General features: G+C 59.1%; 79 protein-coding genes and 1 pseudogene (2 of these 80 running past the window's edge). 31 read left to right on the top strand and 49 right to left on the bottom strand.

What is annotated here, in order from left to right:
* The 4 genes from DES53_RS09940 to DES53_RS09925 form a co-directional block, all read right to left on the bottom strand.
* On the bottom strand, positions 1-5,339 hold the 5' portion of the coding sequence (locus tag DES53_RS09940; RefSeq protein ID WP_211325495.1) for a tetratricopeptide repeat protein. Its footprint begins 3,775 nt before the window's first position; only the first 5,339 of its 9,114 coding nucleotides appear in the window; its start codon is at positions 5,337-5,339; the stop codon falls past the left edge of the window.
* A 171-nt stretch (positions 5,340-5,510) separates the two neighbouring features.
* Positions 5,511-14,522 carry a tetratricopeptide repeat protein gene (locus DES53_RS09935; protein WP_113958068.1) on the bottom strand — a complete coding sequence of 3,004 codons (9,012 nt, stop codon included), beginning with the start codon at positions 14,520-14,522 and terminating at the stop codon, positions 5,511-5,513.
* Positions 14,523-14,820: 298 nt separating this feature from the next.
* Complete coding sequence (argS, locus tag DES53_RS09930; RefSeq protein WP_113958067.1) at positions 14,821-16,575, bottom strand: arginine--tRNA ligase; 1,755 nt, start codon at positions 16,573-16,575, stop codon at positions 14,821-14,823.
* Positions 16,576-16,622: 47 nt separating this feature from the next.
* Positions 16,623-18,002: an NAD(+)/NADH kinase gene (locus tag DES53_RS09925; RefSeq protein ID WP_113958066.1), complete on the bottom strand. Its 1,380-nt coding sequence runs from the start codon at positions 18,000-18,002 to the stop codon at positions 16,623-16,625.
* Between the two features lie 156 nt (positions 18,003-18,158).
* Between DES53_RS09925 and DES53_RS09920 the strand changes: the two genes are divergently transcribed.
* The 4 genes from DES53_RS09920 (at position 18,159) to DES53_RS09910 (ending at position 21,789) form a co-directional block, all read left to right on the top strand.
* A complete protein-coding gene (locus DES53_RS09920) occupies positions 18,159-19,511 on the top strand; it encodes a hypothetical protein (RefSeq protein ID WP_113958065.1) in 1,353 nt (450 codons plus the stop codon).
* A gap of 50 nt (positions 19,512-19,561) precedes the next feature.
* Positions 19,562-19,702 (top strand): hypothetical protein, encoded by a 141-nt coding sequence (locus DES53_RS32900; protein ID WP_170156989.1) that lies wholly within the window; start codon positions 19,562-19,564, stop codon positions 19,700-19,702.
* 90 nt (positions 19,703-19,792) lie between these two features.
* A complete protein-coding gene (locus DES53_RS09915; RefSeq protein ID WP_113958064.1) occupies positions 19,793-21,220 on the top strand; it encodes a 6-phosphofructokinase in 1,428 nt (475 codons plus the stop codon).
* A 71-nt stretch (positions 21,221-21,291) separates the two neighbouring features.
* Positions 21,292-21,789 (top strand): hypothetical protein, encoded by a 498-nt coding sequence (locus DES53_RS09910; protein ID WP_147263321.1) that lies wholly within the window; start codon positions 21,292-21,294, stop codon positions 21,787-21,789.
* Positions 21,790-21,796: 7 nt separating this feature from the next.
* Here DES53_RS09910 and DES53_RS09905 read toward each other — a convergent pair whose 3' ends face one another.
* Positions 21,797-22,897: a serine hydrolase domain-containing protein gene (locus tag DES53_RS09905; protein ID WP_113958062.1), complete on the bottom strand. Its 1,101-nt coding sequence runs from the start codon at positions 22,895-22,897 to the stop codon at positions 21,797-21,799.
* A 511-nt stretch (positions 22,898-23,408) separates the two neighbouring features.
* On the opposite strand from DES53_RS09905, the gene DES53_RS09900 reads away from it, so the two are divergent.
* On the top strand, positions 23,409-23,906 hold the full coding sequence (locus DES53_RS09900) for a hypothetical protein (RefSeq protein ID WP_147263320.1): 498 nt from the start codon (positions 23,409-23,411) through the stop codon (positions 23,904-23,906).
* Positions 23,907-24,024: 118 nt separating this feature from the next.
* Here the strand turns inward: DES53_RS09900 and DES53_RS09895 are convergent, their stop codons facing one another.
* Complete coding sequence (locus DES53_RS09895; protein ID WP_113958060.1) at positions 24,025-24,402, bottom strand: hypothetical protein; 378 nt, start codon at positions 24,400-24,402, stop codon at positions 24,025-24,027.
* A gap of 19 nt (positions 24,403-24,421) precedes the next feature.
* A complete protein-coding gene (locus DES53_RS09890) occupies positions 24,422-24,892 on the bottom strand; it encodes a hypothetical protein (RefSeq protein WP_113958059.1) in 471 nt (156 codons plus the stop codon).
* A 104-nt stretch (positions 24,893-24,996) separates the two neighbouring features.
* On the opposite strand from DES53_RS09890, the gene DES53_RS09885 reads away from it, so the two are divergent.
* On the top strand, positions 24,997-26,307 hold the full coding sequence (locus DES53_RS09885) for an amidase (protein WP_170156988.1): 1,311 nt from the start codon (positions 24,997-24,999) through the stop codon (positions 26,305-26,307).
* Between the two features lie 172 nt (positions 26,308-26,479).
* On the opposite strand, the gene DES53_RS09880 is transcribed toward DES53_RS09885, so the two are convergent.
* From DES53_RS09880 to DES53_RS09870, 3 genes are all read right to left on the bottom strand, one after another.
* The gene (locus DES53_RS09880; RefSeq protein WP_147263319.1) at positions 26,480-26,977 is read right to left on the bottom strand and encodes a hypothetical protein; all 498 of its coding nucleotides are present in this window, start codon (positions 26,975-26,977) and stop codon (positions 26,480-26,482) included.
* A gap of 54 nt (positions 26,978-27,031) precedes the next feature.
* On the bottom strand, positions 27,032-27,595 hold the full coding sequence (locus DES53_RS09875) for a carbohydrate binding domain-containing protein (RefSeq protein WP_113958056.1): 564 nt from the start codon (positions 27,593-27,595) through the stop codon (positions 27,032-27,034).
* 148 nt (positions 27,596-27,743) lie between these two features.
* Positions 27,744-28,652, bottom strand: coding sequence for a hypothetical protein (locus DES53_RS09870; RefSeq protein WP_211325494.1), 909 nt, complete (start codon positions 28,650-28,652; stop codon positions 27,744-27,746).
* Between the two features lie 360 nt (positions 28,653-29,012).
* Here DES53_RS09870 and DES53_RS09865 point away from each other — a divergent pair, with 360 nt between their 5' ends.
* Positions 29,013-30,974 carry a DNA topoisomerase IV subunit B gene (locus DES53_RS09865; protein ID WP_113958054.1) on the top strand — a complete coding sequence of 654 codons (1,962 nt, stop codon included), beginning with the start codon at positions 29,013-29,015 and terminating at the stop codon, positions 30,972-30,974.
* 37 nt (positions 30,975-31,011) lie between these two features.
* Here the strand turns inward: DES53_RS09865 and DES53_RS09860 are convergent, their stop codons facing one another.
* Both DES53_RS09860 and DES53_RS09855 read right to left on the bottom strand, forming a co-directional pair.
* Positions 31,012-31,476, bottom strand: coding sequence for a DUF1353 domain-containing protein (locus tag DES53_RS09860; RefSeq protein ID WP_170156987.1), 465 nt, complete (start codon positions 31,474-31,476; stop codon positions 31,012-31,014).
* Between the two features lie 260 nt (positions 31,477-31,736).
* Positions 31,737-33,146 carry a hypothetical protein gene (locus DES53_RS09855; protein ID WP_113958052.1) on the bottom strand — a complete coding sequence of 470 codons (1,410 nt, stop codon included), beginning with the start codon at positions 33,144-33,146 and terminating at the stop codon, positions 31,737-31,739.
* Positions 33,147-34,007: 861 nt separating this feature from the next.
* Between DES53_RS09855 and DES53_RS09850 the strand changes: the two genes are divergently transcribed.
* The gene (locus tag DES53_RS09850; RefSeq protein WP_147263317.1) at positions 34,008-34,430 is read left to right on the top strand and encodes a hypothetical protein; all 423 of its coding nucleotides are present in this window, start codon (positions 34,008-34,010) and stop codon (positions 34,428-34,430) included.
* 41 nt (positions 34,431-34,471) lie between these two features.
* Here DES53_RS09850 and DES53_RS34035 read toward each other — a convergent pair whose 3' ends face one another.
* The 3 genes from DES53_RS34035 to DES53_RS09835 all read right to left on the bottom strand — a co-directional run bounded on the left by DES53_RS34035 (position 34,472) and on the right by DES53_RS09835 (position 36,420).
* Positions 34,472-34,807: a DUF2917 domain-containing protein gene (locus tag DES53_RS34035; RefSeq protein ID WP_425468381.1), complete on the bottom strand. Its 336-nt coding sequence runs from the start codon at positions 34,805-34,807 to the stop codon at positions 34,472-34,474.
* A 2-nt stretch (positions 34,808-34,809) separates the two neighbouring features.
* Positions 34,810-35,781, bottom strand: a complete 972-nt coding sequence (locus tag DES53_RS09840; RefSeq protein ID WP_170156986.1) for a LysR family transcriptional regulator — start codon at positions 35,779-35,781, stop codon at positions 34,810-34,812.
* Between the two features lie 234 nt (positions 35,782-36,015).
* Entirely contained in the window at positions 36,016-36,420 is a 405-nt protein-coding gene (locus DES53_RS09835) for a hypothetical protein (protein WP_147263316.1), read from the bottom strand.
* 119 nt (positions 36,421-36,539) lie between these two features.
* Between DES53_RS09835 and DES53_RS09830 the strand changes: the two genes are divergently transcribed.
* Complete coding sequence (locus DES53_RS09830; RefSeq protein WP_113958047.1) at positions 36,540-37,571, top strand: hypothetical protein; 1,032 nt, start codon at positions 36,540-36,542, stop codon at positions 37,569-37,571.
* Positions 37,572-37,859: 288 nt separating this feature from the next.
* Entirely contained in the window at positions 37,860-38,723 is an 864-nt protein-coding gene (locus DES53_RS09825) for a hypothetical protein (protein ID WP_113958046.1), read from the top strand.
* A 155-nt stretch (positions 38,724-38,878) separates the two neighbouring features.
* Here the strand turns inward: DES53_RS09825 and DES53_RS09820 are convergent, their stop codons facing one another.
* The gene (locus tag DES53_RS09820) at positions 38,879-39,214 is read right to left on the bottom strand and encodes a glycine zipper domain-containing protein (protein ID WP_113958045.1); all 336 of its coding nucleotides are present in this window, start codon (positions 39,212-39,214) and stop codon (positions 38,879-38,881) included.
* Between the two features lie 336 nt (positions 39,215-39,550).
* Between DES53_RS09820 and DES53_RS09815 the strand changes: the two genes are divergently transcribed.
* The gene (locus DES53_RS09815) at positions 39,551-41,554 is read left to right on the top strand and encodes a DNA gyrase/topoisomerase IV subunit A (RefSeq protein ID WP_113958044.1); all 2,004 of its coding nucleotides are present in this window, start codon (positions 39,551-39,553) and stop codon (positions 41,552-41,554) included.
* Positions 41,555-41,857: 303 nt separating this feature from the next.
* On the top strand, positions 41,858-42,721 hold the full coding sequence (locus DES53_RS09810; RefSeq protein ID WP_211325493.1) for a DMT family transporter: 864 nt from the start codon (positions 41,858-41,860) through the stop codon (positions 42,719-42,721).
* 64 nt (positions 42,722-42,785) lie between these two features.
* Here DES53_RS09810 and DES53_RS09805 read toward each other — a convergent pair whose 3' ends face one another.
* Together DES53_RS09805 and DES53_RS09800 are read right to left on the bottom strand one after the other, a co-directional pair.
* The gene (locus DES53_RS09805) at positions 42,786-44,051 is read right to left on the bottom strand and encodes a HEAT repeat domain-containing protein (RefSeq protein ID WP_113958042.1); all 1,266 of its coding nucleotides are present in this window, start codon (positions 44,049-44,051) and stop codon (positions 42,786-42,788) included.
* 77 nt (positions 44,052-44,128) lie between these two features.
* Positions 44,129-44,602, bottom strand: a complete 474-nt coding sequence (locus DES53_RS09800; RefSeq protein ID WP_113958041.1) for a hypothetical protein — start codon at positions 44,600-44,602, stop codon at positions 44,129-44,131.
* Between the two features lie 74 nt (positions 44,603-44,676).
* Here DES53_RS09800 and DES53_RS09795 point away from each other — a divergent pair, with 74 nt between their 5' ends.
* Entirely contained in the window at positions 44,677-45,843 is a 1,167-nt protein-coding gene (locus DES53_RS09795) for a S1 family peptidase (protein ID WP_113958040.1), read from the top strand.
* A gap of 101 nt (positions 45,844-45,944) precedes the next feature.
* On the top strand, positions 45,945-49,115 hold the full coding sequence (locus tag DES53_RS09790; protein WP_113958039.1) for a CHAT domain-containing protein: 3,171 nt from the start codon (positions 45,945-45,947) through the stop codon (positions 49,113-49,115).
* A gap of 12 nt (positions 49,116-49,127) precedes the next feature.
* On the opposite strand, the gene recN is transcribed toward DES53_RS09790, so the two are convergent.
* The 3 genes from recN to DES53_RS09775 all read right to left on the bottom strand — a co-directional run bounded on the left by recN (position 49,128) and on the right by DES53_RS09775 (position 51,871).
* On the bottom strand, positions 49,128-50,795 hold the full coding sequence (gene recN, locus DES53_RS09785; RefSeq protein ID WP_113958038.1) for a DNA repair protein RecN: 1,668 nt from the start codon (positions 50,793-50,795) through the stop codon (positions 49,128-49,130).
* A gap of 42 nt (positions 50,796-50,837) precedes the next feature.
* The gene (locus DES53_RS09780; protein ID WP_113958037.1) at positions 50,838-51,320 is read right to left on the bottom strand and encodes a hypothetical protein; all 483 of its coding nucleotides are present in this window, start codon (positions 51,318-51,320) and stop codon (positions 50,838-50,840) included.
* 131 nt (positions 51,321-51,451) lie between these two features.
* Positions 51,452-51,871: an exosortase system-associated protein, TIGR04073 family gene (locus DES53_RS09775; protein WP_113958036.1), complete on the bottom strand. Its 420-nt coding sequence runs from the start codon at positions 51,869-51,871 to the stop codon at positions 51,452-51,454.
* 161 nt (positions 51,872-52,032) lie between these two features.
* On the opposite strand from DES53_RS09775, the gene DES53_RS09770 reads away from it, so the two are divergent.
* A complete protein-coding gene (locus tag DES53_RS09770) occupies positions 52,033-53,886 on the top strand; it encodes a GreA/GreB family elongation factor (RefSeq protein ID WP_113958035.1) in 1,854 nt (617 codons plus the stop codon).
* A 471-nt stretch (positions 53,887-54,357) separates the two neighbouring features.
* Here the strand turns inward: DES53_RS09770 and DES53_RS09760 are convergent, their stop codons facing one another.
* The 3 genes from DES53_RS09760 to DES53_RS09750 form a co-directional block, all read right to left on the bottom strand.
* Positions 54,358-55,056, bottom strand: a complete 699-nt coding sequence (locus DES53_RS09760; protein WP_113958033.1) for a L,D-transpeptidase — start codon at positions 55,054-55,056, stop codon at positions 54,358-54,360.
* A 70-nt stretch (positions 55,057-55,126) separates the two neighbouring features.
* Positions 55,127-55,321 (bottom strand): hypothetical protein, encoded by a 195-nt coding sequence (locus DES53_RS32495; protein WP_147263315.1) that lies wholly within the window; start codon positions 55,319-55,321, stop codon positions 55,127-55,129.
* A gap of 311 nt (positions 55,322-55,632) precedes the next feature.
* On the bottom strand, positions 55,633-56,754 hold the full coding sequence (locus DES53_RS09750) for a leucine-rich repeat domain-containing protein (RefSeq protein WP_170156985.1): 1,122 nt from the start codon (positions 56,752-56,754) through the stop codon (positions 55,633-55,635).
* A gap of 180 nt (positions 56,755-56,934) precedes the next feature.
* Between DES53_RS09750 and DES53_RS09745 the strand changes: the two genes are divergently transcribed.
* Both DES53_RS09745 and DES53_RS09740 read left to right on the top strand, forming a co-directional pair.
* Positions 56,935-58,041: an aldose epimerase family protein gene (locus DES53_RS09745; RefSeq protein ID WP_245958129.1), complete on the top strand. Its 1,107-nt coding sequence runs from the start codon at positions 56,935-56,937 to the stop codon at positions 58,039-58,041.
* A gap of 4 nt (positions 58,042-58,045) precedes the next feature.
* Positions 58,046-58,879 (top strand): PP2C family protein-serine/threonine phosphatase, encoded by an 834-nt coding sequence (locus DES53_RS09740; RefSeq protein WP_113958029.1) that lies wholly within the window; start codon positions 58,046-58,048, stop codon positions 58,877-58,879.
* 130 nt (positions 58,880-59,009) lie between these two features.
* Here DES53_RS09740 and DES53_RS09735 read toward each other — a convergent pair whose 3' ends face one another.
* From DES53_RS09735 to DES53_RS09720, 4 genes are all read right to left on the bottom strand, one after another.
* A complete protein-coding gene (locus DES53_RS09735; protein WP_113958028.1) occupies positions 59,010-62,189 on the bottom strand; it encodes an efflux RND transporter permease subunit in 3,180 nt (1,059 codons plus the stop codon).
* A 76-nt stretch (positions 62,190-62,265) separates the two neighbouring features.
* Positions 62,266-63,522, bottom strand: coding sequence for an efflux RND transporter periplasmic adaptor subunit (locus DES53_RS09730; RefSeq protein ID WP_147263314.1), 1,257 nt, complete (start codon positions 63,520-63,522; stop codon positions 62,266-62,268).
* Positions 63,523-63,591: 69 nt separating this feature from the next.
* On the bottom strand, positions 63,592-64,293 hold the full coding sequence (locus DES53_RS09725) for a TetR/AcrR family transcriptional regulator (protein ID WP_113958027.1): 702 nt from the start codon (positions 64,291-64,293) through the stop codon (positions 63,592-63,594).
* A 265-nt stretch (positions 64,294-64,558) separates the two neighbouring features.
* The gene (locus DES53_RS09720) at positions 64,559-66,421 is read right to left on the bottom strand and encodes a DUF1549 domain-containing protein (protein ID WP_113958026.1); all 1,863 of its coding nucleotides are present in this window, start codon (positions 66,419-66,421) and stop codon (positions 64,559-64,561) included.
* 211 nt (positions 66,422-66,632) lie between these two features.
* Between DES53_RS09720 and DES53_RS09715 the strand changes: the two genes are divergently transcribed.
* From DES53_RS09715 to leuA, 5 genes are all read left to right on the top strand, one after another.
* On the top strand, positions 66,633-71,219 hold the full coding sequence (locus DES53_RS09715; RefSeq protein WP_113958025.1) for a DUF1800 family protein: 4,587 nt from the start codon (positions 66,633-66,635) through the stop codon (positions 71,217-71,219).
* Positions 71,220-71,265: 46 nt separating this feature from the next.
* The gene (locus DES53_RS09710) at positions 71,266-72,786 is read left to right on the top strand and encodes a DUF1501 domain-containing protein (RefSeq protein ID WP_113958024.1); all 1,521 of its coding nucleotides are present in this window, start codon (positions 71,266-71,268) and stop codon (positions 72,784-72,786) included.
* Positions 72,783-73,427: a hypothetical protein gene (locus tag DES53_RS09705; RefSeq protein ID WP_113958023.1), complete on the top strand. Its 645-nt coding sequence runs from the start codon at positions 72,783-72,785 to the stop codon at positions 73,425-73,427. Before DES53_RS09710 ends, DES53_RS09705 begins: the two co-directional genes overlap by 4 nt.
* Positions 73,428-73,771: 344 nt before the next feature.
* Complete coding sequence (locus DES53_RS09700) at positions 73,772-76,264, top strand: serine/threonine-protein kinase (protein ID WP_170156984.1); 2,493 nt, start codon at positions 73,772-73,774, stop codon at positions 76,262-76,264.
* A 284-nt stretch (positions 76,265-76,548) separates the two neighbouring features.
* Positions 76,549-78,210, top strand: coding sequence for a 2-isopropylmalate synthase (gene leuA, locus DES53_RS09695; protein ID WP_113958021.1), 1,662 nt, complete (start codon positions 76,549-76,551; stop codon positions 78,208-78,210).
* On the opposite strand, the gene DES53_RS09690 is transcribed toward leuA, so the two are convergent.
* The 12 genes from DES53_RS09690 to DES53_RS09635 form a co-directional block, all read right to left on the bottom strand.
* A complete protein-coding gene (locus DES53_RS09690) occupies positions 78,185-79,105 on the bottom strand; it encodes a hypothetical protein (protein WP_113958020.1) in 921 nt (306 codons plus the stop codon). The two genes, leuA and DES53_RS09690, sit on opposite strands and share 26 nt — an antisense overlap.
* A 44-nt stretch (positions 79,106-79,149) precedes the next feature.
* Positions 79,150-79,488: a hypothetical protein gene (locus DES53_RS09685; RefSeq protein ID WP_147263313.1), complete on the bottom strand. Its 339-nt coding sequence runs from the start codon at positions 79,486-79,488 to the stop codon at positions 79,150-79,152.
* A 184-nt stretch (positions 79,489-79,672) separates the two neighbouring features.
* Positions 79,673-80,989, bottom strand: coding sequence for a pyruvate dehydrogenase complex dihydrolipoamide acetyltransferase (locus DES53_RS09680; RefSeq protein ID WP_113958018.1), 1,317 nt, complete (start codon positions 80,987-80,989; stop codon positions 79,673-79,675).
* A 127-nt stretch (positions 80,990-81,116) separates the two neighbouring features.
* On the bottom strand, positions 81,117-82,637 hold the full coding sequence (locus tag DES53_RS09675; RefSeq protein ID WP_113958017.1) for a WD40 domain-containing protein: 1,521 nt from the start codon (positions 82,635-82,637) through the stop codon (positions 81,117-81,119).
* Positions 82,638-82,796: 159 nt separating this feature from the next.
* Positions 82,797-84,065: a polysaccharide pyruvyl transferase family protein gene (locus tag DES53_RS09670; protein ID WP_113958016.1), complete on the bottom strand. Its 1,269-nt coding sequence runs from the start codon at positions 84,063-84,065 to the stop codon at positions 82,797-82,799.
* Between the two features lie 101 nt (positions 84,066-84,166).
* Positions 84,167-84,898 (bottom strand): YwqG family protein, encoded by a 732-nt coding sequence (locus DES53_RS09665; RefSeq protein WP_170156983.1) that lies wholly within the window; start codon positions 84,896-84,898, stop codon positions 84,167-84,169.
* A 560-nt stretch (positions 84,899-85,458) separates the two neighbouring features.
* Positions 85,459-86,007 carry a dihydrofolate reductase family protein gene (locus tag DES53_RS09660; protein WP_113958014.1) on the bottom strand — a complete coding sequence of 183 codons (549 nt, stop codon included), beginning with the start codon at positions 86,005-86,007 and terminating at the stop codon, positions 85,459-85,461.
* A 214-nt stretch (positions 86,008-86,221) separates the two neighbouring features.
* A complete protein-coding gene (locus tag DES53_RS09655; protein WP_113958013.1) occupies positions 86,222-86,878 on the bottom strand; it encodes a hypothetical protein in 657 nt (218 codons plus the stop codon).
* A 99-nt stretch (positions 86,879-86,977) separates the two neighbouring features.
* Positions 86,978-87,550, bottom strand: a complete 573-nt coding sequence (locus DES53_RS09650; RefSeq protein ID WP_113958012.1) for a hypothetical protein — start codon at positions 87,548-87,550, stop codon at positions 86,978-86,980.
* Between the two features lie 129 nt (positions 87,551-87,679).
* Positions 87,680-88,129 carry a hypothetical protein gene (locus DES53_RS09645; RefSeq protein ID WP_113958011.1) on the bottom strand — a complete coding sequence of 150 codons (450 nt, stop codon included), beginning with the start codon at positions 88,127-88,129 and terminating at the stop codon, positions 87,680-87,682.
* 317 nt (positions 88,130-88,446) lie between these two features.
* The gene (locus DES53_RS09640) at positions 88,447-89,133 is read right to left on the bottom strand and encodes a hypothetical protein (protein WP_113958010.1); all 687 of its coding nucleotides are present in this window, start codon (positions 89,131-89,133) and stop codon (positions 88,447-88,449) included.
* 45 nt (positions 89,134-89,178) lie between these two features.
* The gene (locus DES53_RS09635) at positions 89,179-89,577 is read right to left on the bottom strand and encodes a hypothetical protein (RefSeq protein WP_113958009.1); all 399 of its coding nucleotides are present in this window, start codon (positions 89,575-89,577) and stop codon (positions 89,179-89,181) included.
* A 116-nt stretch (positions 89,578-89,693) separates the two neighbouring features.
* Between DES53_RS09635 and DES53_RS33450 the strand changes: the two genes are divergently transcribed.
* Positions 89,694-89,864: a hypothetical protein gene (locus DES53_RS33450; protein WP_211325492.1), complete on the top strand. Its 171-nt coding sequence runs from the start codon at positions 89,694-89,696 to the stop codon at positions 89,862-89,864.
* A gap of 417 nt (positions 89,865-90,281) precedes the next feature.
* On the top strand, positions 90,282-90,644 hold the full coding sequence (locus DES53_RS32490; protein ID WP_147263311.1) for a hypothetical protein: 363 nt from the start codon (positions 90,282-90,284) through the stop codon (positions 90,642-90,644).
* 74 nt (positions 90,645-90,718) lie between these two features.
* On the opposite strand, the gene DES53_RS09620 is transcribed toward DES53_RS32490, so the two are convergent.
* From DES53_RS09620 to DES53_RS09610, 3 genes are all read right to left on the bottom strand, one after another.
* Positions 90,719-91,660 carry a glycoside hydrolase family 71/99 protein gene (locus DES53_RS09620; RefSeq protein WP_113958006.1) on the bottom strand — a complete coding sequence of 314 codons (942 nt, stop codon included), beginning with the start codon at positions 91,658-91,660 and terminating at the stop codon, positions 90,719-90,721.
* Between the two features lie 156 nt (positions 91,661-91,816).
* Positions 91,817-92,272: an NAD(+)--rifampin ADP-ribosyltransferase gene (gene arr / locus DES53_RS09615; RefSeq protein ID WP_113958005.1), complete on the bottom strand. Its 456-nt coding sequence runs from the start codon at positions 92,270-92,272 to the stop codon at positions 91,817-91,819.
* 203 nt (positions 92,273-92,475) lie between these two features.
* A complete protein-coding gene (locus DES53_RS09610) occupies positions 92,476-92,835 on the bottom strand; it encodes a VOC family protein (protein ID WP_113958004.1) in 360 nt (119 codons plus the stop codon).
* Between the two features lie 314 nt (positions 92,836-93,149).
* On the opposite strand from DES53_RS09610, the gene DES53_RS09605 reads away from it, so the two are divergent.
* From DES53_RS09605 to DES53_RS09595, 3 genes are all read left to right on the top strand, one after another.
* Positions 93,150-97,250: a PVC-type heme-binding CxxCH protein gene (locus tag DES53_RS09605; protein WP_113958003.1), complete on the top strand. Its 4,101-nt coding sequence runs from the start codon at positions 93,150-93,152 to the stop codon at positions 97,248-97,250.
* Between the two features lie 117 nt (positions 97,251-97,367).
* Complete coding sequence (locus DES53_RS09600; RefSeq protein WP_113958002.1) at positions 97,368-98,831, top strand: S1 family peptidase; 1,464 nt, start codon at positions 97,368-97,370, stop codon at positions 98,829-98,831.
* Between the two features lie 362 nt (positions 98,832-99,193).
* On the top strand, positions 99,194-102,307 hold the full coding sequence (locus DES53_RS09595; protein WP_113958001.1) for an inverse autotransporter beta domain-containing protein: 3,114 nt from the start codon (positions 99,194-99,196) through the stop codon (positions 102,305-102,307).
* An 84-nt stretch (positions 102,308-102,391) separates the two neighbouring features.
* On the opposite strand, the gene DES53_RS09590 is transcribed toward DES53_RS09595, so the two are convergent.
* From DES53_RS09590 to DES53_RS09575, 4 genes are all read right to left on the bottom strand, one after another.
* Positions 102,392-102,733 (bottom strand): DMT family protein, encoded by a 342-nt coding sequence (locus tag DES53_RS09590; RefSeq protein ID WP_113958000.1) that lies wholly within the window; start codon positions 102,731-102,733, stop codon positions 102,392-102,394.
* Between the two features lie 254 nt (positions 102,734-102,987).
* A complete protein-coding gene (locus DES53_RS09585) occupies positions 102,988-103,380 on the bottom strand; it encodes a hypothetical protein (protein WP_113957999.1) in 393 nt (130 codons plus the stop codon).
* 10 nt (positions 103,381-103,390) lie between these two features.
* Positions 103,391-104,125 carry an alpha/beta hydrolase gene (locus DES53_RS09580; protein WP_113957998.1) on the bottom strand — a complete coding sequence of 245 codons (735 nt, stop codon included), beginning with the start codon at positions 104,123-104,125 and terminating at the stop codon, positions 103,391-103,393.
* 225 nt (positions 104,126-104,350) lie between these two features.
* Positions 104,351-104,656, bottom strand: coding sequence for a hypothetical protein (locus DES53_RS09575; protein WP_113957997.1), 306 nt, complete (start codon positions 104,654-104,656; stop codon positions 104,351-104,353).
* A gap of 143 nt (positions 104,657-104,799) precedes the next feature.
* Between DES53_RS09575 and DES53_RS33930 the strand changes: the two are divergent.
* Positions 104,800-104,904 (top strand): annotated as a pseudogene (locus tag DES53_RS33930) (SDR family oxidoreductase); the annotation flags it as partial.
* A 30-nt stretch (positions 104,905-104,934) separates the two neighbouring features.
* On the opposite strand, the gene DES53_RS09565 reads toward DES53_RS33930, so the two are convergent.
* Both DES53_RS09565 and DES53_RS09560 read right to left on the bottom strand, forming a co-directional pair.
* Positions 104,935-106,359 carry a DUF1501 domain-containing protein gene (locus tag DES53_RS09565; protein ID WP_113957996.1) on the bottom strand — a complete coding sequence of 475 codons (1,425 nt, stop codon included), beginning with the start codon at positions 106,357-106,359 and terminating at the stop codon, positions 104,935-104,937.
* 9 nt (positions 106,360-106,368) lie between these two features.
* Positions 106,369-109,515: a DUF1549 domain-containing protein gene (locus DES53_RS09560; protein ID WP_113957995.1), complete on the bottom strand. Its 3,147-nt coding sequence runs from the start codon at positions 109,513-109,515 to the stop codon at positions 106,369-106,371.
* A 414-nt stretch (positions 109,516-109,929) separates the two neighbouring features.
* Between DES53_RS09560 and DES53_RS09555 the strand changes: the two genes are divergently transcribed.
* From DES53_RS09555 to DES53_RS09545, 3 genes are all read left to right on the top strand, one after another.
* Positions 109,930-113,406, top strand: coding sequence for a DUF1553 domain-containing protein (locus DES53_RS09555; protein ID WP_245958128.1), 3,477 nt, complete (start codon positions 109,930-109,932; stop codon positions 113,404-113,406).
* Positions 113,407-113,453: 47 nt separating this feature from the next.
* Positions 113,454-114,731, top strand: coding sequence for a DUF1501 domain-containing protein (locus tag DES53_RS09550; RefSeq protein WP_113957993.1), 1,278 nt, complete (start codon positions 113,454-113,456; stop codon positions 114,729-114,731).
* Positions 114,732-114,802: 71 nt separating this feature from the next.
* Positions 114,803-115,343, top strand: the 5' portion of a protein-coding gene (locus DES53_RS09545; protein ID WP_113957992.1) for a hypothetical protein. It continues 71 nt past the right edge of the window; only the first 541 of its 612 coding nucleotides appear in the window; it begins with the start codon at positions 114,803-114,805; its stop codon lies off the right edge, out of view.

The raw sequence follows: 115,343 nt of genomic DNA, 5'->3' as shown, positions 1-115,343 counted from the left end.
GTGGCGGATTCCTTCAGCTGGGCAAAGTCCTGCTTCTCCGCGATGGTCAGGCTGGCGAGAGCAGAGAAACCATCTTCGGCGAGTTCCGGCACCTTCATCATCGCGCGGCAGAGCGCATCGTGAGCCTCGCGACGTTCTTTCCCCTTGGCACTGTTCATCCCGGCGACTTCTTCCTTCGAGCGATGGGTGCCGTCGTACAGCGTGGCGGAATACAGATCCGGCAGGCGCGGATCCCGCTCCGTGCCGTCATCCGAGTTGTTGCCGTAGTGGGCCTGGCCGATGCTCCGTGACGCCCCAGCCATGTAGGGCAGGGAGACATCCGGGGGGAACTTGGTTCCGCCGCTGGCGAGCTTCTCCAACACGGCAGTGAACGTGCGTGCGGCGGCGATGCGGCGTGAAAGCCCGCCGCGCCCACTGCTGTTCTGCATTGTCTGCACCAGATTCTGCAGCACCGTCGCGAGTGGCGTGCCCTGCTTCAGCTCAAGGATGCGCTGCGCCGCCGCGTCCGAATCACTGGTGGAGAGCAGGCTGATCATGCGCACCTGTGCTTCGGTGGTGCGTGGTGCTGCAACGAGGACGGCCTCATAGAGATCCCTCGCCTCCTTCTCCCTTCCCAGGAGCTCGTTGAGGCCGGCAAACTCCAGTTTTCTGCGCATGCTGGCGGAGTCTCCGGGATCGGCGCTTTTCAGGATGTCAGGCGCCAGTTCAAGCTTCTTCACGATCTTGAGGAGTTCGTCCGCACGGGAGGCTGCATACTCGGCGTTGGTGGTGAAGAGTTCTGGCACTACGGTGCGCAGGAGTTTCACGGCTTCACGGGCGGCAGCGTCGCGCTGGTTCTTGTTGGCGAGTTGCTCCACCGTGGAGGGGGTGGATTGCGTGCTGCTGATGTTGCTGCTGGTATAGCTGGAGCGACTACTGCTGCCACTGCTGCCTGCGACCTTGGGCACGGTACGAAGTTGCGCCGCCTCTTTGCTGAGGCCCAGGCTGTCCATCGCCCGCGCCAGATTTTGTTTCTGATTCATCGACAGGCTCGTGTTCCGCGACTGTCGTTTGGCGAGTTCCTTGGCAGCATCCAGCAGCTCGGCTGTCATGGCGGGATCCGGCTTGCCGCCTTTGTTGGTCTGGCTCGCTGCAGCGTTGTGCAGCAGGGCATTTTCCACCATCAGTCGATCGTCGGCGTCCAGGGTGAGCGCCAGTGCCTTCTGCATCCACTGAATGGCCTTCGGGTAATCCTGCGACTGCTGGGCATACCAGGCCGCGAGCAGGATAGGCCCCGGATTCTCCGGTTCCGCCTTCGCCTTCGCCTCCACAAACTTGGAGAATGAATCCCGGTCCCCGCCCGCGAGCAGCGCAATATTGCGCAACGCATCGTTCGTCAGCTTCACCGCGGACTTCAGCATGGGCTCGTTGCGCGGAGTCTCCTCGCCAATGGAGCTGTCTCCCTGAGGTGAAAACATATAACCTCCCAGGGACGGGGCCATGACTCCCAGCGCCGTTTGCGAAACCTTCAGGTGCTTCGCGGGGAATTGCATGGCGGTGACCACGGCGCCACCCTGGCCATAGTACATGCGTTGGATTTGCTGGAACTGCTGGTTGGGTCCACCACCGGCGCTCTGCTCAAAGGCATCCTGGTCCGCCTGCGCAAGTTCCACGGCATCGTCCCACTTCCCCTTCTCCGCGAGCATGCGTCCCAGCGAAGACATCATCCACGGCCGCATCACGTCATTCTTGTCGGTCGAGGCACGGATGTGCTTTTTCACGAGCGCAATGAGGGAGGCTTCTTCTTCGTCTGAGAGAGGGGAGAGTTCTCCGCCCCGCTGCAGCTGGAGTTGGAGCTGGTTGAACACCGACTGCACACAGACGAGATCCATCTTCTCCAGCGAATTCACGTACTTCAGCCCCTCTGTGTAGAGCGCCTTGCCTTCGTTGGTGCTGCTGCCGCGCGAGGCGAAGGCGGACTGTGCAGCCAGACCGGGATAGCGCTTCTGGAAGCGGTCGAAGGCCTTGCGCAGCAGGGCCTCGGAGTCTGCGCTACCCATGCTGGTCATGCGCGACATGCTGTTCATCACCCACCAGGCCAGCGCTGCATCTTCATCCGGATGTGCCTTCAGCCAATCTTCATCCACCACCACACCGCCGCGCTGCGGATCCCATTGCAGATGGACAAACATTTCCGCCTCGCTCATGTCCATGCGCTTCAGGCGCGTGGCGAGCTCCGTCTTCTCTGCATCCTTGAGGTTCTGCGCCAGGCTGATGAGATGCACGGCCGCATAGGAGGGGGCGGTCAGCGCAAAGGGCGGAAGGGTGACGAATCCTGAGGAGGTCGGCATGCCCGGGAAGGCGTAGCTGATGTAGCTGCCGCTGTTGCGCGACTGGCGGTAGCGGTAGGCCATGTGCCAGGTCTGGTTCATCTCGATGAAGCCGGTCAAACCGGGAGGCATGGCATTTAGCATCTGGTCCTGATAAGGATTGCGTCCCGTGCCGCTCACTCCGCCCGGTGGCACGACCACGCCGGGAAGTTCCTCCATCGGCTGCAAAAGAGTGATGAAGATCTGCGTGGCGTCCTTCTCGCGGCCAGCTTCCTCCAGCGCCACGGCCTGCAGGAAGCGGAGACGGTAGTCTTTGGGATGCTTCGTTGCCAGAGGCTCCAGGAACTCAATGACGCGTTCCCATTCGCCACGTGCAGCAATGCCATCCGCCATGCGCTCGATGCCGCGCGCGTCCATCTGATCACCACCGGCGAGTTCAAAGAGGATGCGATAACCCAGATTCTCGTCTCCGTAGCGGAGGTGGATTGCCGCCTGCCGCTCCCGCACTTTGCTGGCCTTGTCCAGGGGGCGCGCGGTTTCCAGCGTGGCCAGCGCTTCCTTCCACAGACCATCTTCCTCCTGTAGCCGGGCAAGCTCCAGCAGCAGCTCGAGATCCTGCGGACGCAAATTGGCAGCTTCCATGATGGCGGCGCGTCTGCCTTCGGTATTTCCAGTGGCGCGATGAATCTCCGCCAGTGCAATCCACGGCACCACGGACTGGCGGTTCTTCTTCTGCCGCTCGCGGAAACGATCCACGAGCTGCGAGGTGTTGCCGCCGCTCGCAGCGGCACGCGCCAGGCTGCCTGCCCAGCGCATCTTTCCGGGGACGTCCTCGGTCTTCTCATACCATGCTTCGAAGATGTCCATGGCCTCATTCGTCTGTCCGGCTGCGATGAGCTGATCGCCGAAGCTGGCCGCGAGGTCGGGATTGTCCGAGAACTTCCGGTACGCCTCGCGCAGGACCTTGATGGCATCATCCGCGCGTCCGGCATCGGAGAGCAGGCGGGATTCCGTGGTCCACGGGGTGACAGCGCCGGGCGAGAGCTTCTTCCATTCAGCGATCCAGTTCAGGGCTTCATTCGTCTGCCCTGCGCGCTGGTGCAGATCCACCAGCTTCTGCACATTGGCAGAGGTGCGGCCATCGGGAAGACCAATCAATTTCGCCATCGTCGCAGCGGCTCGGATCCATTCCTGCCGCCCCTGAAAAAGACGTACCTGTTGTTGCAGACCCAGGGCCTCATCCGGCCCGGTAAGGGCCGTCAGTGCGGCATCAGCACCGGCATGATCCTTCATGGATTCTCGAAGCTCTGCCAGCAGGCAGCGCTCTGCGGCAGTGGGAGAGGGGAGTGCGGCAATCTCCTTCGCCAGTGCTTCATGCGTGCCGGCATTCCGGATGATCATCGAGGCAGCCTTCACGCTCTCCTCCACCTCGGTGACGTCACGGGCCAGCTTCACACGCTCACGTGCCCAGGGAATGGCCTTGGCAAATTCCTTCGCTCCCGCTGCAGCGGTGCACAGGGCCGCCAGCAGACGTGGTTCACCGGGAGAAGTCGCGATCCGCGCCGACAGCACCTCCAGCGCCACATTGTGCTCCATGCGTGCGCCCAGAGCCTGACCCACCTGGAGGGCGTCTTCCAGGGTTCCCTTCGCAGCAATATCCCGCCAGATGGCCAGGGCGGCGTCCCGCTCATCAATGCGGTGCAGGAATTGCGCTTGGGCCTCGCGGGCAGAGACGCTGTCCGCATGGGCCTTCACCAGCGCTTCATACGCAGCCTTTGCCGGATCGATCAGATCCCAGGTTTCCAGCAGGCGTGCCACACGAAGGCGATCCGACTCGCCGGTACCATTCACGGCGAGGTATTCGTTCAAGGTGCTCTGCGCTGCGGTGTCATCCTTGGCGCGATGCTGCAGCACGGCCAGGCGGATGATCCACTCCTTGTCTCCGGACAATTGTGCACGCAGGGCCTTTGCCTGCTCAATGGCCTCCGGCAGCTTGTCGGCGCTTTCCAGCAGGTTCAGGAAACCCTCACGCACGGACTGCTGCCCCGGAGTGCGGGCCAATAGATCCTGATACACCTTGATGGCATCATCCGCTTTGCCGAGGTCTGCCAGCACCTGCGCATGCCGCTGGCTGAGGCGCACCCGCGCGGGATCCGCCTTGGCCAGTTCCTCCAGCTTCTTCGCCAGCCCATCCAGGTCATCTTCACGGCGGAAGCTCTGCTCGATGCGTGCCAGCACCTCGCCCTCCACCCAGGTGTCCTTGCCAGCGAGTTCCAGAGCGTCCTCATACGCGTTCACCGCGTCGTCGCGATGTCCCAGCTTTTGGCGGATGTCCCCCAGCAGCAGCAGCCGCACGACTTTCTGATAGGCATCCTTGGTCCTGGTGATGAGGGCTTCGACGCCTTTCGCCGCTTCCTCGGGCAGGCCTTCCTCCATCTGGATGTAGACCACTTCCTCCGCGAGATCCACATCGTCCGGCTGGGCGGCCACCATATCGCGAAACGCCTTCAGCGCTTCTTCATTCCGTCCGAGGCGCAGCAGATGACGGGCGCGTTGCTTGGAGAGTTCCTGAAGCAACGTCGCCTCCGGCTTGGCGGCGATGCCTTGGTCGAGGCTCTTCAGTGCGCCTTCGATATCCTGCATCCGTGCCTCGAGCTTCGCGCGGTCCGCCCATGCAAAGGCGTTTTTGGGTTCCAGCTCCAGGGCGCGTTCATAGGCTTTCAGGGCAGGTGCATCCTGGCCGCGGCGGGAGAAATACAACGCCAGTACGAGATGGTCCGCAGCTTTTGCGGCAGGATCCCCAGCACGCTTTTCGAGGAAGGCCTTCATCTCGTCCGCGCTTCCGAGTCCCAGCCAGGTGTCGTAGAAGCGATCAAACACCACACCCGTCTGCGGGCGACGCAGCAGCATCTCGTGATAACGCACCACCTCCGTGGGCATGCTGACAGTCTTGGCTGGGGCCGGTGCTGGTACTGCAGGCTCCTTGGCCGGAGTGGGAGCCGGCGCCTGTGCCGATAGCTCAGCCGTCAAGGGCAGGACCAGTGCCAGCGCCGCCGGAACTGTTCGAGAAAAACATTTCGAACCAAACCATGAGCCAGAACGAGGAGGAACCGTGGCGCGCATGGTCCGAATTAACCTACGCCGGACGCGTGAATGCAAGAACGGACTCACTGGAGATCCGTTCCAGTTTTTCTCCATGCATCACGCCTCTGGTCGTCCTGCTTCCACAGCTTTTTTCAACGCCGGTTGTTTTGCCCGGCCTTTGATTTCCTCCCAGAGCTTCACGGCGTCGCTTCGTTGCTGGTGCTCTGCCCGCCACTGGACCAGGCGGAAGCCCCACTCGGCATACCACGCATCGCTGCCCTTGGCCTGTTCCATGGCGAGTGCCAGCAGTCCGGGAATGACATCATCCCGACCGTGTGCCTTCATGATGGCTGCTAGCTCTGCGGCCGCCCGGCCATCCTTGGGGAACAACTTCGCGAGTTCATCGGCGCGCTCGATGGCTTCTTCAATGGTCAGCACGCGATTGCGCACCAGTTGCGAAATGGTGTCGCGCGAGGATTTCAGGTACTCCTGCACCCAGGGGTCGGCGGCGAAAGACTGCACCAACTTCCAGCGCTCCTCAAAGTTGCGCCATTTGCCGTCGTGCGTGCGGCAGAGTTGCTGGGCCACAGGCATGAGGTGTCGCTTCGCCAGGAACTGCGCCTTCAGTGAGTCCCGGCGGTAGTGCGGCACGTCCTCACGCCAGGCCGCGAGTTCGCCGCCTTTCCCTGAGAGCCCCGCGAGGACGATTTGGGTGGCAACTCCAAGGGCCTCCTCATCGAAGCGTTCCTTCTCATCGGAATAAGCACGCAGAATTTTGCTCCACGCGGGAATGAACCCCGCAAGCAGGGTGCCTTCCATGGAAGGGGCGGCGAGCATGGTGGCTTCAAAGAGATTGCCTTCAATCTGTCGCATGCACTCGGCCTTGGACTGGCTGTCGCGTCCGCTGTCCACGCGCTCCAGCAGCGTCTGGAACTCCAGTTGTGCTCCATTCGCGGGCTGCGGCAACGGGCCAGGGAACACCGTTCCAGCGATCGCGAAGTCTGCGGGCGACGTCTGACGGATGCGCTCTGCGAGTGAGAGCAGGGCCAGTTCCATGGGGTAGCGCAGACTGTCCGAAATGGGGACGGAACCGGAGCCAAAGGATGATGTGCGCACCATGTCGCGGAGATCCTTTTCCCTCAACTCCTGGGCCATCTCCGCGACGGCGCCAGGGGCATCGGCGAGCTCGATCATCAGTTTCTCTTTCAGAGTTGGATCCTTGAAGACGTGTTGCATGACCTCGCGTGCCTGCTCCGCCATGCGGCGATTCCATGGCAGAGCCCGGGAGTCCGCCCATTGATCCCGCAGCATGCCAAATCCGTAGAATGAACTGCAATACACCATCACCTGCAGCTTCTGATCCGGATGCGGCAGCATCTCGGCGAAGGCGCGCAGCTTGGGCATGTCCTTGTCTTCGGGCTGCACGTTGTTGTGTGAGGCGCGAAGAAGCTGGTCTTTGTTCCGCATGAAGAACTCCTTCGCCACCTCGTGCCGGTCATTGCGGATCAAGGTCAGGAGGTTGGTCGCGGAGCGTTGCTGCAGACCGGAGAGACTCTGGAGCGTCTGACGCACTCCCATGTCATCCAGACCACGTGCGGCGAGCGTGAGTACTGCCGACTGATACTCATCCACGGGGTCATAGCTCAGGCCCTGGCTCGAGGATGTCCCCGTGTACTGGTTCCGGCGCAGCCACGCAGGCAGCCAGCGTGCCGCGGCCGTCTTGAAGCGGTCGTCCACCGGCAGGCGGTTCACGGTATTGAGGATGTACAGCATCAGGTAACCGTGTGCGGGCCATTCCTTCTCCAGCACCAGCGTGGCCAGGTCCATGGCCGCCCAGATGGTTTCCGGATCCGCATGCTTGCCTGCCTTGTTCATCAGCACGTGTGCGGCAGCGAGACGCACCAGGGGATTGACCGACTGGTCTTTGATGACTGCGCGGAAGCCCTCCATGAGGTTCTTGATGCGCTCTGGATCTTGCGAACCTGGCAGCCACAAGGCGCCATCAGCCAGATCATTGAGGCGGAAGGCGAGACCCACCCAGGCAGCGTAGCCAGAGATATCGGAATTCTTCATCGCCAGAGCATCGGCCGCCCGCAGAACCTCCTGCCGCTGCCAGACATCCAGCTTGAGATGGAAATCCATGAACGCGGGAATCAGCAGGGGAGCTTTCTTGATGGCCAGTTTGGAATGCAGACTTTGCAGCAGGCCCCGCAGACCTGCTGCGGCATCTCCCAGTCCACCTTCATCTTTCCACGTGGCCAGCAGGGCATTGCCCCAGGAGGGACAATGCCACCAGCCTGCGCTCACGGCATTGAACTCGTCAGGTTGGTGGAAGAGGTCACAAGCCACCGTGACTACGTCGAGGCTCTGTGTTTTGTCACACCACAGATTCAGCGCCTGGCCGCAGGCGGTCCATCCGTTGGAGCCCCCGCTGCCATTCCATGCGCCGCGCTGTTGCTTTTGCACGATCAGTTCGCAGGCGCGATCCAGCAGCTTCACCGCCTTGGCGTGATCGGTGGCAGCGAGTTGGGTGGCTGCGCGTCGCATGGTTTCTTCGAACTGCGAGTCCGAGAGATGGAGCGATTCGATGCTGCTCGCGGTGAAGAAGGCTTCGGCATTGCGCGCGGCTTCCGTGTCCTCCAGCTTTTGCAGGAGGGAGTGAATCTCAGGAGCGCGGGCCTTGGCCGTGGAACGCTGGATGGGAGCCAGTTCGTTCTCCATCACGACTCCGAGTGCTTCGAGGCTGTGAGCCGGCGCATTCTTGATGCTTCCATTCGCCAGCACAATCGCATCCACCAGCTTCTGCTGATCGGTTTGTACCAGCGCATCGAGGATGGCGGCACCCGGGTTCTTCAAGGCTGCGTGCTCCAGGGTGGCGCGAACGTGCGCCTGTTGTTCTTTGGACAGGCCCTTGATCGCGGCAGCTGTCATCGTGAGCAGCGTTCCTTCTTCCTTCGAGCGCATGGCGCAGTCCCACAGAGGAGCGTCGGGCTTCAGCCAGGGGCTGCCTGCCAGGAAGTTCAGCACTATGGCTGCGGTCCGGGGACCGGGCATCCCGGAGTCATTTGCCCGCGTCATCCATGCTGGGACGAAATACTCTGTCCGAAAGCTCCGGTGCAGGCGCAGGCCCGCCTCCTCGGCGAGTTCGAGCGACACGAACGAAAGTGCAGGATCAGACTGGCTGATATTCTGCATCACACCATGAATGAAATTGAGCGATGACAGGCGGGGATCCCGGAAGTCGTCTCCGATGTCCTTGACGCGCTCTTTCCATCCCGCGCGTGGTCCAAGATACTCCTCCATCACCTTCGCCAGAAACGCCTTGGCTTCCTCCCGATGGCCGCGACGGGAAAGCGTTTGCAATGCCATGCAGTGTCCGCTCGCGTAGGGTGGATACGTGATGGCGGCATCTGACTCGGTAGAAAGCAGCACGAAGGGATCGAGAGACAATCCTCTTTCCTTCCACACGCGTGCGACGGTGGCCGCGGGCACGTAGTCCAGTTGCTGGGCTGCCGTGGGGGGCAGGGTGGACAGCTCACGCGCTGCTGCGGGGAACTCATTCTCGGGACAAGTGTAGAGCCGTTCCAGAAGCGCCACGATGCGGTCTCCATCCGGGACCTTGCAGCTCTGTGCGAGTGTCGTGAGTTCCTTGAACGCCTCCTTCGTGTCGGGCTGTCTGGATGCGTGGAGCGCCAGCAGCGCGAGGGGAGATGGCTGCCAGATATGGGCGGGCTCAAAGACCATATTGTGGGACAGCTCTGTGCGCGAGAGCCATCGTTCAGCCGCAGCACTGGTCCGCATGGCATCCCGTGCCTTTGGTACGAGCAGGTCCACGCTGGCACCCTTCTTGAGTTTCAGTCCTGCATAGCAGGCGAAGGCCGAGGTGGCCAGATCCGGTAGTTCCATGGCCGCCTCGCACAGGGCTTCCAGTTCTCCGGTAAGTTCATAGGTGTTGAGGGAATCCGCCAGCTCATGCGCCGGAGCAGAGCCAAACCCGGCATCCGCGCCAGCCGGCTCTGCTCGCAGCAGGTCACTGATTCCTGACCAGGAGCTTGTCAGGTTGGTCCACGTGAGATTGCTGGTGAGAAAATTCAACCAATCCAGGTCGAGTGGCGCAACCTTCCGGGAAGCCGTGTCCTGAAGCACGCCTGAAGCAAATTTCGAGACGAGCTGCGTCAGCATGAGATTGTTCCGGTTTGTATAGTCGCAGAGAACCGTTCCGATGAAGAGGCGGTCGTCCGCAGGCGCGGCCTGATAGATTTTTTGTGCCTCCGCGGGTTGGTCATCGACGAGCAGGCACACCAACTTCAGCCGCACGCGGGTGTCGGCGGGATTCTCTTCCAGTGCCTTCAGGTAGTTCTCCTTCGCATGTTTGGAGGAGTAACCCAATCGATCGATGATGAAGGCGGCTTCCGCGTAGTCCAGCCGAGGGGTGCCGGCTTCGGAAAGGAGATGGCTGAGCACGGATTCGCGGAAGGTGTCCTTTTTGTGCAGGGCCTGCATCAGCCACTGCCAGCCATCGTCGCTGCTTGCCTGCATGTAACCCCGCGCTGCGCCGATTTCGTCACTGGCAAATTTGGCGAGTGTCTCGGTGATCAGTCGCAGCGCCATTCCGCCGTCGGAAGTGCCATCCACGCGCTTCATGAGGTCCTGGGCGGTGCGTATGGTGAAGGCGCCCAGCAATGGATTCGACGCGGTGGGTGAGGGACGGTTGCCTTTGGTGAGCACGCCTGCGAGCATTTGGGAGGGGGCGTCAAAACCCGCGGCTTTCAGATCTTCAACGAGGCTCCGCGAGCGGCGTTCTTCCACGATGCCGAGTGTGACCAGATGCTTCGCGGCATTGAGCACGGCGGTTTGCGTTGCATCATCTGCCGTCAGGTTTCCTTCGACGGCAAACTCCACAACATACCGGGCCCGGCTGCGGCTCACCTCCGCACTCACGGGCAGCGTGACCCATTCCCTCAGGGCATTGGTGAGCTCTTCAGACTCGCCATCCTTCGCAAGGACGCTGGCTTTCAGGAAGAGCACATCGTCGCGCGTAGGATGCGCTGCGGCCAGGCGGATGGCTTCCTGCTTGAGTTCCGCCGGAAGTCCCGCGGCTTGGAGGCACAGCAGTTTCGTCAGGGGATCCCTGGCTTCCGCGGCGAGGGCGGCAGGGGCGCGATCGGGGGTGGTGCGCCCCCGCCAGCCCATACCCTGGTGCAGGCATAGGAGGGGGCTGATGCCGTACCCAGAGTGAATGTAAGGTGGAAACGCAAGCAGCTGGAAGTAGGAACCAACCTCCCGCACTTTTGCCTGTTCAGCGAGCGCGGCAGAGTTCTCCCGAATGCGTGGTACCACTTCATCAAGCAAGTCTCTCCAGGCCTCCCAGCGACCGCGTGCTGACAAACTTCTGGTGGCTTGCGTCAAGATGCCTGCCGGCTTTGCCTCGGTGGCGGCCTCCTTTGCCCACGCGGTGAGAGCGGCAAGCAACTTTTCCTCACCTTGCTCCGAGAGCTTCGTACGCTGGCGGATTCCCACGTTGATGAGCACCGGATCGTCGACGATCCATGAGGCGATGCTTTCCGCGAGACGCTCTTTGCTGTGGGTGGAAAGTTTTGCATGGGCCAGTGCGCGATCCAGTGGCGCATTCGCAGCATCGGACGTATCTGAGTGCGCCTGGAGTATGGCAGCTTCTGCCGCCAGCTCAGGATGCGTTGAAGCAAAGGTTTTCTCTACGTGAAGCAAAAGAGCGGCGGCGTCGCTCTCCGCCAGGTCGAGAATTCTCACGGTCCCATGCATCCACCCCACCTGCAGGAGCGGATGCGCGCGCATCTGTTCGGCTGTGACGATCATCTGGCCTCGCCCCCAGACGTTGCGCATAATCACATTGGGCCAGATCTTCGCCATGGGCAGGCTCTCCGGAAGAAGAATCGGAGGAAGGGGCGGAGATTGCGCGCGGCCAACTTCGGCCAGTCTCACAAGGTGTCTCAGTGCAAACACCTGCGCTTCTTCCAGGCATTGGGGCAGGAAGATCGTCCGCACAGGCCCGGGCCGTGCGCCCATGGGCAGGTGCACACCTCGCTGCTCCATGCCATTGTAGTGATAGGCCGTCCGCCCGTGCTCAAGCAGCCGATGCCACCAGAGGGCTCCGGGAGCTTCTGGCACTGCAATCTCTTCCTGCAGGGGCGGCAGTGGGATGGCATCCACCAGTTCCTCCTGGCATTGCAGGATGCGGATGAAGTGTTGCGTCGCTTCGTCGAGTTTGCCGGACTCCTCCAGTGCCACGCCACGCTGGTATTGGAGTCGCACGTTTTGGGCGTGACTCTTTGAGGGGACATCCAGCAGCACGGCGGCTTCGCGCCAGAGGCGCATGGCCATGAGGTTGTCTGCCAGTTCCTCGATCTCGGTAAGGGTGGTGGCTTGTGCGGCCACGATCTCCTGCATGATCTGCAGCGCCTCCTGCGATTCCCCACGCTTCAGGAGAAATTCCGCGTAGGCGCGTTGCGCCTGGGGGGTGGACTCCTTGCGCGCAGCCTGCCGGTAGAGTTCCCCGGCCTTTTCGGCATTGCCGCGCGCGTCTTCGCTCTGGGCCAGATCACGCATCAGGGCGATGTCATTTGGCGCGAGACGCAACGCCTCTCCAAGGGCATTGCAATGAGCCTCCACGTCCGGCTTCTCGCGATGAGCCATGGCCAGCAGGCGCCAGGGCTCCGGTGAGTCCGGCTGCTCGCGTTGGTAGCGCTTCCATTCCGTGATGAGGTCTTCGAGCTGGGCACTGCCCTTGGCGGTGCGGATCATCTGGGAGCCGATGCGCAGCCGTACATTTGCGTCTTCTTTTTGCTCGAAGAGCCGCCGGTACACCGCGAGTGCTTCGGTTCCCTGACCGGCGCCTTGGAGGGCGGCGGCCAGATCAAAGGACATCTCGTCCTGATCCTGGAATCGCTGGGCTGCCTCACGCAGTACCGCGATCATCTCTTCGGTCTTTCCCGTGCTGCGCAGGAGTCCCGCATGCACGCGCCACGGGATGTGGCTGGTCGGCGCCACCGCCTTCCATTCTGCAACCCAGCGGAGTGCCTCTTCGTAGTTCAGCGCGGAGGCGCTGGCGTCTGCGAGGGCCTGGAGGCGTGTGGAGGTTTTGGCATTGGGGCGTGCGATGGTTTCCTTCAGCACTTGCAGCATCGCGGTCCAATCCCGGCGACGACTCAGTACCTGCAATCGTGCCGCCTCCACCATGTTTTCATCCTCATTCAGAGGAGTGCCTGCAGGATGAGGAAGGGCAGCCCATGCCAGGGTGAGAAGTTCATCGGCCTTGCGTCGGCCAGCCAGTTGCTCGTCATAGGTGTTCTCAGGCGTGGTGTATTCGTTGGTAAGGGCCAACAGGATACTTTCCCCCGTCCCTGCCGGAGGACTCTTTGCGAAGTCCTCCAGCAACTGCTGACGGGTCGACTTGCGGTTGAGTACGGAGGAAGCCAGCGTGGAAAGGTGCTGTAACTCGCCGGTCTGTTTCACCAACTGCGCATACCTGCGGAGCCAGTGCACACAATCCGCTTCACGGCGTGCCTGCATCGCGAGCAGGCACACCTGCATGAGCAGCCTGGGGTCATCCTGCAATTCCTTCTCACGAGCCTTCAAGATCTCGAACGCCACGACCACCTCGCCACGACTCGATGCCGCCGTGGCCACCTGGCTCGCAGTGGTGATGTCGCCCTGTCCGCCTTGGAGACGCCACAGCTTGATGGCACCTTCCGTATCTCCCTGACGATGGAGAAGCGCGGCGAGTGAGAGGCCGGCCAGCGGATCCAGGGGATGCTCGAACGTCCATTTCTCATACACATCGCGAGCCGCCGTATCGAGCGAGAGCCGCTCCAGCAACCGGCCGGCTTGCATGAGTGCGCCTTCGTCATTGGGCGACTGCTTTAGGAAGGCGTCGAGCAACTCGCGTGTGCGTTCCGGAGCGTTGTTGCGCCCGTGCAGTCCTGCGAGTCGCAACATGATTTCGCCATCCTTTGGCTCCTGGCGGAGGAGTTCTTCCATCTGCTGGATGGCATCGGGAATCTTCCCCTGAGCCTCGAGCAGCGTGATGTAATCCTCCCGGATGTCCCGTCTCCCGGGCGTGCGCTTCAGCAGATCGACCGCGAGTGCGGCGGCATCTACGGGGCGCGCCAGCTCGGTAAGGATGCGCATCTGCCGGCGCACGATACTCACGCGAGTGGGATGCTGCATGGCGAGTTCCCTGAGCTTCGAGGCAAAGCCATTCAGGTCGCCTCCACGGCGGAAGAGGCGCTCCATGCGGTCGAGTGATTCTCCTTCCAGCCAGGAGTCCATGCCACTCTGCGCGAGGCTGAGATCCAGCTCGGTGCGGGCGAGGGGAGTTTTCCGGAGATCCACCAGCAAGTCCGCGAGACGCAGGCGGCGCATTGCCTTGTCGAAGGGATCCTTGGTGAGGTCTACGAGTGTACGGCTTTCTTCAGCCGCCTCCGGCTTCAGGCCATTCTCCACCAGCATGTCCACCAGCTCTTCCCTCAAGCTGTGTTCCTCTGGGTGGCGGTCGATGAGTTTGCGGAAGATTTGCTTCGCTTCCCCGGGCCGTCCGAGCCGCCAGAGTATGTCTGCATGCAGTCTTGTGGCGCGGATGTCACTCTCCTCCGTGAGGCCAATCTGGGCCGCTCGCGTGAGCGCCGCGAGTGCGGTGTCCCACTGCCGCAGACGGCTGGCAATTTCCGCCGTGCGCAGATGCAGCAGGGCGTCGTCCGGCGCTTTTGTCGTGGCCCTCTCACTTGCCTTCAGAGCCTCCGTATCTTCTCCGGTGGCGGAATAGACGAGTGCCAGGATGAGGTGATCTGCTGCCGTGGCGTCCGCGAGTTCGGTTTTCTTTTTCAGGAAGTCCTTGAGGGAATCCCGGCTCCCTGTGGCCAGCCATGCCGAGGTGAAGCGATCAAAGATAACCCCGGTCTGTGGCCGCCGGCGCAACATCTCGTGATACTTGAGCGCTTCGGCGGAGGGAGCGGTGGGTGCTGCGGGCGGTTGTTGTTGCGGATCTTGAGCTCGTAAAGCCTCCGATGAATCCAGAGCCAGCACGAGCAGAAGGAAAACCAACTGCTGCCGGATTCGAGGAATGACAGAACCGCCCGGGGGATTTCGCCGCATGATTGGTTTTTACCAGATCATGGCAAACGGGCGCAAGGGGGCGGGCTTAGGAAATGGATGAGTTTTCGAAGAGGGCATTGAAGTCGAGCCTCCGTCCGAGAGCACCCGGGTTGAAAAAATGAAACGTCCCCCCTCTTCCCGCGAGAAAGTATGGAGAGTGATCCCTCTGGTCTATCATTTGAAACTACTCGAAAAGTTCCGGTGGGGAGGTGCTGCGCCACCTTCCCACCGGGCCTTTCTTGGTAGTTTGAGATTACAGACCAGAGGGGAACTCGGCCAGCACCTTGCCCAGAGAGGACTACATCCTCTCCGTCGTCTTGATCCCCAGCAGCCCCAAACCTTCCTTCAGCACGCGGGAGGTGGCATCGCAGAGCACAAGACGGGTGTTGCGGGTGACGCCTTCGGAACGCAGCACAGGGCATGCTTCAAAGAAGCCGTGGAAGGCACTCGCAAGATCATACAAATACTGCGCAAGCAGGTTCGGACGGAAGTCCTCCAGCACGTCATGCACCGCTTCGCCGAACTGCAGAAGCTTCATTGCAAGGGCTCGTTCCGCATCTTCGGTCAGTACGACGTCGTCGGTGAGCGTGACCGCACCATCCAGTTTCCGGAAGATGGAGCGCGTACGCACATAGGCATTGATGAGATACGGGGCCGTATTCCCCTGGAGAGAGAGCATCTTGTCCCAGGAGAACTTGTAGTCCGTCATGCGGTGCTGGCTGAGCTCCGCATACTTCACGGCAGCGATGCCGATGATCTCGGCGACCTCGGACTTCTCCTCATCAGTGAAACCTTCACGCTCGGCCACCACGGTGGCAGCGCGTTCCACGGCTTCCTCGATCACTTCGAGCAGGCCCACGCTTTCGCCTGAGCGCGTCTTGAACATTTTGCCATCAGGCCCCAAGATGGAGCCGAAGGCGATGTGCTCCATGCGCGTCTGGTGACCACGACGCCGTGAGGCATCGAAGAGCTGCCGGAAATGCAACTGCTGCGGCGCGCCCACGACGTACCAGACCTCTTCTGCCTTCCATTCGTTGACGCGATAGTCCACCGTGGCGAGGTCCGTGGTGCCGTAAAGGAATCCGCCGTCCGCCTTGCGAATGATGAGAGGAAGGGCGGTCCACTCGCCATCCTTGAAGATGAGGAAAGGGTCCTGCTCTGGCTTCTTGGTGCCATCCGAGAACACACACACCGCGCCCTCACTGACCTGCGCCTGTTTCTGCGCGAGCATGTCCTCCACGAGCGGACCAAGTGCATCGTTGTAGAAACTCTCGCCGAGGTAGTGGTCAAAGCTGATATCGAGCTTGCCGTAGACATCGTGCAGTTGGTCGAGAGTGAGCTTCACACACTCCTTCCAGATCTCGAGGTTCTCCGCGTCGCCCTGCTGGAGTTTCACCAGTTCGGTCTTGCACATCTCGCGCACAGCCTCGTTCACCTTGCCCTCGGCGTTCACATCCTTGTAGACGCGCACGAGTTCATGGATGGGATCCTTCTTGAGCGCCTCCTTGTCCATCCGCGTCTTCCAGCCGTGGATGATCATGCCGAACTGCGTGCCCCAGTCGCCGATGTGATTGTCCGTGATGACGTGGTGGCCCACATAGCGCGCAAGCCGCGCGAGGCTGTCGCCGATGAACGTGCTGCGGATGTGGCCCACGTGCATGGGCTTGGCCACGTTCGGCGCAGAGAAGTCCACGACAATGGTCTTCGCCTGCTCCGCGCGAGGCACACCGAGATGCGCATCCGCCACATGGGCATTCAGCGTGGAGGCGAGTGTCTCATTCGTGAGGCGGAAGTTCAGGAAGCCGGGACCGGCCACCTCCGGCTTCTGGCAGAGGCCGGTGCCATCGAAGGTATCCGCGATGGTCGTGGCGAGCTGGCGGGGATTCGTTTTCAGGAGCTTGGCCACGGTCATGGCCGCATTGCTCTGGTAGTCGCCAAATCGGGAGTCGCTGGCATTCGTCACATCAATGACTGCACCCTCAGGCAGGGTGATATTTGCCGCGGCGAAGGCGGCCTGGAGACGCTGGGACAGCAACTTGCGAAACGTGGACATGCGAAATAAAAGGGGCTGGCACTCAAGCACAGATCCCGCCTCGTGCATCAACGCATGAACTGAATCCCGGCGATTTTCTCCGCCATGTCACGGTTCGCCAGAAAGACCAGCTCTACGGCGGCTGCCCGGCTCAGGCGCGCACGGATGCTGCGCACGGCCCCCTGGCTCACGCCGTCCACATAGGCGGTCGTCGGGCGCTTGTCGCACTCCAGATTGAGGATCTCCACCGAGGTGTCGCTGGAGAGCAGGGCGCTCTTCCAGTGGGCGGGCTCCAGGACATTGGAGCCCACCAGCAGCCACGCGGGTGTGTCCGCCAGGAGAGGGGAGGCACCCATGGCGCGTGCGTAGGCGGTGCTACCGGCTGCCGTGGAGACGAGGGCTCCGTCGCTCACGAGCTTCGGCAGGCGGGAGATGCCGTTCACCTTCACCTCCAGCCAGGCACTCTGACTGGTGGAGCGCTCCACCCAGGCGTCATTGAAGGCGTAGTCCTGGATGATTTCACCCGTTTCCGTTTCCATCTCGATATAGATCTGGGGGAGCTGCCGGAAGATGACCTCCGTGGGAGGAAAGCTCTGCTCAAACACCTGATCCGGCGCATTCATCAGGAATCCCACGTGCCCGGCATTCACGCCAAAAAAGGGCAGCCTCTTCCGCCAGTACTCACGAATGCACCGCAGCATGGCGCCGTCTCCTCCCAGGGTGAGGATGAAGTCGGGCGCGTCCTCGTTCACGTGCGGTTGGAATTTGTCCCGCCAATTCACAGATTTCCCATTGCGCGGGTCTGTCTGGATCATGCATTTCAGATCCTCCAGCGTCCCGCGTGACCAGGTGGCGGGGTTTGTGCCGCGGTAGAGTCCGTAGCGATTGATGTAGCGGTGAGCTTTCTTCGTGAGCAGGTGATCTGCCGCCCGGCGGTGGAGCAGCGAGTCGCGGATGAGGGTGCTGGAACCCGGAATCTCCAGGGGAATGAGCACGTGGTTCGGCGGGAGATCCGCAGCGTCCATGGTATGGCCCGGCCGCGTGAGGATGGCAAAGCGGCTGCGCTGCCACAGCTCCGGTCCCTTTTCCCAACCAGTGTGGATGGCTGAACGATGCTGTGCTCCACCTTCGATCCAGTCAGCGCCGACGACATGCCAGACCTCCGCTTCCGCCTGGTAGCGTTCCTCAAGCGCATGATTTCGCGTGAAGGTGTCCTGCTCCAGGTCAAAGAGATCCACCACGGCCCCTTTCAGGCAGCCGAAGGTCAGGTCACACAGCGCCGCGCGGAAGGCAGAGGGCACGGAGTTCACCTCGGGCTTGTCCGGCCGGGGGCCACAGGGCACGATGCGCACCTCATCAAACTCACGCGCGAGCACTTCCGCGATGCGGAGGTGATGCAAACCCGGTGGATTGAAGCTGCCCCCAAAGAGGGCCATGCGGCGTGCCATGGGCGACTCTAGGCGCAAAGTCGGACAGGCTCAACCCCGCTCCCTCACAACTGCTTTTCCCTCAGATGGTGCCGCCATATTCCGCATGGTTGCGCGCCGGGTTTTGCGCGGTAGCTTGTGACTCCACCTGAACTGAACCGCACCGCCCGCCCCCCGATGCCCCAGACCCGTTTGACCTGCCCGCACTGTGAACAGGAGGTGGAGCTCAACGTCACCGATGTCACCCGGTCCCGGGACTGCCCTCGCTGCGGGAAGTACATCATTTTGCAGTTCACGACCAAGGCCACGCGCATGAAGCGCAAGGCCCTGCTGACCCCCACTGTCCAGCTGGGAGGAGAGGCCGCCGCCGCCGCAGGCGGAGCCCGCTCCAACGTCGTGGCACGTCCACAAGGCACCTCCGTAGTGACGGGACGTGACACGCCCCGCACCATGCCTGCGCCCAGTCCGCGGGTGGCCCCGGTCGCAGGCTCGAAACCCCTCGCAGGCGGCAGCCTCGCCCCCATGCCTGTCGTAGCGCAGACACTGGAGGGCTCCTCAGGAGAGCGCCTCCTGCATGACTCGGACATCAAGCGCAAAGGCAATACGATCCTGTGGGGTGTCGGCGTGGTGGTGGCTTTGATCGCCCTGGTGATTGCCGCAGACCGCTTCCACTGGTGGAGAGCTCTTGGGAATGGCTTTTCCGGCATGATGACGGTCCTTTCCCCTCCCAAGGTGGAGCCTCTGGGAGAGAGCAGGAAAGTCGAGGTCGATCCGGCGCTGCCCTCTGCAAAGGAGGTGCTGAGCACCCCGGTACAGGCGCCTGAGATGAAGCTGCCCGAAGAGGTGGATTCTGCGCCAGCCACCACACCCGGCGTCATGAGTGAGCAGGAGATGGCCATGAGGGCGGTGCAGAGCTTCCTCGAAGCGACCACGCTGAAGGACCGCGTCAAGCTCGTGCGCGATGACCACCTGATGGTGGACAAGATGGTCAAATACTACGAATCCCACGAACCCGGACGCATCGCGTACCAGAAGATCGTGGCGAAGGAGGCGAACCCCGCCGGCATGCTGACCTTCGCGTTTGAGGTCATCCTGCCTGATGGCGAGCATCGCCGCGTGATCACCATGAAGTCACGCACCGGCAAGTACTTCATCGACTGGGCCAGCTTCGTTCTCTATGGGGACATGGGGTGGAAGGAATTCATGGACGTGCGCCCCGTGACTCCCACCCTGATGCGTGTGCTGGCGGAGCCCGGCGAGCATTTTAACGACGTCTTTCCCAAGGCGGCCAACCTCATTTGCCTGAAACTCACGGATCCCCGCTCCAAGGACGCGCCGCCCATCTACGGCTATGCGACGGAAGGCACGCCTCTGGGCATGGCGCTGGAGTTCATCCTGCGCAAGGGATCAAGTGAACCACAGCCCATCACCGTCACTCTGAAGTACAGGGAGGACGTGGCTGGTGGCGAGGCAAATCAGGTGCTGGTGGATGAACTGGTCGCGGAAGGTTGGCTGGCTCGCGGACGTTGATGTCTGGCACGCACGCGTGTATTGCACCATCGCATCTCTCCCGCTTCCTCATGTTCCGCTCCTGGTTTCTGTGGCTCACCCTCATGCTTGCTGCCGCGTCGGTGGGCTGGTTCTGGCTGCTCACACAGGACCTGCGCTTTTCCCGCATCGAGCCCGAACCTCCTGCCGCATCTGTGGATAAGGGCGGCTGAGGCATGAGCTGGCGTGGATTTTGCGCTTATCTGGGAAATTGTGACGCTATCCAAGCGTGACAAAGTCCCTGATCTCGCCATTTCTTTGGAATGGAAAACCTCACCCGTCAGAAGTCCGTCATCGATGGTGCCGCCGCGCTCATAAGTGAGCGGAGGGTGGCCTATGAGGCGCGAGACTCCCTGCAGACTACGGTGGAGCGCCTGGGCACGCCCGAGTTTGAGAACCCGCAGTCGGAAGAATTGCTGGGCCTTTTCCGGCCCGAGGATTCCCGACGTGCCGTGCTGGCGGACATGGATTACATCGAGACCTTCATCGCCGCAGGGAAGGGCGTGCCGGGATTCCCCGAGGCGGGTCCGCGCCGGAAGCTCTTCTTCAATCCCAAGACCGTCCGTGCGGCGATCGTCACCTCCGGCGGGGTGGCTCCTGGATTGAACCGCGTGACGCACGCCATCGTGCAGCGCCACTATGCTACTTACGGCTGCGACATCACCGAGGGCGGTGCCGTCTTCGGTGTGTATGATGGGATCACCGGCCTGCTGGGGGATGAGATGGACATTGGTCTGCTCTCGCCCGAGTTCACCCGCGAGCACCTCGCGGAAGGCGGCTCCAAGCTGGGCCTGCGCCGTGTGAACAAGGATGTCCTCGTGGAGCAGACGGACAAGATCGTGGCGAATCTCCGCAAGCAGCGGATCAACATCCTCTACGTCATCGGCGGTGACGGCTCCCTGCGTGCCGCCAATCACATCGCCAAGCTCGTGCCGGACATGGCGGTGATCGGAGTGCCCAAGACGATGGACAACGACATCCTCTGGGTGGCGCAGTCCTTCGGATTCAGTACCACGGTGGACAAGGCCACGGACGTGATCCGCCAGATGGAAACAGAAGCCAGCTCCACCCGGCGTGTGGGCATCGTGGAACTCTTCGGTGCGGAATCTGGATTCGTCGCGGCGAATGCCGCTCACGCCTTTGGCAAATGCACGCTGGTGCTCATTCCGGAAATGTTCGCCGGCTACCAGACTGCTGAGGAAATCGAAGCTGCTCTTATGCAGTGTCTGGAGCACGTGGTGGCGAAGGTCGGCTCCATGCCGCGAGGAGAGGGCGTCATCGTCGTCGCCGAAGGGGTGGGGGAACTGATGTGGCAGCGCAAGGTGAAAATCGGTGATGAAGAACCCATTCACGATCGCTTCTCCTACCAAGTCGAGCGCTGGCTCAAGAACCGTCTCAAGGACGGTCGCGGCCGCAGCGTGGGCACCTTTGTGAACCGCCCGCGCCACCACATCCGCGCCATCCCGCCGAACGCCTTCGACCAGACCTACTGTGACCGCCTCGGCGCCCTCGCCGTGGAGGCAGGTCTCGCAGGCTACACCCGCTGCGTCATCTCCTACTGGCTCTCCGAGTTCGTCCTCGTGCCCCTCGCCCTCATCGCCCAGGGACAAAAACGCCTGACCACCAGCGGCATGTTCTGGAAACAGATCGTGCTCAGCACCGGCCAGCCGGCGTTTGGGGTGGGGACGTAAGCTCCGAAGTTCCAACGTAGCTCGCGAGTCCCTTCGCGAGGCATTCCTCTATGCAAGCACGACCGATGGAGATGAAATCCTACGACGCTTATCTCGCCATCCTTGAAAGCGTTCGGGACACCATCTCCAGCGACCTGATGCATCAGCATCAACTGCGCTGCGAAGTCGGCGACTGGATGGACAGCGCCGTCCTCAAGCTCCAGAAGGACTCGTGGACATCCGGCGGCACAGCGCAGGGAATTTTCTTCTCCATCTGGTTGGGCGAAAAGGAACTCAAGGCGCGCAGGTTCAACTACAACATCCATGCCCTCAAGATGAGTGACCTGCCTGGGCACTTCGTAAAACCACGCGAATTCGCCGCGGCATTTCGAGAAAAACTCGAAGCCGATGACCTCAACTCAGGCTGGCCCAACTTGAGCACCGACTATGGTCCCCAGACTCTGATGCAAGGCTGGATGCCACTCGATGAGGTCACCTTTCGCCAGGACGTGGAGGCATTGATCGAGCGTTTTGTGGGAATGCTTCAGGTGATTGATGCCTTGCTGCTGGAACGGAAAAACAGAGCCTGACAGTTCACTATCCGGAAACCACATCCGACACCGGCTGCAACACCAGCGGGCGTGACACCGAACCCGGCAGAGAGGTGAGAATCACGCACGAGAGGTCGGTCTTGGGATCGGCCCACGCCAGCATGCCGGTCGATCCGCTGTGGCCGAAGGATTGGTCGGAACAACTCTTGCCGAATCCGGCTGGGCCGAGCGCGAAGCCGATTCCCCGACGCGCGCTGAGCCCTTGTGTGTGATCTTGAATCATGAGTTGCGCGGTTTCCGGGCGCAGCACCTTGCCGGCCGGATGCAGAAAGCTGCGCAGGAACAGGGCCACATCGCCAGCGCTGCACAAGGCGCCGCCCCATGGCGCGGCCAGTTTGCGCCAGTACGGACTGTTCCAGTCCCAGTTCTTCGCATCTGCCGATCCAGCGCCGGATTCCGGCGCAGCGTGTTCTGTCTGCACCCGCATGGTCTCTTCCATCTTGAACGCTCCCAGGCCGAGTGCGCTGTGCTTCATGCCGAGCGGGGCGAACACCTCCTTCGAAAGGAAATCCGGCAGTGACATTTTGGCGACGCGTTCCACCACCTCCGCGGCGAGCAGGATGCCCATGCTCTGGTAGTGGTATTGCGTGCCCGGTTCAAAGAGCAGCGGCGTACGCACCGTGGCCTGGACAAACTCTGACAGCGGCGCATGACGCCGACGCAGTTCGTTGTTCTCCGGCAGCTGGTCCGGCAGGCCCGACGTGTGGATCAACACCTGTTCGAGGGTGATCTTCCTCCGTGCGCCCTCAGAGAACTCGGGAATGAACTTCATTACCGGGTCGGAAAGACGCAACTTGCCACGGTCCGCGAGCACCATCACCGCGATGGCTGTCATGGGCTTGGTGATTGATCCCAGAAGAAAAATCGCCTCTGTGGAGCGGGCCTTGCCAAACGCTTGTTGAAACACTTGGGATCCTCGCTGCACATGCAGTACTGCACTTTCAATGACGCCCTTCTCGGCCTGTGTTTGCAAAAGGGAGGCGGCGGCTTTCATGGCATCCATGTTGAGTGAGGCGGATTGTGCGTGCAGAAGACCCCGGGAACTGAGCCCAGCCAGCAGTACGGCAAACGTGTTGCGTCGGTTCATGGGAAGGGTGGGGGAGCGTGATACGGCCAGATGGAAGCCTGTGTCGCATGATGGATGGATGCTCTCTCATGACAAGCCCCGACACCATTGGGAGCACTTTAGGCGCAGGCATGGTCCCATTGAGCGCACCTTCGTGTGTCAGCGGGGCGGGAATGCGATGATTCGTTGTCATGCACCGGGGTCTTTCATTCCAATACACAATGGACATGCCAACGCCATGGCAGCGAGACATCTCAGTCTCCGAAGTTCCTCTGCGTCTCTGTGTCTCTGCGTTGAATCCAATGCAGCCCGCCACACCCACGCCGAGATTGCCAGCGAGTGTAGGATGGCAGGGCAGTCAGCATATTCAGCCGGCAGACTTCTCCAACGGGAATCCCAGTGACGGCTTCCGGACTATCAGACATTGGTCCTACTCCTTCGAATCACCGTCCTATTGCAATCAGCAAAGGAACCCGCTTTGGTGTTCGCGTTGCCATCGAGACAATCTTTGGAAGAAAGGTTCCCCCCCAGGATGAAGTCCTACGCGTCCCATCTTGTCATCCTTCAGAGCATCCGGGATGTAATGTCCGCGGACTTGATGCGACGGCACCAGTTGCGTTGCAGTGCCTGCGATTGGATGGACAGCGCCGTCCTGAAGCTCCAGAAGGACACCTGGACTTCCGAGGGAACGGGGCAGGGGATTTTCTTCTCCGTGTGGCTTGGCGAGAAGGACCTGCAGGCGGGCAGGTTCAACTACAACATTCACGCTCTCAAGACAGGTGACCTGCCGGGGCATGCGGTGAAGCCACGTGAATTCGCTACCGCGTTTCGCGAGAAGTTCGAGGCCAGTGGCGCGAAATCAAACTGGCCCAATCTCAGCACGGACTACGGCCGCCAGACCCTCATGCAGGGTTGGATGCCGCTGGATGAGGTCACGTTTCAGCAGGACGTGGAGGCGCTGATCGGGCGCTTTGTGAAAGTGCATCAGGTCATTGATGCGTTGCTTCTCGAAAGGCAAAAGCGCGCATGAGAGCAGATGCCGCTCTGGCCAAGTCCCAACGTAGCTCGCGAGTCCCTTCGCGAGTCATTCGTTCCTCAGGCACACGGTGCATCGACCTGACGCCAGAACACCATATGCTCAGCTCACATCACGACTCATCCCACACCCGGATAAGGACCCATTCTTCCGGAGGGCATTGAGCGATCGCCTCCATGTCGATGGTCGTCTTGCCCAGCCATCCTTCGCCCAAGATGTCTCCCTCCTCATGGTTCCAGTTCTTTCTCTCGTGAGGAGGACCCTGCGGCAGCGTATCTTTCACCAGATGGATCTGCGTGGTGTATTCAAACGGATACCCATTCCCGCCCAGAGCGATGATCTTTCCTTCCTTCACGAGATCATCGATCCAACGTAGAACCTCAAGTCTCGCCTTCCATACAGCCAGCTTTGCCCCCGTGGGTTCGCCAAAGGACGCCGGCGTGGCACCGCCATCCTTCTGTTTGTAGACCGTGATGTGCAAGCCGGGCATTGGAACAGAGCCAGTCTATTCAGATGTGAGATTGTTCCAAAGGGAAAGTGAGCGGGGGAGACTGACCACTCTTGCTGACCATTCTCATTTCCTTTGCGATGACAAACCCGGAGAGACCATAGCTCGAACTGATGTTCCAGACGCGGAGCTTCAGCTTCGCCACTGCCTCTTGAAGAGTTTCTGTTCGCCAGTCGAGCCTTGGCCAGCCATCTTTTTGCAGTTGGCTGAAGAGGGTCGAGAACGCCTTCATTGTCCAATCCACGCTGGATTCCTCCACATCCAGGATGATATCTTTCCCGAGAACTTCTTCCAGATGGTGGTACCAGACTCCGAGAAACCACACATCCGTGTATTCGATCGGAACTAAGGCATCGAAGAGGGTGTGCAGTACCAAGGTGGAGGTGCGTGAATCGAATTCGTATCGGTAGAGTTCGTTGTCATGCACCGAGAGCTTCGAGGTTGGGGCGGTAGCATCCGGACTATCAGACATTGGTCCCACTCTTTCCAATTACCGGATGGTTGCAATCACCAAGCGAACCCGCTTTGATGTCTCCGTCACCTTTGAGACAATCTTCAGACCACAGGTCCCCCAAGATGAAGACCCTCGCCCATCGCATCCCGGTCCCTCGTGCCGCCGCAGGCGCACTCACGCTCACCGCGCTCCTCCTCACCAGCTGTTCCTTCTCCGGGCTGCGCAAGCCGGCCACGCCGGAACCGCATGCCTTCATCTCCTACAAGGCGCCTGCGCCTGGCGATACCAACCTCCGCCTTGCCGTGAAGGACCTCATCGACATGAAAGGGGAGGTGACCAGCGCTGGGTCCGAGTACCTCTACAAGAATGCGCCGCCTGCCACGAAGGACGCGGAGTGCATGAAATACATCCGCGGTCGCAGGGACGTGACCATCGTGGGCAAGGCGAACCTGAGCGAGTTCGCCATCGGAGTGTCCGGTTCGAATGACTACTTTGGCACACCGGTAAATCCCGTGGACAAGTCCCGCGTGCCCGGTGGCTCATCCAGCGGCTCTGCCGTGGCTGTGGCCATGAACCTTGCGGATGTAGCGCTTGGCACGGACACCGCAGGTTCCATTCGCGTGCCTGCCTGTTGTTGTGGCATCGCGGGCTTGAAGACCACCTTTGGACGTATCTCGACCAAAGGTGTGTATCCCATTTCCCCCAAGTACCTCGATACGGTGGGGCCTCTCGCGCGTGATGTGGATGGACTCGTGAATGGCATGGAACTGCTGGAGCCCGGGTTCCAGAATGAATACGCCCGTGCCAAAGCTGCCAACCCCCTGGCAAAGACCATCCGCATCGGCCGCCTTCGCGTCCCCGGCACAGATCCCGCCATCGATGATGCCATCGACCGGCAACTCGCTGCAGCTGGCTTCACCGTCATCCCACTCAGTGCCGAGTTTCACGAGGAGTGGGCCAAGGCCCAGCACGATGGCAATCTCGTGGCCGCCGCCGCCTCTTACTACAACAACGATCAAATCCGCAAACACAAGGGCGTGGGCAACCGCGCCAGCAAGGCCATTCTTTTTGGGGACCTTGTCTTCTCCCGCAAATACGACGACGAAGCCAAACGCGAAGCCGCCATCGCCCGCCGCGACCATTGGCGCGACGTCTTGCGCCAGACCTTCAAACGGGTGGATGCCATTGCGCTTCCAGTGCTCCAGCGCGCGCCCTACCACCGCAACGTCGCCTTCACCGCCATCTTCGAGGCCAAGTTCATCAAAATCCAAAACACCGTCGCGGTGAACTACGCTGGCGTCCCCGCCGTCGCCATTCCGGTGCCGCTGCACAAGAGTGGGGCATTCCCCGTTACCAGTGTGCAGTTCGTCGGTCCCGCCAACAGCGAGGCGGCACTGTTGAACATCGGGCGGCTGGCGGAGAAAAGGAGTTAGAGCGGTTTGAGTTACAGTGTAGCCATTTTCGTAGTGGGGCGCGCCACCCCAACCGCGACCAGCGGTCGCAGTGCGGCAAGTCACCCCTGATCGAAGGCCACGATATTGTTTAAACCGCCCTAAATGAGAGTGCCGGACTCGGCAACCCTCCGTCCGTGTCATTTGGATCTCTTCACTTGGTGAACTTGCAGTCCTTCATGGAGATGGAGAGGCTGAAGGCATTCCACAAATCTTCATATGCGACATGGCTGAAGTTGCCCTCAAGGGTGATGCTGTCCCCCTTTTTCAGGTCTGCAAGTTTGGGCTTCCATTCGTCGGAGAATTTTCCGAATGCGCGGATCTTGTAGCCTTCGTTGTTGGGGACTTCGGCGTAGATGGTCATCCCTTTCCAGTCTGCGATCTGGGTCACCTTCAGTCGGAATTTGCCGTTGAGGCCTGCCTCCACCAGGGCCTTCTTCAAGGCGGCATTGACGGTCTCACGTTGGGCAAAGGTCCATTTGGCCGCCTTGTTCCTGCTCATGTCCGGGGGTAGATACTCCAGAACGTCCCGGTAGTTTTCGAGTGTTTTCTTTGCGGTAACTTGAGTGCTTTGTTGCGGAGTCTGGGAGAATCCCAGCTGTAGAAATGCTACAAGAGAGAGAAGGGCGAGCAGACATTCGAGGCGTCTCATAAAAGTGTCTGTGGGATGGAAGGATAACCTGGGATGAGTGATTGTGAGGCGCGATTACCGATTCCTCGAAGGCCCCAGCTCAATCAACTTCAGGTCATCATACCACGCCGTGCCCACAGCCATGCTGGAGTGACCTCCGAGCCGGGGGCCCACCTTTGCGGTTTCCAGCGCGGCAGAGTCGAACTCGAAGTCGAACTTCTTCCACGAGTTGGTGCCCTTCACCGAGTCACTGGACTCAAAGCCACCCTCAAGAGCAAGCGTCGCCGCCTGGCCACCTTTCACCACCACATCCTTCGTCTTGATGTAGCCGGAGAGACGATAGCGCGTCTTGGGCTTGATCTTCACGGCCTGCTTCAGGAAGCTGTCATCACCGCCCGCATTGGTGATGCGGAGGCTCGCATTGCCGTTGCGCTTCACCTCTGTGTCCAACGCAGCCTCGCCCTTTTTCTGGTGGCAGCCGAAAGTCCATCCATCCATCCCATTCTCAAAACCTGCATTCGTCAGCAGATCCGGGCGGCCACCGGTGGGCTCCCCTTGGGCGCACGCGTGTGTGACGGAAAGGACACAAACGAACGCCACCGTGGCGACATGAACGATACGAGGGCAAAGCAGCTTCATAGGTAATTGGTTGAGAGTTTGGTGACGCTTGGGGTACGCTTGCTCAAGGGAAACAGAGGTGTTGATGAGCAACAGATGAAATGCTCTGAAAGAGGTTTCGCGAAGGGCGCTCGACGTAGAGCCGTAGGACTTCAGTTTCCAAAGGAGGTCAAAGCCAAAATGGTTTGCCTGCCATTTGATTGGTGAAACCGAGGTTTGGGTACTCGGCGATGGTCATAAGGCGAGGGTCGCGGATATCCATATTGTAACCCATTGCCGTTTTGATGGCGTCTTGCTGTACTTTCCCGAGTGCGTTCCACCATGAAGGTCTTACATGAGTGTTCTCGATGTAAGTAAAAGCAACCCACAACAACATGTCGGTCAAGTTTTTGTGCTCGATGACGCTGAATACAAAATTTTCAGGACCTATGGCTTCGGTATCCAGAAACGAGAACACTGCGTATGCGCCGGTTTCCGTGGGAAGTATACTAAAGTGAACCGAATTCAAGACTGATTGGAGGTCAGTGAAATCTTGAAGTTGTTTCCCCGTTGCATTGAAATCCGGAAAGAATGCTCCAGCCGTCGAAATGACGGGTGTTCCAGAGAGTGGAATAACACACGAGCGAAGCCGGTGGTATTCCTTGGCGTTTTGAATGGCTTGCAAGCGTTCATGATGCAAAATGGTGTCCCTAAGACCGACGTCCATGCTTGTGGATTCAAGCTCAGCTAAGGGTCCCCGTGCATAGTTTTCAGGATTCTCTAGGCCGTGGAAGTCGGCGATGTCCGCGGGGTCGGGATACGAGAGGATCTGCGCTTGCTTACAGTAGAGTTCTCTAGCATGTGCCCTAAATACTTGAGCAAAGATCTGCGAGTAGGTGGCGCAGAACGGAGCATTGTCAATTTCTTGAAATAGTTGTGTGTCATGATGACTGCAAAAACCGTTGAACGTGGAGGCAACGTTTATCCCTGTAGGTTGAAGGGTGATCACCTCCTCTTTGGTCTTTGCCCATGGCGAATGCTGCCATTGAAGTACATGGTTCTCTTCGGCTACGATCGAGAGGTAGCGTGCGCGGGACACGGTGTGTGAGCGGACCATAGTGCCGGAACAGTCGGTGCCTTTGGCCATGCATACCTTCTCAGAAAAGATTCGGCGGAACTCGCGAACAGCGTCGGCGTACTTTCTTTTCTGTTCGGACGAAAGATGATCTGTGCGAGACTCCATATTTGCCCGAAAAACGTTGGCCAACAAGTCGATAGGGAAGCCTGTTTAGGTCCAGAGATCAAGGTCTGGATGGCACCGCTGCCGCCCTCCAAGGTTGACCCGGGTACCATTCCCAAGTATTCCTTCCGGAAGCTTAAGACTCCCTAATTAAGCCCCCTGCTCACCGCAGCCCCCTTTTCTCTTTTCACTTATCCCTTTTCACTCTTCCGCCCCCCCATGGCCGAGCACAACTACACCGAAGATTCCATCAAGTCCCTCGATTGGCGCCAGCACATCCGCCTGCGCCCGGGGATGTACATCGGCAAGCTGGGCGATGGCTCGGCACCGGAGGATGGCATCTACGTGCTGCTCAAGGAAGTGCTCGATAACTGCATCGACGAGCACGCCATGGGCTTCGGCAAGGAGATTGAGATCACCATTGAGGACAACCTCGTCACCGTGCGCGACTACGGCCGTGGCATCCCGCTGGGCAAGCTCATGGAGTGCGCCTCCCAGATCAACACGGGGGCCAAGTACGACAGCGATGCCTTCCAGCGCAGCGTGGGCTTGAATGGCGTGGGTATCAAGGCGGTGAACGCCCTGAGCGATCGCTTTGACATTGCTGCCTTCCGCGAAGGCAAGATGCGCGAGATCACCTTCTCCAAGGGCGAGGTGGTCAAGGACATGAAGAATCCCAAGGATTCTTCCGAGAACAGCGGCACACGAGTGACCTTCCACGCGGACAATACCTGCTTCGAGTCGGACTACGCCTTCCGCCTGGACTTTGTGCGGGAGATGCTGCGCTACTACTCCTGGCTGAACCCGGGTCTTACGCTCACGCTGAACGGTGAAAAGTTCCGCAGCAAGGACGGTCTCATGGACCTCGTGGCGGCAAAGCTCACCGAAGAGCCGCTCTATCCCGTCATCCATCTGGAAGGCAAGGATATCGAGTGCGCCTTCACCCACGCCACCAGCTACGGCGAGGAAGTGTACAGCTTCGTAAATGGCCAGTACACCACGCAGGGGGGCACACACCTCGCGGCCTTCCGTGAAGCGCTGGTGCAGGAGGCTCGCACCTTCTTCAACAAGCAGTTCGACCCCGCGGACGTGCGTAACAGCGTCGTCGGCGCCGTGAGTGTGAAGGTGCAGGAGCCCGTCTTCGAGTCGCAGACCAAGACCAAGCTCGGCAGCAACGTGATGGAGCCGAACGGGCGCAATCTGCGCACGCACATCGTCAACACCATCACCAAGGAGCTGGACAACTTCCTCCACAAGAACGCTGCTGTGGCGAAGGCGTGGCTGGAGAAAATCCAGGCGAACGAAAAGGAGCGCAAGGAGATCAGCGGCATCCAGAAGGTGGCGCGTGAGAACGCCCGCCGGGCCAAGCTGCACAATAAGAAGTTGCGCGACTGCCGTGTGCACTTTGACACGAAGGACAAGCAGCGCGAGTCCAGCACCCTGTTCATCACGGAAGGTGACAGCGCCAGCGGCAGCATCACCAAGAGCCGCGATGTGAATACCCAGGCGGTCTTCAGTCTTCGTGGAAAGCCGCTCAACTGCTTCGGCCTCACGCGCAAGGTGTGCTATGAGAACGAGGAGTTCAACCTGCTCCAGCACGCGCTGAATATCGAGGAGGACCTCGAAGAACTGCGCTACAACCACATCATCCTCGCGACCGATGCGGATGTGGACGGCATGCACATCCGTCTGCTGATGATCACGTTCTTCCTGCAGTTCTTCCCGGAAGTCATCCGCCGCGGGCACGTGCACGTCCTCACCACGCCGCTCTTCCGCGTGCGCAACAAGAAGGAAACCATCTACTGCTACAGCGAGGAAGAGAAGAAAAAGGCCATCGCGAAACTCGGCCGTAATCCGGAAATTACCCGCTTCAAAGGTCTGGGTGAAATCTCACCCGATGAGTTCAAGCACTTCATCGGACCCAAGATGCGTCTTGAGCCCGTGCTCATGCCCGAGCACAAGAATATCAAAGAGCTGCTCTCCTTCTACATGGGCAAGAACACGCCCGAGCGCCAGGAGTACATCGTCCAAAACCTCCGCGTGGAGCTCGATATGGTCGAAGACGAGGCCGAGAAGGAGGAGGAAAATCTCGACCCCACCAGCGACGCCGCCTTCGCCGCCAAGCAGAAGAAGAAAGCCAAGGACGCCGCCACGGATCCCTCCCTCATGGCGCCGTTTTGAAGGCTTGTGTTCGCCTGCCTGGGTGCTGGGGCCGCGATCAAGGACCGGGCGCTCCGGGAATAGCCGTCGTTCTTTCGATCTCCTCGAGACTTGGATTCCGTCGCTCCACCCATTCCTCCACAGCATGCGCCTCTGCTTCCGTGGGCTGGCGAGCAGGCAAGAAAGCAGCCATTCTTGCTGAGGATCTCGCGGTTCCAGGTTCCGGCCAGCGTGGGCCAAAGCGATAGACGGCGGTGTACATCACCTTCGACTTTGATTCGGAGACACCGGAGCATCGCATGCCTGTGTAGAACATGCGATGGACGTCCTGCCACCGTGCCTTCTTCTCGTCGCACGCGATGTCATGGAAGACTGATGCTTCCCGATATGCTCCCTCGTACGGTCCTCCCACGGTGCACCAGAAGGCCTTGGGAATGGAGGCTCCATTGATGGTGCTGCCTTTCAACGCGGGCCAGTTTCGTCCATCCCCCGCAATGTAGTGCACATCTTCCAGCAGACGCATGTCCCGACCGTCTGGCTGCCATTCCGTTCGGATGGTTCCGACATACTTCCCCCATCCTCCAGGCGCGGAAACCCTATTCACGCCAGGAGACTTGCACGCAGCTAGTGTGACGCTCGCCACGACCACGATGGTTGCTTGGCAAATGGCCGACCATTTCAATCGTTGAGCTCGTCCGTTCATAAGGCTTTTTGTTCGACGGCGGTCGCGTAGTGTGTGGAAATGAATCCGGGGACATTCTAAGAATGCCCCCGATCTTCATCCTAGAATTTTGCGGTGATGACGGCTCCGAACAAATCGACTTCCTCAAGCGTGTCGGGAGTATCACCCTCGCGATAGAATGCCTTCAAAGTAAGCTGATCTGATGAACCAAAGAAGGGGATTTCGATGTGGGCATCAATGTAACTGTAGCTCTCTTCGTTGCCTCCGAGGGTGGTCCACCAGCGTCCCTCCGCTCCAATCTTGGTGGTGTTGAAGGGTTTCGGAAGGAACGCCAGTTCGAAATCCAAGCTGGCTTTGACACCCACGGTGCCGTATGTGTCGTCCAGTTCTCCTAGCAGGATCTTGTTCCCGATGTCTTCAACGGAGGCCAGAGAGACAATGGGAGTGATCACGACTTTTTGACGCAGTGCGCCCGGCATCACCCATCCACTGCGGTCATCGCGTGAGGCAAAAGTGCCAATACCGTATTTCTCATTGACCATCTCGATGGGGTGTACTTCGAGAATCCACTGGCCGCTTTCAAAATCAAAGTCTGTTTGATAGCCAATGGCGGCACGCATGATGAAGCCCTGGACGTCTGCTTCCCTAATGTCCAGGAAATTGATGTCGATCCCCAGCCGCCCATACAGCGAGTTGACCTCATTCGGCGTGCCATCGGTGGAAGTGTCCCGGTTGAACTCAATGCTTGGCACCAGCACAAATTGTCTGGTCGGTTTTGAGTTGAACAGCATCGGGTAAAAGAGCACGCCCTTGGCTGTCCAGCTTTCATCGTCGGTCAGCCTGTTCTGGGTCCATCCAAATTCCGCCCCGTTGGAGTCGAGGGCGGATTCATCTTCGTACCATTGGAGTTCTTCCGCGTTCCACTGGAAAATCTTCTGGGGGTCCCATGCCGCCCGAAGCCGCAGAGCTCCAAGGAATCCTTGCTGCTCACGCGCCGGCTCATTGGGCGCAGGGTAGGGCATCATTGGCGAGTCCGGTCCGCCCCTCGGATTCGCTACGAGGGCAGCATCGAGCGGGGGCTCGATGACTTGAGCGCGGAAGCCAGGTTGGAAGCGGGCCATGGCAGCCGAACTGTCTTCCATTGCCGCAGCACCAGCTGTGATGGAGCGCCCTGTCCTCAGAGGCGCCGCATCCAACGGTATTCCCAGGAGTGATGGCTCAGCGGTGGGTTGGCCGCCAGTAGACGGGCCCGCTCTCATCGCGGAAGCCTCAGCCGTAGGTGCGGCTCTCCCCGTTGCTCGACTTCTCGCGGCTGGTGCGCTGTCGGAAGCTTTGAGACTGTAGCCGTGGATGATGGCATCGGCCTTCCACTTGGGCACCTCATAGGTTGTTTTGGTGCCATCCTTCTCGATGGTGATTTTCACCTGTTCCTCTGCGGAGAGACTGGTGGGAATTCCACTGAGTCCGAGAGTGAGCAGGACCGACGCACAAAGTTGGAGCGTAGTTCTCATGATGATGGTGAGTCAAGGTGTCAGCACACTCCGCGTGAGATGAACCTGGCGAGTTGTCTGCACCTAGTAGTGCAAGGAGAAACATTTCCTGAAAGGAAATGCAACGATTTTTTACAATTTGTCGTAAAAAATTATCTGACTGTAAGGTAAAAACGCATGGCGTAAGCAGGGCGTCGCGGAGGCGCTTCTTTGCCCTCGTGAAGTGAGAAGATTGGCTCGCAATCCCATGAACACGGACCATCAAGTGCATTTCACTCCTTGTCCTGCTCCTGTGCACCGCTCTGCTGGGGGTCCTTGAGTATCTGCCTGCTTTAATACCTCCATCCACTTGCAGGGCAGGCAGGACATGAATCCTCATGGTACTATTCGATGCGAGAAGCAACGGCGCTGGCGTTATCATCAAGCTTGGTGGAGCATACGTGCGTCGTGAAGGGTTGAGGAACGGTTTTCTGGGACTGGTTCGTGATTCGAGGATGTGGACATGCTATCAGTGGGCGCCGAAAGGTGAGATGGTGCGCAAGGACCTTTCTCCCCACGATGGGACGGTGCCTGGCCCAGACTAGGGTGAATGAGCTGCCCGACATCCGGTGGAGACGGGAGTATCAGTCCCTTCAGGCGCCAGTCCATGAAAGGCGAGAACCCTCGTGATGTCCCGCAGCATGTGGCTTGCGGGCCGCTGTGCGCGTGAAAGTTCACTGATCAGGCTGCGTACCGTGTGAGATATCTGGCATGTTGAAGGTCCTCGGCTCCATGACGTACGGCCACAGGTGGATCCCGCTTCTTGCGCTGCTCCTCTGCGTGGGGTCATGGGGTATCCTTGAATATCTACCGTGGCGGGAGAGGAATCCCCTGCGCTTTCACATGGACCGCCCGTCACCGGACGAGATTGCCAGGAAGCAATCGCCTGTGGAACTCCGCGTGGAGAATATCTCGAAGTATCCCGTGGTCTACTACGGTGGCACCTTGCACGCGGCGAACAAGCCGGTGTCGTACTTCTGCCAGTTAAAGGGAACTACGGGGAACGGCGTGGTCATTCCACCGGGTGGGACCTACGCGCATGAGAAAGAGATGAGTGGTAAGGCCATGGCAACGGCCCGGAATGCGGAAACAGAAATGCGCTACTTCTGGGCGCCGGTTCGCGAGGCCTGGTTTGCCAGGACCTTTTTGCCAGCTGTGAAAAGCCGCCTGCCCGACAAATGCGCACATGCCATTCCCGAGATCCGGGCGAGGCGGGAGAATGAACCTCTTCACATATTGCCAGAAACAGCGCGCCCGGCTTTGTAGGAATGCGTGAAGGGTGTTCGCCTCCCCAGTCTCCGAGGTGTCTAGGAAGCGCTCTTCAATTGAAGCCGCGCTCCCTGCTCCAGACCTTCGATCACAAGCAGTCCTGGCCCGGCGAACACGCGTTCGTCATTGGCAGCGAGAACGTGATCCCTCACATCGCATTCCATGGTAATCCATGCATGGCCGGTGGTGACCATCACAGACACGCATTCTCCTTCTTCCAACGGCCTGCTAAAGATGCAGCCGCGCTCCAGTTGCACCGCAGGCGTCCGAGGTGCCGGTCGCCTGGATGATTCTGCGGGACGAGTACGGCTACTTGCAGAATCTGCGGCTCCGCGATCCAGTGTCGCCTCATCAAACCAAAGTGAAGCTCTCATGGTCATTGCCTGCGAAGGTTGGAAGAATTGGTCGTGGACGTCGTCGTTTGGGCGCCGCGGCGGGATGGTGGGACCAGAGGCGCGTTTGTGCCCATGGGCTTGCCCCACACATCCAGCACCGTGTCGCGCACGGCCATGATGGCCGGGTCATTGGCGCGCTCGGTGAGGTAGCCCAGACTGAGTGGCACCACGGCACGGAAGTGGGGCAGGGGAACCACGCGTCCCTCAAACTGGTGCAATTCAATCTGGCGTTTGGCCAAGAGGGTGACACCGAGTCCTTCCGCCACGAGATTGAGTACCGTCAGCTCTTCATTCACCCGGAAGCGTGGGGCGATCTGCAGACCTTGTTCGCGGCAGATGTGCTGGATGGTCCGGAAGTAGGAGCACATGGGTGAGACAAAGATCCACGGCTTGCTTTCCAGCGCCTTCCAATCGGGCGTGGACAGTTCCTCCGCCCACTCGGCGGGAGCAGCGAGGCATAGCTCGATGGTGTCCAGCTCATGGTGGGTGATCTTCGGGCTTTCACATTGCCCCTCGAAGAAACCAATCGAGATGCTGCCTTCCTCCAAACCCTGAATGATCACGCCGCTGCTTCCATTGACCAGCTCGTAGCGGAGATCCGCATGCCGCAGCGTGAGCTCCTGCAGCACCTCCATGAGTCGCAGGATCTCCGGACGGTTGTTCAGGCCCAGAACGAGTTCACCGGAGACGGCTCCGCGCAGGCCATCGGCGCTGTGTTTGAAGTCGCGTGCCGCATTCACCACGCGCCGTGCTTGTTCGCACAGGGCCTTGCCCGCCTGGGTGAGCTGCATGCCGCGTGAGCTGCGCTCGAAGAGCTTCATGCCCAACTCATCCTCCAGAGCTCGAATTTGCCCGCTCACCGCCGGCTGGCTGGTGAAAAGCTTCTCCGCAGCCCGAGTCAGATGACCCTCCTCTGCGACGGTAAGAAAGGTGCGGAGTTGGTAGAGTTCCATGGCGACAGGGTGGTATGGTTGAGAAGGGGCGGTGGGGTGTTCTCTTGGGAAAGGATTACGTCCCAGGATGCCTCTGCGACCGCTGATTGCCCAATTGCACTTCCTGATGGACCCCATCAGAAGTTTGAATGAGGCCGCGCGTCAGGAAAAGGATGCTGATCCGGAAGGTGGCCAGCCCAAACTGCCTGATGGGGGCCCCGGAAAAAGGGCCGGTCCAACGGGAGTGTTATTGGTCTATGCGGATGGACGATCTGTCCCGATGGGAGCGCCAGGGGCGGTACTCCGACCTATCTGCAGGAGGGAGACAATCCAGACGGGGATCATCACAGGCAGCGAAAGCAGCCCGATGAAAACCATGGCCACCGCACTCTGTGGGTCTACATGCCAGTGAAACGCCTCCAAATAGATGTATCCGAACCACACCGCATAGAGAATGGAACTTGCGAGGAGCAGCCTCTGAGAAAGCCTGCCCGGCGATTTTGCAGCGAGGATTAGTGACACGAAGAGCGGCCCCAGGGAAAACGGCAAAAAGAAGAGGGCTCCGAGCAGCGAGTCTGAAATCGACAACAGAACCAGCATGCCAGCTGCCAGAACAGCCAGCGTGACCAGAAACGCCGGTGCTCGCATTCCGTTTCTCATGGGTGTGTGGCTTTACTCTTTGATGCGTAGTCTGTCGAATGGTGAATTTTCCATCGCCAGCTTGCGAAAGTGCTGCTGAAATGGTGACTGTTGCACGGTTGTAGCCAAGGATTCTGGTCATGTCCTCGCCCAAAACTCTCCGCTGGGTCATTGCCGCCCCCTGTGCCGTCGGAGTGGGGGTAGCCCTCGCGTTCGGCTCGTGGCACTTCAGGGACATGGATTTCTTGAAGCCCTTCCGAAGCGAAAGTGCCTCGGCGCAAGCGGGTACCGCCACTGTAGCGGCAGGTGGTGGGCATTCCGGTGGCAGCCCGGTGTCATCCGCCTCTGCCGAGGCGTTGCCCAGCCTGACTCAGGGGACGCTCGCGAGTCAGGAACGGCAGCCCACGCGCGAGGAATTTGCTGCCATCTTGGAGCAGGAAAAGCAAAAGGCCGCCAGTGAGGCGCTGACTTCTTACATTCTTTCCAAGGAGGGACTTCCGAAGCTCAACCAAACTACGAATGAACGAATGCAGGATCATCCTCTGGTCGAGGAGCTCATCAACAAGCCCAATGCGATGCGGGGCGGTGTGGCTGAGGATGTGCTGGTTCCCGGCTTCTATGGGAGCGGAAGTCAGCGTCTTGGAGGCTATCCTCAAGAGGTGCTGCGAGAGGCCGCTCAGGCATTCAACAGCCCTGCCTATGCTCCCTTGCGCGCCGATGCGAGGGCTGCCGCAGACATGACGCTCGGCCAGGTGTCCGCACTCATGAATTTGCAAGAGGACGTCCAACGCAGACTGGAGCAGGGCAGTGGTGGTTCGCTGGGGAATATTCTCGGTTTGAGAAATGGAAGTGGACTCAATCTCTCCAGCGGTACCAGGAGAGCCGTGGGCGATATCGTGGCGAATGCCCTTGGTGGTTCCGGCTATGGCTCAGTCGGCGGCACTCCGTTCATGGGTAACTACATGACGCCTCCGGTGGGCTCGCCAGCAGTGGCAGGTGGCGTTGGTGTGGATTCATCCGAGGTCGCTGCGGCTACCGCGCTCGTGGAGGAATATCGACGCCTGCTTCCTGACTTGAGCGAGGCGGAGATGAGAGAGTACCTGCGCCGTGTGGAGAGCGAAGGGAAGGTTGCCGCCATGCAGTGGGTGGTGCGGACGAAAGGAAGACGTTGAGTGCTTTTTCTATCGCCATGCGTTAGACAAAATGGTGTGCTGTAGCCGTCTTTCGGTGGAAAACCCAGTTTGAGCATGGCCTTGTCTCCAGCATCCCGTCGGTTCGCTTTTGTCAGCAGTGCGGCTTTCGCTCTCGCGGGCGTGGTTGGTGGACTTTGGTTTTTCTGGGGCCACGATCTTTTGTCGTCTTCCACCGACGCCAAGGCAGTTGCTCGGCATCGGGTCGGGGATGGGAAAGGTGCTCAGGATACTGTTCAGAAACGCTCCGTCGCTGCTTTCCTGGCAGATATGGCGGAGGGCAAAAAGTACCCTCTTCCCACGCGTGCGCAGCTTGAAGCGTACATCGAGCAGGAAGGCCGCACTGCGGGCAGCCTCATCGCAGGCTTCATGCTCTCCACCGAAACGGTTCCATGGCTAGAAGAAGCTGCAGAACGCCATCCGGACGATCCGCGCGTGTCAGCCATGATGCTCATGGTGGCTCGCGGGCTGAAACAGCCCACAGACGAATGGGTCCGGCGGATGCAGGAGAATGACCCCAAGAACTCCCTCGGCTGGTGCAATGCGGCCTTGGATGCTTTCAAGGCTGGAGATGTGGAGAGCGGGCTGGATGCCCTTGAAGGCGCGGCCAGCCGGGGACGTCCGCACATGTACCCGCAGGAGATCTCGAGTGAAGTTACCAAAGCCTGCAAAAGCGCAGGCTTCGATTCGCTCTATGCGGAGACGCTTGGCATGGCCCACCTTCCCATCGGTCAGATATCTGTCTTGATGGAACTGGCACAGCATATGAAGACGGGGCCGGCGGAAGCGAAAGGGCCGGCCATAGAAAGTCTCCTTGCCCTGACACAATCGCTCAAAAAACCGACAGAACGCGCCGGGTTGGTGGAAAAGCTCATCTCTTCATCCATCGAAAGGACCATCGTCAATTCGAGTGAGTGGTATGAGGAGATGCCCGGGCTGGACATGACGGCCGCAGAGCTTCAGGAGAGAAACAGCACCGAGCGTGCGGCGACATCGGCACTCATCAAGGAACACCGACGCCTTCTTCCAACCCTGAGTGATACCGAAATGAAGCAGTACCTTCGACGCATTGCGGTGGAAGGTGAGTTCAATGCCATGCAATGGGTCGTGCAGACGAAGGGTGGGAACCAGTAGGCGGACTGCGTCTTCTGTGTTGTCAGGTCGAAAGAAAAACCGCGCTTCACCAAGTGGCGTAGCGCGGTCGGGTGCCACAGGTAGACCTGCGAGCTTTCATCATCCATCCCTTCCTGACGAGTCAGGAACGATGCGGATGTCTCTGGCCTACCCAATCAATAGTAGTAGCCGCCGCGGGGAGGAGGGGGCGGGGGACCGTAGGAGCGGTAGTAGCCATTACCCTGGCCGCCGTAGTAGCCGCCGCGATTGTAGTAGTTCCGCTCGTCCTGCGCGCCGCCGATCAGATTGCCGCCGAGGGCGCCGAGACCGGCACCGATGGCTGCGCCTTCCAGACCACGACCACTCTGGTGGCCGATGATGCCGCCAAGGCCAGCGCCGCCGAGCGCGCCCAGCACCGTGCCGGTGCGCGCATTTGGCCCGCTCGTGCACGACATGGAGCTGATGGAAAGTGTTGCGAGTAGAGCGAGGGTGAGTCGCTTGATGTTCTTCATGGCTGGGTGGGGTTTGTTTCTATTCCTTTACAAAAGGGGACGCCAAAGTGGGGTTTCTTTGGACGGATAGATGCTTCGTTTCTTCAAAATTTACGCATAAATTGCGCCGGAAGACCATCATATTCCCTTGGGATGGGTATTCTGCACGAACAGAAGGGCTTGTGACGCGACTTTCGCGGGTCTGTCGAGGCAATGCACAAGGTCTGGGCCGTGCCGATTGCGTGGGGACTTTGCAGGATGCACGCGGCGTGGCGTGGGCTTTTGCATTGATGCTTGAAAACCGGGCAAACCTGCCGATACCTAACCCTTCCGTAGTTTCCTACCCGCTTCCGCGCTGTGGCCCCCGCTTCCCCCGACTCTTCCTCATCTCCCGCTCCTGAGCAGCACACCAAGCACGTGGATGAACTCTACGGCGACTGGTTCCTGGACTACGCGAGCTATGTGATCCTCGAGCGCGCCGTGCCGCACATCAATGACGGATTCAAACCCGTGCAGCGGCGCATCATGCATTCGCTGAAGGAACTGGAGGATGGTCGTTACAACAAAGTGGCGAACGTGGTGGGCAACACGATGAAGTACCATCCCCACGGGGACGCTTCCATCGGCGATGCCATGACCCAGATTGGGCAGAAGGAACTGCTCATCGACACCCAGGGAAACTGGGGGAACATCCTTACCGGCGACGGTGCAGCGGCGCCACGATATATTGAGGCCCGCCTGAGCAAGTTTGCACTGGATGTGGTGTACAGCCCGAAGGTCACCAACTGGGCACAGAGCTACGACGGTCGCAACAAGGAGCCCGTGACCCTGCCGGTGAAGTTCCCCATGCTGCTGGCTTCAGGGGTGGAGGGCATTGCCGTAGGTCTGTCCTGCCGCATTCTTCCGCACAACTTCCTGGAACTTTGCGATGCCTCCATCAAGGCGCTGCGGAATGAAGTCTTCGTCCTGTATCCAGATTTTCCACAGGGCGGCATCATGGATGCCAGTGACTACAACGATGGTCAGCGGGGTGGACGCATCCGGGTGAGAGCCAAGATTGAGACGGTGCCGAAGCGCAACATGGTCCGCATTGTCCAGATTCCCTTCGGCACCACGGCCACCAGCATCCAGGAGTCGATTGTCGCTGCGAATGAGAAGGGCAAGATCAAGGTCCAGAAGGTGGAGGACAACACGGCTGAGTTCGTGGAGATCCTCGTGCACCTGCCCAGCGGCACGGATCCGGACCAGGCCATCCAGGCCCTGTATGCCTTCACCGATTGTGAAGTCAGCATCTCGGTGAATGCCGTGGTCATTCAGGATGACAAGCCTCGCTTCATCAGCGTGACCGAACTCTTGCGGGACAGCGCGGAGCACACCAGGCAGATTCTGAAGCAGGAGCTTGAGGTTGAGCTCAATGAACTGGAGGAGAAGTGGCACTTCTCCTCGCTCGAGAAGATCTTCATCGAGAAGCGCATCTACCGCGACATCGAAGAGGCCACGAGCTGGGATGCTGTCATCGGCGCCATCTGGAAGGGGCTCAAGCCCTACCTCCGCCTGCTGAAGCGCGAGGTGACAGAGGAGGATATCAACCGCCTCACCGAAATCCGCATCAAGCGCATCTCCAAGTTCAACTCCTTCGAGGCGGACGAGGCCATCGTGGCGCTTGAGCGCGAGATCGAGGTGACGCAGAAGCATCTGAAGCAGCTCACCCGGTACGCGGTGGCTCACTTTGAGCGTTTGAAGAAGGACTACGGCAAGGACCGTGAGCGTCGTACGCAGATCATGGGCTTCGAGCGTGTGGCTGCCTCCGAAGTGGCGATTGCGAACGAAACGCTCTACCTCGACTCCAAGGAAGGCTTTGCCGGCTATGGCCTGAAGAAGGAAGGAGAGGCCATCGGCAAGTGCTCAGCGCTGGATGAGGTGCTCTACATCACCCGTGAGGGCTCCATGAGTGTGGTGAAGGCTGCGCCGAAGTTCCACGTTGGGAAAAACCCGTGTTATGTCGCCGTGTTCAAGCGCGACGAGCAGGCGGTGTACTCGATGATCTACCGCGATGGCAAGGCTGGGAAAGTCTATGCCAAGCGCTTCCGCGTCGGGGGCATTACCCGTGACAAGGAATATCAGCTCACTTCCGAGGAAGCCGGCACCCGGGTGCTCTACTTCGCCCGGCACGAGTCCGAGGACGACAGCAACGCCCAGAAGCTGCTTATCAAACTGAAGCACGAACTGCGCATGCGTGTGGATGAGTTCTCCTATCCCTTCGGCGAACTGGCCATCAAGGGACGCGAGAGCAAGGGGAACATCGTGACTGAGAAGTCGGTGGAGAAGATCACTCACGACAGAGGTGAGAAGCAATCCTGATAACGGCGGGACTTATCCAAGTGCGTGTTTTCTGGCTTTTACATGGATCGGTGTCGATAAAATAAGCCTGCTAAATCGTTCTTGATCAGTAATCTGTCTGCCAGGTAGCACAAAAATCAGCACGATTTAAATGCTAACTCTTCAATGGGAATTGGTTTAGTGAACCTGCCTTGTTCACCCATGGCAGGTGGACGTGTTTGTCACTGCTATCACAAGTGAGAGTGCGATTTATGCCATCCCTTCTCCATCGGCAGACGAACTCTTCTGCTCGCCCTTTCGCCGTCTGACTTCCTGCCTCACCTTGTGACTTTGCATACTCGCAGCCTTCTCGCCCTCATTGCCGGGGCCATTGGTATTGGCTTTGCCCCCATCTTTGTGAGGTTTAGCGAGGTCGGGCCGAGTGCCACAGCGTTCTGGCGGATCACGCTGGCCCTGCCCATGATGGGGCTTTGGGCTGCTGCCTCGGGTGGGGGAGTTACGCGTCCCGGCGGCAGGGACTGGTCCGTACTGGCGCTCGTTGGCGCCTGTTTTGCGACAGACCTCGCCATCTGGCATTGGTCCATCAAGTACACCTCCGTGGCGAATGCGACGCTGGAGGCGAATCTGGCCTCCATCTTTGTGGTGCTCATGGGGTGGCTCTTTTTCGGGACCAGGGTGAGCCGGAAATTCTTGGGTGCGATGGCGGTGGCCTTGGCTGGCACTGCCCTGCTGGTGGGCAAGAACGCATACATCACGCCGGATACGCTGAAGGGGGATGCTCTCGGCGTGCTTTCCGGGGTGTTCTATGCAGGATACATCCTGAGTGTGAAGTCCGCCCGGGACCGTGGGCTGAGCACCGTGACCATCATGATTCTGAGCGGGGTGCTGACGGCAGCGCTGCTCCTGCCTGCGGCCTGGCTGTCTGGGGAGACGATCGTGCCCAACACCCTGAAGGGCTGGCTGGCCGTGGTGGGTTTGGCCTTGGTATCCCAATTCGGAGGTCAGACACTGATCACCTATGCGCTGGCCCGGCTTTCTGCCGCGCCTGCATCTTTGGGCCTGCTCATCCAACCGGCTACCGCGGCGATGGCAGCATGGATGATTCTCGGTGAAGCGCTCGCACCGGCACAATTAGCCGGCGGAGTGATCCTGCTCGCGGGGTTGTGGATGGCGCGGAGGGAGGGGTAGGACTCCCTGACCGCGCCCAAGTATGAAGGGGGTCTTGTTTTGGGGTGAGTGAGCGGTACCCAGATCAGTCCGTATAGGAGCGCACCCCCTGAGCCTTTACCTTGGCATATTCTTTCCGGGCTTCCGCGATTGGGTCGTCGCCCACGCTTCGGCCCGTGCCGCGCGATGCATTCTCGAAGAATGCTGCCGCTTCAGGCGCACCAGAAAGTGCCAGACCCGCGAGCGCAGAGGTCACGAGACCTTCCGTGGGATCTGCGCCCGAAACGCTTCGGGCCGTGCCGCCTACACGGGACCTCCAATAGCTGCCGGATGCCGCTTGCTGTAGCTGGGCAAGGGCTTTGGCCCTTGCTTCGCGATAGACGGGATCCTGGGAGGTGCTGGCTTTTTGCACGGCATATCCCAGTGCCATGACGGCCGTCCGTTTCACCTGATAGCTGCCCGAAGAGACGGAGACGTTGTTTGCGCGCACGAACGAAAGTACGGCCTCGACGGATTCCGGTGTGGCGATGGCTGCCAGCCCGACCACGGCATTGGACCAACTGTGAAGGCGGTTCGGTGAATTCAGAGCAGCCTTGAGAGCCGGAATGTGTTGGGGGCCAAAGCCTTCAACATGGGCATAGGGCACGCCGTGCAGATACACCCGGTCCAGATACTCTTGTGCGGAACTCGGAGGCGCACCATCGCGTTCGGATTCAGAGGCCGACTGTACGCTCCGGCTCCGGCCTGAGGCGACCTTCTGCTCGAATTTATCTCTCTCATGCTGATTCAGACTCTTGTGGGCCGACCCAATCTGAGGATGCATGAGTGCTGTCGAGTGATCGCGGTGATTGAGACCGCAGTTGTGACCGAACTCATGGGCCCAGATCATGCCCTCCAACGAACCATACCGCACCACGGCCATGAAACTCCCCGGCACGGGCGCGCAACCCACAACACCCGGGATGTAGCCTCCGCAGTAGTTGATGGCGTCAACGACGACGACGTTGCGCCCCAGGCGCGAAAGCGCCCTGAAGTCTTCGGCGCTGTTGACGACGCCATTGCTGGACACTGTGTCGATTGGCCCGGATTGCTCAAAGCGAATGTTGGCGGTGAAATCATCGTCCCGATGCTTTCCGGCGACAATTTCCGTGGCATCCCGGAGAATGCCAGCGGCCGTTCCGTCATTGAGGGAGGCGTTGCCAGCACGCCCGATTTTGAACCTGTAGACCTTGGTGTTGTTGTCAGTGACAACCTCGTGGCTTGTACTTCCGGAGGGCGTGGTGTTGCAGGCGGAAAGTGCCAGCAGACTGGATGAGGAAACCAAAAGTCCAAAGACATGGATAGATTTCATGCCGTGTTGTTAGCGGTTACACGCGTGGAAGTCAAAACTCTTTTTTTCCAGCGTGCAGTGACGGCGAATTGGGGAAGTCACTTCGCACTAGAAGGTCCCCAAACCGTTTCCACGGCCACGTTGGGCCCGGGTGCCGCGGCATAGGCGGGAATGCCGATGCGCCACGGCAACTTGCTTTCCGGGGGCTCGACCTTGACCACGAGTTTTTGGGAGGGTTTCAACCGGACGTAGTCTGGCGAGGCGCATTGGGCCGTACGGATTTCCTTCCAACGGCCATTTTTCAACTCCGCCACCTTGTGATGCGGCAGCCGGACGGGAACGCCGTTGAGCTTCGAGGGGCCTGACACAGCCACCTTATCGACGATGACATGGATCTCGCGATCGCGCGGCGCAGTGAGCATGAAGTATACGGACGCCGCCGGGGTTTCCTTGGGAGGAAGAGCGACGCGCGTGAGGGTGGGGGGCTCGCCGGCGAAAAGAGGTGCGCCACAGAGGAGCAGGGAGATGCCTGCTATGGCCGCGCTGAGGGTTCCTGGCTTGACATTATGCATGCCTGAGTTCCTTTCGTTGTTGGAGAATGGATAGGTGTTGACAAAAAGTTGTGCGATGAGATATCCGTTGATTCATGGCCCTCTCTTATGTCCAGTTCGCTGGCGCGTTGTTGTTGGTCTTATTGCTGTCCGCATGTAGTGCCACAAATAGTATCACGGAAGTGGCGCCGGAGGTAAAGCCGATAGCAAGCGCACGTAGCGCTGCTCCGACGCCGCCTGAGGTCCGGAGCGGGTTCACGACCAAAGAAAAGCTCGCAAGCTTGCGAGAGTATGTGGAAAAGCTGGCCAAGATTGAAATGGTTCCCAGCGGATTTGAGGTGTTCCTGCCGGGAAACGTGGATTCGCTGCTTGAAGACGAGGTCTTCATCGATGGAGCTTACAATCTGGTGCACAATGAAGAGCTGGCGACAAAGTACAATTTGCCTCTTGCTACGGACAGCTCTGGCGTCAGAATTGTTGGAAAAAGCCGCAAGGCCAAAAAGAAAGAACATCAAGAGTGTGTCGCGGTGGGATTTGCCGCCACTGACTTCATAGGCTCAGGCGTCCTTATCATGCCCAATGTCGTGTTGACGGCCGCCCATGTCGTGGTGGACAGCCAGGGACGGGTGAGAAAAAACGCCATGATCTGGGTCGGTACCCAGACTCCTCAGCAGGGTGCAGAGGGAGATAGATACCTTTGTACACGATATGACGCGGTTCGCCATGAGAACTATGCGTGGGAGAAGGGTAGCCCGGCAGATCGGGAGCCTCGTAAAAATGATGTGGCGTTGGTGTTCCTGGACAATCCTGTTTCCAAGGCGCCGCCAGCGCGACTTGCAACCACAGCCGAATTCGATGCCAATCGGGGTTATGTCATTCTCACGGGCTTTGGCTACAACAAACACAGCATGGATGAGGGAGGAGCGGGATATGGAACCAAACGGGTGGCGGACAAACCTCCCGTACCCATGGGGAAGGATTTGGAGACATACGAGCTTGCCCAGGAGAGTGGTCGGTTCTTGGAGTTCGTCGCGGGAAAGATCGCGGCTCCGTCCAAATCAGATACGTGTGGAGGGGATAGCGGGGGGCCTGCCTATTTGCAAATTGCGCGGCAACTTGTGGTGGCTGGTCTCACTTCACGTTCCGCGAAGGGTGTTGGCAAACCCTGTGGTGATGGTGGCGTCTATGAGCGCGTCGACAGATACCGCAGCTGGATCGCGAAGGAATGCAAAAGGAAAGGGATCGTTTTTCCTCCTCAATAAATTTGTCACAGACTACTTTTCTCGAATTTTTGTGCGTCTTTGATGAGGATGCCTGCCTTGTGCAGGTGCGTTGTTTTACCATATCATCATAGAATCGAATCATGGTTTCTCTAGGGTTCTCATTCAAAGCCGTGGTGATGGTGTCAGCCCTTGGCTTGGATACGGCCGTATGGAAGGCACCCAGTCCGGAGGTGGTTGCTCAAGTTCAAGCCCTTGCGGATGCGACTGATGCTGCAGCAAAAGGGAAACCCTTGAGTTCTGAAAAAAATGTTGAGGCGGTAACCGAAAAGATTCGTGCCCTGGCAGAAAAAGGAGACCGCGATGCCCAGTTTGCCGCGGGCGTTCTTTTGCGGAAAGAGAATCCACAGGGGGCGATCCAATACTTTAGACTTGCGGCAGCCCAGGGGCAGTTGCTGGCGATGAACGGCTATGGCTGGCATCTGGTTTCGGCGATGGTGCCTGATGAAAAAAGATCAGCAGAAGGCCTGAATTTGCTCCAGGAGGCCTCGGATGCGGGCGTTGCCGAGGCCACAAGAAACCTTGCCTCGGTCTATCTGATGGGGCTGGGAGGAGTATCGCAGGATACAAAAAAAGCTGAGGCGCTCTTCGAAATGGCGGCTGCTCGCGGTGATTCTGAAGCGGCTCTAGAACTCTACAAGCTCTATTCGACCGGTCTGCATGGAACTCAGAACGTGGAACAGGCCACGAAGTGGCTGCTCAGGGCGGTGGATGGCGGCAATCCTACTGCCTTGGGCCTGATGGATGGGCTCTTCAAAGAGGCGGACAGTCATGGCATCGCTGCGGTAACCGCCCCGGTACTTTCGCAGTTCGAGACTTTGGCCGCCCGTTCAGATCCCATTGGCCTGCGCACTTTGGGCAAAATCTATGAGGAAGGTTTGGGGGGCAAACCCAAAGATGTTGAGCGGGCCCTGCAATACTACGCCAAAGCTGCGGCGGCGAATGATGTCTTAGCCCAGGCATGGCTTGCAGAGTTCTATCGAAATGGCGAAGTGGTTGAGGCCAATCCAGAGGCTGCGTTTCAATTGTACACGCTTGCGGCGAGAAATAACCTTCCAGAGGCCAGCTACCATGTGGCTTCGTTTTACGAGCACGGATACGGTGTGGAAATGAACAAAGGCACAGCCTTGGTTCAATATCGGAGGGCAGCCAATCTCGGTTCGCCGCATGCCATGTACAGGATGGGGGCTATCTATCTCTACGGTGATGGAACGAAAAAAAATGTCGGTGAGGCCGCCGGGTGGTTCAAAAAAAGCACAGCAGCAGGATTAGCCGAGGCGAATCTGGGGCTGGGCGAAGTGTGGGAAAAGGGGACAGAGCAGGGCAAGCCTGACGTTCAAATGGCAGCGAGATGTTACCTGACGCTCGCAGACGCATCCGGTGCTGACGCTAAATTTCGTTCGCATGCCATGGCCAGGCTTGGGTCCCTTTATGGAAGGGCGGCGATCAAATCCAGCCCACTCAATCCGAATGCTGACTTTGAACGGGCTTACCTTTGCGCTGCCTTGGCTGAAAAGCTGGATCCAGACAACCCCACGGCGATCGATACAAAAATATTTGCCAGCAAGCAAATGACGCTCGCGCAAAAGAGCGAGGTCCAGCGCATGGTGGTAATGACAGAGACGAAGAACGTGGAGGTCGAAACCATCCTGTCTGCACCAGTACAAAATGAATTGGAACGGACTCCTCATCTGGAGGTCTTACCGGATCGGCAGTTGAAAACTGGCGCGAACTTGCAGGTGCAGGCCTATTTGGATACTGAGATTTCGTCCGCAAAAGAAGATGTCACTCCGGTGATTGTTTCTTTGAAGCGCCAGGTGGACAGTGTTGACTTGAAAGCCGTACTGGTGTCCTCGCCCCATTTCAAATTGCGCAAAGGCACGTTGGAGGAGAAGATTACTCTTTGGCCCAGCGAGGCGAAATCTACGGTGGCGCAGTTTGAGGTCGAGGTCGAGGTGATTGCGCCACCGAAGGAACAACTATGGGATCCTCCTTTTCTTCAGGTCATCTTTTACAATGAGGCTGGCTTCAAGGTTGGAAGTGTTCGTCGACAGTGGGATAGCGCGGGGAATCCCATGGCCAGAGACGATGCGCCAGCAACACCCTCACCAGCCCCGGCCAAGACCAGTTCGGAAGGTCCGAAAGTAAATGTCCGTGGAGTCGAGGCGGACCTGTTTCTTGAAATCATCAGAACTGGGCCGGGCGCCTACAAATTTGTAGTGGCCTCGCCGCATTGCAACCCAGCCTCCAAGGAAGCTACGTGGACCACTGGGTGGCAAGATGATGCGAAGGAGTTTGTCGATAACCATGTGGCGGGAATTTTGAACAGCCGGGAGAATGTTACCCCGGAGAAGCGTCTGGCGGCGCTCAAGCAGCTTGGCATTGACTGTTACTCGCTTTCACCTGAGATCTTCCGGAACGTTGTTGCAGACTTAGTGGAAAAGAAAAAACTCAGGTCCATCTTCATAACTTCCGAAGAACCTGTTTTTCCTTGGGAAATGGTGTATTTACCCGACCCGGAAGACTCATCGAAGTGGCTGGAACCTCTCGGAGTGCAGGCCGTGGTCGGTCGCTGGACTACGGATGTCCGCAAAAATTTCGGCAATCCCGCGGGGCAATTGGAACTTGAGAAGTCCTTTGTTGTGGTAGGTCCCTTTGGTGACGGATCTGGCAAATTCGCTAGAGAGGAGGCTAACGAGGTCCTGAAGTCGAAGGGCAGCGAAGAAATTAAACCTGCCACTCGTGCGACGCTCGAAAAGAAGCTGGCAAATGGCTCTGCAGGCATCTTGCATTTTATTTGCCACGGTCAGACGGAGCAGAAAGAACATCGGTTGCAGCTGAATGACGGTTACTTCGATCCTAGTTATGTGAGAGCCAATGGGGCTGTTCAGGCATATCTTGCGGGGAAGGAGCGTTGCCGCCTCGTATTTATCAATGCGTGCCAGGCCGCAGGATCTAGCGAGGTTTTGGGAGGCATCGGAGGTTTTCCTTCAGCCTTCATCAGTACCAATGCAGGTGCTGTTATTGCTCCAATTTGGACGGTGGGGCATGAATCTGCCAGAGACGCATCGGTTCAGTTCTACAAACGTATCCAAAGCGACCCTTCCATACCGCTTGCCGAGATCGTCAGGGACATACGAGCCCAAGCCTATAGACCAGGACCGTATTTCGGAGATCCGACGTTTGCGGCCTATTTCTTTTATGGGAGCCCGACGTGCGTGAAGTACCGTCCGCCACCCTCTCCCCAGCCATAGAAGAACCTAAAGTCAGGAGGCGCGGCTTGCGCCCGCCAACAGACTCTCCGCGTGCTTCCGGGCGCTCTCGCTTTTGCCGCCGAGCATGCGCGCCAATTCGTCCACACGCTCATCTGCTTTCACTTCACGGAGAAGGGAACGCGTCCTCTTTTCATCAAATTCCTTTACCACGACAAAGTGACTCTGAGCCAGAGACGCGAGTTGGGGCATGTGGGTGATGGCGATGATTTGGTGCCGGGTGGCAAGGGTCTCCATCTTGCGGCCCACGGCCTCGGCGATGTTCCCGCCTACATTGGCATCGATTTCGTCGAAGACCATCAGGGGGATGCCATCTTGCTTGGCCAGTGCGCTCTTCACAGCTAGGAGGACACGTGACATTTCTCCGCTGGAAGCGGTTAAACGCAGGGGCTTGAGAGGCTCGCCTGGATTCGGGGCAAACTGGAAATCGACCGACTCCAGACCATCGCGTTCAGGTTCTTTGTTCGCGGTCAGGGGTACTTCAAAAACGGCCTTCTTGAATCCCAAGTCCGCCAAATGACCGCTGATGTCCTTGGCCAACTTCGGCGCGGCGGCCTTGCGTTTGGCGGAGAGTTCACGGCCCAGCTTGTCCACCTCGATGCGGGCGCGGTCGACAGCCTGCTTCAGCTTTTCCAGAGCGTCGCCCCGGTTTTCCAGCCGGTCGAGTTTGGTTTTGGCCTGCTCCTTGAACTCCAGCACCGCCTGGATGCTGCCACCGTACTTCCTCTTCAAGGTCTGGAATACATGCATGCGTTCCTCCATGCGTTCCAACTCGGCAGGCTCGATCTCGATGTCCTCCACGTAGTCGCGCATGGTGATTTCCATTTCCTGCAACTCGATCTGCGCGGACTGGAAGCCTCCGAGGCTTTCGGCGAGCTTGGGATCGATCTTCTCCAGCTCATGCACCATGCGGGCGACGTCACGCAGGCCGCTCAGGATGCTGCTCCCGCCTTCGCTGAGGCGGTCGGCCACGCCATTGCACAGCTCCACCAAGCGAGCTCCATTGGCTGCGATGCGGTGACGACTTTCGATTTCCTCCTCCTCGCCCTCCTTCAGGCCTGCGCCTTCGATGTCCTTGATCTGGTGGCGCAGCATGTCGATTTCCTGCTCGGAGGCTCGCTCGCTGGTGGCCAGGCTGTCGTACTCCTGCACCGCTTCCCGCCAGGTGGTATAAGCGGCTGCATATTTCGCCGCGAAATCATCGGCACTCGCGTAGGCATCGAGCATCTCAAGCTGGCGCTCCTGAGAATTCAAGGTCTGGTGGTCGTGCGGGCCATGCAGGTCCACCAGATGCTCACCCAGTTTCTTCAGCATCTGGGAGACGACTGGGGAGCCATTGACGAATTGCTTGTTGCTGCTGGCTCCGATGACGCGCCTGATGATGAGCGATTCGCCATCCAGCGGATCCAGCCCATTCTCGGCGAGGATGGCGTCCACCGTGTCGGTCTTTTTCAGATCGAACATGGCCTCTACGGAGCAGGTTTCCGCTCCAGTGCGGATGAGGCCGCGGTCCGCGCGCTCACCAAGAATGAGCTTCAACGCGCCCACGATGATCGATTTCCCTGCGCCCGTCTCTCCTGTCACCCCGACGAGGCCGGGGCCAAGTTCCCAGGAAAGATCTTCGACGAGGGCGAGATTCTGAATCTTGAGCAGGGAGAGCATCGGGCGCGTGGATTCGTGCGCCCGGAGTGAAACGCATCTTAACTATTTGTCGAGTTTCAAAGGGGTGGAATACAGCCCGCGTTGCATTTGATCTTCGCGATGAGGCAGGCGCAATTCCCATGGTGGCACTGCATGTGGATTCGGGGGTGGGGGAGGTCCATAGGCCTTTCGTTCAGGCGTCTCCAAACGCAGATAGGCAGGCAACTTGCTGGGATCCACTGGCTTTACCTCCGGATTGGAGAAGAGCAGGGCCTCGCTCTTGGTGGTTGCCATACCTCCACGAGTGGGAGGAGGCAGAGGCGGTTCGATGCGAGGAGCACGCTGGATGGCGGAATCCACCACGGAGGCCGGTAAGGGTTGAGCCGGTGTTGTTTGGGCCTTCGTGGGGGAAACCGAAATCGTGTATTCGCCGGTTGGTTTCGTTTGTTCCGGGTGCTGCCTCTGTTGCCACAGCATCCAGCCGAGCGCGATGTTCGCCACCAGCGAGAGGGTCAAAAGGACCCGCACGGTTATGGTCGAGTTCATCCCCGCTTAGACCACCCAGAGGGGATTCCGCTGCAACTAATTTCGAAATGCTTCGAGGTGAGAACGGGGCACAAAAAAGCCCGGCATTGCTGCCGGGCATTCTGAAATACAGAAGTCGCCTCTCGGAGGACTTACCAGCTCTGGTTGCGGCTGTAGCCGGCCTGAGAGGTGAAGCCCACTTGCGGTGGGAATTCCTGATAGCCGTACCAGGTGTCGAAGCGCTCCTTCGTGCGGTAAGGCGGACGGTAGCCACCCTTGTAAGTCGGGAAGGGGAAGGTGGCGAACTCATAAATGCCGTAGCCAAGGCGCACCACGCTGCGATGCGTGCCCTGCACAATGCCGGAGGTGAAAGCGGCATTGGTGCCGTCTTCCTTGTCGACCTTCTGCCACTGGATGGGATACTCAGCCCAGCCGTAGGCGACATTGGCGAGGGAGCGGGAGAGCTTGCGGCTCCAATCCCACTTGCTGCCAGGGGAGGCCTGAATGTCACCAAAAGCGTACGTGCCCACGAGAAGAGCACCGGCGAGGAGGAGGATAATTCGGTTTTTCATGAAATTCCATTCCAGTTAGCCAAAGTCGCCATGCATTGGCAAGCCAGAAAACCACATTCTTCCGGTGGAAATCTCTCTGCCTGAAACATCCGCTTCACGTGCGCGGAGCGACATGACATTTCCTTTGCGCCGGGTGTCCTGCTTCCTATGCTCAGTATCCCATGATGCATCCCGAGGCCGAAAAACTGGTTCAAGCAGGCAAGCTCTCCCGCCCCGACGCGGAAAAACTCAGCAAGCTCACGGTAGGAGCCTGTGTGGTGCACAAGAGTTGGGGTGCCGGGCGCATCGCGGAGTGGGACCTTCTCGGAGATCGCGTCGTCGTGGACTTCGAAGACAAGAAGGGCCACCCACTCAAGCTCGCCTTCGCCATCGGTTCGCTGGATCTGCTTCCGGAAGGTCATCTGCTCGCACGCCGCGTGAGTGATCTCGATGGCCTGAAGGCACTGGCAAAGGACAATCCTGCCGAGCTCGTGGAACTCTCCCTGAAGAGCCACGGCAACACCATGTCCCTCGATGCGCTGGAAGCCTTGCTCTCCCCCCGTGTCATTTCCGCTGCTGAATACAAGGGGTGGTGGACCGCCGCGAAGAAAGCGCTGAAGGACCGTCGCCACATCGTGGTGCCCGCCAAGCGGACAGAGATGCTGGCGCGTCGTGAGACCGGCGGTGTGAGCAATGCACAGGCGATGATCGATGACCTGGCCAAAGCCCGCGACATGAGGGCCAAGCTCAATGCCCTGGCACGCATCCAGAAAGACCTGGACCTTTTCTCTGACAAATCCACGGAGCTGGTGCCTGCCTTTGACGAGGTAAGCAACACCGTGCGCAAGGCATGGAGATTGCATCCGAAGGAGGCCCTGCAACTTCTCCTTGCCCGCGATGAACTGGCGGACGTGGCCAAGGTGCCGCTTCCTGAGAGCTCCTTCAAAGCAGAGGAACTCCTGCGCGAAGCGCGCCCGACACTGGCTGAGGCCAGCTCGGGTCTGCCTGCGGCGTTGCTGAGCCGCTTTTACCGTGCCTTCCCCGTTGCCTTCCCGGAGCGCGCCTGGGTGCAGGAGTCACTCAATCACCTGACCAAGACCGGTGGTCGCGCCGTCGCGGAAATCGCCGCTGTGCTCGATGCGAATGATGAACTGGATCAGCTCGCGGAATTCCTGAAGCGCTCCGTGCGCAACCGCCAGCTCAGCACCGACCTTCTCATCTGGATGTGCAAGGAGCGAAAGGGCAAGTCCGAGAGTGTCTTCGACATTGATCTTGGCAACGCGATCATCAGCGCCATTGAGGATGACAATGCTGCTGGCGGACCGAAGCGTGTGGGACGTCTCTATGATGCCTTCGCGGAAGACCCCGGCCTTCTCGGCGAGATGGTGAAGGACGCCGATGACGACGAACTGAGGCTCTTCACGAAGCGCATTCTCTCATCCCAGGTGTTTGACGATCTCACCCGCCGCTCCCTCATGGGCCGCCTCATCAAGGCTCGCCCGGAAACCCAGGAGCTGATGGAGAGCAATACCAGCCGCCAGGAGTCCGCGCTCGTGGTCTCGTGGGAGAGCATGGAGAAACGCAAGGTGGACCTTGAGGACCTGGTCAAAAACAAGATCCCGCAAAACAAGAAGGACATCCAGATTGCTCGTGAGTACGGCGACCTTCGCGAAAACTTCGAGTACAAGTCTGCCCGTCAGCAGCAGGCAGTTCTTCTGCGTCTGCAGTCCAAGTATGAGCGCGAGCTGCGCAATGCTCGTGGCACGGATTTCATTGGCTGCAGTACGGAGAGCGTTGGCATCGGTACCATCGTGGACATCGAGGATGTCGCCACGGGAGCGAAGCAGACCTACACCATCCTGGGTGCCTGGGACGGCGATCCGGACAAACACATCCTGTCCTACCTCTCCGAAATGGCGAAGGCCCTCATCGGCAAAAGGCCAGGAGAAGAGGCCGAGGTGCCCACGGATTCCGGGGTCAATCGCACGGTGCGTGTCGCGGCGATCCGCCTTTACGCGCAAGCCGTGGCGGCGTAGTCCGTGTGGCTCTGTTCTGCTGCCTTGGGAGAAATCGCAAAGCAGCAGAGCTGCCATGAGAGCGCGGGAAGGCTTTTGCTCTTAGGCATTGCCTGACATGGTTCATTTGATCATACTCCGCCCATGAGCAAATCCCCCAGTGGGAGACTACATCTAGGGTTTTGGGTGACTGCTGGTGTTTTGCTCTACGTGGCGAGCTGCCCACCCGTCGAGGCGTGGCATGAGAGTGAGCGGTACAGCAGCGCGACCAACACTGTCGGCTCCGGCCCGGCCCCTCGCCGGGGATCCATCCAGGGGGAGCAATTTGAAATACTCGAGTTGGACATCATTGCGCCCGTGCCGCGACCGAAGTGGATGCAGTTCCTGTACGCGCCCGTGCACTTCATGGAGCAATTTCCTTCATTTGCCGCCGTCTTCCAACGGTACAGGCTCTGGTGTGAAGAGCTGTTTTATGAGGGGCCCAGGTGAATCCTACGATCCGCCGAAGAGGCCCTTCTTCTTCGCTGGTCCAGCGGGCGGCACAGCGACGCCGTCAGCCGGGCTGGTGGCGTGAATGGTCACCGGAGTACCCACGGAGACATTGGCAAAGAATTTCTCGGCCATGGGGCGTGGCAGGCGGATGCACCCGTGTGAAGCGGCGCGGCCAGGCTTGGGAATCGGACCCACGTGCATGCCCACGCCGTCACTGGTGAGGCGCATGTAGAGTGGCATGCGGGCAGGGGAGAAGCGGTAGCCTTCCGGCAGTGTCTCCTTGGTGATGTTGAAGTCGCCGTCCACGACGTTGCCGTCGAAGTCGAGCAGCTTGCCGTAGAGGTTGGAGATCTTGTCCGGCGTCTTCTCCATGACCTTGAAGTTGCCGCTTGGCGTAGGATGAGAGGCGGTGCCGGAGGCCACATACGTCCAGCCCACCTGTTGGCGACCCTTGAAGAAATGCGCCTTCTGTTTATCCAGGTAGATCACCACGGAGGCCGGGCCGGTGGCTTTGGCCGCTTCCTCGGCGTTCCACTCATACATCCTGAACGCCTGCGGCTGCTGGGGCACTGGCGGCTTGGGCTTGGAGGCGCACGAAGCGAGCGTCAGGCCAAGTGCCGAAGCGACTGCCAATGTCAGAAACCGGACTGTCAGTAGTTGGGCGAAGGGTGCTTTGGCTGCGAGCTGGGGGGATTTCATGAAGGGAACAGTCGCACTACATAAGCACAAATTGCCTCGTGACAAGGACCAGACTCTCTTGACCTGATATTTAAGGCTTGGCGGCTTCGCGACGGCGAATGGAGAGCAGGGCCAGGGCCATCCACACGGAGGTTGCCGCTCCGCCTCCTTTCGAAGGGAGTTCGACTTTGGTGCAATCGTCGAGTTCCAAGGTGAACCTCCGGAGTCCAAAGTAGCCCCGGGAGGCAAAGTGCCGGTTGGCTGTAGATGCGTCCTCAATGTGCATGACGCTCTCTGGTGGGAATAGCCACCGGGCTCGGCCGATGCTCCACTGGACGCGGCGCGTGGTGACCAGAAGATGGACGCGCTCTTTGAGAACGGCCCCGGCTTTCCTCTGCGCTTCCCTCCAGGCGCCGCCAAACAAGGGGATCTCGGCTGGTGCAAGGTCTGCCCCAGTCAGCAATTCCCGCTGAATGGATGTGCTTAGCTTGGAAAAAATTTTGATCCAGTGAGACGGATTTCCCGTTTTTTCAAAACGCTCACTGATTTCCAGCGCCAGACTCTCGTCCGTCATGTTCCCCAAGAAGCTGCGACGACCTACTTCGCCACCGTGTCATGCACCCGCAGGCCCATCTTCTTGAATTCTTCCATCAGTGCCTTGGAGGGATCGGAAAGAGGGTTGCCGCCGAGGTAGAGATTGAGGTACGGTGCGAATTCGCGCGGACCATCCATGTCCTTCTTCAGCATGCGGTGCAGCGGAGCAAGGTCGGTGACTTTGTTGCCGTCGATGAAGAGCCAGCGCAGTTCCATCAGAGGCTCCAGCGGAGCGAGGTCCACGACCTGATTGTTCTTCAGATTCAGCATGCCGAGCCACTTGCACGTGCCAATGCCGTTGATGCTGGTGAGCTGATTGCCCTCCAGATACAGGGATGAAAGCTTGGGCAGCTTGAAGAGCGCGCTGGCATCCTTCACCTGATTGTTGGTGAGATACACCGAGGTCAGCGCCGGAATGTTCCCCAGTGGCGTGACGTCCACGACCTTGTTGTTGGTGAGCTCCAGGAACTGCAGGGCTTTGAGAGTGCCGATGGGGGTGATGTCGCTGATCTGGTTGTTCTGCAGGTCCACGAACTGAAGACGCTCCAGGTTCTTGATGGCGGAGAGATCCTTGATCTCGTTGTTGGGGAGTTCGAGTTGCGCGAGAGCCTTGCAGTGCTCGAGACCGCTGAGGTCGCTGATCTTCATGCCCTTGCCTTGCACAAAGGAAACGCTCTCCACATCGGCGGCCACGATGGGTTCGTTGTTCTCGCGTTTGGCGAAGACCTGCTTCCGCACGGCAGCCTCAAGGTTCTTGTCCTTGAAGATGGGCTGCGGCTTGGGTGGCTCCGGTTTCTTCTCAGCGGGAGCGGGCGTGGGGGCTGGCTTGGGAGCGTCCGGTTTCTTTTCCGCAGTGGCAGGTGCGGGAGCAGGTTTGGGCGGTTCCGGCTTTTTCTCGGCGGGCTTGGCCGGGTCTGCCTTTTTCTCTTCAGGTTTGGGAGTGGCGGGCGTGGGGGCAGGAGTCGCTGTGGGTTTGTTTTCAGCTGGCTTCGGCGCATCTGCCTTTTTCTCGGGCGCTGGTGCGGGTGCAGGCGCGGCAGGAGCAGCTTGCGCTGCAAGCGAGAGAGGCAGGCTTGCGGTCGTGATGAGGGCGGTGGCGCTGGCAATAAGTAAGCAATGCTTCATGAGCGGGAGAGATTGCGGATCGATCGTCTGGCGAATACGCATTGATATTCAATGAACTTTCGTGCCGGGAGTCGACGTCTTTTCACCGCGACACTGTAGGTATTGACGCCGCCTGACCGACTTGCAATGATGCGCCCTAAATTGCACAATATGAAGCACGCTCTGTTGTTTTCCTTTGCCGTGGTTGCCACGCTCGGCTTGAGTTCCTGCCAGTCGGTAGGTCAGGCAGGCACGAGCGTGAACAGTCAAACTTGGGGAACAACGAAAAGCGGTGAAAAAGTCACCCTCTATACTCTGCGCAACAGCAGGGGCATGGAGGCGCGCATCATGGACTATGGCGGCGTCATCGTGAGCCTGAACGCGCCGGATCGTGATGGCAAATTCGCCGATGTCGTCCTCGGCTTCGACAATCTCCAAGACTACGAGGCGCGCAGCCCGCACTTCGGCTGCATCACCGGTCGTTATGCCAATCGCATAGGTAAAGGTAAATTCACCCTTGATGGGAAGGAATACACCCTGGCCGTAAATAACGGCCCCAATCACTTGCACGGGGGCAAGGTGGGTTTTGACAAGAAGGTGTGGAAGTCCCGCGAGATCTCCCGGGCCAATGGCGCGGGCGTGGAGATGACCTATACCAGCCGGGATATGGAAGAGGGTTATCCCGGCAAGCTCGACTGCAAGGTCACCTATGTCCTGACCAACGAGAATGCTCTGGAGATTGAATACGCTGCCTCCACTGACGCTCCCACCGTGGTGAATCTCACGAATCACAGCTACTTCAATCTCGCAGGCGAGGGGAGTGGTACCATCACCAATCATGTGGTGAGCATCAACGCGGACTCCTTCACTCCGACCGACTCAGGACTCATCCCCACCGGACAGATTGCTTCCGTGGAAGGCACGCCGCTTGATTTCCGGTCACCCCAGCGCATTGGCGCGCGCATTGGTTCGTCGAATACCGCCATTCGCTATGGGCAGGGATATGACCATAACTATGTGTTGAATGGCGGTTCGGGGCTGAAAACTGCCGCAAGAGCAAAAGATCCTGCATCTGGACGCGTGTTGGAGGTGCTTACGACCGAACCTGGTGTACAGTTTTACACCGGAAATCATCAAAAGAAGCTCACGGGGTGCAAAAATGGCCACACCTACGACTTCCGCACTGGTTTCTGCTTCGAAACCCAGCACTTCCCAGACAGCCCCAATCGTCCCGAATTCCCCTCCACCGTTCTGCGGCCGGGCGATACCTACCAGCACACCTGCATCTACAAGTTTAGCGCGGAGTAACTAAGTGAACGACATCGCGGCACCCACACCACCACCATCGCCCGTCCCCGCAGATACTGCCGGCCCTTTCCACGTTGAACGCGATTTCGCGGGTCGACAGTATGTGGGCTATCGTGAAAAGCAGGAGGACTACTACGCCTTTGCCGACGCCTCGGACAAGAAGGAGAAACCTGTCACCAAGCTGCTCGTCGCCCTCGGTGACGGCCTTGGAGCGCACATCGGCGGAAACGTTGCCAGCTACCAGCTGGTGAGCGAATTCGTAAAGGCCTACAAGCGCAGCACGCTCAGCGTGCCGTGGCGCATGCGTGTCTCCCTGGAGTCCGCGAATGAAAGCCTGCGAGTGATTTCCAACCGTCTGAACTGCGACAAGGCGCCGATGGGCAGCACGTTCGTGGGCATCGTGGTGACGCAGTCGCACCTGCACTGGGTCAGCGTGGGTGACTCGCTGCTTTATCTCTTCCGCAAGGACAAGCTCATCCGTCTCAATGCGGACCACTCGCTCGCCCCGTTGCTCGATGAGCGCGTGAAGAAAGGCGAGATGACCGAGGAAGAGGCGGCGCACCATCCGGATCGCCACGTCTTGCAATCTGCCTGCATGGGCCTTCCTCTCACGCTGGTGGATGCGCGCATGGAGCCCTATCCCATCGAGAGCGGTGATATCATCGTCGTCGCCAGCGATGGCCTGCTCACACTCGACATGGATCAAATCGAGGAGATGCTCACCTTTGGAAAGACCTCGCCTGCCGGCAAGCTCGTGGACGCCCTCGTCTTCGCCGTACGTTGCGCGGAACATCCCAAGCAGGACAACACGACTGTGGCGCTGGTGAAGGTTCCGTGATGATGGTCCGCACTCTCCATGTGCGGTCACCGCGGATTGCTTTGTGCAAGTGCTGTAACTTGAAGTGATGTTGGGGGAAGCTCGCTGCTTCCCCCAGACCCGCACCACGGCGTGTGCGGACCACTCATCATCACGCTCCGGCTGGCACCATCGTCGCTTCACCTTCCGGCTGCTTGGTCTGACCACTCGCGCGGCTTTTCAGCGTGGAGCGTTTCACCTTGAAGAGGGCCATCACGGTCACGAAGTAGAGCGGCACGAAGAACAAGCCGAGGATGGTCGTGGTGATGGTGCCACCCACGACACCTGTGCCGATGGCATTCTGGCTGCCCGCGCCGGCGCCAGTGCTGGTGGCGAGGGGCAGCACGCCAAGGCAGAAGGCAATCGAGGTCATCAAGATGGGGCGCAAACGTTGCCGCACGGCATGCATGGCGGCATCGATGAGTGTCGCTCCCTCGTCATAGGCTTCCTTGGCGAACTCGATCACGAGAATCGCGTTCTTCGCAGAGAGACCGATGATGGTGATGAAACCAATCTGGAAGTAGATGTCATTCGGCAGGCCGCGCAACGAGGTTGCGGCAAGCACGCCCAGCGCGCCCAGTGGCATGTCCATCATCACGGAGAGCGGGATGGACCAGCTTTCATACAACGCCGCAAGGCACAGGAACACCATGAGCAGCGAGAGGATGTACAGCACGCCGGAGTTCGCACCGGAGAGCTGCTCTTCGTAGGACAGGCCAGCCCAGGCGTAGCCGATGCCGGGAGGCAGCTGCTTGGCGAGGTCCTCCATGATCCGCATGGCCTCACCGGAACTGTTGCCCGGTGCGGGTTCACCACTGATGGCCACGGAGGGGGCGCCATTGAAACGCTCACGCTTGGGGGAGTCGAGCATCCAGCTCACACTGGCGAAGGCCGTGAAGGGAACCATCTCACCCTTGTTGTTGCGCACGTACCATTTGCCGATGTCATCCGGCGACATGCGTGAGCTGGCATCACCCTGGATGAAGACCTTCTTCACACGACCCTTGTCGATGAAATCATTCACATAGGAGGAGCCCCACACGTTGGCGAGTTCCGCATTGATTGCCGCGAGGGAGATGCCCAGCGCGCTGGCCTTTTCGTTGTCGACGTCCAGCTTCATCTGCGGCGTGTCGCTCAAGCCGTTGGGACGAACGCCCACCAGCTTGGGATTTTGCGCCGCCATGCCGATCAATTGCATGCGTGCATTCATCAGCGCCTCGTGACCGAGGCCCGCGTTGTCCACCAGACGAAGGTCAAAGCCATTCACGTTGCCAAGCTCGAGCACGGCAGGCGGGGCGAAGGCAAAGGCGAGCGCTTCCTTGAATTGCATGAAGGTGCCCATGGTCTCCCCTTGGATTGCTTTCACACTCTGACCGGGCCCTGTTCGTTCCTTCCAGTCCTTCAGCGGACAGAAGGTGAGCACCTGGTTTTGGCCGGAGCCGAAGAAGCTGAATCCTGCGATGCCGAAAACGCCCATGAGTGAGTCGCCATGCTTTTCAAAGAGGTGATTTTCCATGCGCTCCAGCAGGGCCACGGACTGCTCACGGGTCGAACCGGGAGGAAGCTGAGCCGTGGTGAAGAGGAAGCCAGTATCTTCATCTGGAAGGAAGCCGGTGGGCAGATGCTTGAAGAGGAAGAATACACCAACTGCGATGCCGGCATACGCGATGAGCGGCAGGGCGCGGCGCTTCAGGATGTAGCCCACACTGGTGGCGTACTTGTCCGCCGTGCGGTTGAAGGTGCGGTTGAACCAGCCAAAGAAGCCGCGCTGCTTGTGCGTGGCGCCATGCTTGACCGGCTTCAGCATCGTGGCGCACAGGGCCGGAGTGAAGATCAAAGCCACCAGCACCGAGAGTGACACAGCGGAAACCAGCGTGATGGCGAACTGGCGGTAAATCACGCCAGTCGAGTTCCCAAAGAAGGCCATGGGTACGAAGGCCGCGGAGAGCACCAAGCCAATGCCCACCAGCGCGCCGGAAATCTGCCCCATGGATTTGATGGTGGCCTCGCGTGGAGCGAGACCTTCCTCCTCCATCACACGCTCCACGTTCTCAACCACCACGATGGCATCGTCCACGAGGAGACCAATGGCCAGCACAAGGCCGAAGAGGGTGAGTGTGTTGATGGTGTATCCCGCCACTGCGAGTACACCGAAGGTACCCAGGAGCACCACTGGCACGGCCAGCGTGGGGATGAGGGTGGCGCGCCAGTTCTGCAGGAAGAGGTACATTACCAGGAACACGAGGATCACCGCTTCGATGAGCGTCTTCACCACCTCACGGATGGAGTGACGCACGAAGGGCGTGGTGTCGTAGGGATAGATGACCTTCACGCCGGGAGGGAAGAAGGCGGAGAGTTCGGTGACTTTCTTCTTCACCGCTTCCACGGTTTCCAGGGCGTTCGCGCCCACGGCTGGCTTGAGCGCCATGCCTGCGGCAGGCTGGCGATTGAAGCGGGCAAGGTTGTTGTAGTTCTCGCTGCCCAGCTCGATGCGGGCCACGTCGCGCAGGAACACACGCGAGCCGTCGGGGTTCACACGCAGCAGGATGTTGCCAAACTGCTCAGTCGTTTGCAGACGACCCTGAGCCACGATGGGCGCTGTCATCAATTGGCCTGGTGCTGCGGGAAGTCCACCCACCGCGCCGGAGGAGACCTGCACATTCTGTTCACGGATGGAAGCCGTCACGTCAGACGAGGTGAGGCCGTATTCTGTGAGCTTGTCCGGATCCACCCAGATGCGCATGGCGTACTGCGTGCTGAAGCTCTGAATCTCACCCACGCCCGTGATCTGGCTCACCGGATCCAGCAGGGTGCTGATGAGATAGTCGCCCAGGTCGGCGTTGTTCATCTTGCCATCTTCGGACACGAGGCTGACGACCAGGAGGAAGTTGCGCACAGACTTGGTCACGCTCACGCCCTGGCGCTGCACTTCCTGCGGAAGGAGCGGCATGGCGAGCTGCAGTTTGTTTTGCACCTGTACCTGCGCCGTGTCCGGGTTTGTGCCTCCGTCGAAGGTCACCGTGATGGTCGCGCCGCCGTTCGAGTCACTGGAGGACTCGATGTAGCGCAGGTGGTCGATGCCGTTGAGCTTTTGCTCGATGACCTGGGTGACGGTGTCCTCCACCGTCTTGGCGGAAGCACCAGGATAGGTGGCCGTGATGGCAATGGTGGGCGGCGCGATGCTGGGATACTGCGTGATGGGCAGGTTCAGCATGGCAATGGTGCCACCGATCATGATCACGATCGCGATAACCCACGCGAAGATGGGACGATCAATAAAGAAGCGGGACATGCAGGACGAAGACGGGGGTGGGGTTTTTTGTCTGCTTTGGGGGGACTGTGGCGAAACGGGAACTCGCGGAATCAGATCAGCGCGAGGCCGTGTTCGCTCCGGTGTTCGGCTTGGCAGCGGGAGCTGGAGCTCCAGGCGGTGCGTAGGGCACGCTCTTCACGGGAGCGCCGGGACGCAACTTCTGGAGGTTGTTCATGATGACGCGGTCGCCGGACTTCAGGCCGCTCGTGATGAGCCACTGATTTCCCACCGTGCGGTCTGCGGCGAGCACGCGGATTTCCGCCTTGTCTTCGGCACCCACGACGAAGGCCGTGGCTTCACCCTTGGAGTTTCGCGAAACCGCGAACTGCGGCACCAGTAGAGCGTCGGTCTTGCGACCCTCCACCAGACGGGCGCGCACAAACATGCCGGGCAGCAGTTCAGCCTTCGGGTTGGGGAAGATGGCGCGCACCGTCACTGAGCTCGTGCTGGGATTCACCGAGATGTCGGAGAATTGCAGCGTGCCCTGTTGCTTGTGCACCTCGCCGTCATCGAGCAACAGCTCCACTTTAGCGTGGGCTTGTTTTTCATTGCTGAGTTCACCGGCAGCCAGCGCCTTCTTCAGACGCATGAGATCATTGCTGGACTGGGTGACGTCCACATACATGGGATCCAGCTGCTGCACCGTTACGAGCAGGGTGGCTGTGCCGGCCTGCACATACGCGCCCTCCGTCACCTGGGAGATGCCCACGCGACCACTCACCGGTGAGGTCACCTTGGTGTATCCAAGGTTGATCTTCGCCGCCTGCACCGCCGCCTTGCCGGAGATGATGTCCGCCTCGAAAGCATGCAACGACGCGGTGGCATCGTCGAGCTCCTGCTGGCTGATGGCCTTGGTGGAGACGAGGTGCTTGTAGCGTTCCTCCTTGATGCGCGCTGCTTCCGCATTCGCTTCGGAGCGGGCCAGGGCGCCAATGGCACGATCCAGCTCAGCCTGGTAGGGAGCGGGATCGATCTCATAGAGCACATCCCCTTCCTTCACGTCGCTGCCCTCGTTGAAGAGGCGCTTCAGCACGATGCCATTGACGCGAGCACGGACTTCCGCCACGCGGAAGGCGGAGGTGCGTCCGGGCAGATCCTGTGTGAGCGTGATCGGCGTGGCAGCAAGCGTCAGTACTCCGACTTCCATCGGGCCACCCATCATGCCCATGCCGGCAGGCGGTCCGGCAGGTTTCTTTCCGCAGCCCGTTAGCGACAGGGCAAGCATCGGCAGGAGAAGCAACGGCTGCCATGAGCGCAGGAGACGGCCTGCGGTATCTTGGGGGAGGTTGAGAGCACGTTTGGGGGAGGTCATAAGGTGGGGGTTTTAAAGTGGACGAACGGGCAGCAGCAAAATAGACACCGGAGGGAAATTTCCCGGCGGTCAGGCCTGCGCAGGCAGCGCGGCAGCCATGCCGGCTGATACAAATGCCACGAGCCGTTTGATGAAGGCTTCGCGGTCCAGGCGGGCAGGCTGGACCTTGGGATTGGGATGTGGCATGTCGTCGAAGCGCGACCACACGTCGAGACCGTGGTTCATCGCCCCGCCGAGGAACTTCATGCGCCAGTACACTTCCTCAGGAGCGAGACCGGGCACTGCTTTGCGGACGGCTTCCTCAAAGCGCTGGGCGATCTCGGCGAACTCCTGTTCCAGGAAGGATTTCACCTGCGGATTCGCTTCTTGGAAGCCGCGACAGATGAGTTGCATCACCTCGAACTCTTTGCCTTGGGATTCCCGCGCTTCTACCACGGGACGTACCAACACTTCGACGATCTGTTCCAACTTGGGGCCTCCGGGACCGGAGGTCTTCTCCAGGGCGTCGAGCTGGGCGATGCGCTCCCGGTTCATGGGGCGCATGCGACGGGCGAAGACCTCGAGCACCAGATTATCCTTTGAGCCGAAGTGGTAATTGATCGCGCCAAGGTTAGCGCCGGCTTCCCGGGTGATGTCCCGTGCGGAGGCTCCGGCCACGCCATGCTGGGCCAGCAACGTCTCGGCTGCATCCATGAGCGCCTCCTTGGTGGAGTGGGCGGCCCGGGCGGAGGCCGCGGCGACGGGTAGGGGAATGGGCTGGCCGGGAGTCATACGTTCGTTTCATACATACGTATGAATTTATTCCAGCCTGTCAACTAGAGCTTTGCAAAACACCTGTCACCGGGATGGAGACGACCTTCGGGGGAAAGTGCTGCCCAAAGAGGAATGGCGGCAAAAGAACGCAGAAGGTGGGCACGGGTAGCCAGTGCCTTCGCGGGGGGCTCGCCTCGTGTCGCCGGGACCGCTTGCCCCGTTTCTATTCCCTTGTGTTCTCTGCGCTCTTTTGCGGACTTGCCCCAGCCGTGTGCCCGGTCGATTAATGGAGGAAAAGGAACTCGGACGTGTTGATGAGCGTCCAAACCAACATGCTATCGACAGAGGGGGTATCCATCTCCGTGCTGCCGTAGAGTTCCCTCGCGCGCTCCAATTCCCGAGTAGTGGGATTCCGCGAGAGGATGGCAAGGAATGCCTGCCGGATGCGCGCATCGGGGTCACTGGCGCGGTTCATCTCCTTCATGACTCTGCTGCCGGGCGATGCTGCTGCCACCACGAGTGGGCTGTGCATCATCCAGCGTGCTACTGCGGGACCGATGGACGCGTGCGAGTCATCACTCCATCCGTGGGTACTGCGACCGAGTTCACGCAGAGGGTGACCGTCCGGAAGGATGAGAGGCATCTCGCTGCTCTTCTTCTCAGTGGTGTTCTCTCCAGCCAGCGAAATCAGCGCATCCCAAAGCTGGTCGGCACTCATGCGGCGCAGATAGGGAGATGCTGAGGTGTCGGCCAGAGCGGTGGGCTTTGTCCTTCCGATGGCACCGAAGTCAAAGGGATCCATGGCCTGCCGCTGCGCGACGCGTGTCCGCCAGATCACTCTTTGAAACTCGCGCAGATCGTAAGAGACATTTCTCATGACTGTAGCGAGCGCCAGCATCACCGGATGAGTGAGCTGCTCCTTCTCCAGTGAGTCGCCCCGGGTACCTACGGACCTCATCCGTCGGGTGGGGCCGGCGAGGCATTGCCAACGCCGGGTGCCGGAGTAGCCGATGTCCATAAGCGACACCAGATCCTCCAGTCTTGGCGTATCCAGTGGCTCCCGCAGATCGGTTGCATGGAGTGGGAAGGACTCTCCCTCACCCAGCATGCCCACCCATAGGCGTCCTGCGATCATGTGAGAGAATCGATCGGCATTCTCCACCGTGACCCAGTGAGCGAGCGATTCCTGGAAGTCCTTTGGCACGGGGTATTCCGAGGTTCTCTTCAGGGGTGCATAAGGGCTGGCAGGTTCCCAGGTTTTGGAAGAGCCCCCGCCACCCAAGCGCGGTAGTACTGGCTTCACGGGCTCCATGGGATTGCCGTCGCGGTACTTGTAGTCACTGGGCAGTCGTAGGCGGACGAGTCGTCCTTCTGTGATCGCGGGCACTGCGGATGCGAAAGATGGACCATCGCCATGGAACTCGTGTTCTTTGCCGTCGGGAGTTTTCTGCACGGTGCGCAGCCCGGCGAAGTAGGCCGTGATCTGGTAGAGCTCCTTTTGGGTGGAGTCTGCAAAAGGATGGTCATGGCACATGGCGCACTGAAGGTCGTAGCCGAGCCACACGTGGCAGGTGTCGACCGCAGCCGGTACCGGGCGCCCCTCCGCGGCGAGCAGCCAGCCTACAGCGGGGTCTGCCGCCAGCGTGCCGGTCGCTGTGAGCATGCGGTGGACCATTTCATCGTAGGGCATGTTCTTGCGCAGGGAGTCCCGCATCCAGTCATGGAAGGGCCTCTGGGATGCGCCGAGGGCTTCATCCCGCAGGCGCAGCATGCCGGCGAAATTCTGGAACAGGTGATCCGCGGCCTGTGGTGATTCCACAAGTCGATCGATCAACAGGTCGCGCTTGTTGGGAGTGACATCCCCGAGGAACTGGGAGGCCTCCTGTGACGAAGGAAGCTGGCCGGTGATGCTCACATGGGCACGTCTGAGGAATGCCTCGTCCGTCGCTTCCGGTGGCAGGATGGCGATCAGCTTTGCATAGATGTCTTCGACAGCGACATCGATGGAATCCGCCATGGTGCGGAGCTGCGTTTCGGAAAGGGGTGCAGGCGCAGGGGAGGAGGGGCCATGTGCCCGCTTGCCCGAGGGGGCATCACACGCCACGAGAAGAAAGAGACATCCAGAGAGCAGCAGGCGTATGCGCATGCCTTTACAACGCGCGGAGCATTCCTCCCTTAGATGGCTCGGGCGAATGCAATTGGATTGCTGAATGTGGATTCAAAGACGAAAATTTCAAATTCATATCTTGCCAGTGTACATTGCGTGCGTAAGAATCTCGGCCTGTCTCCGAATTCGACCCTGACCATGGGGAGCGGAGCGTGTCCCAACCAGGAGTGATGGAGGGACACTGACTGGAATGCCTACCGGACGCTTCGGAGGCTTTGCCCGCGAGCCACCTCATGCGGGCCTGTCCTCACGAACCACCGGGCCGGACGGTCCTTCCGCAGTGTCTGCGGCCCCGGAACTCACCCTTCCTCTCATGATACAGCTCAAGCTCAGGCGGCGTGTCGCTGCCCTCGTCACTATTGGCGTCCTCTCGTCGGTGCTGGCGTTCTCCGCATCGGCCGCTCCGAAATATGAAACCGGCGTGCTGACGAACAATCAGCCAAATGCCACCACGTGGCGCACGGTAAACTTTGCCACTCCCTTTGCCGCGCCACCGGTGGTGGTGCTGGGCACTCCCTCACACGGAGACTCACAGGCGCTCACCACACGTGTGCGCAACGTGACCGCTACAAGCTTCGAGTATCAGCTCGACGAGTGGGACTATCTCGATGGCGCGCATGGTTCGGAGACATTTCCGTATCTCGCCCTGGAGCCGGGTGTGCATGCCATCGGTGGAGTGACCTGGCATGCCGGGCGCTCCCCGGGCATCACACGCACAGGACAGACGGTGACTTTCGCCTCGGGATTCGCAGCCGCTCCAGTCGTGCTGGCCCAGGTGGAGAGTGTGACAAATGCGAAGGCGGTATCCGCGCGTGTGAGTCTGGCGACGACGACCAATTTCAATCTCAAGCTGATTTCGCAGGAGTCCGATACCACGACGCTTTCGGGTGAGTCCATTGGATGGATTGCCGTTGCTCCTGGCTCTGGCACTATTGATGGAGCGAGCTTTGTGGCAGCGCGTACCGGAGCGAACGTCACGCAGGCGTGGAGCGCCATCGCGTTCACGGGCACGCATCGCCAGCCTTCCTTCTTTGCCCAAGGGCAGACCGTCAACGGTGCAGATCCCTTCACTCTCCGTCAGCGCAATCTTACCGCGACCGGAGTGGAGATCTTCCTGCAGGAGGAACAGTCAGCCGGCACGGAGGTGAATCATGTGGCAGAAGATGTGGGCTATCTCGTGCTCAGCGAGAGCGTCGGTGAACTACGTGCCAAGCTGGCGTTGGGCGACATCACAGAGTCCCAGACCAATGGAAGCACCTGGCACAGTGAAACTTTCCCTCAATCCTACACCAATCCCGTGGTGGTGTTTGGTCCGGTGACTCAGAAGAATGGTGACCCCGTGCATGTGCGTGTGCGCAACGTGACCAGCCTGGGATTCGAATGGCAGCTGGAGGAATGGGACTACCTCGATGGCACCCATGGCGAGGAAACGGTGCACTACATCGTGGCGGAGCAGGGGACCTATCGCATCGGCGGTCTGCTGTGGGAGTTTGGCCGCAGCACGGGCGTGACGAATACCGCGGCGAACAAGACATTCTCCGAGGCATTCCCTGCGGCGCCTGTGGTGCTTTCGCAGGTGGCGACTACGAATGAAGCGAGTGCGGTGGCCTCGCGTCTCAGCAATATCACTGCGACTGGATTCTCAGTGCAGCTCGAAGAAGAACAGGCGGCCAACCAAACGCACGCGGGTGAAACGGTGCACTTCGTGGCGGTGCAGAAGGGGAGTGGCCGCATCGTTTCCAATCAGCACGTGTTCGAGGCTGGCGCCTCTGCGGTGAATGTCACCCAGACCTTCCGCGCGCTGAACTTCACCCGCAAGCTCGCGGATCCCTTCGTGATTGCCGATGTGCAGACGCGGAATGACTCCGACCCCGTGGTGCTGCGCCAGCGCAATGCCAGCGTCTCCAACGTGGATGTGCGCGCTCAAGAGGAAGCCTCGGTCAATGCCGACGTCACGCATGCCTCGGAGAGTGTGGGTTACCTGATTGTCTCAGGATCGCTGGACCTTGATGAAGATGGTCTGCCGGATGCCTGGGAGACATCGTTGGGGCTGAATCCCAATGATGCCTCTGATGCGGCTCTCGATCCTGATGGCGATGGCATCAGCAATCTCAATGAGTATGCCTACGGTACGAATCCGAACACCTTCGACAGTGGCGGCACCATTATTGTGGTGCCTTCCGTCACGGAAGCGTATGAGAAGGAGGGCACGGCTGCCCGTTTCACCATCTCCAGGACGGGTGGCACAGTACCGGTGACGGTCACATATGCACTGTCCGGTCGTGCGGCGGCGCCAGGGCAGAGTGGTGCTGACTACACCACAACGAACAATGCGGGCACGGTGCTTACGGGCTCGATCACCATTCCTTTCGAAGCCACATCGGCGGATGTCGTGATCGAGCCGGTGCTGGATACAGTGAATGAATATCCGGAGACTGTCACGCTCACCGTGACGGCCAATCCACGCTATGCCGTGGGCTCGGGGAATAGCGGTACCGTGAACGTGAGCGACGCGTCACCGATTCCTGCGAATGAGTCCCTCTTTGTAGGCCTTCTGAGCAAACAGGGCACGGCACAGACGTACGCTTCCGGGATTGTCACCATCTATCTCAATGGCCCGAAGAATGCGGCGCGGGTGAATCTCCACTTCAGCGGCCTCACCTCGAATCAAACGAACGCGTACATCCGCTACGGTGTCACTGCGGGTGTGGGACCGGAACTGCGCCCCACGTTGCCCATCGGTCAGGTGAGCAATGAGCCTTGGAACATCGTTCCGGTAGGAGCTCTGACGGGGCAGGACATTGTGGACTCCCTGTATCAAGTCGGAGGCAAGTGGGTGTATCTGAATATCGGCACCGGTACCTATCCCGCCGGTGAGATTGCAGGCATCCTCTCGAGGCAGACCGGCTCCGGCACGTTTACGCCACCTCCTGCGCCGCCGACGCTTGCGACCCTCACGGGCGATGCTCTCACGCGCGATGTCGCCCGCTTCCTCACGCAGGCCTCCTTTGGCCCCACGCAGCAGGAGATACAGGCGCTGGTGGATGAGATCAACACCACCTACGCGGGTGACCGCATCGCCGCGTACTCCGCGTGGATCAATGCGCAGTTCGCCCTCGATCAAACAAGGCTGCTGGACTACACCCAGGCAGCGGACGCTCATGAGTGGGACCTGCGTGGTGAAGATCCCATCAACTTCACCAACAACAACGAGCCGCGCCATCACAACCGGCGTCGTGGCTGGTGGACGATTGCCACGAGCGCGCACGATCAGCTGCGCCAGCGCGTGGCCTTTGCCTTGAGCGAGGTCTTTGTCACCTCGGATCAGCTCGCGACACTGCGCACCCGGCACTATGGCCTGGCAAACTATTACGATCTGCTCGCCACCCGTGCGGATGGAAACTTCCGGACATTGCTGGAGGACGTGAGCAAGAGCCCGGTCATGGGCAAGTACCTGAGCCACCTGCAGAATCAGAAGGCGATTCTCGATGGCCAGGGGAATGTGCTGGTGAGCCCGGATGAGAACTACGCTCGCGAGATTCTCCAGCTCTTCTCCATCGGTCTGGTGCATCGCCATCCTGATGGCACGCTGAAGCTGGGTGCTGATGGCCTCCCCATTCAGACCTACAACAACAACGACATCACAAACCTTGCGCGTGTCTTCACCGGTTGGAGTTTCAGCAAACGGCACGGTGCGAAGAACCAGGGGTATCCTGTGGAGGACAATACCAACTTCCTTCAAGGGCAGGGACCGGCCTACTTTCAGGCTTCCTGGACAAATCCGCTCAAGAACTTCGCCGCTTACCACGACACAGGCGCGAAGACGGTGCTGGGCAGCAACATCGCCTCGGGACTCAATGGCCAGCAGGATCTGACCGCGGCGCTCGACATCATCTTCAATCATCCCAATGTCGCGCCGTTCATCAGCCGCCTTCTGATTCAGCGTCTTGTCACCTCAAACCCCAGCGCAGGATATATCCATCGTGTCGCGCAGAAGTTTGAGAACAACGGCTCCGGCGTGCGTGGCAACCTGAAGGCTGTGGTGCGCGCCATCCTGCTGGACTATGAAGCTCGCAGTCCCGATGTGATCGACAATATCGGCTACGGCAAGCAGAAGGAGCCCATCGTCCGCTACGTGCAACTCATCCGCGCCTTGGGTGGCCAGTCCCAGCTTCCGCTGAGTGCGCTGTCCACCTTCGGTTATCCCGCCGCGCAACTCGACAACTTCCCGGCGGGCGCCACGCTCTATCGCTATCCGAACACGGATACGAGACTGGCTCAGACACCGCAGAGCGCACCGAGCGTGTTCAACTGGTTCCTGCCAGACTTCAATCCCGGCGGCCAGATTGGTGCTGCGGGACTGGTGGCGCCGGAGTTGGAACTCAGCACGGAGACGACTGTCATCCAGGCGATCAACTACCACTACCAGCTCACGAATGTGGACAACGGTCAGAGCGTGGACATCTACTACGGCACCACGAACGGACCCGAGGACAACATCGCCCTGGTGCGCACGCCGTTTGAGCAGTTGTACGATGCGGAGATCACCGCGGGTAAAACGGTGACTCAGGCGAGCACCACGGTTCTGGACCAGTTGGATCTCGTGCTGACGGCCGGCAACTTCAAGCAACGCTATGCCACAGCTGCCACGCCGAATCCGCGAAGCATCCTCATCACTTCGGTGGCGTCGCTTGCCGCTGCCACCACCACGCAGGCCCGCGTGAAGGAGCTCCTCTACTTGCTCGTGAGCTCTCCTGAATACATCCACCAAAAATAGTCCCGGCAGTGCCAGTCGAATACGAACACCTCACCTTCTTCCTCAGATGAAAAAGAACGACAAAGAATTGCTCACGTCACGCCGCCGGTTCCTGCGCCAGTCCGCGTGCTCCGCGCTTGGCATCACAGGCGTGGTGAATACCCTCGCGCATCTGCGCCTGGTGAACTCCGCGCTCGCGCAAGCGGGTCCGCTGCCGGACTACAAGGCGCTCGTGGTGCTCTTCCTCTTCGGGGGCAATGACTCCAACAACCTGCTCATTCCGCAGAAGAATCATCCCGGATATGCCGACTACAAGAGCGGCCGTGGGGTGCTGAAGATTCTCGACAGCACCGACTCTGCGTACGTGTCCGGCAATCCGGCATCCATCCCGCTTACCACACCGAGTGGGGACTATGGCGTGCATCCGGCCGCACTAGGCATTGCGAGCCTGTTCAATGCGGGCGAGCTCGCCTTCGTGGCAAACGTGGGTACGCTGGTGTATCCCACCACGAGAGCCCAGTTCAATGCGGGCTCTGTGCCTCTGCCGCCGCAGCTTTTCTCGCACTCGGATCAGCAGGTGCAGTGGCAGAGTTCGGTCCCGGACCAGCCCCTCACGAGCGGCTGGGGCGGGAGAGTGGCAGACCTGCTCGCCTCCCAAAGCTATGCCGAAGGGCAGGTATCTCTCTCGGTGAGTCTTGCGGGTATCAACAGCCTGCAGCTTGGTGAGCAGGAGATCCAGTATGCGCTCACTTCAGACGGAGCCATCCCACTCTCCGGCTACAGCAATGCCAATGGCCCCTACGGCGCGGCGCTCAATGCCGATGGAAGCTACAAGACCAACCTGCAGGGCAAGCGCCTCAAGGCCTTCAATGACATCACGAACTACACGTATCAGCATCTGCTGGAGGATGATCACGCTCATGTGGTGAAGCGGGCGCAAGCGAACGAAGGACTCATCGGCGCAGCCTTCACGGAGGCGGCCGCGAGTGGGGTGGACTTCGACACGATTTTCACCAGCGCCCAGACGAATCTGGGCGATCAGCTCAAGACGATTGCGAAGCTCATCGCCGGCAGAAACAGCCTCGGTAACCGCCGCCAGATCTTCTTCGCCAGCATTGGTGGATTCGACACGCACCAGGATCAGCTCGATGCGCAGGTGAATCTGCTGGGCGAACTGAGCGGTGGCCTCAAGGCCTTCAGCGACACACTCATTGCCCTCGGCGTGAATGACAACGTGCTGACGGTCACGCATTCCGACTTCACCCGTACGCTCACACCCAATGGGCAGGATGCTGCCACGGCGGGTTCTGACCATGGCTGGGGTGGGCATCAGATCGTGTTGGGTGGTCCCGTGCATGGAGGTCAGGTGTACGGGACCTTCCCTAGTCTGAAGCTCGGTCAGGACCTGGATGCAGGCTCCAGCAATCGCGGCCGCTGGATTCCCACCACGGCAGTGGATCAATATGCCTCTGTGGCCGCGCGTTGGCTGGGGGTGAGTCAGGGAAACCTGAGCACCATCTTCCCCAACCTGGGCCGCTTCAGCGATCCCTTCGGTGGCAGTGCGAATCTGGGATACGTCACGGTATGAGCCATCAGCAATCTTCCACGCGTTTCAAGGGCGACGGTGGGATTCCCAGCAGTGTGTGGGTCCTCTCCTGCACGCTGCTGGTGGTGACCGCCGGACTCTATTGGGTAAGTGGAGCAAGGCGCACCGTGCCTCCTGCTGGGGCGCAGGCAGGCACGGTGATGCCATCCCTTTCCGCAAAGACACCTTCCAACATTTCAATCAGAGCCCAGGCAGCTGCGGATGCGGGCACAGCGAGAGTGGTCTTGCCCGACAATACCGGTGCACTCGTGCTTCCTGAGCTGGCAGAATCTGCACGCGAGCTGAATGCACCGGGCTCTACGGTTGAACGTGATCTAGAGATCGTCGATGTCCTGCTGGATGCCTATCGCAAGATGAATCATGGCACGAATCCGCAGGGCGGCGAGAACGACGAGATTGTCGCGCAATTGACAGGAGCGAAGGGAAATCGGCTCGCCGTGTTTCCACCGGATCATCCGTTCATCGACCCGCAAGGGCGACTGCTCGATCGATGGGGCACTCCATTCCACTTCCATCCTGTGAGTAGCGATACGCTTGAGGTACGCTCAGCCGGGCCGGATCAGAAGCTGTGGACGCCGGATGACGTCATCCAGGATGAGGCAGCTCCCAGCGAGGAAGAGTGAAGGGAGGGCAGAGGAGATTTGCCGTCCGCGGCGGAGGCAATAAGTTATCCGTTCCTGATACACCATAATGGTAATCCTTCGCGGTGTATGTTGCCGCTGGCTGCGAGCCAGCTTGGGTCGATGAGCCGTAGCAACTTTCGGGCCATGCTAAATTTAATACTTAGGGGTATTCGTGGTGTTAATTGAGGGAATCCCAAAACAATTCATGGACAACGAAATCAATGGGGCTAGCCTGCGGTTGCCCCCACTGTGCCATGAATCCCATGGAGTCCCAGCGTTTGACTGGAGGGGCAACTTCGTTGTCGGAGTCGCGGCATTCGACTGTACCGCAAAAGGGCGTCGCCATGGAACTCCCGCTTCCAGAGGAGCTGTCCCAGCTTCTCCCAGAGGGTGAATACATCGTGGAAAACTTCCTCGGACAGGGGGGCATGGGAGCCGTGTACCAGGGTTTGCAGATGCCCCTCAAAAGGCCCGTGGCCATCAAAATCCTGCAGCGCAGGCGTACCGAAGACGACTACCACTTCGAGGATCGGTTCCGTCGTGAGGCCTATTCCATGGCGACGCTCATCCACCCAAACGTGGTGCAGGTGTATGATTGCGGTGATGCCGGTGAGGACTTCCTGTTCATCAGCATGGAGCTGGTGGAGGGAGGAGATCTCAGCCAGGCCATGCGTCATGGGCAATTGACCCTGGCCTCCGCCCTGCAGATGTTGATCCCGATTTGTGAGGGCGTGCAGGCGGCTCATGAGCACGGGCTCGTGCATCGCGACATCAAGCCGGCGAACATTTTTCTCACGATGGACTCGCGTCCGAAGGTGGCGGACTTTGGTCTGGCGAAACGCTGCGACGCGCATACCACCTTCGTGACCCAGGCCGGATTGGGGATGGGTACCCCGGACTATGCCGCGCCTGAGCAGTACGAGGAATGCGCCGATCTGGATCACCGGGTGGATATCTACTCGCTGGGCGTGATGTTTTACCAGATGCTGACTGGCCACCTCCCTCGCGGCGCGTACAAGCTGGCCTCGCGGCTCGTCCAGGTGGACACACGTCTGGATGTAGTGCTGCAAAAGGCAATGGAGAATGACCGCGTAGAGCGCTACCAAAGCGTGGAGCAACTCAAAGTGGACATGCAGCACATCCTCACCACATGGATGGCGCCTCCGCGGCCTCGCGTCATCATGCAGACAGGTCGTGTGGTCGTGGGCAACGGTCATGCGAGTGCCATGACGGGGCGGGTTCCTACCATGACGGGAAGAGTTCCGACTATGACGGGGCGTGTGCCAACCATGGCAGGCCACCCATCCACCATGACAGGCAGGGTCCCGACCATTGCGAAGCCCACAGCCCCGCATCCCACGCCGCCCGTTCCACGTGTAGTTCCCATACCGACTCCGCAATCGTCTTACCATGTGGTGCCCGTTCCGAAGAAGAGGTCCGGAGTGCCTGTGGTCGCGGGATTGCTCGCGCTGCTTTTGCTCGGAGGTTCTGCAGCATTCCTGACTTCCAGGCACTCAGGCCCATCTGCAGCAACCGCGGCTTCTTCCGCGAACCTGGCGAAGACGGATGCTGTCTCGACTTCTTCAGGGACGGCGTCATCGTCGGTATCAGTCGCGACCGGATCAAAATCAGAAGCGTCAGCCGATGGGCCTTCCATTCTTCCCACCCTGCCTCCACTTCAAAGACTGGACCTGCTTGCGTTGACAGATCCCGTCCGCGATCGCGTGTCCACCCCTCCCGGAGTAGACAAAAACGAGTGGGCGCGCGTGGGGTCAGCTCTCATGTACAGGAGTGATGGTCGGTCCGGGAAGTTGGTGGCTCCCGTGTCATTCGAATGCCGGGACTATGAGATTGAGTTTCGTGCTGAGCGCAGCAGCGGCAATGGCCGCATTCATGTGGATCTTCCGCTGGCGACAGGACGGATATTGCCGCTCATCCTCAATGATCCCACAAGTCGCATCCTCAATGAAAAGGAGGGAGCAAGCTGGCCGCGCAATGCGTCCGTGGTGCACGCCATCATCCGCGTAGTACGGAGAAGAGGTGGCGAGGGCGAAGATCGGCTGGTGATTCGAGATGCGATCAGTGGAAGAGAGCTTCTGAATTGGAGGGGACGTTTTGGACCGCTGGGCAGGGCAGGGGAATCGCATCCTGAAATTGATGGGAAGGCCATGGCCTCGCTCTTCGTGCCCAGTGATTCCTATGTGATACAGATGTGGCAGCTCACAGTCTTCGAGGGCAGAGCGGTGAGACTCCGTGCGCCAGATACCGGAGCTGCGGGCCAGCCTGTGGCGCAGGTGAGCCAAGCTGCTTCATCCATTCCCCCTGCTTCTGAAAACTACATTGATGCCGGAAGCTCCCCGGCGCCATTTCCGGCAACGATTCAAGCTGATGCACGGCTCCTGAAACTCGAGTCGGGGTTCCAGTCACGGCGCGAGTCCGATGCGCAGAAGCCATTCACCACAGCAATGGCGACGCTAAATGCCGGCTATGTGCGTGCACTCGCGGCAGCGCGGAAGACTGCCGAAAAACAGGGCAACAGCTCCCACGTGGCATTGCTCGATGAAGAGTCGGCAAGGACAAAGGCAGGCACTCCACCGCCTGACGCTGATGCGCCGGGCACTCCCGAGCCCCTGCTCAAACTGCGATCCACGTATCGTGCCGAGGTGGCAAAATATCTTGTCGCCAGGGACAAGGCGGACGCGGTGTTGTACGATATCTACCTCGGTGCCTTGGATTCCTACGTCGAAGAGCTTGCCCGAAACAAAGATGCCCGGGTTCGCGAGGTGCAGGAGGTGCGTCGCCAGATTGCGGCGAGGAAGCCGGCGGTACGCAATTAGCATCCCCTCGAGCAAAGGTAATTCCCCAGTCGGGCAGCCACGGCGCACGCTCTGGAAAATTTCCTTCTGGACATCCCGCCAGCCTTGGTTAGTTTCCCGCCGAATGATTTCAGCTTTCAACGCGCTGCTTGGGCTCAGCCTCCTCCTTCTCGGGGTGGCGACCCGATAATTTTCCCTCCAGCCCGTTGGGGGCGGCACGAACCGCCCGATGCTTCCTGAAGCTGAGATGCCTTTGACAAAGGGCCGCTTCAACTCCTTGCTCACCCTTCTGCCATCATCATTCAATGTCCTTTTCACCCATCCAGAAATACCGTCCGTTCCCGTCGATTGATTTGCCCAACCGTCAATGGCCCGCGCGTGTGCTCACGCAGGCCCCCATCTGGTGCAGTGTGGATCTCCGTGATGGCAATCAGGCGCTGGCCGTGCCCATGAACGTCTCCCAAAAGCTGGAGATGTTCGAAGCACTGGTGAAGTGCGGATTCAAGGAAATCGAAGTGGGTTTCCCCTCGGCTTCGAACACGGAGTTCTCTTTCAATCGCCGCCTGATCGAGGATGGCCGCATCCCAGATGACGTAACCATCCAGTGCCTGGTACAGGCTCGCGAAGACCTGATCGAGAAGACAGTCCAGTCGCTGATGGGTGCCAGGAGCGTGATCATCCACTTGTACAATTCCACGTCTCCCGCGCAGCGTCGCTACGTTTTCGGCATGGAGAAGGCGGATATCGTGAAGGTGGCCGTACGTGGGGCGCAGTGGATCAAGGATCGCATTAAGCGGCTGGAAGACAGCGGCACCAAGGTGATGCTGCAGTACTCCCCGGAAAGTTTCAGCGCCACGGAAGTTGAGTTCGCCAAGGAGGTGAGCGAGGCGGTGATGGATGTCTGGCAACCCACCCCGGAGAGAAAGATGATTCTGAACTTGCCGGACACGGTTGAGGTTGCCGGGCCCAATGTGTACGCGGATCAGATCGAATGGATGTGCCGCAACATCAAGAACCGCGAGAGCTTGATCATCAGCCTGCATACACACAACGATCGCGGCACGGGTACCGCTGCCACCGAGATGGGCATGCTGGCCGGCGCCGACCGCGTGGAGGGGACTCTCTTTGGAAATGGGGAGCGCACCGGTAATCTGGATGTCGTCCAGGTGGCGATGAACCTGTACATGCACGGTATCGATCCAAAGCTGGACTTCTCCGACCTGAATGCCCTGCGGGAAGTGTATGAGCGCTGCACCGGCATGACCGTACCGCCGCGGCATCCCTACTCTGGCGAGCTGGTCTTTACCGCCTTCAGCGGCTCCCATCAGGATGCGATCAAGAAGGGGCTGGCAGCCTATGAGGGACATCAGGGGGCATGGGATGTGCCCTACCTGACCATTGATCCCCAGGACATCGGCCGGGAGTACCGCGAGGTCATTCGTGTGAACAGCCAGAGCGGCAAGGGCGGTGTGGCCTACCTGCTGGAGAGCGAGTTTGGCATCGAGCTTCCGAAGGAATTGCAGCGTGAGTTTGGCCCCATTGCCAATGACGCGGTGGATGCCCTCGGCCGGGAAGTCAGCGCTGCTGAACTGAAGGCGATGTTCTGGAAGGAATATATCGAGCGCAACCAGCCCTATGAGCTGAAGCATTTCCATGCAGACGGCACCACTGGAGTCTTCCGCTGTCGCGCCAGCCTGTATGAGAACGGCAGGGAAATCCAGGTGACCGGGGAGGGGAATGGTCCCATCGCCGCCTTCGTGCAAGCGATGGTGTCACATGGTGTACCCACCTTTGAGGTGGCGAACTACCGCGAACAGTCGCTGGGATCCGGCAGCGAGGCGAGCGCGCTTTCCTTCATTCAGGTGAAGCGCGCCGATGGCAAGATGTGCTGGGGGGCGGGCGTCGATACGAATATCGAGCTCGCTTCCATCAAGGCGGTGCTCAGCGCTGTGAACCGGACGACCTAGCCTGAACGGCGTCTTTCCTTGCTTGGGTCAGCTTCCGACGCAGCCTTTCGTCCTCGGCACGCAACTGCGTAAGCTGCTGATCCAAGTCATGCGCCTGCTTTTCAGCCTCGGCTGCTTGCTGGTTGAGAGTGTAAGTGGGGCGGCCTGCGGCTTTCGCATTGGAGGCCTGAAACCTCAGGGATGTCACACGATTGGCCCACGTAACCCAGATAGCCCGCGTCGATGTGATCTTTTCTTCGTTGGCTGCAATGGACTGTTGAATCGCCTCGACCGCCGAAACCGATGGATAGGTGCTTGCTGTCGTAGCTTTTGAATTTGGAGCGGACTTGGCAGCTGTTGCCGGTGCAGGGTTCAACGCTTCAATCTTGGCCATGCTAATGTACGGCTCCATCCCCAGGCGGAATCGATCCTTGAGATCGGGTGGAAGTTCGTCTGCACGCAGTTTGGCTACACCTTCGCTATGGGCGAGGGTGAGTTCTGTGTCGGTCACCTTTTGGATGCGAACTTCCTTAAGGATCTGGCCATTGCGGTAGGGGACATCTGCCGAAGGCATCCCTACGGATCCTGCACGCGCATCATCCACGACATCACGAAAAACTTTCAGGCCGGAGGTTTTCCGTCCTTCGAGTTCTGCGATTTCATCAGAGAGGGCTCTTTTCTTGGCTTCGAGGCCCTCATACACGGCAACCAGTTGCTTGAGTTTGTCGGCATCCGATTCCCCCGGCGCTTCAGATTCATCCCCCTCACCGAGCTCTTTCTCAAGCTCTTCAAGCTCGGCCTTTGCCTCAGCATAGGCGTGCTGAGCCGAATCCAATTTTGAGAAATATCCGGTGAAACTCGCAAAGCCACCGATGAACACAGTGACGGCCACCAAGGCCCAGATTTTAAAGTCCATGAGAAGGGAGAGTGGTGAGTGGGAGAATGGGGAAGGGTGTGTGACTAGCGATTCTTTGCCCGGTAGTCGGCAAAGTCTTTCTGAAGCACGGAGACTTCATCCTCAAGGGCCTGCTTGCGGGCCTCCAAGGCAGCGACATCACTCTGCTGTACGGTGATGGTGCCTTGAAGTGCTTTCGGGCCTTTTCGAGCTGCCGGGGGAAGCTTTACCTTTTCGACTGTACTGGAAATTTCCTCGCGCTGAGCCTTTAGCTCCTCGACTCTCTCTTGGATTTCCTTCGTCTGTGCCGCCAGTTTTTCATGCTCTTTGCAACCAGAGCAAAAGACTGCGGTCATTGCGCTAAGTAGAAACAGGGCACGAGAGAGGGATCTTGGAGACACCATATAAGGTATATTCCCCACCTCGTTGATGTTGGCAATTCGACACTGCTATTTTTTTGTTTACGAAGAATCGTTGGCCTGTCCTGCAAGAGTATGCCTAAACTCACCGTATGCAGCGCATTAGCTGGCCTCCCACTTGAGGGCCAGCTGTTGAGACGATGACTCCGTGTTTGTGATGGCTGGTGGACTACACCACCATCAATGCCGGATTCTCCACCAGCTTGCGCATTTCCTGGAGAAAAGTGGCGCCGACTGCACCATCCACCACGCGGTGGTCGCCGCTGAGACCGAGCCACATGCGCTGACCGGCCACGATGGCGCCTTTGTCGTTCACTACGGGTACATTGCGAATGCTTCCCACGCTGAGAATCATGGCTTGGGGAGGGTTGATGATGGCGGAGAACTGGTCGATGCCGTAGGAGCCGAGGTTGCTCACGGTCAGCGTGCCGCCTTGGAACTCATCCGGGCTCAGCTTCTTGTTCTTCGCACGGGTGGCAAGGTCCTTCACCGCGGCGCTGATTTCCTGGAGAGTCTTCGTTTCTGCCTCGCGAATGACCGGGGTGACCAGGCCTTCAGGAATGGCGATGGCCACGCTGAGGTTCACATGCTTGAACTGGACGATGGCATCTCCGTCGAAGGAGGCATTCACGGCCGGGACCGCCACCGCGCTGCGGATGACGGCCTTCAGAATGAAGTCGTTGACGGTGAATTTCACGCCGCCGGTCTTCTCTGCTGCATCATTGATGTGCTTGCGGAAAGCCATGAGAGGAGCAGCATCCACCTCGATCTGGAGGTAAAAATGCGGGATTTGGGTCTTCGACGCGAGGAGGCGTTCAGCGATGATGTTGCGCATGCCGGTGAGCGGGATGCGTTGATCATCAGGACCGGCAACGGGACGAATCGAGGGGACTGCCTTTGCGGGAGCGCTGCCACCAGATGCCGTGCCACCTACGGGTGCACTTTCCACATCGGCCCGGACAATGCGTCCGCCAGGGCCCGTGCCTTGGAGCTTGGTGAGGTCCACTCCACGTTCTTCAGCGACCTTGCGGGCGAGGGGAGATGCCTTCACACGCACGCCATTGGCGGCGGCTGCGGCGCGCTTCTTGGGAGCGGGGCCGGTGGGGGGAAGGGTTCCTGCAAAGGCGCCCTTCTTGGCCGGAGCGGCAGTCGTCTCGGCGGACTTCGCTGCCGGAGCCTCGGTCTTGGCCGGAGCAGCCTCGCTGTTCGCGGCGATGAATGCATCGAGGTCTGCCGGGGCTGCTTCACCAGCGGCAAGCACCACGGCCATGGGGGCGCCGAGGGCGACCTTGCCGCCTTCCTTCACCACGAGCTTCGCAATGGTGCCCGTTTCGAAGGACTGCATCTCCATCGTCGCCTTGTCCGTCTCCACGTCCGCGATGATCTTGCCCATGTCCACCGCGTCACCTTCCTTGATGTGCCACTTCACGAGGGTCCCCTCGGTCATGGTGTCACTGAGCTTGGGCATCTTGATGAGTTTCGGCATGGGAAGAGATACGGTGGTGGGAGTCAGTCGGGCGTCGGGCCACGCGGAGTGCGGGCACAACATTGTAGGGAGCCGTCCTCAAACTTCAAACGGCAAACCACATTCAAAATCAAGAAGAGCAAATCTCCTACCACCCTGGCGCGGCAGTCCGCTCCAACAGGACCTTGTTGTCCGGGAGCTGAATGAGGCGCAGTTTCCCCTCCTGTCCGGCGAAGACCGCCTGTGAGGAGGTGCCGTCGACCGCCAGGGCGTCCACGCGATGGCCGAAGGTGGCCAGCTCCTTGGTATCGATCTCCGTGACCTCCTTGGGCTGCTGCTTCTTCCTGGCCTCCTCTTCCTTCTTTCTCTTCGCCTCGTCTTTCTTGGCTAGATCCGTGTCTTTGCCTTTGTCCTTGGGCTGGTCCTTGCCCTTCTCCTTCGCCTCCAGCTTCTTCTCAGGGGCGGGCTGGACGATTTTCACGGTGACCTGGAAGGAACGAATGCGTCCGTCCGCCGAGGCGGAAAGGAGGCGCGGCCCTGCCATGGCGATACGGGTGACTTCCTGCCTCCCGCCTTTCAGTACTGTGTCTTTTGCCTTGCCACCGCCATCTACTTCGGAATCCCACTGCCAGCGGCGCACCTCGCCATCGGCAGAGGAGGTGTAGACGAATTTGCCCTCTGCATTCCAAGCGGCGCAGGTCACGGCACTGCTGTGGTTGGTAAATGTGATGCCTGGCTCGCCCTTGGCCGCGGTGAAGATGCGTGCGGTGCGGTCCCGGCTGGTGCTCACCAGATGCTGACCGTCCGGGGCGAAGGCGAGGAAGGTAATCCAGTCTGCATGTGCCTCCGCCTTCCAGGCCTGCTTCCAGTCCGTGGTGCGGAAGACGCGGATGAGATTGTCCGCTCCACCCACAGCGAGCAGTAAGCCGTCAGGGGAGAAAGCGGCCGCGAGGATCGTGTCCTTTGCGTTGGGCAGGCGATGCACGACCTTGCCACTGGCGCGGGAGAGAATCACCACCTCACCACTGCGCCCAGGCGTGCCGCCTGCGGCTGCGATGTGGTCACCGGTCTGCTGCGCGGCAATCGCCAGCACGCGCTCCGGCGCTCCAGCGAGGCGACGTCGCAGGGATCCGTCGCTTGCACTCCATTCCTGCACTTCATGGTAGCCGCTGGAGAAGTACGACCGGCCATCTGGCGCGAACACCAGCGCTGTGACAGGGACGGGACGCGGGTACTTTTCCGGTGTGGCAGGAGCCTCTTTCTTGGAAGCGGCAAGCAACTCCGCGAGTGGTGTCTTGGGATCCGGCCCATCGAATTTCCCGCCTTCTTCAATCCACTGTTTAAAGAGAGCGATCTGTGCCGGCGGCAGCGGATCATCCTTCTGTGGCATGCGCTCATCTTCATCATGCGAGACGAGCCGGGTGTAGAGTGTGCTGGCATCCGGTTTCCCTGGAGTGAGCGAGGGCTCATCACTGCTGCCAGCCTTGCCTACGAGTTCGAACGTGTCGACGCGATAACGGCCCTTGGCCTTCTTCTCCTCATGGCAGGTCACACACTTGTCCGCGAGGATGGGTGCGAGGTCCCTGGTGAAGGAGACGGGGGCAGCATGAACCGCCGCCTGCATTTGGAGGAGCAGGAGGGCAGGGAGGATGAGTCGCGAAGGCGTCATGCGTGAGTTCTATGACTACGGCACGAGTTCGAATGAACTGCCAGGGAATCTCCTCTGCAGGCTCCTTCTCGTCTGCAGTCAGGAGAAGGTATGCTGCCAGAAGTAAGGGTATTGTGGCATTTGCTTCATAGGACGGTGGGCAATCGATGTTGGATAGCTTCACGCCTTGATTACACCCTTCAGCACCTTCATCTGGGACTGCGCTCTCTCCTCGACGTAGGCCATGGCTTTCTTCACCTTCGCCTGGGCGGCGGGGTAGTCCTTGTGGATGCCCATCAGGATCTCGAACATCTTGCTCGCGGGTGTGGCGTCGAATTCCGGCGCCCATTCTTCGAGACCGATGTCCTTGAACATCCAGCACTTGGGCGAGTGGAACTCGGAGAAGGTGTGTATGATCGGCGTGCCCATGGCCAGAGCCATGATGGGGGTGTGCGGCTCGTGGCAGATGACGGTGTGGGCGCGGGCGTAGAAGGAGCAGGCCTCATCCACGTTCCAGAACTCGTCGAAGTTCACCACGTGCTTCTTGAGGTCGTCGGGCAGCGTGTCGTAAATGAACTTCTTGTTGTACTCCATCTCCTTGTAGACCTCGGGAGCAATCACCACCTTCCAGCCGGTCTCCTTCACCCACATGGCAATCAGGTCCTGATACACCTTCGCGCGACGGGTGTCGTCGGCGATGTTCTCCGGAGTGGGGTGCAGCGGGTTCAGCTTCTGCGGGCGCTTGTCATCCACGCCGGGGCTGGTGGGGGAGTGGGTGCGGAGTTGGATGGTGATGAATTTCTTTTCCTCCAATCCATGCTTTTTCAATCGGGCGAGCGCTTTCTCCTCATCACGGACATCGATGCCGAAGCAGCCATCGGGTGCCCACTCGAGGACAGGTGGCTTCACACCGGTATCCTGAAGCAATTTGAGTGTCTTCGAATCGCGGCAGTAGATGAAGGCGGCGCTGTTGAGCAAGGCGATGCGCTCTTCCGCACCCTTGCCTGTGACCATGTCCGGGAAGTACGACTGGGCCTGCAGGCCCCAGGGCTTGCCAGCCTTGTCGCAATACTTCATGAAATCGGTGGGCTGTCCCATGCCAGGACCGCGCAGGAAAAAGTCTGACCGCTTGATCGCATCCGCGACAGCACCGTCTTCCTTGGATAGCGAGCCCTTCACGATTTCCAGCTTCGGAAATCGCTTCATCAGCATCGCATCCACCGCTTCATTGGTATTGGCCGCCCAGAGGATGACCTTGGCCCCCGGAAGATACTGCTCCAGAAAACGCAGCGTCCCCGGCGTGTGGCCGATGTCACCGATGTTCTTCGTCGCCCAGCCACAATGCAGCAGGACGGTCTTCTGCGGACTGGTGGTCTGGGCAGCAGCCGGCAGGGCGGCAGCACCGAGGACGAGACCAGAATTTCTGAGGAAGGTGCGGCGTGAGGTCATGCTGGGGAAAGGTCACAGGATAGGGAAATCGGACAGGAAAAGCCACTTCCATCGGCAAATCTTTTCGTTTCCTGCTGCTCCTGTGCCCAGCCGATGCGCACCTAGCCTGCGTCACAGATGAGGTTGGTGAAATCACATGCTGCAAGCTTCTCCTTCTCAATGAATACCATCAGCTTGTCACCGTCGTGCCAGTTCCAGCCCAGCTGGTCATGAGATTGCAGCGTGATCAATGAAATCCAACCACCCTCGGGGGTGGGGTCATATGCCAGCGTGTTGAACGAAGGATACCCAAGAAGGTAGTCAGACGCCTTTCCCAGCTCCTCTGGAAGTTCGTGAAAAAAGACGTCCTCAACTTCGTCAGAAAAGGGCCAGTTGAAACTTAGAAAAGGAGAGCCTGGCAGGCTCACGGACTTCTGCAGGAGGACTTTTAAGGACGGTGGCTCGGAAGCATCAGGCGCGCGGTGGGCGATCGCTTCCGTAGTATCGGGTGAGTAGTAGCCAAGGACATAGCCCGGGTCGCCCCAGAAAATCTCGTTGTTGGGATCCGTTGCGAAGAATAGACTTAGCAATCCTGTGGCAGGCAGTTCTGATGGCGCCGACTCGATCTCGGAAAAATTGATCTGACCGAGGAACTGGTAGGTCCCTACCTCATGCCTGGGCCAGTTAAAATCAGGCGGGAGAACTGGAGCGCCGCCGAACCGGCTTCCCAGGAACTCGCCGGCGTTACCAGCCAATCGAATGTCAACCGTGGTTTTTGCAACCATGCGGATGAAGTCCTCATGGAGTGTCAGACCTTTGCGGTTAGCAGCCTCAATAACCTTGTCGATGTCCATGGCGATTTGCTGTATTGATTTACGGTTTCTCCAATTCACGCCAAACAAAGGATGGGAAGGATACTGCGTGAAATTTAGTCGTATCGGATTTCGATACGAGCTCCGGCAGATTCCAATTCTATCCGCCAGCTTTGAAACGAGGCGGGCCATCCTCGAGCCAACTCGAATGGGGCTGCGCGGAGTGAGATCAGGGCTTCAGTCGCGGTGCGTCCTGTCGCTTGCTGAATCACAGCCAGCACTCGTGACCGCTGCGGCCCAACCTCCAGCACCCGCAAGGAAGGGGCACGCATAAGCGATGGTTCGATGTTCTTGGGGAAACTGCCAAACTGTCGTTGCAGTTCAATCAGGGCGTCGGCAGAATCCAAATGCGACAACACGCGTGCGGCGGCGGCGTGCTCCCGACAGAACCATTCGAATCCCGGGGGATGTCCGACAATGTCATGAGGCAACTTCTCGTAGTCACGGAATCGGACCATCTCACCACCAGCTCGCGTGTGGAACCATTCGCTCCGGAAGTCTCGACCACAGAGCCAGCCGTAAGCAGGTTTCATGTGCTACACCTACCTTCTCGGCTCATACTGCATCGCCACTGCGCCCGAGGCGAACTCTTTCTGGCTCACAAGTTTCAAATCGACACACTTCGATAGGCCCGCGAATAACGACGGTCCGTGGCCTGCAATCCTGGGATGCACGATGAATTCGTATTCGTCGATCAATCCCAGTTCTGCCAAGGCCATGGGGAGTTTTACGCCACCGGTGAATAGTCCGTTGCCAGGCTCGTTCTTGAGTTGCTGAACGGCCTCCGCCAAATCCCCGCGCAGGAATTCCGCGTTCCAATCGACTTGGGGAAGTGTGCTCGACACGACGTATTTCTTCGCCGCGTCGATGGTGTTGCGGAAGGGTTCCATCCAAGCTGGCATCTCTCCCGTCCACGCCGGACGAAACGCGATCTCCATCATCTCATACGTCACCCGGCCAAAGAGAAGAGCATCCGCCTGCCTGATGAGCTCGGTCGAGTGACGATGCATCTCTTCGTCTGGCATGACCCCTGCCTGATGGTCGCAGCATCCGTCCAGGGTGAGGTTGATGGAATATCGAAGCGGGCGCATGGCGCGAGAATAGCGGGAATGGCTGGAGCGTCCAGTACCGCCTAGCGGTCAATGCGCAGCCGCGAAGGGAGATGGCTCAGTGGTCAAAGCAAATCATGCGCGCCGAGAGCGTTACTCCAACTCTTGTCCTTGTTCTCTCGAAAGTATTTCCACAAGGCATCTTTGCCCCGGACGTTTCCATGCTCACCACGAGCAATCGCATTTTAATCAGGCGCTATTGCGCTTCAGTGCGGAGTTTCTGCATTGAAAGAGCCTTAACGAGTATTTCGTCCGAGTGCGTCTTGAGTCGGCTGACCTCATCCAGTGTAACAGAATACCAATCACGAACTACGCAGGCGCTGGTGCTGATCTCGTTGGGACCCTCATATTCATAATCCACCTCAACGTCCCATGCCAAGCCAGCAGCATCGGCATCAGTGGGACAGATGATTATTGTCTCTGATGGGTCAAGTGGAAGGGTCGCACCTGCGACTCTCCATTCCCGGAGCCACGTGAAGTCGTGGTTTGCGGGATCGTATGCTACGTGTCGAAATCTCACACTCGCAGGAAGCTCCTCACGTTCGTCCTTCTTACCGTAGATAACCGGGCGGCCACCTTGATTGAACAACCATGTCTTACGCACAGCTACTCCGAACGGAGCGAAGCGGGGTTTGCTATATGCCCTGTAGAGCGTGAAGAGCTTGTTCAGCTCAGCTAGTGGAGCTTCGCTGAAGCACACGGCTGGCGGATAGTAAGATGACCGGAGTTTGCCCTCCGATAGTATTTTGGAAAGAATGCGTGCGCCTTCGATATTGTCGCCACTGGTGAAGTGGACCAGCCATTCGCTCAAGTCGGCCCTTAGCTTCTTGAGGTCTGATAGAAATTTGCTCATGGAATTAATGCGTGACGTCTAGCTGTGCCGAGCGTCGGGACGGTGTGAACGTGGAGCTGGGCGTCGCTAGCGCCTCGTTCGCGTCCGTCGCGTTCTTGTTCACCGTTTCTTTCTTCTGAATAGTTCTGGCAGAGTCTTCAAGTCGAAGCCCACCCCCATGAAAGTCGGACGTAGGACTAACCCGTCGAGAAACGCTTTGCCTCGATTGGGGCTCATCTCTCCTACAACCTGAAAGTCAATCAAAGCCTTCTTGGACTTAATATCTTCAAACACCTTGCGGATAAAAGTGACGACTTCATCCCCAGTATTGCAGTGATCCTTTAGCGGGATGAGGACAAGATGGTCTGACTGCTTGGCAGTCTGCCAATATGGGTCGGACTCGTTGGCGAAGCGGCTTGGATGAATTGTGGTGAGCAGGATTGCTGGCAGTAACGTTTCGGCCTCCTCGCCATTGAGGTGATGCCAAGAGAAGACCTCGTTCTGGAAGTGCCAGCGCTCACACCCCTGAATCACTATAGCGTCGTTCCGAGACGCCATGTCAGACATGGCATGGTAGTTCTGCTCGATTGAGCGCTCCAAAGGTCCAGCCCATCCGCCATTCAGGAGATACAAGTAGTAGCTTCTTTCCGCTGTGATTGGCAACTCTTTGAGGCTATGAACGAATAGACCCATGACGTGGTGGATTTAGGTGAACAATCCCAAGCTCAGCGACGGCGGAGGCTGGCGCTGCCGCTGCGTGGTGGGAAAGTGGCGTGAGGCGCGGCGGCTGTGACGTTCAGAGCCGTCCGTTGCGGCGCATGGTTAGGCGTTCCCGTTCCCATTTTTTGGCGGTGGTGATTTCCGGTTGCTCTTGCCGAGGACGTATCCGACGACCGAACCGAGAATACCCAAAGTGCCCTCGGCGGTGATAATACGGAGGATGCCAAGTATGATGATGGTGAGGACGACGAGAATAACTGTGATGCCCTCGATAACGATTGGAAGGATGCGGGCGACGCTGTCCGAGGAATACTTCTGGATGGCGTCGCCGTCACCTTTGCGGAAAAGCATGATGATAACCTTGTCGAGGCCGAGCAGAAGTCCGAGGGCACCAAGAGAACCACAAATCGCGTAAACGAGTAGGTTGTAAACGTGTTGAGGCGAAAGAAGCGGAACCGCTGTGGTGATTGGCTCGGCTGCCGCCTGAACTGTCTCTGCTGCCTGCCCTCCGGTCACGGTGAACAAGAATAGAAGTGACGCTAGAATCTTCATTGGTGGCTTGGTTGACTCCTTTCACAGGAGACGCGAGGAAACGCCTAACATAGAGATTTTCTACAAAAGTACAGAAAAAATCAACCCCGCAGTAGCTTGCAGCTTTGCAGGCTATTTCCGGGCCTGAGGCTCGCGTGCTGCAGAAAAGCATGCAAAATCAGCGACTTATCCTGCAACTATACAGGAATGATGGGCTTTTTTTCGAAAATGATCTGCGGGATTTGAGCCGGAGTTAGCTGACGCGAATGCAGGGATCGCCAAATGCAGGCTAGGCGTTAGCCAGCGCTTCGCTTCCTGACCGCGAAGGGACTCGCGGACTACGTTGAAGGAGGCGTCAACTTTCCCACAATTCCTTGTGTGACATCTACGGGCTTCTTCTCGAACTCGGATGGATCGATACTCCAGTTCCCGGCGACCTTCATTACGTCCTGCTCAGATGGAAACTCCAGGTCGAGACCCTTCTCCACGGGCGTGAGCTCTCCGCTGTTCCATGACAGATCTCCCTGGAAGATGGCGAATGCGCGCGTGCAGGTGCCGTTTGTGAAGCGCGCCCAAGCTTGACCATCGGAGACCCGGTAGGTGAAGAAGTACTGGACGTCAGCGAATCGAGCTGCCAACCGTTTGAGAATCGGTGTGATTTCGTCGGGAAGGTCAGAAGTTGGAAACTCCGGGAGGGAGCGCGACACGCAAAGGATGTAGCCATTAACCGGCGGAGTGACGAAGACTTCCCCGTCTGGATACTTGTAGGCGGTTTGGATGCCCTCCGCCCACGAACCCACTCTGCAATCCTGCAGCCCGAGAGTGGAAATGACGGCTTGAAGATCGTCGGTGCGAATGGCTATCCAGCGGCATTTGTAACCGAACGATTGGATGGAATCTGGTTGTAAGGTTGGAACAGTAAAACTCATCTTGCGTTCGGAAGGTGTTTGCTCGCTACAGACCATCGGGAGAAGGAGCACCGTGCTTGCGAGCAAGGCAGTCATTCTGGAGAAGAGCGAATCCATGATGTGCAAGCCAGGGTGGCTGCCCCTGGTGCGAGCGATCGGATTTCAGGACCCCTTTGAGGTCGACTCGATATCCTGGACCCATGAAAGGACACTCTGTGCCGAACAGTTGTGGGGAATCATGTACAGACGCCGGCCTTCCTTGCCGGAAAGCACATAGATGATTCCGACAATGTAGTGGTCCGTGAAGGACATCGCCTGACCGGGATCGGTGGAGAGGTAGGAGTCCAACTCGGTCAGGGCCGAAATCCGGTCCCAGATATGGCGGAAGCTGTCCTCGGAGATGGGGCGGTCGAAGGTTTGCCGGCTGCCGTTGGACTGGATGGTCCAGGTGGATTTCGGCACCTGATCAATCAATGAAACAGTGCCTTGTGCAGCGGCTCCTGCCTTTTCGGTGAAGAAGCTGATGACAAATACTTCCTGGGGGGGAGAAGCGGGGCTCATGTATGGGGTGTGAAAGGCTGTGAGACGTACGCGTGCAGGCGCCACTATCGTTCGAATAGTCTCTGGAGGAACGTCGGTTTCACAAAATTCCCGAACCCAGTGTCCGATGATCCCAGGTGATTGAATCCCGTGACTTCCTCGGCCAGGTCCACTGGAATATTGAAGATGAAGTCGACGCATCCATCCTCATCATCTTCCTTCTGCTGTTTGGTCAGTCGATCGCGAATCGCTCCAAAACCGGCAGGCGGCTCGCCCCGGATATCCAGATGATGTTCGCTCTCCTCTGAGTCGTGGGTGACCTCCCAAACCTGTACACCATTTTTCCAGCATGCCGAACGGCTGACCATCACGTGCTCTTCCACAAAACATGCGACCACCTCGCAAGCGCTCGATAGATGCCGCATTTCATCACTCGTGAATTCGTGCCGTCCGTGAATCATGACAAACCAGCCGTTTGGCAGGGGCCCTCCGCGGAAGGGCGTATGGCGATACTCTTTGCTGACTGCTCTTCTGAGTCCGAAATCTCGCAAGACCATCTCCGGAGTTTTGCCGCGCACTGCATACCAGGATAAGGATGCCCCCATGGGTCGCGATGCTCAGCTACTGTGTGGGGCCGCGCAAGGGACTTTGATGAGCTTCCTTTGTCAGACGAACGTTGACGCCATCAAGTCCCTCAAGCAGGGCGGTCGAAGGGGCGTACCTCAGTGCCATCTTCTCATTGCCAATACGAGAAGGTACCCAATGCATGTACCGATGATGATGGCTGGCGCAAGGGACTGGGCGAACATATAGAGCGACCACCGGAAAAAGCTCTCGTGACGGCGAGCGACAAATGGAAAGGAAAAGATGTCTCCGAGGAATATGGGCAGCAGCAGGGGAAGGCACACGAAGAATTTCAGCCCAAGCCAGAACTTGGACCAACGGCGCGTCTTGATCGTCTGCCGTCTGTACTCGTCTCGCGTCATTTCTACTATAGTAGTGCAAAGCAGTTTGCATTGGCAAGCATCGCATCGATGCTCCTGAACTCACCTCTGCTCAAACGGCTCGGTGTAGGGCTGAAGGAGTGAATCGTCAGCGGAGATGCCCAGTTCACCGACGATGGGTAACAAAGTAGGTGGATCCCCGTAGAGGACGGCTCCTGTCAGTTTCCCTGAACTGAAGTCCGGCCAAACAGCCATTCGTGAAGCGCGTCGATCCTTTCAGTGTTCGGACCTTGCGGATTGAACGTGGGACACAGCCAGCCGCCTTCGGAGTGTTCATTCCACGCGTATACCAGAATGGCATTGGCGGGAACTTTTCCTGGATTGGCTTTAGTCCAGGCAAAAGCAGCTTCCATACTGGCAACCAATTGCTTTGGTGTCGCTGACCAGCCGACAAAATCCTTCACGATATTTTCATGGGGATACCAAGTGACTTGCGTGTCCCGAAAAGGGGTTGGATCCCAACCGGTGCCCACATTGGGAATGAGTTCTTTGAGCTTGGAGTATTCCTCCCAGTTCTTCTCCATTCCGCCGGCGTACATGGTGACAGCGTCGGCGCCGACCGCTTCGCAAGCCTGTGCTGCCTCCGTGGCAGTCCAGCCCATCATGGCGACGTAGGGAGTCTTGCCGCAGGATTTCAGCGAGAGCTCTCGCAACGCTGCAAGGTCCGCGCGGGCCATGGGTGTAAAGAGATACACCAACGGACGGCCGTCGAGAACCTTCTGGTACCCCGGCTTGGCAAACTCCGCCGCGAGCCAGGGCGCGTCTCGATTCATGTCGAAGGGATTGGTGCCCAATACAACACACCACTTGAGGCGCTCCCGTTTGCGGGATGTCAGAAAAAGATTTCGCGCGAGTTCCATCCCATTGCCCGGCGGATACCAGTCAAACGCCCAGTAATCGATGCCGGCGTGGATGGCGTAGCCAATCTCCGTGTCCATGATTCCTTGGGAGAGAGGTTTGAAGGTGATGACATTCGGCCCAGCAGTATCCACAAAGAACGGAGCGCGATGTTGGTGCTTGTCTGGACTGAGAACTCGTTCGGAGTCCTTCCCGATCACGCAGTTATTTCCCCAGCCGTCCCATCGGATGGCGCCGATCAAGGGGCGGCTTGATGGTGTCAGTGGCTCAGAGGAGCGCAACTTCTCAGCGGCTGGCGCTCGGTGGAGCGTGGCAGCGCTGAGGAGAAGGGATATGCAGAGTGGGATGAAAAGCCTGGAGGTCACCGGTTGATTGGGTCACTTGGATTTGGCAGGAGTCTAGTCCTCAATGATGGCAAGCCCGCGGCGTTTCAGGTCTCGAAGGGAATTTAGCATTCCTTGAACTGCTTCCACCGGGTGTCCCTGCCAGTCCTCGACGACTCCGACGATCCTGAGTGGATCACGTGTGCGATAGGACTTCGTCGGGTTACCAGGAAATCGCTTGTTGGTGAGATTCGGATCGTCCTCAAAGGTGCCAGTTGGCTCGACGACGTAGATGCGGCCGCGACCTTCTAAATTTGCCAACGCCATCGCGAGTTCTGCTCCCCAGATCGCAGGGTCCAAGATGGCGGAGAAGTAGAGGTGGTTAAGAACCCGGCTTTCGTCGTAGTTGGAGGGATGGCCGGGTGACAGCAAATCGCCTATCGCAAACTCAACCTTCGTGCCGTGATAGAATGGGCCGTGCATGTGGTTGCAGTTCTCATGCGTGACTGGGCTCCACTTTTCATTGTTCATAGGGTGGTGATTTTGGCAGGGTGTTCCTGTCGGCCGTCGGAGGGACGAGCAGCAAGAACAAAACTTCATTTTCCATGTCAAAAGGCAGGATCACTCCGCTATTGGACTTCCCTCATTTCAGTTCCCTGCATGAATCGACACTTCCACACCCTCCTCGCCAGCCTGGTTTCGGGTCTTGTCCCGCGTGGCTGGGTCTGATGCGGTCATGCCTGTGGAAAGGGGCGCGAGGGAGGTGACGCCAGTGTGATCAGGTTGCCATCAGGATCACGCACTTGGGCCAGTGTCGAGTAGTCGCCTCCGATGTCGTCACCGAGGATGATCCCAAGGCTCTGCAATCGGCGGCGTTCGACCGCGAGATCGGCGACATAAAGGAAGAACACGCCGTGGCCGGCAATCTCATCGCTGCTTGAAAGCATGAACCCGGCATGATCGAACAACTCCCACTGCACCAGCGTGTCCATCGGGCGGTTGTCCGGTCTGCGACCGAGCAGCTTCGTGTACCAGTCTTCAGCTGCCGCCAAATCTGAGGTGAGCAGCGAGGTGTAGATCTTCTGCAGGTTCATGTGTTCTCCTCCGGGCAAGGTCGGTGCGACTGCTTCACTCCCAGATATCGCTGCCCCCAGAGGTGTTGGCCGCAGTGCCTCGCCAGGCGTTGGCGGTCATTTCACTAGTGCCGGGCGATTTCTGCGGGGGTTGTCCAGAGTGCAAGCTTGAAGAGGTTGTATTGTTGGCTTGCGACACTGGCTTCTCCGGACCGCGAAGGGACTCGCGGACTACGTTGGGGGCTCCAAAAAAAACTTCATTTTCCATGTCAAAAAGCAGGATCACTCCGCTATTGGCATCCCGTATTGGACTTCCCTCATTTCAGTTTCCCTGCATGAATCGACGCTTCCACACCCTCCTCGCCGGCCTGGTTTCGGGTCTTGCCCTGCATGGGCAGGCGCAACTTCAGGCACAGGCTCCTGTTTCTCTGGAACTCAAGAAAGGTGACCACATCGCCATCGTCGGCAGCCTGCTGGCGGACCGGCAGCAGCACTCCGGCTGGCTGGAGACACTGATCCATGCTGAGAACAAGGACAAGGACCTCGTGATCCGGAATCTGGCCGTGGCAGCGGATGAGGTGAATACATGGCACCGCTCCGAGGACTTCGGCACGCGTGACCAGTGGCTGCTGAAGGTGGGCGCGGATGTGGTCTTCGCCTTTTATGGATTCAATGAATCGTTCAAGGGCTATGAGGGCATTGAGGAGTTCAAGAAGAACCTCGACGCCTTCCTGAAGGAGCTGAAGACGAAGAACTACGGAGGTGAGGGCGCACCGCGGGTGGTGCTCTTCTCTCCCACGGCGGCGGAAAAGCAGTCCAATCCGGACATCGCCAAGCCCGAGGAGAACAACACCAACCTGCAGAACTACGCCTCCGCGATGAAGGAAGTGGCCGCGGCGAATGGCGTGCAGTTCGTGGACCTCTTCGATGCCTCGCAGAAGGCCTATGCTGCCGCGAAGCAACCGCTGACCTTCAACGGCATTCACCTCACGGTGGAGGGAGACAAGGTACTGGCTCCGGTGATCTACAAGTCGCTCTTCGGCAAGGATGCTCCCTCTTACAAGGGGCTGGAAAAGCTGCGTGGTGCCATTTTGGACCGTAATGAGGAATGGCACAGCCGCTACCGTACGGTGGATAGCTACAACATTCACGGCGGTCGCTCGGGCCTCGCGTACAAGGCGCACACGGGTGCCTTCCTGCAAAATCAGAAGACCCCCGAGCCGCCGTACGTCTCGAACTACCAGGTCATGCAGCAGGAGATGTCCGTGCGTGACGTGATGACGGAGAATCGCGAAAAGCGCGTGTGGGCCGTGGCGAAGGGTGGCGACCTGAAGGTGGATGACTCCAACGTGCCTCCAGTGACGAAGGTCGAGACGAATCTGCCGGTCGGTGGCGACACCTTCAACAAGACGCCGATGACCGGCTTCAAGGTGGATGCGAAGACAGGTCTCGTGGAATTCCCCAGTGGCGAGGAAGTGGTGGGCAAAATGAAGACGCCCAAGGGCATCAAGGTCCAGCTCTTTGCGGATGAGAAGATGTTCCCCGAACTCATCAAGCCGGTGCAGATGGCATTTGATACCAAGGGTCGCCTCTGGGTCGCTTCGTGGCGCAACTATCCCAGCCGCACTCCCTGGAGCACGAAGGGGGACAGCCTCCTGGTGCTCGAAGATACCAACAACGACGGCAAGGCGGACAAGTGCACGCCTTTCATGGATGACCTGAACTGCCCCACCGGATTCCAGTTCTACAAGGATGGCGTGCTAGTCATGAAGTCGCCGAATCTCCTCTATGCTCGCGATACGGATGGCGATGGTCGCGCAGACAAGTTTGAGCGTATCCTCAGCGGTCTGGATGCCGCGGACTCGCACCACGAAACGAACTCCATCTGCTATGAGCCTGGCGGTGCCGTGTACTGCTCGGACGGTGTCTTCCACGCCACGCAGGTGGAGACTCCCGAAGGTCCCGTGCGCAACAAGGATGGCTGCATCTACCGCTATGAGCCCCGCACGGGCAAGTTCGAGCGTTATGCCGCGTATGGCTTCGCGAATCCGCACGGCCGCGTCTTTGACTACTGGGGCAATGACATCATCACAGACGCCACAGGCAACAACAACTACTACGGCCCCGGCTTCAGCGGCTTCATCAGCGAGCCGAACAAGCACTCGAAGTATGATATCGTCTGGCAGCACCCGTCCCGTCCGTGCGCTGGTACGACGATTCTTTCCAGCCGTCACTTCCCGGATGAGTTCCGCGACAATTTCCTGAACTGCAATGTCATCAGCGTGCAGGGCATCTTCCGCGCGAAGTTCTCTGAAGTGGGCTCCGGTCTGAAGGGTGAGACGCTCTACCATGAGTACACCAAGCCGGGCTCGACCACGCCGGAGAAGCTGAATACCCTCGTGGAGTGCAGCCCTGCGGAGGTCGGCACCTTCCGCCCCTCCTGCGCGAGTGTGGCTCCGGATGGCTCCCTGTACTTTGCTGACTGGTCGAATGCCATCATCGGTCACATGCAGCATCACCTGCGTGACCCGAACCGCGACCAGATCCATGGTCGTGTCTACCGTGTGACCTTCGAGGGCCGCCCGCTGCTTGAAGTGAAGAAGGTCGATGGCCAGCCCATCGAGAAGCTGCTCGACCTGCTGAAGGAGCCCGAGAACGACGTGCGCATCCGCGCCAAGATTGAGCTCGACAAGCATGACTCCAAGGCCGTGGTCGCCGCCGTGCAGAAGTGGGTGAAGCAATTCGACCCGCAGAAGGTGGAAGACGCGCACCACATCCTGGAGGCCCTCTGGGTGCACCAGTGGCACAACGTGGTGAACAAGGAGCTCATCAATACTGTGCTGGCCTCGCCCGAGCCCCGTGCCCGTGCGCAGGCTGTGCGCGTGGTGTGCTACCAGCGCGACCGCATTCCCGAGGCGCTTGAGATCTTCAAGAAGGCAGCTGGTGACGAGAGCCCGCGCGTGCGCCTCGAAGCCATTCGCGCTGCGAGCTTCTATGGCGGCGCAGATGTGCCGAAGGCACTCGAGGTGGCCTACGCCTCGCTCAAGCATGAAGGGGACTACTACATCGACTACTGCCTGAAGGAGACGCTCAAGCAACTCCAGTCCGGCGCCAAGGAGAAGATGCTGCCCAGCGATCCCGCCACCCTCGACGCATTGCTCAGCCGCATGGATGACAATGAGCTCAAGGGCATGCCGAACAATGTGGCTGCCGTGTTGCATGCCAAGCTGGAACGCAAAAGCTACGACCTGCTCACCCGGGACAAGGCCATCGAGGAACTGGTGAAGCTCAACAAGAGCGATCGCGCGACAGAAATCGTGGCCGCGCTCAAGCGTATCGATGCGAAGAGTGGCGCATCCGCACAGGCGGCATCGGACCTGGGCAAGATGCTCATCACTTCCCCGGTCGAGGCTCTTACGAAGGCAAAGGATCAACTCGCCTCACTGGCGCGCTCCGCGAACCTTCCTGAAGTGCGCCGCTCCGTGTGGGCCGCGCTCATTGTGCAGGACCGCAAGCCGGATGATGTGTGGGTTGCGTCCGCTGACAAAAGCGAATGGCGCACAGCTCTGGTGCAGGGCATCGGTCTGGTGCCGGATCCCACGCTGCGCACGGGGTTCCAGCACCTGATCACCGCCTTGCTCAATGACGGTAGTGTGAAAGGCGAGCAACGCCAGGCCGCGCTGAAGGCTCTGTCTCTCATGGGTGCGGACAATGCCCCGGCAAACTTTGCGGTGCTCTCGAAGCACGTCATTGATGGCAACGAGCGCAACGCCGCCACCACGGCCATCATGCAGCTTCCTCGCACGGCGTGGGACAAGGACAAGGCGGAAGGCATCGCACAGAGCGTGCTGGCTTATGCGAAGTCTGTGCCGGCGGAGAAGCGCTCGGAGCAGTCGTTTGTGGAAGTGAATCAGCTCGGTATGGAGATGGCCTCACTCGCGGGGAATACCGCACTGCGCAAGGAACTGCGTGGTCTGAGTGTGGCGGTATTCGTTGTGAAGACGGTGCATGAGCAGCTCCGCTTTGATACCCAGCGTATTGTGGTGGAGAAGGGCAAGTCGTTCGAAATCATCTTCGAGAACGACGACGTGATGCCGCACAACCTCGTGGTCGTGGGCAATGAGAAGCACGGTGTCATCGGCATGGCCGCGCAGACCATGAGCCCCACCGAAGTGGAGAAGGCACGCAACCGCCAGTTCCTGCCGAAGGGCCAGCCCTTCGTCGATGCCACCCATCTGCTGAATCCCGGGCAAAAGGAAACCCTCAAGCTCAAGGCACCTGACAAGGAAGGTCAGCTTGAGTTCGTGTGCACCTTTCCCGGTCACTGGATGATCATGTGGGGCAAGATCATCGTGACGGCGGATGTGGATGCCTACCTCGCGGCCAATCCGAAGTTTGAGCTGCCCATGCCCGGAGCTCCTCCTGCCGCGAAGTAAATCGTGCAGCGAGATTAAATCTAAATGACTACCGCCCGGCAGCACATGCCGGGCGGATTTTGTTGTCGGAGGTTACTAAATGGCAGGCGAAAAATTACGGCTTTCTGTTGAGTAATAATGGTATTGCGTGCACGTATCCTAAGGATTCTCCGTATCTATCGTCTGCACACCTTCACTCCCAACCATATGATTCGTGAAACCTCAGGACTAATGTCCACGCTTACAGCTTGCGTGGGTCTCTTGGCTTTTAGCGCGAACTTAGTGGGGCAGGGCAAGGTCGATAGGATCGAAGTGCCGTCCGTTGTCGGAAGCAAGGTCTTCACCAATGCAACAGTCCTTAGTGTGACTGAGCAAGGGGTGAAAATTGCCCACGATGCGGGAGTCTCCTTGTTGGCATTCGAACACCTGCCTGAAGTTTGGAAGGGGAAATACACCCCTCCGAAGAAGCAGGAATCTCCCAGCTCTCCTGCTACCGTTGCTCCTCCAGTTCAGCCCGCTGCTCCTGCCCAGCCGGGTGTTTCCGGTGCCGTGGTTTCCTCATTCGATCCACAGCATCTCGTCTTCATCAAAACGGACAAGGGAGTTGGTTCAGGTTTCATCGCGAAAGCCGACAAAATCACCTATGTCTACACGAATGCCCACGTGTTGTGTGGAGAGCCAGGTAGCTTCGCCACGAAGATTGAGAGCATTACTACTGCGGCTGGCAAAAAGCTGGCGCTGCCTGTCGATTTGGAACTGTCCGAAACTTTTGATCCTAATGCGCCCAACGGTCTTGAGGACCTGGCGAGATTTGAAGTGGTCGTGGAAGCCACATCTGGCTTGTACGAAATCGGGAAAGCGGACAGCGTTCCTGAACTGAACAAGGAGGTTATCGCCTACGGAAACAGCCTTGGAGGCAGCGTCATCACAGGGTTGGATGGCAAGATTGTCGGGGTGGGAACAGACCGGATTGAGATCGACTGTGAAATTGTGCCCGGGAACAGCGGAGGTCCTGTCGTCCTCGGGGGTACGAAGACGATCCTGGGGGTATCAACCTATCTAACCGATGGTAAACGTGACATCTGGGCGAAGGGAACCACGTTTGAAAAGGTGCGCCGGTTTGCCATCCGTCCCGAGCAGGTGACCAAGTGGCGCAAGATGAAATACACTTCACTGATGATGGCACTGGCAGAACTAAGCGCGTTTGACCGGGATACCCTGACTCTTGCTGCTGCTTGCTTCTTGAACCCAACGTCAAACCGTGGCGGTTTTGCCGCGCCCAGTACCAAGAAGGGGGACTACATTGTGCGTGAAGTGATCGTGGGCGGAAGTGGTTACCGCCTTGGTAGTGTGATCGCCAGCGGGATCGCGCGGGTAAACCAGAAGCTGGGCTCAGCGAGTGCCACGCGTTCCATGGCGACTGCTGTTCCGATTTTCCAGGAATTCTTCGCAACGGTCACCTTGGAATCAACCAACCAATCCAAGTCGATGAAGAGTTCCGATCGTGTTCCTTACTTGAAGCAGTACATCCCGGCCATGCTGGAAATGCGCAGGCTGGTGCACGATGAGTTCGTCAGTCAGGGTGCCACCCGCTATCGCTAATGACGAGCGGTGCCACCCTACCTCGCTGCCCATGCCCGGCGCTCCTCCTGCGGCGAAGTAACTCTCGCAGGGATCTTGAAGCTAAATGACAAACACCCGGCTGGAGATGCCGGGCGGTTTTTTGCGCCGGGTGACCGAAATGACTGGGTTTCTTCAGTGGTCGCAGCCTCAAGCGGAATGAGATCTGGGGTTTAGGTATTATGCTTATGCTAACTCAAAGGGGAGTGGTGAATGAAGGTTTATTGTTTGTGGTTTTTGCAAGAATTCCCGAGATAAATACGGAAATTCTGTTAACGTAACAACGGCACAACTCCCAAAGAAAAGACAACCCGCTTCACCCCCAAGCTCTCCTAACACCCTACATGTACATTCCTACTCCTGCCCGTTTGGTCCGGGCATGCACCGTCGGTTTGCTATCACTCGGCAGCCTCACTTCCGCGGTTCTCGCGGGCCCTCCTATCAAGAATCCGAAGGAGGTCGTGGTGGAGGCTCACCCCATGTATTTGGGCACCGTCACCGGAGGGGTAAAGACAAGCGATGCCTACACGGAGGGGAACTTCTCCATCGTGGCCCCGGTATGGAGCACCTTGGGCGCGGATGCCACCCTGAGTGGTGACGTGATTTACCTTGAGCCTTACACCTCCTGGGGTGAGCGTGGTGAGGTGGCTGCCTCGCTGGGCCTGGGCTGGAGACACCTTTTTGGTTCACAGTCGGTCTCCGCATTGAGGAACTATGATGCCCCACAGGCCGGATTCTTCGATGAAGGCATCTTCGTGGGCGCGAACGTGTTCATCGACATGATGGACACCGAGGCGGACAATCAGTTCTGGCAGCTCGGTGTGGGTCTGGAAGTGGGTACCCGCTACGTGGAAGTGCGTGGTAACTATTACATTCCGCTCTCAGACAAGCAGCTCGCGGAGGAGACGCGCACGGTGGACACCATCCAGCGCTCCAGCACCAGCACATCGCAGTCGGTGACGCCCACGAGCGATCCGTATGCCTCGGGCAGCAGCGTGGCGCAGAATGCGCTCTTCACCACCACGGCGACGACGACCATCAGCACGACGACCATCGAACGTCTCTTCCGTCGTTACGAAGAGGGGATGGAAGGCTGGGACGCGGAAATCGCATTCCTGGTTCCGGGACTGGATCGATACTTCGATCTGCGCTTTATCGGTGGTTACTACAAGTTCGACAACCAGCCCTTCGGTCCGCAGGAAGGCGGCACGGGCAATGTGGAAGGCTGGAAGGCCGGCGTGGAGATCCGCCCTGTGCCTGCGGTGATTCTCACAGGCACCTGGTATGAAGATGAGCGCCTGACCGGCAGCGACTGGACCGCAGGTGTACAGCTTCAGGTGCCCTTCGAGATGGGCGACCTGGGTGATGGCAAGAACTTCTGGAGCCGCATCGGTGACTCCTTCACTCCTCGCCGCCGTCACCTGGTGGAGCGTCTGGCTGAGCCGGTGCGCCGTCAGAACGCGGCCATCAAGGTGGCTAACACCGTGGATACAGAGACCAACACCGAGACCAAGGTGAAGCGCGTGACGAAGGTCGTATCGCAGCGTCCTGGCCAGGTGGTGCTGGAAGATGACATCATCTTTGTGAACAACGGTGGTGCGGTGGGCAATGGCATCCAGGCTGGTACCGCCCAAGTGGACGGCGCCACTGGCACGGCCGAGCGTCCCTTCGATACCATCGTGGAAGGTGCCAATCTCGCCGGTGCCAACAGCAATGCCACTGGCAAGCTCTGGACCGTGTATACCCAGGGCGGCACAGGCATCGACTATGAAGACTCGGTGATGGTCTCCGGAAGCACTCGCTTCACCAGTTCCTATGTGCCCATCGTGGGTCTCGGTGGCCGGAACTTTGGGGGCGATACAGATCGTCCGGTGCTTTATGGAGGCTTCGGCGCATTTGAGATCAACACTCTGATCGTTCAGGGTTATGACTTCCGCGGTGGCATCATGGGGGGCTTCGGGCCGTCAGTGATCGCCTTGAACCCAGGTACTCTGATCGTGCAGGACAATTTGTTCACCATGGGAGAACTTCCTCCTTTTGGAGAGTTCCCTGAATTCCCGGAAATCGAAGAGTTGCTTCCCTTGTTCCTTTCCTCCGTGTCCGTCCTCGCTGACTCCGATGGAGGCACGCACAACATCATCGTTCAGAACAATGAGTTCAACGAGGTGTTCGGAGCTCTCTTTGTGGGTGCGGGACTCGATTTGGGAATCTTTGGGCCGCCGGCGCTGAGTGCGTTGGACTGCGGTTGCGGTGGGGGTTCTTCACCCATCGTGAACATCCTTGCCACGAACAACATCATCAACAATGCGTACATGGCGGGCATGTACATCACTGCTGGCGGTGGCTCGACCGTGAATGCCAACCTTTCAAACAACTTCTTCCTGGGCGAATTTGGCTTCGACGGGCCGGAATTCGGGATGGCTACTTTGGTTGAGACCTATGATGGCGCCATCGCGAATGTGCAACTCACGGGCAACATCTACGAGGGATACTTCAATCAGGTGGTCTCGGGTTTCTACAGCGAGTATGAATCCATCCTGAATGCGACGGTCACTGGAAACACTATCCTCGCGGATTCGGAGTACGGAGTCGGGTTCGGCTTCGTGGCTTTCGAAGGTGCTACCATGACCGCCACGATCGCGAACAATGCCATCAGCGGCGAAAGCTATGATGGCATGCTCACGCTGGATTCCTTCGAGGGGGCCACGCTTATCGCTTCCATCTCCGGCAACACCTTCGAGGGAGATGGCTGCGGCGAGATCGCCATTGCCGCGAAGTCCAGGGACGGCTCGACCCTGAGGGCGGACATCCTGGGCAATACCTTCGTGGGTGATTTTGACCACGCTTTGGATGCGGACAAGCGCGATTGGTCGCGCATGACCCTGACCTTCTCGAACAACGTGTTGAACGGCGAGTTCGGGCGTGATGCGCTTAAAGTGGCCGCCCACCACTATGATGACGAGGACGGCGACCGCTTGAAGGTGACCATCACCAACAACCAGTTCTTCGGAGACTATGACGCGAGCGGCATCTTCCTCCTCGCGGAGCATGACGCAGTCCTGAAGGGCACGGTGACCGGAAACGTCTTCCACGGAGGATTCGAGGACAACGCCATCCAGCTTAAGAGCCAGCACGGAGGCCGTCTCGCCGCAACCGTCGCAGACAACATCCTCAGTGCAGATGGTGTGGTCAATGACGCATTCCTCAAGGCACGGAGCAATGATGGCTCCCGTCTGAGGATCAAAGGATTCGATCGTAACCTCGTGCTTGGCTCCGGGACAAACCCGGATTCGGTTGGCTTCTTCTTCCGGGAAGATGGCGGGAGCAAGTTGACTGTCGATGGCACGTTTGATCCGGCTGCGAGCAATTTCGTGTCTGAGTTCTTCCTCAGTCCGATGGATGTGGTAGGCAACCCGAGCGGCGATTTCTTCCTGAACGGCGCACCGGTCAGTCCGTAAGTTTTGAATGATATGAAAAGCGGAAGGCTTCGTCTGGAGCCTTCCGCTTTTTTATTGGCTGCATCTGACCCGTTGGCGCGAAGGCTACTTTCGGAAGATGAAATACACTGCCCCGCACATGCACATGGCGGCCCACAGATAGTCCCACTTCAGAGGCTGCTTCATGTAGAGGAGCACAAAGGGGACGAATACCGTGAGGGTAATCACCTCCTGCAGGATCTTGAGCTGCGGCAGGTTCATCGTCTGGCTGCCGATCCGGTTTGCCGGGACCTGAAGCAGGTACTCAAACAGGGCAATTCCCCAACTGAACAAGGCCGCGATGATCCACGGCTTGCTCTTCATGTCCTTCAGGTGGGCATACCACGCGAAGGTCATGAAGACGTTGGAAAGGGAGAGCAGGGCGATGGAGACAATGAGTGGGGGCATGGGACGGGGGAGGGCAAGGAGGCTGAAAAGGTGCTCTTTTCTCTGACACTTCAATCGCCTTGTTGGATAAAGTTCACCATGGCGAGGTCAGATGCCTCGAACTCTCCTCTGATCGCACGGATGCGCGCCAAGTTGACGACCGCAAGTTGCCTCGAGTCCAGGCACTTGGAAACCGAGGCGGCATCGGCCAGGCAAACGCTGCTGGACCCGCTCCCGCGGCTGCACAGTAGACTGCTCAACCAAGCCGTTCGGTCTCAGCCCTCCTTCTGTTTCTCTACTGAGACCGCGTGACCTTTCGGGTCGAGCGTGAGTGACTTGACGTTCTGCTCCGTCCTTGCCCGATGGTCCTTGCTGGTTCCGAAGTCCTTTTTCGTCCAGTAGGTCAGAGTTGTGATCTTGCCGTTCTGTTCAGCCAGTTCAATGATGGCGTCATAGTCACGGAGCGCCCAGACGAGGCCGTGCAAAGGATGCTCGCCGTTGGGGCCGACGATGGCGAGGCCAGGTGTGATGTCTTCCGCGCTGTGCTTTTTCAGAAGGGCGATGGATTCCTTGTGGTCCATGCCCACAGCGATTCTCGCCACCGTGTCCGCGGCGTGAAGCGAAGACACGACTGTCATCAGGAAAATGGAAAGGAGGAACTGTTTCATAGGTGTGATGTCATTCGCGTGATTTCAGGATGGCGCCCATCCACTCGGGAAACTTCTCCATGAAGTCGGCAGGACGGGTATGCTTCGAGACGCCCTCGTACAATTTCAGCGTCACTTTCGCGCCCAGGACTTTTTCAAAATGCTCGGCATAGCCCTTGGTGAGCATCACATTGCCCTCTTGTTCCGCGGCTCCGCAGAAGCAGTAGTAGACCTGCTTTGCGTGAAGGGGCAGCTTGATGTTGCTGCCCTTGGGATTGCTCATGCCTCCCGGCGACATGAGTATGGCGCCAAGGTAATTCTCGGGATACACGGTGGCCAGAGCTGCAGCCACCATGGCGCCTTGGGAGAATCCAAAAAGACCCACGCGGTTCAGGTCGAGCTTGGCTGGGGTCTTCAGGGACCGGAGCCGTTCCTGAACATAGGCATGATCGGCGACCGGCTCCTCAGACCACTGTTGTGTGTCATCTCCCAGTTCGGTCGTGGCGGGGAAACCGACGATCACTGCGCCGAGCGCGTCTGCATGCTTCTGCATGGCTTCGGCGCTTTCACCTGGAAAGTAGCCGCTGGGTGAATATCCCCGATATCCATGGAGCCAGAGGGCCACGGGAAAGGGACCTTCTCCCTTGGAAGGGACAAACACAAAGGGCTCCGCTTTTTCGGCCAATGCGTTTGGGATCGCGAATGCGCCCAGAAAAAGACAAAGCAGGAGGCGAAGGGAGGCTGGCGGGAGGGGGAGTCGAGCCATGAATGTGTGGAAGCGGACAAAGTGTGTGGAAACCTCACACCCCCGTCAAGTAACCATCCATTTACAGTTGGAGGGGCGAGATGCTCTGAGTTACATGCCTACTATGCCTGTGGAGGCGATTTGCAGGTGCGCGGGATGGAAGCGATGGTTTTCATTGCCATGAGCAAACCTCGGGGCTTGCCCGGAGTTGCACGTGCTTGTCGGGCTCCGGTTCGCTGCCGTGTCCTATTCGGAAAGCACCGCGAGGTCCCCAAGATAGGCAGTCATGCTGCTGCCGCTGATGAGATAAAGTCCTCGGACGTTCTTCACTTTGGACTCGAAAGCAGTGCTGCCAGATTTGAACTGGAAGGGCGCACCATCCTTTCGCTGCCCGGTGATGACAACGTCATACTTCATGGAGGCATAGTCGATCTTCACGATGAACCGATAGAAGGAATTTGCCTTCATGTCGGCCTTCTTCAGGACCACAATACCGCCTTTCCCACTTCCATCGGCCTGATACCCGAGACCTCCTTCATTCCCGAGGTCCATGGAGATTTCCCCCCATGGGGGCACCTGTGAAGCCTAGCCGGAATTGTTTCCCTGTGTGCTCTTGGTGAGAGCGAAGATGTTTTTCAAGTTTGCGCCCTTGAGCATCAGGGCAGGCTTGTACTCATTCCAGCGGAGAGCGACGCCGTCCGGATGAGATTGCGCCGCTAGCGCTTTATCTCGCGAGCGATGCCAGCAGTTACATGACCGGCAGCGTGATCACCCTGGACGGAGGCCGGCTGCTCTGGTGAAAATTTGGACGACCAAGGTGCACTGCTGGATTACCCCAGCAGCGCCTTGTTCACATGACCTTCATTCTGGTCGATACGCTCAGGGCGGCCCTTGTGATGGTAGATGAGCTGGGTGTGATCCACGCCGAGCAGATGCAGGATGGTGGAGTGCAGGTCATGCACATGCATCTTGTCCTGCACCGCGTACAGGCCGAGTTCATCGGTGGCACCGATGGTCTGGCCGCCCTTCACACCACCGCCGGCCATCCACATGGTGAAGCCATTGGGATTGTGATCGCGTCCGCCGCCCTGCTCGCTCATGGGGGTGCGGCCAAACTCACCACCCCAGATCACCAGTGTCTCATCCAGAAGGCCGCGCTGCTTCAAATCAGTGAGCAGGCCCGCGATGGGGCGGTCCACGGCGCGGCAGAGACGGCCATGATTTTCCTCCAAACGATTGTGGGAATCCCACTTGCTTCCGGCACCGCTGTAGAGCTGCACGAATCGCACTCCGTGTTCCACGAGACGACGGGCGAGCAGGCAGTTCCGCCCGTATACCGCAGTTTCAGGGGCATCCATGCCGTAGAGTTTTTTGGTGGCCTCCGTCTCCTTGCTCAAATCGACGGCCTGCGGTGCCTCCGCCTGCATGGTGTAAGCCAGTTCATAGGCGCGGATGCGAGCTTCCAGTTCGGTATTGTCCTGGCGGGTTGCATTGTAGTCCCCGTTGAGTTCAGCGAGCAGGTCGAGTTTGTCGCGTTGCTGTTGTGCACTCACGCCCTTCGGTGGAGAGAGATACTTGATGGGCTGGCCGTCGGAACTGAACTCCACGCCCTGATGCACCGCTGGCATGAAGCCACTGCCCCAATTGCGCACACCGTTTACCACGGTGCCTTCACTGTCCTTGATGACCACAAAGCCAGGCAGGTCATGATTTGCCGAACCCAGGCCATAGTTCACCCAGGCGCCGAGGGAGGGACGGCCTCCGAAGATGGAGCCCGTATTCATCTGGCACACACCACCGGCGTGATTGATGCCATCCGAGACGCAGGAATGGATCACCGCGAGATCATCCGCATGCTCTGCGACGTTTTGGAACCAGTCCGAAACCCAAAGCCCGCTCTGGCCATATTGTTTCCACGAGCGGCGTGATTCCAGCAAGGGAGCACCACTCTCGCCCATGGCGAGCACTGGTTCCTTGAAGCTGGGCGGCAGCTGCTGACCGGCGAGCTGGTTCAGCAGTGGCTTCCTGTCGAAGGTGTCCAGATGGCTGGGCCCACCTTCCATGAAGCAAAAGATCACACTCTTGGCGCGACCGAAGTGCTGCGGGATCCTTGCCAGAGCCTGGCTCGGTGCAGTACCTGCACCCAGTACGGATTCCTTCATCAGCGCGGCGAGCGCCACGGCACCGAAGCCGCAGCCAGCGCGGCGCAGGAACTGACGACGGGAGGTCGGGATATCGTAGTTATGACAGGGCATGGCGGGAAATCAGTGGAGATAGAGAAATTCGTTTGCGTTGAGCAGCACGTGGCAGAGGTCTGCGAGAGCCTGCTGTCGGGGATCTTGAGCGCCGCCCGAGCGATCTGCACCGGCCCATTGCAGCGGAGTGACCGGTCCATTTTTCGCATTCCATGCGGCGATGGCCGGCACTTCCCACTGGTCAGCGTTGGGATTCATCGCGGCTTCGGGGAGATGACCGCGGACAATCCGTGCACTTTCGATGCGACCATCCCACTGATGGGACGGTGCACGCTTCGCGACGCCACCAATGACGAGATCTGAGTTCCCTTTGCCCAATCCAGAGCGTACGGCGTGAGGAGCCACGGAGGTGAGCTCTGGCGCACTGGGCTTGCCCATTTGCTTCACGCGGAAAGTGACGGTGTGATTGGTGCATGAGACATCCACCACCACGTGGTAGGTCACGCCGAGTTCCAACCTCAGGTCGGATGCCACGGGTTCATACGCAATATTGCGGTTCTCATCCTCGCCCACGAGTTGGATGATGAGATTGCGCGGCTTGAAGCGAGACTTCTCTCCAGTCACGCCGATGCTCCAACCGAAGTCCTCGACGCTTTCGCGTCCGTTGTTCCAGCGGGAGGCAATCGTCCTCACGGAAGCGGCTGCGTCGATGCTGTCGAGCTTCACCACCGCTTCCACAGTGAATTCATCACCCTCTTTCTCATCCGAGGTGGCCACGAGACGTTCCTGTGGGGTGTTTTCCTTGAACTGGCTGGCATTTGCGAGCTCCTCAGGGGTCGGTGCTGCGGGAGCCTCTTGCTCTCCGAGTCGCTTTTCAATGAATCCCTCTGCGATGCGGGTTTCGTTCGGAGTCGGCGGGCGGCCCAAGGCGTATTGCCACACCTCTTCAATGGAAGAGACACGGCTCGCGAGCTTCTTTGCACGGGCCAGGGTCCATTCACCATTCACCATGAGGAGTGCCTGGGTGGGGGTGGTGGTGCTTTGGCGCTCAGAGGTGCTGGCGAAGCCCGCGGGCGCATCGAGACTGCGAAGGAGTTCGTTCTGATTGTTGCGCTTCTTGATGGTGTAGATGGAGCGACGCATGCCACTTCCGTCCGTGGAGGGGCCGCCGCCCTGAAGATCCAGCTCGCCACTCGCAGCCAGCATGGCATCGCGAGCCTGCTCCGCATCGAGCCTCCGCGGATTGAAGCGCCACAGGTACTTGTTGGCGGGATCGAGTTTTGTCGCAGTATCGGGAACTGCACGGTGGGCCGTCTGCCGGTAAGTAGCAGTGAGGAGAATCTCCCGCTGAAGTTTCTTGAGACTCCATCCTCCCTTAAGGAAACGCTGTGTGAGATAGTCCAGCAGCTCGGGATGCGAGGGTGCTTCACCCAGCTCACCGAAGTCGTTGGGCGTAGCCACGAGGCCGCGGCCAAACAGGTAGTGCCAGACACGATTGGTGATGACCCTTGTGGAGAGCTGATTGTCCGGTCGGGCGATCCAGTTTGCCAGCGCTGTCCTCCGACCGGTGGAGTTCGCCAGAGGTTTGATATCGGGCACCTCGGGTGCCAGCAGCGTGAGGAATCCCGGGGGCACATCTTTCTCGCCCTTGCGGCTCTTGAGGAGATTCGGCGCTCCTTTCGCCATGGCGTCTGTGACCACCAGAGCGTCCTGAAGAGGCGCTGGCTTGATGTCATTGAACTTTTCCAGCTCCTTCATCAGGGCGAGATAGCGCTCCTTGTCCTCGGGCTTCTTAATCGATTTCAGCGCATCGAAGCGTTCGCGCTCATAGGCCATCTGCCTCTCGCAGAAGTAGGAGAACTGCCAGTCCTGTGGCTCCCGTTCCTCAGGCTTCTTGTCCACCATGGTGCGGATGTCTGCCTGGAAACGCTTGTAGGCGTTCTCGATGTTCCGCTGGATCATCGGCTCAATGATCGCATCAATCTGCGCACGGATGTCTGCTGTGGCGGTCTCCCACTTGGCCTGGGCTTTGGAGAACTCCTCCTTCTGCGCGTCCGTTGCGAGCTTCAGGTCATCGCGCCAGCGCACGGGCGAAAAGAAGGCACGGAGCCGGTAATAGTCCTCCTGGAGGATGGGATCAAACTTGTGGTCGTGGCACCGGGCGCATCCCATGCTGAGGCCAAGGAAGAGTTCCCCGGCGTTGTCCGTCATATCTGCGAGGATGACCTCATACTGCCCGCGTGCGTCACGCTGGTTGTATTCATAGATGGGAGCGCGGAGATAGGAGGTGGCGACCAGTACTTCCGGGTTCTTGAAATCAATTTCATCTCCGGCGAGTTGCTCGCGTACAAATTGATCATAGGGCTTGTCTGCATTCAGGCTCTTGATGACGTAGTCGCGATAGGTCCAGGCAGCGGGGCGGTAGGCGTCCTGGTTGTATCCGTCACTCTCCGCATACCGGGTGAGATCCAGCCAGTGCTGTGCCCAGCGTTCGCCGTAGCGGGGGCTGGCCAGCAGTTCATCCACGAGCTTTTCATAGGCCTTGGGATCCGTGCTGTGCACAAATGCCTCTGTCTGCTCTTTCGTGGGAGGCAGGCCGTGCAGGTTGAAGTAGAGGCGGCGCACCAGTTCACGTCGATCCGCCTCGGGCGCGGGTGTCAGGCCCAGTTCCTCATGCTTCTTCGAAATGAAGCGGTCAATGTCCGTGCTTGCCCAGTTGCCCTTGACGACAGGTGGCTTGGGATTGGAGAGCGGCTGGAAGGCCCAGTACTTGCGATCTTCAGCCGTGAATCCGTACTGGTCCCGGGCCTGGGCCTGTGCTTCTGCCTTCTCACCGTCCGGCCAGGGAGCCCCGAGCTTCACCCACTGCTCGAGCACCGCGATTTCTTTGTCCGAGAGCTTCTCCTTCGGTGGCATCTCCAGATCTTCCACCTCGTGGCGGACTACCTGGAGCAACAGAGACTTGGCAGCATCACCCGGGATCAGCGCCGCACCAGAGTCACCGCCCGTGGTCATGTATCCGAGATTGTCCACACGCAGGCCGCCCTTCTGCTTCTTTTCTGCGTGGCATTCATAGCAGCGGTTCACCAGCACGGGACGGACCTCATTCTCGAAGAACTTCAGGGAGGCACGCCGGGCGTCAGCATCAGCATCGATACCAGCGGCAAATCCGGAAGCGGCTGTGAGGCAGAAGAGCGGCAGAAGAAGGGACTTCATGGTGGCGGGTACGGAGTCAATCGCGAAACAGCGTGGCAAGGCATCCTCTCCGTCGAGATGGCGTTCTCTAGAAGGAGGATACGTTGTACGGTGCCCAAAGGCGCGGCATGGCGTTTTTCGGACAAGAACCTTCAATTATTTAACGGGTTTTTTAGGCGCGGGTCATCATCCCCCGAACGGGGGATGATGACATTGTCATAAGTTCTTGATGGGAGCCGTTCCGTTTCAATGCCTTCGTCCCTGTACCGTTGTTCTGCTGTCGCAGTTTTGTTTGTCTGTGCACTTGTGCAGGCGCGCGCTGCGGCTCCCAACGCGGATGCACTTCCAAAGCCTGTCACTGCTGCGGTGTGGCACTTCGATGTCAGGGACGCGCTGGGCTCGTGGCCAGCCACGGTACCGGGGCCTCGCCCTCCCTTGCACCCTCTCTTTGCCAAAGACAACGCCGCCGCGGAGTTCCGTTCCGCCTCCGACCAGCTTGTTGTGCCGGGGGAGAAGGCTTCCAGCTTCAAACACGGCGAAGCTCTCACTTTTGACTTCTGGATTGCGCCCGGAGACCTGAAGGAGAAACAACCGGTCTTCCTGCTGGCCAAGGGGGACCCCAACCGCGCGGGCCAGGTGGATGACAATCTCAACTACGGGCTCACCGTGGAGCGATTGAGCTCGAGCGCCATGCGGATCGGTCTGTGCTTTGCTGCGGAACCTGAAAAGCCGGACGCGGTTCCGGTCCGCCACCAGTGGTGGAGTGGCAGCCTTGCCCTCACCGGCTTGGAGTGGCATCACATCGCGCTGACATACACTTTTGGCGATCCCACGAGTGTGATGATTTACATCAATGGCCGGATGCAGCTCTTCTCCGGCAAGTGGGAGAAGTCCACGCTGCGAGGTCCGGTTCAGAGGGACGGAAATCTGCGCATCGGCGGCAGTTCAGGCAAGCAGCAAGCCTTCTACGCCGGTCGTGTGGATGCTCTGACGCTGCATCGTGGTGTGCTGGACAGCCCGACCATTGAAAAACTCTATGCGCTACAACCACCCCCGCCGCCGGCAAATCGCAATGAGGTGAAGCCGGGCGAGGTGCGGGTCGAGCTTTGCACGGAAGGAGTGCCGCCCCGCCGTGAGTGGCCGGATGCGTCACCTCCAGTGGCCGAGGTGATGACTGCCGAGGCCTTTGGATTCTTTGAGCTTCCCCAGGTCTATGTCGCCAGCGGGGTGCGCGGCGATCCTCCCGGCACGACATTCTTGCGAGCGTCCGCACTGGTGCAGTTTCCGAAGGGCCGCCACCGCCTGCTGCTGCGCGCTCGGGGCATTTCGCGGCTCCTGATCGATGGCAAACAACTGCGCGACACTCCGGCGCCTCCCTCCAGCTTGAACGGCCACCACCTGACGTCCGAGCAGGAGACCTATCTGGATCTTGGCCCTGACTTCCGCTTCGCTCCTCCAGGCAATCGCGAGGAGTGGTGCGAGTTTGAATCTGCGGGTGACAAACCACACATGGTCGTGCTGGAGACCGTGTTCGGCACGGTGCGTCCTGGTCTTGGCGAGACTGTGATCGCCTGGTCACGCGAAGGTGAAACGAGTTGGCAGTTGCTTTCACCGACGGCCCGGCACATTCCGTACACGGATGCTGGCTGGGCGGCCTATGAAGCGGAGCAGCGAAAGGTGTTGGAACGCATCGATACTGAGCGACGACTGGCCAAACGCGCAGGACAGAACGCCTACTGGGAAAGGCGCCGCGAGGCTGCCAAAGCCTGGCTGGCACAAACACCAGACCTGCCCGTGCCACCACTGCCCAAGGGCATGCCCGGGCACAATGAAGTGGATCACTTTCTTGGTGCTCGCATTGCTCAAGTAGCGCCTACGTACAAGCATGTCTCTGGGAACGGACCGGACTTCTATCGTGATATCAAGCCGCTGCTGGAGACTCGCTGCTATGACTGCCATCAGGGTAGCAAGACCAAGGGGGGGCTGCGTCTGGATAAACTCGCGGCGGCCGTGCAGGGAGGTGACTCTGATGGTCCAGCTATCACGCCCGGCAAACCAGAGGCCAGCGCGCTGCTGCATCGCATCCGCACCGAGGAAGAAGACGCTGTCATGCCGCCCAAGGGAGCCCGCCTGACAAGCAGGGAGATCACGCTGCTTGAAACCTGGATCCAACAGGGCGCAAATTGGCCGGAATTCCGCGTGAGCACATTGGAATTGCCTCCTCTCGCCGACGACATGACCTTTCTCCGTCGCGTCACACTCGACACGGTCGGCGTGCCCCCGCATGAAAACGAGATTCGTGACTTCCTTGCCGACACCTCTCCGAATCGCCGTACCAACGTCATTGACCGTCTTCTCAAGGATCCTCGCTGGGCGGATCACTGGATGGGCTACTGGCTGGATGTGCTGGCAGAAAATCCCAACCTACTGAGCGGAAGCCTGAACAATTCTGGTCCCTTCCGCTGGTGGATCTACGAATCGCTCCGTGATGATCAGCCCATGGACGCCTTCGTCACCGAACTGGTGCGCATGGAGGGGAGCAGCAACATTGGTGGGCCGGCAGGCTTTGCAGTCGCGGGACAGAATGATGCACCACTGGCGGAGAAGGGCGCCATTCTCGCGTCCGCTTTTCTCGGCGTGGAGATGAAGTGCGCACGCTGTCATGATGCTCCGGCGCATGTGTCGAAGCAGGAGGAGTTGTTCCAACTCGCCGCCATGCTCAATAAAGCGCCACTCAAGGTACCGACGACCAGCAGTGTGCCGACCGACAAACTGCATGCCGGCGGTCGCAAGCCTCTGATTCAGGTCACGCTGAAACCCGGCACGCAAGTGCAGCCTGTCTGGCCCTTCGCTCGTTTCTGCAGTGAAGACGCCGCAAAAAACCTTGCAGCAGATCCGAAGAACACACGCGATCAACTCGCCGCGCTCATCACCGCGCCGCAGAATGAGCGCTTCGCCGAAGTCATGGTGAACCGGGTCTGGCAGCGGCTCATGGGGCGTGGTCTGGTGGAAAATCCCGGCGACTGGGAAAAGTCCGAACCCTCGCATCCAGAGCTTCTTCGCTGGCTGGCTCGCGAGTTTGTGCGATCTGGCTACAGCCTGAAGGCGGTGTCCCGGCTCATCATCACCTCCCATGCCTATCAACGGGCCAGCATTCCGGAGTTGGAAAATGCCGAGCCGCTCTATGTGGGGCCGCCTCCGCGCCGCATGAATGCAGAGCAGATTGTGGACTCCCTGTTCGCGACCACCGGCAAGCCCTTCAAGCTGGAAGAGCTGTGCTTTGATCTTGATGGCATCTCCAACATGCGCACGCTCGGCCAGCCGCGGCGTGCGTGGATGCTGACCTCCACCTCAAATGAACGTGACCGTCCCAGTTTGACGTTGCCACGGGTGCAGGCTGTCATCACAGCACTGGAGGCGTTCGGCTGGCGTGGTGCCCGTCAATCGCCAGTCACCCTGCGTGAAAGCGACCCCAATGTGCTCCAGCCTGCAGTGCTTTCCAATGGTGTGATGAGTGCGTGGGCAGTGCGCTTGAGCGACGATCATGGCATTACACAGCTCGCCATGAAGGAACAATCGCTGGATGCCTTCATTGAGGTATTCTACCTGCGGTTGCTCACACGCATGCCGACGGACAAGGAGCGGGCGAGTGCCAGAGAGCTGCTTGGCTCTGGTTATGCAGAGCGCCGGGTGTCGGCCTCTGCCAAAACGAACGTTAAACGCGTTCGTCCCAAGTATGTGACCTGGTCGAATCACCTCGATGGGCCGGCAAATGCGCTGGCGCAAGAATTGGAGGCCAATGCGCGCCGTGGGGACCCTCCGACAACACAGCTAAGTGCCGACTGGCGTGAGCGCCTGGAGGATCTCCTCTGGCAAACCGTCAATCTACCCGAGTGGTTGTTCATCCGTTGACGGATGAGCGGTGTCTTCAATTCCGATACTTCAGTTCTCCCCTGTTCATGAATCGCCGACAGTTCCTCACAAAAAGCGCTGCCTTCGCCACTGCACCTATGGCGGGTTCCTCGCTGCTGGCATCCTCCACGCCTCTGCATGTGCCGAAGGGCAAGGCGGAGCACTGCATCTTCATCTGGCTGGGTGGGGGGATGTCCCAGATTGATACGTTCGATCCCAAGCGCCGCGGTAATCCGCGATCTGCCCCCAAAGTCGCAGGATCGGACTACGCTTCTATCGATACGATCGTTCCCGGTGTGCGGTTCACTGAACATCTCTCGCACACCGCGAAGGTAGCGGATCGTCTCACGGTCGTACGGACAGTGAATCACAGCGTCACGGACGAGCACGCCTTTGCCACGAACATGGTCCATACCGGCCGCATGATTAGTGGCACGGTCACTTACCCTTCCATCGGATCCCTGGTGGCGCACCAGCGTGGTGCGGTGTCAGATGCTGTGCCTGCCTATATGCTCATAGGGTACCCGAATGTAAGCCGTGGCCCTGGTTTCCTGGGGCCGCGTTATTCCAGTGTCTACCTGGTGGATACCCAAAGCGGCCCCGCCGGCTTTGCACAACTGGAAGGGCTCTCAGCGGCCCAGGTGGCCCGCAGGCGTCAACTCGCATCCACTGTCTCTAGTGGCACAAATGAGCAGGCTTTGGGGCACTATGCCGAGTTGCAGGAGCAGGCCCGCCGCTGGGCCGAGCCTGCATTCATGCGGAATTTCAAGCTTGATGAAGAGCCTGCCTCATTGCGTGAAGAATATGGAGGGGAGTTTGGCCAGCGCTGCCTGCTCGCACGGCGCCTTACTCAGGCAGGCGTGCGGTTCATTGAGGTCTCCCACAACTTGAACTTCATCAACGGCACGGGTTGGGACACGCATTTCGAAGGGCAGCTCAATCAGCATCTCTTGATTCAGGAACTCGACGTGGCCCTGTCCGCACTCATCCGCGATTTAGAGAAGAAAGGTCTGCTCGACAAAACGCTCATTGCCACCGGTACTGAATTCGGAAGGCCAGCGGAGTTTGACAATCGCGGTGGTCGTGGGCATCAAGGCAGCGCATTCAGCCTGGTGCTGGCGGGCGGGGGACTGAAACATCGTGGTGCGTATGGTGTCACCGATGAGCTCGGAGCCAACATCGTGGAGAGCCCGGTTTCCGTCCCGGATTTCCACGCCACGATGTACGCAGCTCTCGGCATTGATCCAGCGGTGGAGCTTCATGAAGCGGGGCGTCCGGTCCCCATCACCGACGGTGGCAAGCCCATTGCCGCAATGTTTGCCTAGGCCACTGCACTGATGGCGAATCGACCTTGAACCTTCACCATCCCCTGAACGCCCGGCAGAAATTTTCTCCCATGCTCCGCTACTCCCTGCTCATTTGTGCACTCGGTATGCTGACCGTCGATCAGGCCTGCGCGAAGGACAGGCAGGCGCAGGTGTTCCGCACATTCATGCCGGGAGCTGGACCTTCAGCCTTTGGAGTTGTGCTGAATCCGGAGATGGCATTGTGCTATGACCCTCTGCGAGGTGGAGTGAACCAGGCCTGGCGTGGCACCCTGGACCTCTCACCGACGCTTCGCGCCAAGATCAATGAACCAGCAAAAATCAGAGGTGCGGTATTCTATGAGGAGACCACGGTGCAGCCATTGCGCATCAATGATGCGGGTAAAGTTCCTGAGCGCCGCTTCAAAGGATACAGCTATGAAGAGAATGGCGTGACCTTCAGCTATACGCTGGATGGCATTGCAATCCGTGAAACCCTGCTGGCCACGGCGGATGGTGGTGGTCTCGAACGCCACTGGAGCATTCCGAACGGTGTGACTCTATTTCTCATCACGGATCCCCAGGCAAAAGCGAAGGTTGTCGTGCAGGGAGGCGCTGAGGTGTCACGGGGAA

The organism is Roseimicrobium gellanilyticum (assembly GCF_003315205.1).
GTDB lineage: Bacteria > Verrucomicrobiota > Verrucomicrobiia > Verrucomicrobiales > Verrucomicrobiaceae > Roseimicrobium > Roseimicrobium gellanilyticum.
Note: the sequence above shows the minus strand (reverse complement) of the source record. Positions and strands in the feature narration are given on the sequence as shown.

Coding starts and splice junctions, on each gene's coding strand:
- DES53_RS09560 (WP_113957995.1), bottom strand. CDS start 109,515: ATGAAGTCCCTTCTTCTGCCGCTCTTCTGCCTCACAGCCGCTTCCGGA.
- DES53_RS09920 (WP_113958065.1), top strand. CDS start 18,159: ATGCCCCAGACCCGTTTGACCTGCCCGCACTGTGAACAGGAGGTGGAG.
- DES53_RS09720 (WP_113958026.1), bottom strand. CDS start 66,421: ATGCGCATACGCCTGCTGCTCTCTGGATGTCTCTTTCTTCTCGTGGCG.
- DES53_RS09700 (WP_170156984.1), top strand. CDS start 73,772: ATGGAACTCCCGCTTCCAGAGGAGCTGTCCCAGCTTCTCCCAGAGGGT.
- DES53_RS09860 (WP_170156987.1), bottom strand. CDS start 31,476: ATGCGTCTGCTGGAAGATGTGCACTACATTGCGGGGGATGGACGAAAC.
- DES53_RS09685 (WP_147263313.1), bottom strand. CDS start 79,488: ATGGTGTCTCCAAGATCCCTCTCTCGTGCCCTGTTTCTACTTAGCGCA.
- DES53_RS09645 (WP_113958011.1), bottom strand. CDS start 88,129: ATGAAGATTCTAGCGTCACTTCTATTCTTGTTCACCGTGACCGGAGGG.
- DES53_RS09670 (WP_113958016.1), bottom strand. CDS start 84,065: ATGACCTCACGCCGCACCTTCCTCAGAAATTCTGGTCTCGTCCTCGGT.
- DES53_RS09660 (WP_113958014.1), bottom strand. CDS start 86,007: ATGCGCCCGCTTCGATATTCCATCAACCTCACCCTGGACGGATGCTGC.
- DES53_RS09690 (WP_113958020.1), bottom strand. CDS start 79,105: ATGGACTTTAAAATCTGGGCCTTGGTGGCCGTCACTGTGTTCATCGGT.
- DES53_RS09585 (WP_113957999.1), bottom strand. CDS start 103,380: ATGAAACAGTTCCTCCTTTCCATTTTCCTGATGACAGTCGTGTCTTCG.
- DES53_RS09640 (WP_113958010.1), bottom strand. CDS start 89,133: ATGGATTCGCTCTTCTCCAGAATGACTGCCTTGCTCGCAAGCACGGTG.
- DES53_RS09705 (WP_113958023.1), top strand. CDS start 72,783: ATGAGCCATCAGCAATCTTCCACGCGTTTCAAGGGCGACGGTGGGATT.
- DES53_RS09580 (WP_113957998.1), bottom strand. CDS start 104,125: ATGGCTCGACTCCCCCTCCCGCCAGCCTCCCTTCGCCTCCTGCTTTGT.
- DES53_RS09850 (WP_147263317.1), top strand. CDS start 34,008: ATGGACCGCCCGTCACCGGACGAGATTGCCAGGAAGCAATCGCCTGTG.
- DES53_RS09665 (WP_170156983.1), bottom strand. CDS start 84,898: ATGGACATCGACAAGGTTATTGAGGCTGCTAACCGCAAAGGTCTGACA.
- DES53_RS09635 (WP_113958009.1), bottom strand. CDS start 89,577: ATGAGCCCCGCTTCTCCCCCCCAGGAAGTATTTGTCATCAGCTTCTTC.
- DES53_RS09730 (WP_147263314.1), bottom strand. CDS start 63,522: ATGACCTCCCCCAAACGTGCTCTCAACCTCCCCCAAGATACCGCAGGC.
- DES53_RS09565 (WP_113957996.1), bottom strand. CDS start 106,359: ATGCCCTGTCATAACTACGATATCCCGACCTCCCGTCGTCAGTTCCTG.
- DES53_RS09680 (WP_113958018.1), bottom strand. CDS start 80,989: ATGCCGAAACTCATCAAGATGCCCAAGCTCAGTGACACCATGACCGAG.
- DES53_RS09770 (WP_113958035.1), top strand. CDS start 52,033: ATGATGCATCCCGAGGCCGAAAAACTGGTTCAAGCAGGCAAGCTCTCC.
- DES53_RS09675 (WP_113958017.1), bottom strand. CDS start 82,637: ATGACGCCTTCGCGACTCATCCTCCCTGCCCTCCTGCTCCTCCAAATG.
- DES53_RS09600 (WP_113958002.1), top strand. CDS start 97,368: ATGGTATTGCGTGCACGTATCCTAAGGATTCTCCGTATCTATCGTCTG.
- DES53_RS09820 (WP_113958045.1), bottom strand. CDS start 39,214: ATGAAGAACATCAAGCGACTCACCCTCGCTCTACTCGCAACACTTTCC.
- DES53_RS09800 (WP_113958041.1), bottom strand. CDS start 44,602: ATGCATAATGTCAAGCCAGGAACCCTCAGCGCGGCCATAGCAGGCATC.
- DES53_RS09760 (WP_113958033.1), bottom strand. CDS start 55,056: ATGAAATCCCCCCAGCTCGCAGCCAAAGCACCCTTCGCCCAACTACTG.
- DES53_RS09895 (WP_113958060.1), bottom strand. CDS start 24,402: ATGCCCGGCTTGCACATCACGGTCTACAAACAGAAGGATGGCGGTGCC.
- DES53_RS09900 (WP_147263320.1), top strand. CDS start 23,409: ATGAAGTCCTACGCGTCCCATCTTGTCATCCTTCAGAGCATCCGGGAT.
- DES53_RS09790 (WP_113958039.1), top strand. CDS start 45,945: ATGGTTTCTCTAGGGTTCTCATTCAAAGCCGTGGTGATGGTGTCAGCC.
- DES53_RS09825 (WP_113958046.1), top strand. CDS start 37,860: ATGGCGGAGGGCAAAAAGTACCCTCTTCCCACGCGTGCGCAGCTTGAA.
- DES53_RS34035 (WP_425468381.1), bottom strand. CDS start 34,807: ATGAGAGCTTCACTTTGGTTTGATGAGGCGACACTGGATCGCGGAGCC.
- DES53_RS32900 (WP_170156989.1), top strand. CDS start 19,562: ATGTTCCGCTCCTGGTTTCTGTGGCTCACCCTCATGCTTGCTGCCGCG.
- DES53_RS09835 (WP_147263316.1), bottom strand. CDS start 36,420: ATGAGAAACGGAATGCGAGCACCGGCGTTTCTGGTCACGCTGGCTGTT.
- DES53_RS09650 (WP_113958012.1), bottom strand. CDS start 87,550: ATGGGTCTATTCGTTCATAGCCTCAAAGAGTTGCCAATCACAGCGGAA.
- DES53_RS09710 (WP_113958024.1), top strand. CDS start 71,266: ATGAAAAAGAACGACAAAGAATTGCTCACGTCACGCCGCCGGTTCCTG.
- DES53_RS09880 (WP_147263319.1), bottom strand. CDS start 26,977: ATGAGACGCCTCGAATGTCTGCTCGCCCTTCTCTCTCTTGTAGCATTT.
- DES53_RS09925 (WP_113958066.1), bottom strand. CDS start 18,002: ATGGCACGCCGCATGGCCCTCTTTGGGGGCAGCTTCAATCCACCGGGT.
- DES53_RS09750 (WP_170156985.1), bottom strand. CDS start 56,754: ATGAAGCATTGCTTACTTATTGCCAGCGCCACCGCCCTCATCACGACC.
- argS (WP_113958067.1), bottom strand. CDS start 16,575: ATGTCCACGTTTCGCAAGTTGCTGTCCCAGCGTCTCCAGGCCGCCTTC.
- DES53_RS09875 (WP_113958056.1), bottom strand. CDS start 27,595: ATGAAGCTGCTTTGCCCTCGTATCGTTCATGTCGCCACGGTGGCGTTC.
- arr (WP_113958005.1), bottom strand. CDS start 92,272: ATGAACAATGAAAAGTGGAGCCCAGTCACGCATGAGAACTGCAACCAC.
- DES53_RS09905 (WP_113958062.1), bottom strand. CDS start 22,897: ATGAACCGACGCAACACGTTTGCCGTACTGCTGGCTGGGCTCAGTTCC.
- DES53_RS09935 (WP_113958068.1), bottom strand. CDS start 14,522: ATGCGGCGAAATCCCCCGGGCGGTTCTGTCATTCCTCGAATCCGGCAG.
- DES53_RS09605 (WP_113958003.1), top strand. CDS start 93,150: ATGAATCGACGCTTCCACACCCTCCTCGCCGGCCTGGTTTCGGGTCTT.
- DES53_RS09725 (WP_113958027.1), bottom strand. CDS start 64,293: ATGACTCCCGGCCAGCCCATTCCCCTACCCGTCGCCGCGGCCTCCGCC.
- DES53_RS09775 (WP_113958036.1), bottom strand. CDS start 51,871: ATGAAAAACCGAATTATCCTCCTCCTCGCCGGTGCTCTTCTCGTGGGC.
- DES53_RS09715 (WP_113958025.1), top strand. CDS start 66,633: ATGCCTACCGGACGCTTCGGAGGCTTTGCCCGCGAGCCACCTCATGCG.
- DES53_RS32495 (WP_147263315.1), bottom strand. CDS start 55,321: ATGCACATTGAGGACGCATCTACAGCCAACCGGCACTTTGCCTCCCGG.
- DES53_RS09840 (WP_170156986.1), bottom strand. CDS start 35,781: ATGGAACTCTACCAACTCCGCACCTTTCTTACCGTCGCAGAGGAGGGT.
- DES53_RS09575 (WP_113957997.1), bottom strand. CDS start 104,656: ATGGACCTCGGGAATGAAGGAGGTCTCGGGTATCAGGCCGATGGAAGT.
- DES53_RS09890 (WP_113958059.1), bottom strand. CDS start 24,892: ATGTCTGATAGTCCGGATGCTACCGCCCCAACCTCGAAGCTCTCGGTG.
- DES53_RS09735 (WP_113958028.1), bottom strand. CDS start 62,189: ATGTCCCGCTTCTTTATTGATCGTCCCATCTTCGCGTGGGTTATCGCG.
- DES53_RS09805 (WP_113958042.1), bottom strand. CDS start 44,051: ATGAAATCTATCCATGTCTTTGGACTTTTGGTTTCCTCATCCAGTCTG.
- DES53_RS09610 (WP_113958004.1), bottom strand. CDS start 92,835: ATGAACCTGCAGAAGATCTACACCTCGCTGCTCACCTCAGATTTGGCG.
- DES53_RS09855 (WP_113958052.1), bottom strand. CDS start 33,146: ATGAGAACTACGCTCCAACTTTGTGCGTCGGTCCTGCTCACTCTCGGA.
- DES53_RS09830 (WP_113958047.1), top strand. CDS start 36,540: ATGTCCTCGCCCAAAACTCTCCGCTGGGTCATTGCCGCCCCCTGTGCC.
- DES53_RS09865 (WP_113958054.1), top strand. CDS start 29,013: ATGGCCGAGCACAACTACACCGAAGATTCCATCAAGTCCCTCGATTGG.
- DES53_RS09915 (WP_113958064.1), top strand. CDS start 19,793: ATGGAAAACCTCACCCGTCAGAAGTCCGTCATCGATGGTGCCGCCGCG.
- DES53_RS09795 (WP_113958040.1), top strand. CDS start 44,677: ATGGCCCTCTCTTATGTCCAGTTCGCTGGCGCGTTGTTGTTGGTCTTA.
- DES53_RS09885 (WP_170156988.1), top strand. CDS start 24,997: ATGAAGACCCTCGCCCATCGCATCCCGGTCCCTCGTGCCGCCGCAGGC.
- leuA (WP_113958021.1), top strand. CDS start 76,549: ATGTCCTTTTCACCCATCCAGAAATACCGTCCGTTCCCGTCGATTGAT.
- recN (WP_113958038.1), bottom strand. CDS start 50,795: ATGCTCTCCCTGCTCAAGATTCAGAATCTCGCCCTCGTCGAAGATCTT.
- DES53_RS09655 (WP_113958013.1), bottom strand. CDS start 86,878: ATGAGCAAATTTCTATCAGACCTCAAGAAGCTAAGGGCCGACTTGAGC.
- DES53_RS09780 (WP_113958037.1), bottom strand. CDS start 51,320: ATGAACTCGACCATAACCGTGCGGGTCCTTTTGACCCTCTCGCTGGTG.
- DES53_RS09595 (WP_113958001.1), top strand. CDS start 99,194: ATGTACATTCCTACTCCTGCCCGTTTGGTCCGGGCATGCACCGTCGGT.
- DES53_RS09590 (WP_113958000.1), bottom strand. CDS start 102,733: ATGCCCCCACTCATTGTCTCCATCGCCCTGCTCTCCCTTTCCAACGTC.
- DES53_RS09550 (WP_113957993.1), top strand. CDS start 113,454: ATGAATCGCCGACAGTTCCTCACAAAAAGCGCTGCCTTCGCCACTGCA.
- DES53_RS09910 (WP_147263321.1), top strand. CDS start 21,292: ATGAAATCCTACGACGCTTATCTCGCCATCCTTGAAAGCGTTCGGGAC.